This is a genomic window from Streptomyces sp. GbtcB7, from assembly GCF_019091445.1.
In the GTDB taxonomy this organism is placed as follows: domain Bacteria; phylum Actinomycetota; class Actinomycetes; order Streptomycetales; family Streptomycetaceae; genus Streptomyces; species Streptomyces mirabilis.
Genome location: NZ_JAGXJM010000005.1, coordinates 114,059 through 228,908, shown reverse-complemented (window position 1 = coordinate 228,908; position 114,850 = coordinate 114,059). Strand labels below are relative to the sequence as shown.

Below are 114,850 nucleotides of genomic sequence, written 5' to 3'. Positions count from 1 at the left end.
CGACACACGACACGACGACAGCGGGAGATTTTTTCGATGACCACCCCACCGCATCCGCTCGTCACGGCGGCCGGACGGCTGGCGGCCGAGGTGCTGGCCCCACGGGCGGAACGCGTGGACCAGGAGGGCGTGCCGGCGAGCAGCATCGAGGCGGTCAAGCGGTCTGGGCTGCTCGGGGTGAGCGCGCCGGTGGCCTACGGCGGGTCGGCCGCGCCCGCCGCGGTGGTCCGCGAGACCGCCGAGATCCTGGCCGGGGCGTGCTGCTCGACCTGGTTCGTGCAGACCCAGCACCACACTCCGGTGCTGACCCTGGCGAAGGGCGAACTCGCGGCCCGCGAACGGTTGTTGGGCCCGCTGGCGAGCGGGGAGCTGTTGTCCGGGGTCGCGTACGCACAACTGCGGGCCTACCCGCGGGTCCCCGTTCGGGTCACCCGTGAGCGTGGCGGCTGGCGCTTCGACGGGACGGTCCCCTGGTACACGGGCTGGGGACTGAACGACGTGATGCTGCTCGCCGGGGTGACGGACGCGGACGAGGCGCTGTTCGCGTTCACCGAGGCGCGCGAGCAGCCCGGACTTCGCCCTTCGCCGCCGATGCGGCTGGCGGCGCTCACCGCCTCGCGCACGGTGTCCCTGGAGCTGGACGGGCTGTGGCTCCCGGACGACGCCGTGGCCCTGCGCACGCCGTACGAGACCTGGGCGGTCACCGATCGCCCCAAGAACACCAACGCCTCGCCGGCCGTCTTCGGGATCACCGCGTCCGCGCTCGACCTGCTGGACGGCGATCCCGCGGCGAAGGAGACCGGGCAGGTGCTGCGCGCCCGCCTCGACGAGGTCCGACGGCAGGCGTACGAACTCGCCGACCACCCGGTGCCGACCGAGCGGATCGAGGAGCGGCTGGCGGTCAAGACGCGGGCGTACGACGTCATGCGCGCGGCCACGACCGCGGCGGTCGTGGCCGGTGGCGGGCGCGCGATGGACCTGGGCAGCCCGGCGCAACGGCTGGCACGCGAGGGGATGTTCCTGCTGGTGCAGGGGCAGACCGCCCAGGTGCGCGCCGCCCACCTCGGTGCACTCGGTTCGCTCGGTTCGCCCGGTTCGTTCGGTTCGCTCAGCTCGTGAAGGGCACCTGTGTGGCGGGGGCGGACGTGGGTGCGAACGGGTGCTGCCACAGGCCCTGTGCGGCCAGGCGCGGCAGGACGCCCTCGCCGAACCAGTACGCCTCCTCCAGATGCGGATAGCCGGAGAGGACGAACTCGTCGATGCCGAGGGCGTGGTACTCCTTGATCCGCTCGGCGACCTCGTCGTGGCTGCCGACCAGGGCGGTGCCCGCGCCGCCGCGGACGAGGCCGATGCCGGCCCACAGGTTGGGGTGGATCTCCAGGTCCTCGCGGTTGCCGCCGTGGAGGGCGAGCATGCGCCGCTGCCCCTCCGACTCGCTGCGGGCCAGGCCCGCCTGGACGGACTTCACGGTGTCCGGGTCGAAGCCGTCCAGGAGCTTGTGGGCCTCGGTCCAGGCCTGTTCGGCGGTGTCGCGCGTGATGACGTGCAGCCGGATGCCGAAGCGGACGGTGCGCCCTTCCTTCGCCGCCAGCCCCCGTACCCAGGCGATCTTCTCGGCGACCTGGGCGGGCGGTTCGCCCCAGGTGAGGTAGACGTCGACGTGGCGGGCGGCGATCTCGCCGGCGATGGGTGAGGAGCCGCCGAAGTAGACCTCGGGGACCGGGTCGGGGACCCGGGCCAGCCTGGCGTCCTCGACCTGGAGGTGTTCGCCGGACAGGTCGACGGTCTTGCCCTCCCACAGGTCCCGCACGATCTGCAGGAATTCGCCGGTACGGCGGTAGCGGGCGTCCTTGTCGAGGAAGTCGCCGTAGGCACGCTGTTCGTGGCTCTCGCCACCCGTGACCACGTTGAGGAGCAGCCGACCGCCGGTCTGCCGCTGGAAGGTGGAGGCCATCTGCGCGGCGAGCGTGGGTGAGACGAAGCCGGGCCGGAAGGCGACCAGGAACTTCAGCCGTTCGGTGTGCTGGCAGACCATCGCGGTGGTCAGCCAGGCGTCCTCGCACCAGGCCCCGGTGGGGGTGAGCGCGCCGACGAAGCCCAGGTCCTCGGCGGCGCGGGCGATCTGGCTCAGATAGGCGACCGTCGGCGGCCGGTTCCGGCCGAAGGCCGTGGCGGGGGTGCCGTGACCGCCGCCGACGACATGGCGGCTGTCGCCGTTGGTGGGCAGGAACCAGTGGAAGGTGAGGGACACGGGGGCGTTCTCCGATCGTGGGGGCCGATGAGCGAGTGGGGTCACAGCAGGCCGTGGCGGGGTGGCTTGGTGCCCCCCAGCACGTATCGGCCGATGTGCTGGATCTTCCAGCGGGCCGGGTCGTGCAGGGTGTGGGTGCGGGCGTCGCGCCAATACCGGTGCAGATTGAGCGAGTTGAGGGCGGAACGGGTGCCGGACAGCTCGAAGAGGGCGCCCGCCACCTCCACGGCGGTGGCGGAGGTGTGCACCTTCGCGGCGGCCACCGCGATGGACGCCTCGGCCGCCGAGTCCTCGGTCAGCTCGTCGCGGGCCGCGTCCACCGTGCGGGCCGCGGCACCGAGCAGCGCCTCGGACGCTCGTACCTGCACGGCGAGTTCACCGAACCGCTGGATGAGGAGCGGGTCCTCGGCCGCCGTGTCGAAGCCGCTCTCGAACCAGGGCCGGCTCTTGGTGCGGACGAACTCGGCGGCCTCGGCCAGTGCGCCCGCGGCGATCCCGGCGTCGATGGCGGCGTGCAGCAACTGGGCCACCGCTCCGTGGAGTTGGGGCCCTTGGAAGGTGAGGTGGTGGGGGACGACACGGTCGGCGGGCACGTGGACGGCGTCGAGGCGGACGGTGCCGCTGGCCGTCGTACGCTGGCCCATGCCGTCCCAGTCGTCGACGACCGTGACCCCGTCGGCGCCGCGGGGCACGTAGGCGACGTGCAGGTTGTCGTCTCCGGCGCGGGCGAGGACGGGGATCCAGTCGGCGAAGAGCGCGCCGGTGGAGTAGTGCTTGACGCCGGTGAGGACGTACGAGCCGTCAGGGCCGGGGTCGAGGCGGGTGCGGATGTCCTGGACGTGCCGGGTGCCCGCCTCCGACTGGGCGTTGCCGAAGCGGCGCCCGGCCAGGACCTCGTCGAAGAAGAACGTCTGCTGCTCCGGGGTGCCCTGGCGGCGCAGCACGTTCACGTACACGAAGTGGTTCTGCGGGATCTGGGCGAGGCTGGCGTCGGCCGAGGCCAGCAGCCGGAAGACCTCCGCGAGGGTCTCCTGCCGTACGTCCGCCCCGCCGTGCTCGGCGGGCACGGTGACGGCGAGCAGTCCGGAGGCGGAGAGGCGGTCCAACTCCTCGCGCGGGAGCCGCCGTTCGGAGTCCCGCGCCGAGGCACCGGCGCGGAACTCCTCGGCGAGCGCGGCGGCGACGGCCAGGGCCTCGACGTCGTCGGCGATCACTTTGGCGGACATCGCCTCAGCCCGCCGCGGCCAGCAGGGGCGCGCTGCCGAGGGCCGCCGAGAACTGGTCGACCACCTGTGTGAGGGCCTCGGCCGTGGCCGGGGCGACGGTGATGCCGCCGTCCTCGCCCGTGGTGATGTCCTTGTCGAGGGTGAACCAGCCCTGGACGATGTGCGCGGCGCCCATGGAGTTGAGGACCGGGCGCAGGGCGTAGTCGAGGGCGAGGACATGCGCGGTGCTGCCGCCGGTGACGAGCGGCAGCACGGTCTTCCCGGTGAGGGCGTACTGCGGGAGCAGGTCGAGCAGGGCCTTGAGGACGCCGGAGTAGGCGGCCTTGTAGACGGGGGTGCCGATGACCACGCCGTCGGCGCGGGCGAAGAGTTCGGTCGCCTCGACGATGGCGGGGTGCTTGAAGTCGGCGCCGAGCAGGGCCTCGGCGGGGATCGTGCGGACGTCGAGCGGAATCACCTCGTGTCCCTGCGCGGCCAGCCGGGTGTCCAGATGGCGCAGGAGCTTCGCGGTGCGGGAGGAGACGGACGGACTGCCGGAGACGGACAGGACGGTGGCCATGGGGTCCTCTTTCGGGAGCGGGAGCGGGAGCAGGAGCGGGAGCGGAGTGGGGAACGGATTCACACGTGGGCGGAGACGGACTCGGGTTCGGTCTCGATCCCGGTCCCGGTCCCCGTGTCCGGCAGCCGCGCTTCCAGTTCGCGCACCAGGGGCAGCACCCGGCGGCCGAAGTACTCCACCTCCTCGTGGTAGTGGAGGAAGCCGAGGAGGAAGAGGTCGACGCCGAGCCGCTTGTAGGCGACGATCCGTTCGGCGATCTGCTCGGGCGTGCCGATCAGGCCCGTACGGAAGCCGTCGTTGTACTGGACGAGGTCCTCGAAACTGGAGTCCTGCCACATGCCCTTGCCGTCGGCGGTGGACTGGCCGGCCTGCTTCACGGCGGCGCCGAAGCCCTCGACGGCCTCGTGGTCGGCCTGGGCGACGATCTCGCGCAGGGTCTCGCGGGCCTCGGCCTCGGTGTCTCGGGCGATGAGGAAGCCGTTGAGGCCGAACTTCGGCGCCTTGCGCCCCACTTCGGCCGCGGCCTTCCGGACGTCCGCGATCTGCTCGACCACCCCGTCGAAGTCCTTGCCGTTGGAGAAGTACCAGTCGGAGACCCGGCCCGCCATGGCGCGGGCCGCGGTGGAGTTGCCGCCCTGGAAGATCTCCGGGTGCGGGCGTTCGGGCGTGTTGAGGGGCTTGGGCTTGAGCGAGAAGTCGCGCAACCGGTAGAAGTCCCCGGCGAGTTCGGTGTGGTCCTCGGTCCAGATCTGGCGCAGGGCCCGGATGAACTCCTCGGAGCGGCGGTATCGCTCGTCGTGCTCCAGCCAGGGTTCGCCCAGAGCGGTGAACTCGCCCTTGAACCAGCCGCTGACGACGTTGACCGCGAAGCGGCCGTTCGACAAGTGGTCGGCGGTGGCGCCGAGTTTGGCGAGGACACCCGGGTGCCACAGGCCCGGGTGGACGGCGGCGATGACCTTCAGGCGCTGGGTGGCGAGCAGCAGGGCGAGGCTGAAGCTGGTCGACTCGTGCTGGAACTCGGCGCCGTAGCTGGCCATGTAACGGACCTGGCTGAGCGCGTAGTCGAAGCCGTTGTTCTCGGCGAGGACGGCCAGTTCGCGGTTGTAGTCGTAACCCCAGTCGGTGCGCTGCTCGATCCTGCTGGTGACCAGGCCGCCACTGACGTTGGGAACCCAGTACGCGAATTTCACGGGATTCACGGGATTCACGGGGTTCAGAGGATTCACGGGCGCTGCGGACATGCGGAACTCCTGTTGCGGATTTCGGGTACGCCGAATTCAGAGGGCGCGTTCAGGACGGCGCACGGGATCGCGGAATTCAGGCGGTGCTGTGGGAACGCCGCACATGGCTGTCCGACGACAGCGGCGGGACCGATGGGGTGCGGCGGATCCGGGGACTCAGGCCGCGGTGCAACAGGAGGCGCTGGAGACGCGCGCGAGGTCGACATGGCGTCGCCGCGTGAGGTCCAGTCGCATCATCATGCCGTCGATCGTGGCAGCCTGCCGCGAGGGCAGTCAAGGAAAACCCGACCGGTCTCGTATCGCGGACCACCGAATTTCACGAACGTGTGACAGGGAAACCCTTGAACGGGCCGTGAAATGGACCGCATTCTGCTGGGGTGCGGACAGAACAACTGGAATACATCGCGGCGGTCACCCGGCTCGGCTCACTGCGCCGGGCCGCCGAGGAACTCCACCTCTCCCAGCCGGCGTTGAGCGAGACCGTGCGGAACCTGGAGCGCGAACTCGGCGTCGATCTGCTGGAGCGCAAGCGGTCCGGCGCGCGGATGAGCGCCGAGGGGCGGGAGCTGCTGCCTCACATCATCAACGTGCTGGACGCGGTGGACCGGCTGCGCGGCGCGGCCGGCGAGCAGCACCGCATCAGCCGGATGGTCCGCGTCGGCACGGTGAACGCGGCGACGGTGCCCCTGCTCATCCCGACGGTCAGGGAATTCCGCGCGGCGCATCCGCTGACGCAGGTGGAGGTGGTCGGCGCCCAGCAGACGGAGATCCACCGGGCCCTGTCGGAGGGCGGCCTCGACCTGGGCCTGGTGAACCATCTCGACGGCGACGACCTGCCCGCCGACTTCGAGACCACCGAACTGCTGCGCGGCCGACCGGTGGTGTGCCTGCGCCCGGACAGTCCGCTCGCCGCACTCGACGCGGTGTCGGGGGCGGACCTGCTGGACGGACGCGAGGCGCTGATCGCCATGCGCTCCGGGTACGTCATGCACCGCTATCTCCACCGGTTCCTGGAGGGCCGCGGCCCGGCCCTCTCGTACACGACCGACGGCGCGGAGATGGGCAAGCTCATGGTCGCCGAGGGGCTGGGCGTGACGGTCCTGCCCGATTTCAGTGTGATCGGGGATCCCCTCGAGCGGTGCGGCGCGATCACTCACCGGCCGCTCACGGACGACGCGACACGGGTCCTGCTGATGCTGCGGCGCCGCCGGGCGGACTCGGTGCCGCGTGCCGCCCACGACCTGCACGAGGCGTTCGTGCGCAGGGCGGTGGAGCTCGGCGGCCGGCTGTCGGATCGGCCCTGACCGGGGTCGTTCAGTCCTCGTCGCCGACCGGCACCACCACGAGGAAGGCGTCCGACTTCAGGTCCATCACCACCGTCGCGGGCTGCCCCTCGGTGCGGCGCCGGGCCGCGTACTCCTCCGCCGTCCAGGATCCGCGCGGGCCTCCCGCGGGAAACCGCTTCAACACCTTCGTGCCCATCACGGCAGACACCTCCAGCTGTGACCTCGGACTCTCGTGTTCTCTCGCTTGCCCGCGATTCCCCCGGACATGTCCGTAAGGACTCCGCCGGACAGGTCCTGGGCGCATCCGACCGCCGTGTTCGCGTGGAAGAGATGAGAGAGGGAACACGGAAAGCGGGTGGCCCGGTGAACGACGGAGGGACCCATGAGCGACGACGATCCCCGCCCCGGCCCGCGCTGTCTGGTGACCGGTGCCACCGGCTACATCGGCGGCCGGCTGGTGCCCGAGCTGCTGGAGGCGGGGCACCGCGTGCGGTGTCTCGCCCGCTCGCCCGCCAAGCTGCGCGACTACCCGTGGGCCGGCGACGCGGAGGTGGTGCGCGGCGACGTCACGGACGCCGGCTCGGTCGCCGAGGCGCTGCGCGGCATCGACGTCGCGTACTACCTGGTGCACGCCCTGGGCACGGGCCACGACTTCGAGGAGACCGACCGGAAGGCGGCCCGGACCTTCGGCGAGCAGGCCCGCGCCGCCGGGGTGAGCAGGATCGTCTACCTGGGCGGCCTGACCCCGGCGGGGGTCCCCGAGGAACGCCTCTCGCCGCACCTCAGGTCGCGCGCCGAGGTGGGCCGCATCCTGCTGGAGTCGGGCGTGCCGACCACGGTCCTGCGCGCGGCCGTGATCATCGGTTCCGGCTCGGCCTCCTTCGAGATGCTCCGCTACCTCGCCGAACGCCTCCCGGTCATGGTCACGCCCCGCTGGGTGCGCACCCGGATCCAGCCGATCGGCGTACGGGACGTGCTGCGCGCCCTGGTCGGCAGCGCGCGGATGCCCACCGAGGTCAACCGCGCCTTCGACATCGGCGGCCCCGAGGTCCTGACCTATCGGGAGATGATGCAGCGGTACGCCGCCGTCGCCGGGCTGCCGCGCAGGCTGATCCTGCCCGTGCCGGTGCTCACCCCCGGACTCTCCAGCCACTGGGTCGGCCTGGTCACCCCGGTGCCCGCGTCCATCGCGCGCCCGCTCACCGAATCGCTGCGCCACGAGGTCGTCTGCCACGAACACGACATCGTCCGGTACGTCCCCGATCCCCCGGGGCGTCCGATCGGCTTCGACGAGGCGGTGTCGCTGGCCCTGCAACGGGTGCGGGACGCCCAGGTCACCACCCGGTGGTCGTCGGCCTCCGTGCCCGGCGCGCCCAGTGATCCCCTCCCCACCGACCCCGACTGGGCGGGCGGCAGCCTCTACACCGATCAACGCGAACAAGCGGTGGACGCGCCGCCCGGGGCGCTGTGGCGGGTGATCGAGGGCATCGGAGGTGAGAACGGCTGGTACTCCTTCCCGCCCGTCTGGGCGCTCCGCGGCCGGCTGGACCGGCTGGTGGGCGGTGTCGGCCTGCGGCGCGGAAGGCGCGACGCCGCCCGGCTGCGCGTGGGCGACTCGCTCGACTTCTGGCGCGTCGAGGAGATCGAGCCGGGCCGTCTGCTGCGGCTGCGCGCAGAAATGCGACTTCCGGGCCTCGCCTGGCTGGAGATGTACGCCGAGCCCGGCGCCGAGGGCCGGTCCCGCTACCGGCAACGGGCCCTGTTCCATCCGCACGGCCTGCTGGGACACGCCTACTGGTGGAGCATCTCGCCCTTCCACGCCGTCGTGTTCGGCGGCATGGCCCGCAACATCGCCAAGGCGGCGGCCGAGGCCGACGTACCGTCCGGGACGCGGCGGCCCGCCGTGCCGTCCCACTGAGTCCCGCATCCCCTCACCGATGCCCGCATCCGCGAGGGACCGCGGGCCCGAAGCAGTCATGGCCGCACTCGTCGCCACCCCGTCACAGCACCGCCTCCCCCTGTCCCGGAGTCACACCATGAACGTCTCGGTCGTCCTGTTCACCTCGGACCTGCGCCTGCACGACCATCCGGCGCTGCGCGCGGCGCGGGACGGCTCGGCCGCGCTGGTGCCCCTGTTCGTACGGGACGACGCCGTCGCCGCAGCGGGGTTCACGGCGCCCAACCGCATGGCGTTCCTGGCGGACTGTCTGGCGGACCTGGACGCCGGACTGCGGGAGCGCGGCGGCCGTCTCGTGGTGCGCTCCGGCGATGTCGTCGCGCAGGTGTGCAAAGTGGTCGCCGAGGCGGACGCCGACGAGGTGCACATGGCGGCGGGGGTGAGCGCCTACGCCCGCCGTCGTGAGGAGCGGCTGCGCACCGCTCTGGAGGGCGAGGGGTGCCGATTTCATGTCCACGACGCCGTGATCACCGCGCTCGCACCCGGCGCCGTCACACCGTCCGGCTCGGACCACTTCGCCGTGTTCACGCCGTACTTCCGGCGCTGGTCGCAGGAGCCGCTGCGAAACGCGGTCGCCGCGCCCCGGGCGATCCGGGTGCCGGACGGCGTCGGCTCGCAGGAGATCCCCTCCCGCACGGGCCTGTCCGGGCTGTCGCCGGGGCTGGCGCGGGGCGGCGAGCGGGAGGGCAGGCAGCGGCTCACGGCCTGGCTGCGGGCGGGGATCACCTCGTACGACGACGGTCGTGACGACCTGCCGGGCGACGCCACCTCCCGGCTCTCGCCCCATCTGCACTTCGGCACCCTCTCCCCGGTCGAACTCGTGCACCGGGCGCGCGCGGCGGGCGGCCCGGGCGCCGAGGCCTTCGTACGCCAACTGGCCTGGCGGGACTTCCACCACCAGGTGCTCGCCGCCCGGCCTGACGCGGCCGTGGCCGACTACCGCACCAAGCACGACCGTTGGCGCTCGGGGAGGACCGCGCGCGAGGACATTCGGGCGTGGAAGGAAGGACGCACCGGCTATCCGGTCGTCGACGCGGCGATGCGCCAACTGCGCCACGAGGGCTGGATGCACAACCGGGCACGGCTGCTGGCCGCCGGCTTCCTCACCAAGACGCTGTACGTGGACTGGCGGATCGGGGCCCGGCACTTCCTGGACCTGCTGGTGGACGGCGATGTCGCGAACAACCAGCTCAACTGGCAATGGATGGCCGGAACGGGCACGGACTCACGGCCGGGCCGCGTCCTCAATCCGGTGACGCAGGCCAAGCGGTACGATCCGGACGGGGAGTACGTCCGGCGCTGGGTGCCGGAGCTGGCGGGGCTCGCGGGCGGCGCGGTGCACGAACCCTGGAAACTCCAGGGCCTGGAGCGCGCCGCGTACGACTACCCGGACCCCGTCGTCGAACTCTCCGACGGGCTGGCCCGGTTCAGGGCCGCTCGGGATCGTGGCTGAGCGGCATCGCAGCCGAGCGGCATCGCGGCATCGCGGCATCGCGGCAGATGAGACGGTGGCTCAGCGGTTCGCGACTGCGCGGGTGGCGGCACAGATTTTACTTTCCCTAGAGATTCCTCCGGCCCGCGCAGCCGTACTGGTGAACGTCCGACACACCCGTACCGGATCCACGCACCGGATCCACCGAGCGGCCCACCGGAGCGTCACACTCCGGGCTGTCGCCCCGCCAGGAGGCTCAATGCGCATTGCACGAACCGCAGGAACCGTCTTCGTGTCAGGTGCGTTGGTCATGACCCTCGCCGCGCTCGCGTACCCCAGCATGCTCGGACTCCAGACCACGGCCACTGCCCAGAACCGCATCATCGCCAACACCGCGACGGGCCCGCTGACCGAGGCCGACCGCGACTTCGTCGTCAAGGTGCGGGCGGCCGGGCTGTGGGAGTACCCCGTGGGGATGCTGGGTCTGCAGAAGGGCACCACCCCGGCGGTCAGGACCGCCGGTGACCACCTGGTCAAGGGCCATGCCGCGCTGGACGAGACTGACCGCAAGGTCGCCGCCGCACTCGGCATCACCATCCCCAACAAGCCCTCTCCTCAGCAGCAGGGGTTCGTGTCGACCCTGAGCGGCGACACCGGCAAGCAGTTCGACACCGACTTCGCCAACATCCTGCGGGTGACCCACGGTTCGATCTTCAACACCGTCGCCAAGATCCGGTCCACCACCGAGAACACGCTGGTACGCCAACTGGCCGACCAGGCCAACACCACCGTGCTGGACCACATCACGGTGATGGAGAAGACCGGACTGGTCAACTTCGACCAGGTGCTGTTCCAGGAGACCACCCCGCCGAAGCTGCCCGCCTCCGATCTCACGCCGCCCGCGCCCGCGCCGGGTGAGCCGACCGCCGTACTCACCCCGCCCGCCGGCGGCTCCCCCTCGCCCACCGGAACGGTCGGCTGAGCCGTACCCGACCCGACGGCGCGCGGGCGATCAGCCCCGGGTGACCGGGACGGGCGGGTCGTACAGGGCCGAGAGGGTCCCGAGGGCGTCCCGAAGCCCGGGCGGGCGGAGCATCCCCCGCACCGGGCGGCCCGCCCAGCCCGGCCCGCCGAGCAGCACGGCCGGGTGACCGCGGGCCCCCCTGACTCCCCACCGGGTGTCCGCGACATGCCGGGCCAACGGCAGGTCGGCCGTCGAACGCGTCTGGGCCCACAGCAGTACGGCCTTCGGGCCCAGCCGTCGTACGGCGGCGGTCAGCGCCTCCGTCGGAACCGCCGCGCCGAACATCCGGGTCGGCAGGCCGAGTTCGACGAGCCCCGCGTGCAGCGCCTCCAGCGCCAGGCTGTGCTGTTCGCCCGGGACGCACGCCAGCACCACCGGCCCCGCGGCGGCGGCCGGGGTTCCCACTGGCCCGACCGGCGCGGTGGCACGGTGCAGGGCCCGCGAGATGTGCCAGGACAACAGGTGTTCCACCTCCACGTAACGGTCGCCGGAGGACTCCCACTTGCGTCCGACCGCGTGCAGGGTCGGCACCATCACCTCGTCCCAGGCGAGGACCACGCCGTAGCGCGCCACGAGGGAGGCCAACTGGTCGCCCACGGTCGGTGCGTCGAGGCGGACCGCGGCGCGCGCGAGACCCCTGCACTCCTGGCGGACGTCACCGAGCGGCAGCGCGCCGGCCGCCTGCGAACGATGCCCGCCGGGCCGGTCACCTCCCCCGGGCAGCTCCGGGCCGGGCCGTTTCCGTCCGACGCCCTCCTGGGCGGTCCTGGCCGCCTCGGCGGGCGGTACCCCGGCCGAGGTCAGCCGGCACATCTCCTCGAGCATGGCCACGTCCTGCGGCGTCCAGCGGCGGTGCCGTCCGTCGGAACGCACCGCGGGCCCCACTCCGTACCTCCGGTCCCAGGAACGCAGGGTCGTGGGCGACACCCCGAGGCGGCGGGCCAGGGACCCCGTCGTGAGGCCCGCTTCGCCGGGCCGCGTCGCCGCCTCCCGCCGCTGTGTCGGTCGGTTCTCGCCCATGCGGCGACTATACGACGCACAAACGATGCGAGTTGTCCGTCATGTGCCTCGGTTCACACGATGGGGATCACCGGGCGCGTCGCGGGAAGCGCACGGTGACCGGGAGCCCTCCCGAACCGAGGAGCCGTGGCCATGACCGTGGATTCCAGCACCGAGCAGTGCGTCGACGGGCGGTGGGAGGCGCTCTCCGACACGGATCTGGCCCAGGGCCTCGTGGACGGCGACGAGGAGTGTCTGACGGCCGCCTACCACCGCTGGGGAACGCTGGTGCACACACTGGCCGGACGTTCGCTCGGCGACGTCCGGGAGGCCGAGGACGTCACCCAGCAGGTGTTCCTGGCCGCCTGGCAGGGCCGGCGGGGTTACCGCCCCGAGCGCGGCGCGTTCGTGGGCTGGCTCGTCGGCATCACCCGCCGCAAGATCGCCGACGCGCTCTCCGCGCGGACCCGCCGTACCGATCTGATCGCCGCCGCCGGAGCCCTCCTCGGCCCGGTCGACGACACCCAGGCCCGCCCGGAGACCGTGCTCGACCGCGTCCTCCTGCGCGCCGAGCTCGCCAGACTTCCCGCGCCCCAGCGCCGGGTGCTGCACCTCGCGTTCTACGAGGACCTGACCCAGCCTCAGATCGCGCAATGCACCGGCTGGCCACTGGGCACCGTCAAGAGCCACTCCCGGCGCGGACTGCATCAACTGCGCCGCTGTCTGCGCGCGCAGGCCGTCGGCTGAACTCCTGAATTCGCCGCCGCGAGCCGATCCGCCGGCAGCCGCAGGGCCCGGGGTGGACCGCGATCACGTCGGAGTCGTTCCCGGACCTTCGGCCCCGCCCGCGTAGCGCGCCAGTTCCCACGGGTCGTGCGCGCTGAAGACCTCCACCTCGTCGCCGTGCAGCCGCACCAGTTCCCGCAGACGGGCGTGGTTGCCGAGGCGCAGCGGCCGGTCCACCTCGGTGATCTGTTGGAGGACGTCCAAGCCGGGGTGTCCCCGGGGACGGTCGGGGTCGATCTCGTGGTGGAAGTAGTACGCGTCCCCGCAGTGCAGCAGCCGGCGATCACCGTCGGCGACGGCGATCGCACTGTGGCCGCGGGTGTGGCCGCCGAGCGGGACCAGCAGGATCTCGGCGTCCAGGCCCTCCAGCGGGCGCACGGCGTCGAATCCGAACCACGCCTCGCCGTGCGGCTGCCCGTACGTCACCCAGTGCGGCCGGTGCGCCCACTGGGCGGGGCGGTAGCGGACGCGGTCCTCGGGGTGAGCCCCGGGGGCCGCCATCGCCGCGCGGTGTTCGGCCTCGCTCAGATGGACCTTGGCCCAGGGGAAGTCGGGCAGTCCCCCGGCATGGTCGAGGTCGAGGTGGCTCAGGACGACGTGCCGGACGTCCTCCGGGCGGAAGCCGAGCGCGGTGACCTGGTGCAACGCTGTCTCCGCGAGGTCGAGGACGGGCTGCGCCCGGCCGAGGAAGTCCGGGCCGAGGCTCTCCTCGGGCCGCGCCACGTCCTGCGTACCGATGCCGCTCTCGACGAGGACGAGCCCGTCCCGGTCGGTCTCCACGAGAAGACAGTGGCAGACCGCGGGAAGGCTCCCCTCCTCGGTGTCGATCGTCCGCATGGAGCCGCAGTTCAGGTGATGGGTCTTCACGGTGAGTTCCTTCGGTGGGTCGCTTCGGTGGGTCGCTCGTACGCGGCCGGTACCGCCCGCTCACGAACCCGAGTACATAGCTACCGAACGATCGTCAGCTAATTGCGAACGGTCGTTAGGTTAAGGTGACCGCATGAGCCCCCGCAAGTCCGTTGCCGAAACCGCCGCCACGCGGAGCCGGATCATCGACAGCGCCCTCACGCTGGCCTCCACGGACGGCCTCGAAGGCCTCACCATCGGCCGCCTGGCGACCGATCTGGAGATGAGCAAGGCCGGAGTGATCGGCCACTTCGGCAGCAAGGAAGCGCTCCAACTCGCCGTTCTGGCCGCGGCCGTCGAGAGGTTCCGGCTACGCGTGCCGGCCCGGGCCGTCGGCGCCAGACCCGGCACCGAGCGACTGACGCGCGCCTTCGACGAGTGGATCGACTACATGACGGAGGGCGAGGGGCACGGCGGCTGCTTCCTCACCTCGGTGGCGAGCGAGTTCGACGGCCGCCCCGGTCCGGTCCGCGACGCGGTGCTCGACGCGCTCGCCTCGTGGTCGGCGTATGTCGCGGCGGAGTTGGACACGGCGGTCGAGGCCCGCGAACTGCCGCCGCGCACCGATGTGGAACAGCTCGCCTTCGAGCTCAACGGCGTGGCCCTGGCGGCCAATCAGTCCATCCAGCTCCATCGCGACCCACAGGCACCCACGCGGGCCCGCCGCGCCGTCGCCCGCCTGCTCATCGCTCCCTGAGGATGGATCCCGCCCCGGCGGAGCGAAAAGCCACCTCTACACATAAAGAAGAAATAAGAGCACAATGAAAACAAGCGGCGCCAACCGCATACCGCAACCAGAAGCGGTCAGGCCTGCAGAGAACGAAGGAGACGACTCATGGCCAACGTCTCGCACCCCAGAAGTGACATCACGACCCACCCCGATGCATCCGAAATGCGGGAGCGGTATGACCGCATGCTCGGTGGCCGCGATGTGGCGCTCGTCGACGGACCGGTGTTCCTGCTCGGTCTGTACTGCGCCGCATCCCCGTGGATACTCCACTACACGACGAGCCAGCCCGCCCTGGCGACACACAACCTCATCATGGGCATCGCCATAGGCCTGCTGGCCCTCGGATTCACCAGGGCCCCCGAACGGATGTACGGCCTGAGCTGGGCCATCTGCGCGATGGGCGCATGGTTGATCATCTCACCGTGGGTGGTCGGAACCAGCCCGGACACCGGCGTCGTGGTCAACAGCATCATCATCGGCGCGTTGGCCGTGGTGCTCGGGGCGCTGTGCGCGGTCACGACGACGAGGAACACTCCTCGGGCGTAGGCCCGACAGACACCCTTCGGAGCGGTCCCGGCGGACACTCCCGGGACCAGCGCCGAAGGCCCGTACCCGGGCTCAGCCCCGCCAGTCGATGCCCGAGCTGAGCCCAGGCCCACGAAAGGAAACGAACAACCCCACAGGCCGGCCCGTCCACACGGACCGGCCTCCTTCACGCCCGCCCCTCGCACATCCCGATCGAGGCAGTCGCCCAGCCACGGACAGTTGCGCAGGCGATTGCTTGCGTGGTGGCGGACCGAAGAGCCGCAGGTCTCTGAATACCCGCGTCTCTAGATACCCGCGCCGAGCGACCAGCTCGGGGTGCTGCCCGCGAGGCGGCAGGTGAGGAAGTACAGCGGAATCGGCGGCGTGTACGGCGAATCGCCCTCGGGCCGGTGGATCAGACGGGGGCGCGCGGACCGTGAGCGCAGCAGGGCCCGTGTCCAGGACGGGTCGGCCAGCCGGGCGCCCACCGCGTAGCTGGTGGAGGACGGCCAGGTGACGCCTATGTGGGAGCCGGAGGGGACGATCCACCACCACCGCTCGTCGTCGGCGAAGACACAACCGACACGGGGCAGACAGTCCATGATCCGTTCCCCGTGTTGCGGGGAGGTGCCCACGGCGTCGTATCCCAGACCGGCGGACAACTCGGCGGGTATCACCAGTCGTGCCGGGGACTCGTGCGGCGGCGCGGTGGGGAGGTACATGCGCAGGCCAAGGACGGCGGGATGAGGGCGCGGTTCAACCGCGGCGGTGTGATCGCGGCCGTCGGGGGCCGGGAGACGGTCTCGGCCGTCGAGGGCGGAAAGGTGGTCGCTCGGGTGTCCGGCGGGCTGGTGAACGCGCAGGTCAGGAATGTGCTGTCGTTCCATCAGATAAAGATCCTTCGGCCGAGTGGGGGATGGGCCGGGCCATGGTCACGGTCGCCGGCGAGCCGGTCGACACGGTGTCTCCTCCCTTCGACGGCAGTACGGCCCAGACGATGCGTCCGGAGCCGTCGGCGGTGTCTGTGACGCCCCAGTCGCTGCTCAGGGCGCCGACCAGCAGGAGCCCTCGTCCACCCTGGTCGTCGGGCCCCGGCCGGCGCTGGGCCGGAAGGCTCCAGCCGCGGTGCTGGTCCTCGACCTCGATGTGGAGCCGCTCCTCGGCGACGTGGACTCTGCACACGATCCACTCGCTCGCCGTGTGCGTCAGCGCGTTGGTGACGAGCTCGGAGGTCACCAGGATCGCGTTGTCACGGGTCTCGGGGTCGATGCCCCACTCGGTGAGCCACTCACGGACGTCTCTTCGGGCCATACCCACCGAGGCGGGGGCCGCGGGCAGGGCGAACACACCTGCCCGAGGGGGATGTTCGTCCCCTGGTGGTAGGCCCAAAGGCTGGGGGAGGGAGGGCGTGGTCATCGCCGTTCGCCTTTCGTCTGCCTTCGCACCACAAGCGGTGCCAATGCCGTCCCCCGTGGCCTCGCGCCGCCGCGAGATGCACACAACTCGCCGCGCAAGACGTCACGTTGCGGCCCCGTCTCCCCCAACTGGGCCGCACAGCCACTCCCTTCACCGGGCCAGGGACGATAGGACCACTGTGGCAGCTGCCAACAACACCTCGCAACCGACAAGTTGAAAATTGCAATGTGCCCGGTGCATGCTTCCCCCGTTGACGGATGATCGTGACAGACTGCGACCTCGAAGCCCGCTGTGAGGGGGGTAAGGCGTGTCCACGGAGACCGACTGGGGCGGCGCCCCCTCCGTCCTGCGCATGATTCTCGGCAAGCAGCTCGAGGAGCTGCGCACCCAGGCCGGGCTGACATACGAGCAGGCGGGCGAGGCGATCGGCGTCAGCCACTCCACCATCCGCCGGATGGAAGCCGCCAAGGTGGCCCGGCTCCGGCTCACCGACGCCGAGAAGCTCCTCCAGACGTACGGCGTGACGGACCAGCAGGAGATCGACACCTTCCTGAAGTCGGTCCGCGAGGCCAACAAGCGCGGCTGGTGGCACACGTACCGCGATGTCCTGCCAGACTGGTTCGCGGCGTATCTGAGCCTGGAGCAGGCGGCCCTCCAGATCCGCGCGTACGAGGCGGAGTTCGTGCACGGGCTGCTGCAGACGGAGGCGTACGCCCGCGCCCTGCTCGGCGCGGGCAATCCGCACGCCTCGGCCGAGGCGACCGAGCGCCGGGTCGCGCTGCGCATGCGCCGTCAGGAGCTGCTGTCCCGGCCCGCTCCGCCGCGCGTCTGGGTGGTGATGGACGAGACCGTGCTGAGGTGGCCGGTCGGCGGGCCCGAGGTGATGCGCGCGCAGATCGACCATCTGATCGCGGTCAACACGCTCCCCCATGTGACCCTGCAGATCATGCCGTTCAGAAACGGCCCGCATCCGGCCATGCGGGCCGGCGCGTTCCATCTCTTCCGGTTCAGGGCACCCGAGTTGCCGGACATCGTCTATCTGAGCGGTCTGGTGGGCGCCGTCTACCTCGACAAGGACGACGACGTCGTGGTGTATCGCGAGGCCCTGGACCGGCTGGGCGCACAGTCGGCGCCCGCCAGGAAGACCGAGGAACTTCTCGGTGCGATTCGCAAGGAGCTATGAGTGCACCACCACATACGCAACGGTATGCCGTCCCGGGAACTGGGCACGCAGGGCTGGTCCAAGCCGTGGAGCGACGACGCGGGCGGTGCCTGCGTCGAGGCGAAGAAACTGGGCGACGGCCGGATCGCGCTGCGTCAGTCCACCGATCCCGAAGGGCCCGCCCTGGTTTTCACGCCCCGTGAAATGACGAGCTTTCTTGCGGGCGTCAAGGCGGGGGAGGCCGACTTCCTCCTCTGACAACCTTGTCTGATTCCTATGCCCTGTTCTTTCCCCCACGAAGTTCTCGTTCGCTACGAAATTCTCTTTCCCCCACGAACACCAGCTGTGTACCGACGACTTGATGGGAGGGGCGGCGTTGCCCGACAACGGATGGCCTGCCGACCGTATCGACACCGAGAGCGCACACTCCGCGCGCATCTACGACTACATCCTGGGCGGTAAGGACTACTACCCCGCCGACAAGGAGGCGGGCGACGCGATGGCGCGGGAGTGGCCCGCCCTGCCGATCCACATGAAGGCCAACCGCGACTGGATGAACCGCGCTGTGGCCTATCTGGCCAAGGAGGCGGGGATACGCCAGTTCCTCGACATCGGCACCGGCATCCCCACCTCCCCCAACCTCCACGAGATCGCCCAGTCGGTGGCCCCCGACTCCCGGGTCGTCTACGTGGACAACGACCCCATCGTCCTCACCCTGTCGCAGGGTTTACTGTCGAGCACCCCCGAGGGCAGGACCGCGTATGTCGAGGCGGACATGCTCGACCCGGCGACGATCCTGGGCGCCGCGGAACTGCGCGACACCCTCGACCTCACCCGGCCGGTCGCCCTCACGGTGATCGCGATCGTCCACTTCGTCCTGGACGAGGACGACGCGGTCGGCATCGTCCGGCGCCTCCTGGAGCCCCTTCCCTCGGGCAGCTACCTGGCGATGTCCATCGGCACCGCCGAGTTCGCACCCGACGAGGTGGCCCGCGTCGCCCGTGAGTACGCGGCCCGCAACATGCCCATGCGGCTGCGCACCCACGCGGAGGCCGAGGAGTTCTTCGAGGGCCTCGAACTCGTCGAGCCCGGCGTCGTCCAGGTCCACAAGTGGCACCCGGACGGCACGGAGACGGGCATCCGCGACGAGGACATCGCGATGTACGGGGTGGTGGCCCGCAAGCCGTAGCCCGTCCGCTCCCCACCACCCGTGCCGCCGGCCCCACACGAAGGGGGCCCGGCGGCACGGGTGTCCCTGCGGGTGCCAGGCGGCACGGACGTTCTCGTCGGCCGAGCGCCAGGGCCTGTCCGGCGGATCAGGCCGGAGACGCGGGGCTCGGCCCCGCCCCCTGTGCTGATGAGGCACCGTCGCTTCCCTCCGGCCTGATCCGCCGGACAGGCTAGGCGTCCGCCGTGGAGTCCAGCAGGGCCGCGCACTCGGCCGCGAGGGCCGCCATGCCGTACGTCCGGGCCACGCGCAGCGCCTCCCGCAGCAGTCCGGAGGCGTGGGCGACGGCGCCGGGGCGGTCGGACCTGCGCAGCGCGCGGGCCTGGGCCAGCCGGAGGCGGGCCAGCTGGGGTTGGGAGGAGCGGACCGGTTCGGTCGCGGTGCGGAAGTGGGAGAGGGCGGTGTCCGGCTCTCCGGCGGCCAGGGCCAGCAGTCCGCGGGCCCGGGCGGTCGGCCCGATCAGCACGGTGGGCCAGCCCGCGAGGGCGATCTGCTCGCCGTCGTGGGCGGCGAGCCGCTCCCGCAGTACCGGCAGGACCTGGCGCAGCTCGGCCTCGAATCCGCCCCGGGCGTCGAGCGCGGCGCTCACCTCGGCGAGCAGCACCAGCGTGGGCACCGCCCATCCGGAGGGCGGGAACCGGCTGAAGTCGGCGGTGTCGTGGGCGAATCCCACGAGCCGGTCCGCCCCTTCGGCGTACTGACCCGTCTCGCACAGCGCGAGGGCGAGCCCGGCCCGCCAGACGGGGAAGTAGCCGTGCCGTTCGACGGTGTCGGCCAGACCGGAGGCGAACAGGTCCGCCATCCGCCCCTGTTCGCGCAACAGCCAGTAGGCCTGGCCGAGGCGGGTCTGGTGCAGGTTGTCGGCGGGGACGGCCAGATCGGCGGGTAATCGCTCGACGAACGTCAGCGCGTCCCCGAAGATCCAGCCCGCGGCCTTGTCGAACCGGCCGTGCCACAGGTCGAGCAGGGCGTCCAGGGTGTGCTGCTGCCAGGTGGTCAGCACGCCGCGGGTGTCCGCGGCGTGCTTGCGGTACTGGTTCGCCGTGGCCAGCGCGCTGTACACCTTGCCGGCCCGCAGCTGGTCGAGGGCGACAGCCATGAGCGCCTCGCCGCGGAAGTAGGCCGAGCCGTGCCGGGCCGCGGCGTCCCGCAGGCGTTCGGAGAGCGTCAGGGACTCCGCGGTGGACATGAAGTCGTACAGTCCCCACCGGCATTCGGTGAGCACCTCGCAGGCCACCTCGTCGTCCTTGCCGTCCACGGACAGCCTGCGCAGCGTGCTGCGCGCCAGTCGTGCGCCCTGCTCCGGGCCCGCCTGGCCGACGGCGGTGTCCTGGCTGACCGCCATGGACAGCTTCTTCGCCAGGTGCGCGTTGAGCCTGAGGCGCAGTCCGGCGGCCTCGACGCTCCCGTCGTCGCCCAGCGCGGCCAGGCTCTCCCTGATCAGCTGGAGCAGTTCGTGGTCGACCTGCCCGGGGTCCGACCAGCGGCGGGCCATCCTGATGACGGCCTCCGCCCGGGCCGTGGGATCCCCCTCGGCGCTCGCGTACGCCGCCCGGTAGAGCCGGTCCGCCTCGCGCATGTCCCCGGCGGTGTGGCTGAGGTCGCCGCGCCGCAGCAGCCGGTCGAACTCGTCCCGTTGCCGGGCGGTGGCCGATCCTCCCCTGCCCGCCCCGGACTTGACCAGCTTGGCCGCCCGCTCCCCCGGGCCCGGGCCGATCGTCTTCGAGATCCGCTCGGTGGACGGATCGGGAACCAGGGCGAGCAGCGCGCCCTTCGCCTCCAGCCGTTCGTCGCACAGCTGCGCTAGCTCGTGCGTGACACGTCGCTGGCCCGTCTCGATCCTGCTCAGAAAGCTGCGGCTGCAGTGCACCTCTTCGGCCAGCTCGCTCAGTGACTTGCCGGCCGCCGTCCGACGTCGGCGCAACTCTGCGCCGAACGCGTTCTCTTCGATCGCCATCCTCCCAACGGCCCGCTCCCCGCCCTGTGTTGCCAGAAAGCGTTGGCAACAGCCGACCGCTCCACGTTGCCGCGGAAACCCACCACTCTGTCTGTGAGCGAGCTTACAGCGAGCAAGGGTGCGAGCACCGGCGGACAGGAGCACTGGTCATGGGATCGGACGAAGCCAAGGTGGTGGCGGCCGTCGACTTCGGCACCCACGGCACCGGCTTCGCCTGGACGGTGCGAACGCCGCTCAACGACGATCCGCTGACCAGGCGGGTCCAGTTCTTCACCCGGTTCCCCGGCCGGCAGCTGGACAGTCCGAAGAACCTGACCGCGATCCTGGTGACGGACGACGGGGACACGGTCGCCTGGGGCCACGAGGCGCGCGCTCGGTGGGTCGAGGCCCTGGCGCAGGGGGAGACCGAAGGGCTCGGCTACGCCTACGCCTTCAAGACGGCGCTGAAGAGCGGCGGTTCGCTGGCGGACCTGCCGATCACGGGCGGCTTCGTCGACCGCTCCGACCGCGGTCTGATACGGGAACTGGTGACCGCCTACCTCAAGGAGATCCGCGAACTGGCGACCGCGGAGATCAAGAGGATGACGTACACGGAACGAGAGGTCCGCTGGTGCATCACCGTCCCCGCGATCTGGGACGACGAGGACAAGGCGGTGCTGCGGCGACTGGCCGTGGACGCGGGGTTCCCCGGTGATCCGGAGCGGCTGCTGCTGGCCATCGAGCCGGAGGCGGCGGCCCTGTACTGCCATCTGCGGATGCCCGACGCCGCCTCGGGTCCGCACCGGCGGGCCCGGCTGCCCCTGCACCTCGACGGCTTCCGGTCCGTGGTGGTCGACTGCGGCGGCGGCACGGTCGACATCACGGCGTACGAGTCGCACGGCGACGCCGGTCCGTCCATCGCGCTGCGCGAGATCGGCCTCGCCACCGGTGGGTGGCTGGGTTCGGAATACGTCAACCAGGCCTTCCTCGACAAGACGCTCGGCGACCGCTTCGGTCCGGCGGCCTTGAAGCGGATCGAACGGGATCACCCCGGCGAGCTGCTCGAGCTGTCCGGGCAGTGGGAGCGGGCCAAGGCGACGGTGGAGCTGGACCGGGAGGCGGATGCGGTCGCCCATGTGCTGGACCCGGTGCGGATCGAGGTTCCGGTCACCGTCTGGGACCTCCTGGACGAGCAGGTGCGGGCGCGGCTGACACACGACGCCGCCGGCCTGCCGCGGCAGATCGTCCTGCCTCCCGAGGAGGTGGAGGGGCTGCTCGACGAGAGGGTGGACGGCATCCTGGACAAGGTCGCGGAGCAGCTCGCGACCGTCGGCCGGACCAGCGGCGCGGGCGCGGAGCCGGAGACCCTGGTCCTGGTCGGCGGATTCGCCCGCTCCCCGTGGCTGCGCGAGCGGATGCGGGCCCGCTTCGGCGAGCGGCACCGCATCCTCGTCCCGCCGGACCCGGCCCTCGCGGTCCTGGAGGGCGCCGTCCACTTCGCCTACCGGCCGGACGTGTTCGTCTCCCGACAGGCCAAGTACACCTACGGCTTCGAGACGGCCAAGCCTTTCGAGGAGGGGGTCGACTCCACGATGCGCATGTACCGCGACGACGAGGGCGACCTCCTGTGCGTCGGCCGCTTCGGTGTCGCGGTCCGGCGCATGGACAGCGTGCGGGTGAACGACGCCCACCCCTTCCGGATCGTGCCGGTCCGCGAGGACCAGGACGAGCTCGACGTACGCCTGTACCGCTCCGCGAAGGCCGATCCCCGGTACGTCGACGAGGACGGGTCCGAGGAGATCGGCCGACTGACCGTCGACCTGTCCGGCACCGTCGGCAGACCGCTGCGGGAGCGTCCGATCATGCTGCTGTTCTACTTCGGCGCCGCCGAACTCCGGGTCGAGGTGTTCGACCCCGCCACCGGAGAGACCAGCCGGGTCTCCGTCGACTTCGACCGCGTATAGCCATGGCCTACCGCCCCGAAGGAGGAGACGTGTTGTTCAACCGCGACAAGGGCAAGCGGCCGCAGGAAGTGAGCATCAGGCTGGACGGCTTGGACACCCTGGAGTCGCGGATCCGGAAGCTGGAGGCCGCCGCGGACGACCAGCGGGCCGCGCTCGCCGCGCTCGACCCGCTGGGTGACCGGCTGATCGAGTTGAGGACGCGCCAAGAACGCGCGGAGGAACGGGCCCGGACGCTGGAGACGGCCGTCGCGGACACCCGCCGCGTGCTCGGCGAGCAGAGCGAGGTACTGGACCTGGTGCGGGTCACCCAGGTGGCGGAACGGGCCGATCTCACCCGTGAGGACTTTCTCGTCCACTACGAACTCGCCCAGCGGTTGCGGGCGTTGTACACCCAGCGGATGCCCGACCTGATCCAGCCGCGGCTGACGGCGGAGCGGCCCCGTGATGTCGTGCGGCGCCAGGCGCAGTTGATCAGCCGGCTGTGTGTGGCGCTGTTCGGCCCCGACGAGCAGGGTGGGCTCGGCGAGCCCGACCTCGCCGAACTGGCCCGCATCGCCACCGACGCCGGGGTGGTGGGGCTCGACGCGCGCCACCAGCGGCTGTTGGAGCGGGTCGGCACGGAGGCCGCCCATCTGTTCCGGGCCATGATCGGCAGTGGCCATGCCAGCCACTTCGACTTCGCGGTGGAGCCCGGCGCGCCGGCGGATCCGGAGGAACACGCCCTCTGGCCCTCGTGCGGGGCCGGGCGACCCGTCGCCTTCGTGGTGTGTCCGGGATACCGGGCGGCGGACCGCCGGCTGCTGGAGACCTTCGTCTACACCGAGGCCGAGGGCTGACGCCGGGGTCTCGTTCGATGTGCTGTCCGGCCCTCGGGTCCGGGTCGGACAGAAGGATTTCGGTCCGGGGCGCGCGGGGGGCGCTCCGGCCCGGAACGCCACTGGGCCCGCGGGGGGACCGGGTTGGGGGACTCGGGGGAAGGGGAGCGGAGTCGCCGCATCGGCTCCGCTCCCCTTCCGATGCGTGCGTCGTCCGATACCTGTGCCTTTCGATGCCCGTGCCTTCCGATGCGCGCGTCCCGGCCGCCGATAATCGCTGGCCGGGAGCGCATCCGGTCGTTCACACTCGCGCGGTGACAAGAACTGTGAGTGCGTGGGTGACTTCGGGTGACGAGTTCCTCGGGAGCGCAGGGCCGTTCGCCGTGGACGTTCCCTGGTGGTCCGAAGTGGGGCCGGTCGTCGGGTGGTTGGAGGGACTGCTCGGGGTGCCCGTGCTGGTACTGCGTCTGCTGGACGTGGAGGGGGGTGCGCGCGGGCGGGACGGCCATGTGACGTACCACGTCGAGGCGTTGGAGCGTCCGGTGAGCGGGCTGCTGGATCAACGTCCCGTCGAACCGGGGGTGTTGGACGACCTTCAGACGCTCAGGTCGCCGTGGGCCCGGGCGGAAGGGCTGCGCGAGCTGCTCGACTGGGCGGCCGGGGAGCTGGCTTCGGCGGGACGGCCGGTGAGCGGTCCGGTCGTGCAGCGGCGTACCTGGAATCTGGCCGGGCTCTTTCGTCTGCCCACCGCGCGCGGTCCGGTGTGGCTCAAGGCGACACCGCGCTTCGCGGCGGACGAGGCCGCCGTCATCGCCGCGTACGCGGAGGTCGACCCGGGGCTCGTCCCTCCGCTCCTCGGCGTGGGTGAGCGGCGCGTCCTGATGGAGCACATTCCCGGTGAGGACTGCTGGGGGGCCTCGCCGGAGACGGTCGGTGCGGCGATGGAGCGGTTCGTCGGCGCGCAGGCCGCGGTCGCCTCCGGGGGTTCGGGTGGGTGCGGCGTGGTGGCGGGGGTGCGGGATTGGCGTGCGTCGGTTCTCGAGGTGGCGGTTCGTGATCTGCTTGACGGGCCCCTCGCCGAGGAGTTGACCGAGCGGGAGGTGCGGGGAGCTCGGGAGTTGGCCGGGCGGTGGGAACTTCTGTCGGAGTGCGGGCTGCCCGACACGCTGGTGCACGGTGACTTCCACCCCGGGAACTGGCGCAGCGACGGTGGAGCGCCTGTCGTGATGGACTTCGCCGACGCCTATTGGGGCAATCCGGTGCTCGACGGTCTGCGCGTCCAGGGCTTCCTTCCCGAGTCGGGTCGTGCGGCGGCCGCCCGGGACTGGGTGGCCGCCTGGAAATCGCGGGTGCCCGGCAGTGACCCGGCTCGGGCGCTCGATCTCGCCGAGCCGCTGGCCCATCTCACGTACGCCGTCCGGTATCAGGAGTTCCTGGACGGCATCGAACCCTCGGAGCGGCCCTACCACCGGGGGGATCCGGCGGACGAGGTGCGGGCGGCGTTGCGTTGCGCGTCGCTCGGGTGATCCCTGCGCCGGCCGTGGGTGCGTGGGTCGGGGCCGTGGCGGTACGTCGAGCCCGTCGCCGCCGGATCAGGCGTTGCCCTCTAGGGAGCCGTTTCCAGATCCGAACGTAAGCGACGGGCTTGCGACGCCACGGCCCCTTCCGTGCGTCGTCGGGTGCGGGCAGTGGGCTGTTCAGGCTCCGGCGGGCTCCGGGTCCGGGGTCGAGGTGGTCAGGTACTCCTCCTTGATCTCCTTCGGGCCGAAGGGCCACACCTTTTCCAGGTTCGCCCAGACGACGAAGGCGACGCAGCCCAGGGCCACCCAGGCCAGGGACCATTCGATGGGGTGGCGGCCCGGGGAGTTCTTGTCGGCGTATCCGTAGATCGTGAGCCAGCCGACGAGGGCGAGGAGACTGGGGATCGGGTAGAGCCACATCTTGTAGGGGCGGTGGAGGGTGGGCTGGCGCTTGCGCAGGACGGAGAGGGCGACGATCTGGGCCAGGGCCTGGACGATCACCATGACGGTGGTGAGGAGTTGGATCAGGGTGGCCAGGTCGGTGTGGCGGCCGATGAGGAAGCCGATCGCCGTGATGACGCCCATGGTCGCCAGGCCCAGCATCGGGAAGCGGTGTTTGGGGTGCAGCTTGGCGTACGGGCGGAAGAAGACGCGGTCGCGGGCGGCGTCGTAGGGAACGCGCGAGCCGCCGAGGAGTCCGGTGAAGACCGAGGCGAACGCGGTGATGAGGATGAGGACCGTGACCGTGTCGGCGGCTCCCTTGCCCCAGGTCTTTTCGAGGACGGCCGAGGCGACGGAGGTGGAGGCGATGTCCGTCGGATCGGTCATGCGGTGCCAGTCGATGACACCGAGCGTGCCGATCTGGAGGAGGAGGTAGATCGCCATGATGCCGAGGATGGAGAAGACGATGGAGCGGGGCAGGGTGCGGCCCGGATCCTTGATCTCGGCGCCCATGTACGCGGTGGTGTTGTAGCCCAGGTAGTCGTAGATGCCGATGGTCAGGCCCGCGGCGAAGCCGATCCAGAAGTGGCTGCTGGTCAGTTCGAAGGCGTGCGCCGGGTAGGTGAAGGCCAGATGGGCGCTGAAGTCGGTGGCCGCGGCGATGATCACCAGGAGGACCGAGGTGATCATGACCGCCCACATGACCGCCGTGATGCGGGCGATGTGTTCGATTCCGCGCCACAGGAGCAGCACCACCAGGGCGACGACGGCCAGGCCGATGAGGTCGCCCGTCGTCTTGCCCATGTCGGGGGCCAGGTAGCCGAGGTACTGGACGAAGCCGACCACGCCGGTGGACATGATCAGGGGGATGAAGAGCATGGCCGTCCAGACGAACAGGAACGGCATGAGGCGTCCGGTGCGGTACTGGAAGGCCTGACGGAGATACACGTAACTGCCGCCGGAGCCAGGCATGGACGCGCCCAGTTCGGCCCAGATCAGCCCGTCCACGAGGGCCAGCAGCGCGCCCGCGACGAAGCCGATGATCGCCTGCGGGCCGCCGAACGCGGCGACCATCAGCGGGATCGTCACGAACGGGCCGATGCCGCACATCTGGCTCATGTTGATGGCGGTGGCCTGGAACAGGCCGACGCGGCGGACGAAACCGCCGGTGGGTGGCGGGCTACCGGACATAGGGGTCTCCTGATATCGGGACGCGGGGAGGCGGGCTCCCCTTCGGCCGGCCCGGCGAGGCTGACTGGGCGATAAAGTTAAGGAGGCTTACTAGACGCGTCAAGAGGGTGTCAGGCATGCGTGAGAATGGTGCGATGCCCGCCAGCGACGCCATAGCGCAGCCCGAACAGCCCTGGAACCGGCAGCGGCTGCGCAGCACCAACGAGCGGCTGCTGCTCGACCGGCTGCGTACGGGCGGCGCCGCCTCGCGGGCTCAGCTCGCACGGGAGACGGGACTGTCCAAGCCGACGGTCTCCAGCGCGCTCGCGGCACTGGAGGAGGCGGGGCTGGTGCGTGAGGCGGGCACGCACGCGCCCGAGCGCGGCCGGGTGGCGGTGCTCTACGCCCCGGATCCCGCGGCCGGGTACGCGCTCGGCATCGACATCGGGCGCAGCTGGCTGCGGGTGGCGGTCGCCGATCTGGACGGCGGCGTGGTCGCACGTGCCGATGTGCGCAATCGGGCGCGCAGTTCGGGCGCCATGGCCGACCTCGTCGTCTCCACCGCCCGTCAGGTCGTCGCCAACTCCGGCCGGGGAGCACACGAGGTGGCGCACGCGGTGGTGGGCACGCCGGGCGTGTACGACGAGGAACGGCGCCGGGTGCGGTACGCGATGCATCTGCCCGGGTGGGGCCGCGCGGGTCTGTTCGACCGGATGCGCGAGGAGCTGGGCATCCCGCTGGAGGTGCACAACGACGCGAACCTCGCGGCACTCGGCGAGTACACGTACGGCGTCGGCGCGGGCAGCCGGCTGTTCACGTACATCCTGATCGGTACCGGTCTCGGCATGGGCGTGGTGAGCGAGGGGCGGCTGTTCACGGGGGCGCGCGGCGGGGCCGGGGAGATCGGGTTCCTGCCGTGGCCGGGGCTGCAGAAGCCGGAGACGCTGGAGGACGCGGTGTCGGGGGAGGCCGTCGTCGAGGCCGCGCGGCAGTTCGGCATGACCGGCCAGCTCACGGCCAAGACCGTGTTCGACGCGGCGCGCGCGGGGGACTCCGCCGCGGTGCGGGCGGTACGGCTGGAGGGTGAGCGGATCGCCTACACGGTGGCCGCGGCCGCCGCGGTGCTCGATCCCGATCTGGTGGTGCTCGGCGGCGGCGTGGGCCACAGCATCGACCTGCTGCTGCGGCCCGTGCGCGAGACCCTGCGTACGCTCACGCCCCTGCGTCCGAAGATCGTGCCGAGTCGGCTGGGCGAGGACGCGGTTCTGCTGGGCGCGGTGGCGACGGCCCTCGGGACCGCGCGGGACGTGGTGTTCGAGCGACGCTCGGCGTCCTGAGCGGGGCACTCGCCTTCGGTGATTGACACGGATTGCTCGGCCGCCTAGCTTGTGCGCCAGTTAGTAAAGTTTCCTAACTTGCAGGCCCGGCTTGCGCCTCCTTGCTCCTGCCTCTCTCTTCCCGTACTCCTGCCTCGCAGTGCCGACATGCAGTCTCGTAGCGCGGATGCTCCCCACCCCCAAGGAGACCACCGTGTTCCATCGCCCTGCCCCAAGACGGCGTTCCGCCACGGCCGCCGTCGCCCTGTGCCTCCTGTGCACCCTCTCGACCAGCGCCTGGGCCGGGTCCCGGAGCGCCGGACCCGACGCGGCCGCACGCGTGCCGGTCACCCCGGTGCCCGCCACCGCGGGCAGCACCACCGCGCTGTCCGGGTACGCGATCCAGTCGACGGCCGAGGTCACGGACGCGGCCTCCGACGTCTCGAGCCCGGGCTATCCGGCGAGCGGCTGGTACCCCGCGGGTTCCCGCTCCACCGTCCTCGCGGCGCTGCTCGCGGACGGGAAGTACGCCGACCCGTTCTTCTCGACCAACCAGAAGAAGATCCCCAAGGCCGACTTCCAGGTCCCCTGGTGGTACCGCTCGGACTTCACGGTCGCCGACACCACCGAGCGCAGTTACCTGGACTTCAGCGGGGTGATCTCGGCGGCCGACGTCTACGTCAACGGCGAGCAGGTCGCCACCGCCGCCGATGTCGTGGGCGCCTACACACGGCACGAACTCGACATCACCTCGCTGGTGCGGTCGGGCACGAACACGGTGGCCTTCCGCATCCGGCCCAACACGCCCAACAAGAACCTGACCATGGGCTGGTTGGACTGGCTCCAGCCCCCGCCCGACCAGAACATGGGCATCGTGCGTGACGTTCTCGTCCGCCGGGGCGGTCAGGTCGCGCTGCGCGACGCGCACGTCGTCACCGAGCTCGCCGTCCCCTCGCTCGCCTCCGCGGACCTGACGGTCAAGGCACAGGCCCGCAACGAGACGAGCGCTCCGGTCACGGCGACGGTGTCCGGCAGCATCGGCTCGGACGCCTCCTTCAGCAAAACCGTCTCCCTCGCCGCGCACGAGACGAAGACCGTCACCTTCTCCCCCACTGACACCCCCGGCCTGCGGCTGAGCGCGCCGAAGGTGTGGTGGCCCGCGGGTATGGGCGGACAGCCGCTGTACGGCCTCGACCTGACGGCCTCCGTCGGCGGCACCGCCTCGGACACCGCGCACGAGGACTTCGGCATCCGTGAGGTGAAGGCGCCCCTCAACTCCGACGGTGCCCGGCAGTACAGCGTCAACGGCCGCAGGCTGCTCATCAAGGGCGGCGGCTGGTCCCCGGACGAGTTCCTGCGCTGGGACCGGAGGTATGTCGAGGACCGGCTGAAGTACGCGCTCGACCTCGGCCTCAACACCATCCGCCTCGAGGGCCACATCGAGCCGGACGAGTTCTTCGACCTCGCCGACCGGTACGGCATCCTCACGCTGCCCGGCTGGGAATGCTGCGACAAGTGGGAGGGGAACGTCAACGGCAGCGAGGCCGGGGACAAGTGGACCGCGGCCGACTACCCCGTCGCCAAGGCGTCGATGGCCGCCGAGGCCGCCCGGCTGCGCGACCACCCGAGCGTCATCTCCTTCCTCATCGGCAGCGATTTCGCGCCGGACGCGACGATCGAGAAGAACTACCTCGACGCGTTGGCCGCCGCCGACTGGCCGAACCCCGTGGTCGCCGCCGCCTCCGACAAGTCCTCGCCGATCAGCGGCAGTTCGGGCATGAAGATGACCGGCCCCTACGACTGGATCCCGCCGAACTACTGGTACGCCAAGCGCGAGGGCGGCGCCACCGGCTTCAACTCCGAGACCAGCGCGGGCCCCGACATCCCCACCCTCGACACCCTGCGCCGCATGATGTCCCCCGCCGAGCTGGACACCCTGTGGAAGAGCCCGACCACCAAGCAGTACCACCGCTCACCGTCGTCGACCTTCGGCACGCTCAAGCTGTACGACGACGCGCTCGCGGGACGGTACGGAGCACCGAGCGGCCTGACCGACTACGTACGCAAGGCACAGCTCGCCCAGTACGAGAACGTACGCGCGCAGTACGAGGCGTACGGGCGCAACGCCACCGATTCCGCCAAGCCCGCGACCGGGGTCGTCTACTGGATGTTCAACAGCGGATGGACGTCGCTGCACTGGCAGTTGATGGACCGTTACCTCGACCAGGGCGGTGCCTACTTCGGGGCCAGGAAGGCGAACGAGCCACTGCACATCCAGTACTCCTACGACACCCGTTCGATCGTCGTCGTGAACAACCGGCACACCTCCGCGTCCGGACTCACGGCCCGGGTCACGCTCTTCAACACCGACGGCACGCAGAAGTACGACAGGACGGCGACCGGGGTGGACGTGGACGGGGACGGCGCCCACAGCACCCCCCTCACCGTGCCGTCCTCCGTGAGCGGCCTTTCGACGACCTACCTGGCACGCCTCGTCCTCACCGACGCCGAGGGCAAGGAGGTCAGCCGCAACGTCTACTGGCTGTCCACCAAGTCCGACACCCTCGACTGGGCCAAGACCGACTGGTACTACACGCCGACGACGAGCTACGCGAACCTCAAGGGGCTCAACTCCATGGCACAGGTGCCGGTTTCGGCGACGGCTTCGACCTCGGCCGGCGTGGACGGCGCGTCCACGACGACGGTCACGGTACGGAACACCGGGACCGGGAAGACTCCGTCACTGCTGACCGACGTGCACCTCGTGGACTCGGCCGGCAAGCCCGTCCTGCCCGTTCAGTGGTCCGACAACCAGGTCAGCCTGTGGCCCGGAGAGTCCACGACGCTCACCGCCACCTACCGGACGGCCGACCTGCACGGTTCGGCCCCCCGGGTTCGCGTCTCGGGATGGAACACACCGGAGACGACCGTCCCGGCGGCCGGCACTACCTGACTCGGCAACTACCTGACTCGGCGGGCGCCCCGAACTCCGGTGCGCGAGAGGGCGGGCCCGTTTCCGGGCCCGCCCTCTCGCGCGTTCGTGCTCAGCTCACGTTGAGCGCCGTGTCGTCGAGGACGAACGACGTCTGCAGGGTGGAGCCTTCGGTGCCGGTGAACTTGACGGTGACCGTCTGCCCGGCATAGCTGGACAGGTCGAAACTGCGCAGCGTGTAGCCCGACGCGGCGTTCAGGTTCGAGTACGTGGCGAGCGTCGACAGGACCGTGCCGCTGCTGTTGACCACCTGGGCCTTGAGGGTGTCGTAGGCCGTGCTGGTGGTCGTCTCGGCCGTGTCCACGTGGAGATAGAAGTTCAGGGTGGCCGCGCAGCCGGACGGGATGGTGACCGACTGGGAGAGCGTGTCCGTGTTGGCCGAGCCGTAGCCGTTCAGCCAGGCCTTGTAGGAGCCCGTACGGGCGGCCTCGCTGGAGCTGTTGGTGATGACACCGCTGGTCGCGGTCCAGGACGTGTTGCCGGACTCGAAGCCGGGGTTGGCGAGCAGCTGGGCGGCCGTGCAGGTACCGCCGCCCCCTCCACCGCCGCCGCCGCTGCTGCTGCCGCCCGCGAGCCACTCGGTGGCGTTCAGGGCGAGGGCGGCGTTGGTGGCGCCGGTGTCGTTCCAGCCGTCGTAGAGGGTGTTGCCGGACTGGCCGGTGCCGTCGTCGATCGGTGAGCTGTCGCCCCAGAACGCCACGCGGCCGCTGCCGAAGGTGCTGGTGGCGAAGAACGCTCCCGTGTTGCCGGAGTATCCGGTGCGGTAGAGCAGGCCCTTCACGGCCGAGTTGTCGGCGGGCTTGAGCGTGGCCGTCGTACCACTGGCGATCAGGCTCTTGGTGACCGTACCGAACGAGCCGTGCAGGACCGCGTTGCTGCTGTCGCTGATGGCGCTCGGGTAGTCGGAGCTGATGCTCAGCGAGTCGATGGAGAAGCCGAACGGGTCGGTGGAGTCGACGCTGTTGTTGGTCATCAGGTCGTTGAGGATCTCGACCGCGTCGTAGCCGTCGTTGTTGCGGTCGGCGCCGGTGTGGTCGGAGATCATGAACAGACCGCCGCCGTTCTTCACGAACGTCATGATCGCGGTCTTCTCCGCGGTCGTGAAGAGCGTGTTGGGCTCGGGCAGCACCAGCGTGTCGAAGTTCGACAGGTCGGTGGCCGTCGAGCCGCCGTAGGCCAGGCTGGAGCCCGAAGGCAGCGTCTTCAGGCTGTAGTCGCCGGTCTTCTGCAGGGCCACACCCCAGGAGGAGAGGGCTCCGGTCCAGTCGGTCTCCGCCGACGGCGAGGAGTCCTGGCCCAGCGGGTCGGGCTGACTGGTGGAGATGATCCAGTCGGCGTTGCCGGCCGTCTCCGCGTGGGCGTTGTCGAACAGGATGCGGTGCGGGGTCGCGGCGGCGGCCGGAGCGGCCGCGGACGCCTGGACGGCCGCACCCGCGACGAGCAGTCCGAACACGGCCGCGGCCGTGGTGAGTCTGTGGCGGGATCTTCTGAATCCGAGCATCCTGCAAACCTCCATGAGGGGTGGGGAGAGGCGGTGCGGGCGCCAAGTCTGCGCGCGTAGAACGGTGGTTGGCCGTCTGCCACGCGACAGATTCTTGAACGGTACATGGCAGGAACGCGACTGAACAGGAGCCCGCCGGAGCGGACACGGGACGGCCGGAAAGCGGAACGGACTGTCTTCGCCCGCAGGGGGAACACACCTAACTGCGGGGGTCCTGACAAAAAGGGGCGGACATGGAGATCTCAGGCATCATCAGTGCCATTCTCATCGGCATCATCATCGGCGTACTGGGCCGGCTCGTGGTCCCGGGACGCCAGCGCATCGGCATCCTGTGGACGATCCTCGTCGGCATCGTGGCCGCGTTCATCGGCTCGGGGATCGCCGCCGCGTTCGGCGTGGCGAACACGAAGGGCGTCGACTGGATCGAGTGGGTCATTCAGATCGGACTCGCGGCGGTGGGCGTCGCGGCGCTCGACCGGGTGAAGGTGCGCCGCTGACGGGGCCGACCGGCGGTCGGTGACGCCGTCCCTGTCCCCGGACGGCGTCCGGTGTCACCCGTACACGTACGGCGTTGTCGTGGTCAGGGGTTCGAAGCCCAGGCGGGCGAGGACCGGGCGGCTCTGGCTGGTGGCGTCGACCTGGACGTAGCGGTAGCCGCGCTCGGCGGCGACGCGGGCGCGGTGGGCGACGAGCGCGCGGTAGATGCCGCGGCGGCGCCAGGAGTCGATGGTGCCGCCGCCCCAGAGGCCGGCGAAGCGGGTGCCGGGGACCATCTCCATGCGGGCGGCGCTGACCGGGACGTCACCGGCGAGGGCCACCACCGCGACGACGTTGTCCTCGTCGCCGGTGAGCTGGGCGAGGAGTTGGTGGCGCATCCGGGTGCTGTCCGTACCGAAGGCCTGTTCGTGGACGTCCGCGACGAGGTCGACGCCCGCGCGGTCGGTGACGGGCAGCAGCCGTACGCCCTCGGGCGGCTGGGCGTCGAGCGCGAGGTCGCCCAACTCGGCGATCATCAGGGTCTCCTCGGGCTGGGCGACGAACCCGGCGGCGCGCAGCCGCTTGCCCAGGCCCTCGGGCTTGTCGTGCCCGTACAGCTTCCACTCGAACTCGCGGCCGAGTTCGCCGAAGTAGCGCATCTGCTCGGCGATCGCGGCATCGGCTGTCGATTCATCCAGGTCCGACCAGATCACCCCGTTCCAGCCGTGCTCGGTGCCGACCTGGCGTACCACCTTGCCGACGCGTTCGACCCGGGCTCCTGGGCTGTCGGGGCGCGCGTCCTCCCGCATGTCCCGGTCGAACAGGGCCAGTACCGCAACGTGATCCATGGGGTCACTCCAGCACCCCGACGCGCATAGGGCAACGGCATTGCACCGGGGCAGAGTCGGTCAGGCTGCCCCGCCCCGGTGCGTCGTCCCAGGTCAGGTGCGGTTCAGTTGCGGGTCCACTGCTGGTTGGATCCGCCGTTGCACGACCAGAGGTCGATCAGGGTTCCGTTGGCCGTCGCGGCGCCCAGCGCGTCCAGGCACAGGCCCGAGACGTTGTTGGTGACGGTTCCGTTGGAGTTGAAGGTCCACTTCTGGTTGGTGCCGCCGTTGCAGTCCCACAGGACGACCTTGGTGCCGTTGGCGGTACCGTTGTTGTAGGCGTCGAGGCACTTGTTGCCGTAGACCACCAGTTCACCGCGCGAGGTGTAGGTGAACGTCTGGTTCTGGCCACCGCCGCAGTCCCACAGTTCGGCCTGGCTGTTGTTGGTGATCGTGCTCTTGAAGAAGTCCAGGCAGCGTCCGGATCCGGTGCCGACGACCGCGGTTCCATTGGTGCCCGGGACGGCGCGCACGGCCACGGCGTCGATGTCGGGCGCGGTGCCCGAGGCCCCGAAGGTCAGCGTGTTGGAGCCCTTCGCCAGGGACGCGAGGACGGAGACCGTCCGGTAGGTGGTCGCCGACCCGGTGGGCGGGAAGGCCAGGGTCTGCGCGTACTGGCCACCCACCTGAAGCGTCGCCTTGCGGTCCGCGGTACCGCCGTTGGCGTAGGTGATGTCGATCAGCTTGGTGCCCGCGGCGGACGCCGTGACTCCGGTGAAGGCCGGGGTCGTCGCGGACGTGGTGTCCTCGTACGTCGTCCCGGACGCCTCGGTGCCGGAGACGGTGAGCAGCACTCCCTCGCCCGCGGGGACGCTGGTGGTGTAACTCGTCGCGAACGAACCGGCGTTGGACGCCGACCAGACGTTGCGTACGGCGGCGGAGGCGGTGGTCAGACCCATGTCCTGCCAGCGGGCGGTGATGTTCGCCGCGGCGGACGTACGGTTCAGCAGCAGGACCGCGCGCTTCCCGGTACCGGAGAGGATCTTGCTGTAGACCTGCAGGCCGGTGCTGTCCTCGGCGACCTTGACGCCCTGGAGGCCGCGCGCGTCCTGGTCGATCGCGACGACCTCGGAGTTGGTGAGGATCGAGGCGGTCGTCGAGCTCATGGTGGCCAGGTTGTTGCCCGCGAGCAGAGGGGCGCCCGAGATCGCCCACAGGCCCATGTGGGTGCGGTTCTGGGCGGCGCTCAGGCCGTTCATGCCGACCGTCATCATGTCCGGGTCGTTGTAGTAGCCGGTGTGCTGGGCGGCGGGGTGCAGCGACTTGTCGAAGTTGGCCAGGATGTTGGTCATCGTCGGGTTGTCGGGGTAGTAGACGATGTCGGTGCTGGTGCGCCACATCGCGCCCGTGCCGGCGGCCCAGTTCCAGGGGTTGCCCGTGCCCCACTCGCACAGCGACAGGACGAGCGGCCGGCCGGTGACGGCGGTCGCGGCGGTGTTGGCGTCGCGGATCGCCTTGTACGTCGTCTCCTGGTCGAGGCCCTCGGCGTCACCGCCGCACCAGTCGATCTTCAGGAAGTCGAAGCCCCAGTTCTGGAAGGTCTCCAGGTCCTGCTGGTTGTGGCCCTCCATACCGGTGTTGGGTGCGGCGGGTGTGCCCGAGGGGGTCGGGTAGTAGTAGCCACAGCCGTTCTTGCCCGCGTCGGTGTAGATCCCGGCCTTGAGGCCCTTGCTGTGGATGTAGTCGACGATGGCCTTCATCCCGCCCGGCCACTTGGCGGTGTCGACGGTGATGTTGCCGTTGCTGTCGCGGGTGCCCAGCCACCAGCCCTCGTCGATGTTGACGTACTTGTAGCCCGCGGCGGCCATGCCCGACGACACGAGGGCGTCGGCCTGGGCCTTGATGGTGTCGTAGTCGATGACGCTGGCGAAGGTGTTCCAGGACGCCCAGCCCATCGGGGCCGGGGCCACCCCGATCTGGTTGGTGCTGACGGCGGTCGGCTCGGCGGTGAGCGGAGTGGCGGAGCGTCCGACTCCGGCCAGTCCGGCGACGGCCAGGCCCAGGACGGCGCCATGAACGGCTGCGCGCTTCAGGAGGCCTCTGAGGCGCGCGGTGTGCGAATGGGGGGACATACGGCTCTCCCTTGAGCGGTTTGTTCGCAGACTCGAACAAAAGTCAACGAGACTCGCCATATGGGAGCCGCCATTCCGCGGGCGCGTCAAGTCCCTTGCCGGCAGAGCCCGTTCACGTTCGGCCACGCCGTCGGTGAACGCGTCCGTGCTCCGGAGGCCGCCCGTCGCGTTGCCACCCGCACGCGGTACCTTTCGGTTCGACCCGGCCCGACCCGGCCGGCAAAGATCTCAAGCATCGGGATGGTCATGCGCGAGGACGCGATCGTCGAGGTGGCGGCCGGAATCCATCTGGTTCACGGCAGCAACACCAACTGGGTGATCCTGAGCGAGGGGGACGCCGTCACCCTGATCGACACCGGATATCCGGGCGACCGCCCGGACGTCCTCGCCTCCCTCGACGCGCTCGGCCACTCCCCCGAGGCCATCAGCGCCGTACTCATCACCCACGCGCACAACGACCATCTCGGGTCGGCCGAGTACCTGAGCAGCACCTACGGTGTCCCGGTCCATCTGCACGAGGAGGAGGTGGCGCACGCGCGCCGCGAGTTCCTCCAGCAGGTGAGCGTGGGCGAGGTGATGCGTCAGGCGTGGCGTCCCGGCGTCCTGCCCTGGGCGGTGCACGCGATCCGTTCCGGCGGCAAGGCGGACGTCCGGATGACCCGGCCCGAGCCGTTCCCCGCCAAGGGAGCGCTCGATCTTCCCGGCGGTCCGGTGCCGGTGCACACACCCGGGCACACCGCCGGACACTGCGTCTACCACCTGCCGGACGCCGGCATCGTGATCTCCGGCGACGCCCTGGTCAGCGGTCACCCCACCTCGCGGATACAGGGCCCGCAGCTGCTGCCCGACATGTTCCACGCCGAGCGCGCGAACGCCCTCGCCTCGCTGAAACTCATCGAGGCACTCTCGGCGGACGTCCTGCTGCCCGGGCACGGCCCGGTGCACCGCGGATCCGTGAGCGAGGCGGCCCAGCGCGCCCAGGCGCTCGCCAACTGACGGCCGCCTTGAGCCGGCCGGCTCAAGGCCGCGGGGTTCCCGGCTGGACGGTGTCGAGGTAGGCCCGCAGCGCGTCCCGGTTGCGGGCCAGGCAGTCGATGCGGCTCTGGATGCGGTCGATCTCGCCCCGCAGGAGTGCGGCGGTCTCCTGGGTCAGGCACTCGGGGTGGAGATGGATCTCGCCGGGGTCGGACAGGAACGGCAGGATGACACGGATGATCTCGGTGGTGAGCCCGGAGTCGAGCAGCCCGCGGATCTGCCGTACGCACGGGACGGCCCCGTCGCCGTACGCGCGATAGCCGTTGGCGGCCCGCTCGGGGCGCAGCAGGCCCTGTTCCTCGTAGTAGCGCAGCATCCGGGTGGGGACGCCGGTGCGGCGCGACAGCTCACCGATCCTCATGACTCGGCATGACTCCGCTCTCCGGGGCAGACGCGCTTGCCTTCACACTGATGTGAGGGTTTCAGCATGGTCGCATGTCGCTCGCACCGCCCGCCAAGGGCACCGCTCCGCCCGCCTCCGGGCTGCCGCTCTCGGGGCTGCTCGCTCTGTCCACGGCCGCCTTCACCGCCGTACTGACCGAACTGCTGCCCGCCGGTCTGCTGCCGCGGATGGCTCCGGCCCTGGGGGTGTCCGAGGGGCGTGTCGGTTTCCTGGTGACCGGATACGCACTCGCCTCCTTCCTCGCCGCGGTGCCCCTCACGGCCGCGCTGCGCGGGCTGCCGCGCCGCCGGGTACTGACCGGCACCCTCCTGGGTTTCGCCTTCTGCAACGCCGTCACCGCGCTGTCGTCCTGGTACGCGCTCACGTTCGCGGCCCGGCTCGGGGCCGGGGTCATGGGTGGCACGCTGTGGGCGATGCTCGTCGGCTACGCGGCCCGGATGGTGCCCGCCGAGCGGCGCGGCCGTGCCATCGCGATCGTCCTCGGGGGCATCACCCTCGCCCTGTCGCTGGGCGTGCCCGCGGGCACCGCGCTGGCGGACGCCGTCGGCTGGCGCGCGGCCTTCGGTGTGCTGTCCGTACTCGCCGCGCTGCTCGTGCTCTGGGTGCGGTGGCGAGTTCCGGGCCTGCCCGGCGAACCGGCGGACGGGCGGATACCCCTGCGCCGGGTGGCCGCGCTGCCCGGCATCGTGACCGTCCTTTCCGTGACCCTGCTCCTGCTTCTGGGGCACCAGGTGATGTACACGTACGTCGCCCCCTTCGCCGCGCACACCGGTTTCGGCCATACCGGTCTCGTCCTGCTGGTGTTCGGGGTGGCCACGGTGGTGGGGATCTGGATCGTCGGCGCCCTGGTGGACGCGCACCTGCGCCGTACGCTGCTGACGGCCCTCGCCCTGATCGCCTGCGCGATGGCGGCGCTGGCCGTGTCCGCGGGCGACCCCCTCGCGCTCCTCGTCTCGGTCGCCCTGTGGGGCGCCGCGTTCGGCGGGGCGCCGACGCTGATCCAGACCGCGCTGGTCGACGCCTCCGGCCCCGCCCACGCCGACGTGGCCACCTCCCTGCAGAGCACCGTCTACAACGCGGGTATCGCGGCCGGTTCCCTCACCGGAGGACTTGTCCTGGAGAGCGCGGGAGCCACGGCTCTTCCCTGGACGTCACTCCCCCCGATCGCCGCCGCGGTCGGTGTGGTGGCGGTGGGTCGGCGGCGGGCGTTTCCCGCGCGGCGCCCCGTCTGACACCCCGTCCGCAGGGCACCAGGACCTGTCCGGACGCCTGTCCTTCAGCGGGTTTCCCGTGCGGGGGCGCCGTAGCGGAGTCCGTCGACGAGCAGGGCGATCATGCGCGGGGTGTGACCGTTGTCGTCTTCCTGGGCGGGCAGGGTCAGATTGCGCGTGGCGACCAGGAGGTCTTCCGGGTCGACGTCGGAGCGGATCTCGCCGGCCTTCGCCGCGGTGTCGAGGAGCGCGCCGAGGACGGGCATGAAGCGCTGCTGGAAGTAGGAGGGCAGGGTGTCGTAGGCCGGGTCCCCCGAGTGCAGGGCCGCACTGAGTCCGCGTTTCGTGGCGATGAAGCCCGCGAAGCGCTGGAGCCACTTGGCGAGCGCTTCGGCCGGTTCGTACCGCGCCGCCAGGGAGGGTGCGGCGTCGGCGCAGGCGTCGACTTCGTGGCGGAAGACCGCGGCGATGAGGTCCGAGCGTTGCGGGAAGTGGCGGTAGAGGGTGCCGGCCCCCACGCCCGCCTTGGCGGTGATCTCCCGCACGGGTGCGTCCACTCCCGAGGTGGCGAAGACTTCCGCGGCCGCCGCGAGCAGGGCGTCGGTGCTGCGTTGCGCGTCGGCGCGCAGCCGCTTACGGGGCTGCCCTTGCGCCGCGGCGGCGTCGCCTTCCCGAGTCGTTTCCTCGCTCACGATGCTTCCCCTTGCTAACCGGAACACCGTTCCGTATCGTCTAGATTGAACGCTGTTCCGTTTCCGCCAGCCTAACGCGCCGCGGCCGGCACCGGCCGACGCACAAGGAGACTCATGAAGTACCGCACACTGGGCCGAACCGGCATCAAGGTCAGCCCGTACTGTCTGGGCGCGATGATGTTCGGCGCCATCGGCAACCCCGACCACGACGACTCCGTCCGGATCATCCACAAGGCGCTGGACGCGGGCATCAACTTCGTCGACACCGCGGACGCCTACTCACGCGGCGAGTCCGAGGAAATCGTCGGCAAGGCCCTCAAGGGCCGCCGGGACGACGTCGTACTCGCCACCAAGGCCCACCTCCCCATGGGAGACGACCCCAACCAGCGAGGCAACTCGCGGCGCTGGCTGGTCCGCGCGCTGGAGGACTCGCTGCGCCGGCTCGGTACCGACCACGTCGACCTCTTCCAGATCCACCGGCCCGCCCCGGACACCGACGTGGAGGAGACCCTCTCGGCCCTCACCGACCTGGTGCGCGCGGGCAAGGTCCGGGCCATCGGCACCTCCTCCTTCCCCGCCTCGGACATCGTCGAGGCGCAGTGGGTCGCCGAGCGACGGGGCCTGATGCGGTTCCGCAGCGAGCAGCCGACGTACTCGATCCTCAACCGCGGCATCGAGCGCGAGGTGCTGCCCGTCTGCGAGCGCTACGGCATGGGCGCCCTGGTCTACAGCCCGCTCGCGGGCGGCCTGCTGACCGGCCGCTACCGCAAGGGTCGCCAGGCCGACAGCCACCGTGCCGCCTTCGGCTTCAAGCACCTCAGCGACGAACGCCGGCTCGACACCGTGGAACAGCTCATCCCCCTGGCCGACAAGGCGGGGATGCCGCTGACGCACCTGGCCATGGCGTTCGCGATCGCCCATCCCGGCGTCACCTCCGCGATCATCGGACCGCGCACGATGGCCCACTTGGACGACCTTCTCGCGGGCGCGGAGACCACTCTGACCGACGAGATCCTCGACCAGATCGACGCGATCGTGCCGCCCGGCACCGACATCGGGACGCTCGACATGGCCTACAACCCACTCGCCATCCAGCAGACCGCCCTGCGCCGCCGCCTGCCCGACGAACGCTCCGCCGCCTGAACCAGCGCCCGACCTGATCCGCCGGACAGGACCTAGCCGAGTTCGAGCGTGGCGACCCCGTAGACGCGCTCGGCGCTGAACGGCCTGACCGGGCCGGTGTACATCCGGGCGGTCTCGAAGGAGGGGGCGAGGCCGAACCCCTCGGCGAGGGCGACGCCCGGCTCGTTCGACTCGGGGATGTCGATGGCGACCTCGCCCCCGGGAACGTCGGCGGCCAGCGCCAGCAGGAGGGCGCGGGCATCCTCGGCGGTGTCGGCGAACAGCGGGCCCACGCGTGGGCGGTCGAGGGCGGGCCGGACCACCGCGTAGCCGGTGAGGTGGCCGTCGGCGACGCGGACGAAGGTGCGGTGGCCTGGACCGGTGAGCCACCGCTCCAGGAAGCGGGGGCGGTCGGCCGGGCAGCAGGCACTGTCGTACGCCGCGATCGACGCGAAGTCGGCCGCCGCGGCGGGCCGCACCCCCGGTGGCGTCTGTGCCGCCGGCACGGTTCCGATGAACCGGACGGTGCGGTGGGCCAGTTCGAAGCCGGACTTGCGGTAGTTGTCCTGCTGCGCCACCACACCATCCAGACCGACGGTCCGGCCGCCGGCGTGGGCGAGGGCCGTCTTCCAGGTGGTGAGGCCGTGGCCGCGGCCGCGCAGATCCGGTCGTACGAGATAGAAGCCCAGGAAGGCGTAGTCGGCGTCGTACGTCACGACCGAGACCGCCGAGACCGGCTGCCCGTCGATCCTGCCGATGAAGAAACCCTCGGGGTCCTGGGCGAAGAAGCTCGGTGCGTCGGACAGCCCCGGATTCCATCCCTCGTCCCCCGCCCACCCGCTGATCACCGACCAGTCGTCGAGCGAGGCCCGGGCGACGACGAGATCCGCGGGACCAGGAGAAGTCATGTGTGCGCTCCATTCGCTTGCGGCGGGGGTGCGCGGCGGTCGCCCGCGCCCGCAGCATCCTTCCCGATCTCCACGGGGATTTCAGCCTCTGTCACTCATAGGCTTGCCGTCCATGAGTGTCGATGACGTGACCCTGCGCCCGGTGGCCGAGGACGACCTGCCCGTCATGGAGCGGTTCCTGACGGAACCCGAGACCGCCACGCCCTTCCAGTGGTTCGGCTGGCGGGACCCGGACCGCTGGCGGCGCAAGTGGGCGGAGGACCACATGCTCGGCGACGACGCGGGCTATCTGATGGTCGTGCGCGGCGAGGAGCGCCTGGGCTTCGTCGGGTGGCGGAAGATCCGGCCCACCCCGAGCACGTACTACTGGAACATGGGCATCGGTCTGCTGCCGGAGGCGCGCGGCAAGGGCTGGGGCACGGAAGCCCAGCGGCAGCTCGTCCGTTACCTGTTCGCGCACACGACCGTGGTGCGGATCGAGGCGGACACCGAGGCGGAGAACATCGCCGAGCAACGCGCCCTGGAGAAGACCGGGTTCACCCGCGAGGGCGTGCTGCGCAGTGTGGGGTTCCGGGACGGCCGGTGGCGCGACGGCGTGCGCTACAGCATCCTGCGCGACGACCTTCCCGAGATGCGCTGATCCCGCCCGGGGACCGCTCGCGGAAGCCACCCGAACGGGGCCCCACCGGTCGTGTGCCCGGTGGGGCCTTGCGCGTCAGCGGACCCCCGTGGGCCGGAACCGCCGGTACAGCACGGCCCCGCCCAGCAGCAGGGCGGCGCTCGCGGCGACCGCCGGCATCGTCTGGTCGGCGCCCGTGTGGGCGAGGGAGGCCATCGGCCGCGGCGGGGCCTGGTACGGCGGCACCTGCGCCCTGGGCGTCGTGTGCGGCCTCGGGGCGGTCTTCACCGGCTGGGGGTGGTCGCCGGAGGTGTTCGTGGACGTGTTCCCCACGGACGCGTTGCCGAGGCCGACCACGCTCACGGAGTTGCCGCTGACGTTCACCGGGAGGTGCACGGGGAGCTGCAGGCCGTTGCCCGAGAGCACGCCCGGAGAATCCTTTCCGCTCCCGACCGCGACAGCACCGCCGCGTGAAACGGCACCGCCGCGAGCCACGCCACCAGCGCCTTCGCCGCTCCTGCCGTGGCTCCTCCCGCCGACGCCGGGGCCCCCGCCCTCGCTCACGTTCGCACAGCCGTTGCCCGCGGCGGGGTTCAGGAGCCCGGCCACGTTCACGGTGTTCCCGCACACGTTCACAGGGACGTGCACCGGGAGCTGGAGGGTGTTGCCGGAGATCAGCCCGGGCGAAGCCGCCGTACCGCCGTCCGCCGAGGCGTCGGCGTGCGCCGGCATCGTCACGGCCATCGCCGCGCCCGAGGCGGCGGCCGCGGCGATCAAACCATTTCGGGTAACCCGTTTCATAGGTTCCCTGCCTTCCAGACATGGACGCGGGCACTCACCCGCACCGCGTAAAACGCGGGAGGACCATCCGACGTTATGGCTGATCGTGCTTTCACCCCATCGAGGGTCACGTTTATCGAACGCCCGCCCAGAGGCGCGCTCCCGGACACCCGCTTATCGTGAGCGAGGAGCTATCCCCTGGCGCCCGGTACGACGCCGGGCGTCCCTGGAGGCATCCATGCTGTCCGCGCACCAACGCTGGGCGTACGCCGGAGCCGGCGTCGTGACACTGGCCCTGCTGGCGGCGGGTCTGCCCTCGGGGGTGGCTACGGCCGCCGAGGGCCCCGATCTGTCCCGCTTCTACCACCAGCAGATCAAGTGGGGTACCTGCAAGGGCGACGGAATGCCCGCGGATCTGCAGTGCGGGCAGGTGACCGTCCCGCTGGACTACGCGCGCCCAGGGGCCGGGACGCTCGACCTCGCGCTGGCCCGCTACCGCGCCACCGGCGCGTCGAGGGGATCCGTACTGCTGAACTACGGCGGCCCCGGCGTCCCGGGAGTCCCGCAGCTCGCCACCGGCGGCAAGGACTTCATGCCGCTCACCAACGGCTACGACGTGGTGACCTTCGACCCGCGCGGTGTCGGCCGGTCCTCTCCCGTCAGCTGCGGCGGCGGGATGGGCCAGACCTCCGACGCGACGGGCCCGGCCACCCACGACAGCAGCCCGGAGGCACTCCTCAAGCAGGTGCGGAAGGACGCCGACGAGTGCGCCAAGCACTCCAGCCCGGTACTGGCCCACATAGGCACGGTCAACGCCTCCCGGGACCTGGACGTGATGCGCCAGGCCCTCGGTGACAAGAAGCTCAACTACCTGGGATTCTCGTACGGAACACGCCTGGGCGCGGTGTACGCGAGCCAGTTCCCCGACAAGACGGGCCGCATGGTGCTCGACGGCGTGGACACGCTCACCGAGCCGCTGTCCGAGTCGGGCCTGGTGAGCGCCGAGGGGCAGCAGACCGCCCTGGAGGACTTCCTCACCTGGTGCACCCAGGACCCGTCGTGCCCGTTCGGGCAGGATCCGCGCGATGCCCGTCAGCGGGTCGCCCGACTCGTCGACTCGCTGGACAAGGACCCGGTGCCGACGAACTTCGGGCAGCAGTTCTCCGGCCAGGACCTGGTGGCGACCATGGGTCTTGAACTCTTCGACCGCAAGGGGTGGCCGGAACTCGAGCGGTCCCTCGCCTCACTCGTCCAGGACGGCGACCCGAGCCCACTGTTGCAGGCGGCCGGGGGCAACGCCCTGCCCCACGCCACGTACAGCGGGCTGGTCGACCCCGCGAACGTGCCCCCGGACAACCTCGAGAGCGCACTCCTGGCGATCAACTGCGCCGACGACCCCGATCGGCCCAGCGCCGCGCAGCTCACCAAGGAGATCGACGAGCTGAAGGCCGCCTATCTGGAGGCGTCGCCGATCTTCGGCCCTCTCCGCCTCAACGAGCTGCTGATGTGCTACGGCCGCCCCAAGGGCAGCGACTACATCCGCGAGAAGGTACGCGATGTCCACACGCCGAAGATGCTCCTCGTCGGCACCCGCGGGGACCCGGCGACCCCGTACCGCTGGACCGAGGAGACCGCCGAGCGGCTCGGCTCCGCGGCCGTCGTGCTCGACAACAAGGGCGAGGGCCACACCGGGTACGCGTCGTCCAAGTGCGTGCGCCAGAAGGTCACCGACTTCCTGCTGTACGGCTCACTGCCGGACAACGGCAGCTCCTGCGGCCCGGAGGATGCGACGGCCCCCTGAGGGGTCGGACACAACCCGAAGGGCACCTCGTCCGTCACACTGAGCAGGCGTCGCTCACCGTTCGTGACATCGCTCATGACACCGTTCGTGACACCGCTCGTGACCGAAACAGGGGGAACCCACCGATGCGCAGCCGACCCGTTCTCGCCCTCCCGGCCGTCGCCGTGGCGCTGCTTCTCGCCGTGCCGCAGAGCGGCTCGGCCGCCGCGCGGCCCGCCCGGTGCGCCGAGAAGGCCGTCACCGTCCACGCCCACCGATCCGGCGACCCCACCCTGCTGCACCTCGGCGTCACCAACCGCTCCACCCGGGCGTGCACCGTCGACCGCATCCCGACCGTCGTCTTCGGGGACCTCGACGGCGCCGCCCTGCCGGTTCCCGCGGGGCGGAGCGGGCCGTACCTGCTCGATGCGGGCCGGACGGCGTACGCCGCCCTGCGGACCATCGCCGACCCGGCGGACCCGGAGGCCCGCCGGGTGGAGGCGATCAGCGTCTCGGCGGACCCCGCGCGCTTCGGCCGTACGTTCACCGCGCGTGAGCTGGGCGTCGGTCGCGTCGTCCTGGTGTGGGAGCCGGTGACCTCGTGGTGGAAGCCCTCGCAGGCGGCCGCCGACCGGGCACTCAGGTAAGCAGCACGTCCGGGGCGTACATGTCCAGCCACAGCGCCAGGTCCAGGGTGCGCTCCAGGCCCCGCCGCGACGCCTGCGTGATCTGCGGGCTGTCGCGGTGGGCGGCCCGGTGGACCCGCTCCCGGTCGACGAGGTCGAAGACCGGGTGCGCGGGCCGGGCCAGGAGGTCCTTGGCATGGTCCTGGAGGGCGATCGCGTACTTGGGATCCTGCGTCGACGGATAGGGGCTCTTGACCCTGTCGTACACGGACTTGGGGATCAGGTCGGCGGTCGCCTCCCGCAGCAGGCTCTTCTCCCGTCCGTCGAAGGACTTCAGGGACCAGGGCGCGTTGTAGACGTACTCGACGAGCCGGTGGTCGCAGAACGGCACCCGCACCTCCAGGCCGACGGCCATGCTCGCGCGGTCCTTGCGGTCGAGCAGAACACGGACGAAACGGGTCAGGTGGAGGTGGCAGATCCGCCGCATCCGGTACTCGAAGTCGCTCTCGCCGTCCAGCCGCCGGATGCCCGCGACGGCCGTACGGTAGCCGTCGGCGACGTACGACTCCAGGTCCAGCGCCTCGGTGAGGTCCGGGCGCAGTACGTCGGCGTCGTCGCCGAAGTCCCGGCTGAACCGGACGAGCCAGGGGAAGGTCTCGGCGCTGCGGGCCTCCTCGTCGAAGAACTGCAGGTAGCCGCCGAAGACCTCGTCCGCCGACTCCCCGGAGAGCGCGACCGTGGAGTGCTCGCGGATGGCCTGGAAGAGCAGGTACAGGGAGGCGTCCATGTCGCCGAAGCCCATGGGGAGGTCGCGGGCCCTGATCACCTTCGCGCGGACGTCGAGGTCGGCCAGGGCGTGCGCGTCGAGGACGATGTCCTGGTGGTCGGTGGCCGAGGCGCGGGCCACGTCGTGCACGAAGGGGGTGTCGGGGGTGCCCCGCAGCTCGTCGGCGACGAAGTGGTCGGTCTGGCCGACGAAGTCGACGGCGAAGCTGCGGACCTTCTCGCCGTGCTCGCCGAGCTGCCGGGCGGCCAGCGCGGTCATGGCGGAGGAGTCGAGGCCGCCGGAGAGCAGGGTGCAGCGCGGCACGTCGGCGACGAGCTGGCGGCGCACGATGTCCTCGAGGAGCGAGCGGACGGTGGCGATGGTGGTGTCGCGGTCGTCGGTGTGCGGCCGGGTCTCCAGCTGCCAGTAGACGCGGCGGCGCAGACCGGAGCGGTCGACGGTGACGACGGTGCCGGGCTCCACCTCGCGCATGCCGTCCCAGATCGCGTGTCCGGGCGTCTTGACGAAGGTGAACAGCTCGCGCAGTCCGTCGAGGCGGACCCGGGCCGGGGCCAGCGGATTGGCGAGGATCGCCTTGGGTTCGGAGCCGAAGAGGACGCCGTCGGGGGTCGGGTAGTAGTAGAAGGGCTTGATGCCCATGCGGTCGCGGATCATCACGAGCTTGTCGTGGCGGCCGTCCCAGACCGCGAAGGCGTACATCCCGTTGAGCCGCTCGGGGAGCGCCTCACCCCATTCGAGGTAGCCGCGCAGGACCACCTCGGTGTCGGAGTCGGTCGAGAAATGGTGCCCGCGGTCGGTCAGCTCGCGGCGCAGCTCGGTGAAGTTGTAGGTCTCCCCCGAATAGACGAGCGCGACCGTGCCGTCCGGGGTCTCGGCGGTCATGGGCTGGCGTCCGCCGGGCAGGTCGATGATCGCGAGCCGGCGGTGCCCGAGGGCCGCGGGCCCCTCGGTCCAGGTGCCGCGGTCGTCGGGGCCCCGGCAGGACATCGTCTCCGTCATTGCATCCAATGTCTCCGCCTCGGCGCGCAGGTCGCGGTCGAAGGAGACCCAGCCGGTGATGCCGCACATGCGTACCTCCCGCGTCCGGTTCTGCCGGGAGCACTGCGCCTGCCTGCGGTTTCATGGGCGGGCCAGCGTTTCCGCAAAACCAGTTGTATTGAGCAGCTATATGACGAGGTTGTGTCATGTGCGCAAGTGACGTCAACACGTACGTAACCTGACCGGACCAGTCACCCCGACGGTTTCGGCCGCGCTTTGCGTCCCGCGGACGGGCGGATCGGCCCGCTGCCGGGCGTCTGCGAACGGGAATCGGCCACGGGCAAAGTCTTCCTCAACATCCGCCGGGGCGCCCGGGGGGGGGATCCTCGGGGACCCGAGCGGCATGCCCGCTTTCGCCCCTTTCCGTCCCATGGGTTTGACTCATGGTGTGCGCCGGATGCTCTTGCCGCTGTTCGTCGCCCTGGGTGCGGCCGGGGCGCTGGTCCTGGCATGGGCCGTCTCGCCCTGGTGGTGGTGGGCGGCCGCCGTACTGCTCGCCCTGACCGCGCTCGCCGTCCGGGACCTGGCCCAGCGCCGCCACGCGGTCCTGCGGAACCGTCCCCTGCTCGGCCACCTCCGCTTCCTCCTGCGGCCCGACGACCGTGATGTGCGCGGCCTCGTGTACGAGCGCGCCGGGGGCGTCGAGGCCGAGGAGCCCTTCGGCACCGGGCTGGACCTGTACGGGCACGGGTACGAGTACCTGGAACCGTCGATGCGCCCGGTCGAGATGCCGGACGAGCCGCCCGTGGTGCGTGTCGGCGGCCCGGACTGCACCCAGCCGTACGACATGGCCCTGCTGAACGTCTCCGCGATGAGCTTCGGGGCGCTGTCCTCGCACGCGATCCTGGCGCTCAGCCGGGGCGCGGCGCTCGGCGGTTTCGCGCACGACACCGGCGAGGGCGGTCTTTCGGACCACCACCTGCGGGGCGGCGGCGACCTGATCTGGGAGATCGGCAGCGGGTACTTCGGCTGCCGCACCCCGGAAGGGGGCTTCGAGGCACGGGAGTTCGCGGACAAGGCCGCCCTGCCGGAGGTCAAGTGCGTGTCGCTGAAGCTCTCCCAGGGGGCGCAGCCGGGCATCGGCGGGGTGCTGCCCGGCGCCAAGGTGAGCGCCGAGATCGCCCGGGCCCGCGGCGTCCCGCAGGGCGAGGCGGTGGTGTCACCGCCGTACCACCGGGCGTTCTCGACCCCGCGCGAGCTGGTGTGCTTCCTCGCCCGGATGCGGGAGCTGGCGGGTGGCAAGCCGACCGGCTTCAAGCTCTGCGTCGGCTCGCGCCGCCAGTTCCTCGCCGTCTGCAAGGCGATGCTCGCCGAGGGGGTCTCGCCCGACTTCATCGTGGTCGACGGCGCCGAGGGCGGTACGGGGGCCGCGCCGCCGGAGTTCGCCGCCTCCCTCGGTACGCCCCTGACCGAAGGGCTGATCATGGTGCACAACGCGCTGGTCGGCAGCGGGCTGCGCGACCGTGTGCGGATCGGCGCGAGCGGCGGGGTCGCCACCGGTGCGGACATCGTCAAACGGCTGGCGCAGGGCGCCGACTACACGAACGCGGCCCGCGCGATGATGTTCGCGCTCGGCTGCCTCCAGGCCCGGCGCTGCCACACCAACACCTGCCCGGTCGGGGTCGCGACCCAGGACCCGCGCCGGGTGCGCGCCCTGGACGTCGCCGACAAGTCGGCGCGCGTATACCGCTACCAGCGGGCCACGGTCCACAGCGCGAGCCGGATCATGGCCGCCATGGGGGTACGCGATCCGGCCGAGCTCGGACCGCATCAGCTGCTGCGGCGTACGGACCCGGCGACCGTACGGTCGTACGCGCAGCTCTACGAGTGGCTGGAGCCTGGGGTGCTGCTCGCGGAGCCGCCCGCGTCCTGGGAGGCGGACTGGAAGGCGGCGGATCCGGACGCGTTCTGAGCGTTCAGAACTCCACCGGGTCCCTGATGATGGGGCAGGTCATGCAGTGGCCGCCGCCCCGGCCACGCCCCAGCTCGGCGCCGACGATGGTGATGACCTCGATCCCGGCCTTGCGCAGCAGGGTGTTGGTCTGGGTGTTGCGGTCGTAGGTGACCACCACGCCCGGTTCCAGCGCGACCGCGTTGTTGCCGCTGTCCCACTGCTGCCGCTCGGAGGCGTACACGTCCCCGCCCGTCTCGACGATCCGCAGTTCGGACAGCCCGAGGGCCTTGGCGACGACCTCGGTGAAGGGGCGTGCGCCCTCGTCGGTGAGTTCGATGCCGGGGGCCTTGTCGCTCGGGCGCAGGGAGAAGGTGCGGACGGCGTCCATGATGGTCGGGTAGAGGGTCACCAGGTCGCGGTCGGCGAAGGTGAAGACCGTGTCGAGGTGCATCGCGGAGCGCAGCTTCGGCAGACCCGCGACGATCACGTGCTCGGCGGCGCCGTTCTCGAACAGGGCCGCCGCGACCTGGGTGATGGCCTGGCGTGAGGTGCGCTCGCTCATGCCCATGAGCACGACGCCGTTGCCGACCGGCATGATGTCCCCGCCCTCGAACGTGGCCTCCCGCCAGTCCCGTTCGGGATCGCCCCACCACACGGTCGAGCCCGCGAAGTCGGGGTGGAAGGTGTAGATCGCCTTCATCAGGAGCGTCTCGTCGTGCCGGGCCGGCCAGTACAGCGGGTTGAGCGTGAGGCCCTCGTACAGCCAGCAGGTCGTGTCGCGGGTGTAGAGGGTGTTGGGCAGCGGTGGCATCAGGTACTCGCGTACGCCCGTGGACTCGCGGGCCAGTGCGAGGTAGGCGGAGCGGTGCTCCTCGGGCAGGTCGGCGGTGGCGAGACCGCCGATCAGGAATGTGGCGAGCCGGGCCGGTTCCAGTGTCTCCAGGAAGGCGCGGGTGCCGTCGACGAGCCCGATACCGACCTCGTTCGGGGTGATCTTCCGGTCCAGGAGCCAGTCCCTGGCGACCGGGAGCGCCATGGTCCGGGCGAGCAGATCGTGCAGTTCGACGACGTCGACGCCTCGTTCGCGCATCTTGTTGACGAAGTCGGCGTGGTCGCGCTGGGCGTTCTCGACCCACATGACGTCGTCGAAGAGCAGGTCGTCAGCGTTGGTGGGGGTGAGCCGGCGGTGCGCGAGACCGGGCGCGCAGACGAGTACCTTGCGCAGTCTGCCGACCTCGGAGTGGACGCCGTACGCCGGGCGGCCGGTGGTGTCTTGACTGGTCACGGTGTGCCTTTCTCCGGGGCGGGGACGGGCGGGTCAGAGGCTGATCCAGCCCAGCGCCAGGGCGACGATCCCCAGGACCGCGCCGGCGATCGAGACGAGAAGGATGACGAGTTCCCGGGGTGAGAACAGGCGTCTGCCCTGCTCGCGCCGGGCCATCACGAACAGCACCGTGGCGGGCGCGTAGACGATGAAGGAGACGAGAAGGTACTTCGGTCCGGCCGCGTAGAGCAGGAACGCGGTGTAGAGGGTGGCGAGCGCGGCGACGGCCAGGTCGCCGTCGGGACTCCCCCGTGCGGTCTTCAGGGCGAAGGCCGCCGCCAGCAGGAACGGGATCAGGGTCAGCGCGCTGGTCAGGTCGAGCGCGAAGCTGAACGCGTCGTCCGAGAACAGCGTGACGACCAGCACGACCTGGGTGAGCAGCGTCGTCATCAGCAGCGCGGGCACGGGCACGTCGGCGGCGGTGGAGCGGCCGAGGAAGCGGGGCATGTCCTCGTCCTCGGCCGCGACGAAGAGCACCTCGGCCGCCATCAACGTCCAGGCGAGATAGGCGCCGAGCACCGAGACGATCAGGCCGACACTCACGAAGACCTTGCCCCAGGTGCCGACCGCGCTCTCCAGGACCCCGGCCATGGAGGGCTGCCGCAGCTCGGCGATCTCGCTCATCGGCAGCAGCCCGTACGACACGAGGGTGACGGAGGCGAAGATGGCGAAGACGCTCAGGAAGCCGAGGACGGTCGCCCGGCCGACGTCCTCGCGGCGCCGGGCGTGCCGGGAGTACACACTGGCGCCCTCCACGCCGAGGAACACGAAGACGGTGGCCAGCATGGTGCCCTTGACCTGGTTGAACAGCGAACCGGCGTAGTCGGCGCCGGCGAAGTTCTCGGCGAAGACACGGGGCTTGAGGTAGAAGAGCGCCAGGACGACGAAGACGAGGATCGGCACGACCTTGGCGACGGTGACGATCCGGTTGATGGCCGCGGCCTCCTTCACCCCTCTGCGGATGAGGAAGAAGAAACACCACAGGCCCACCGAGGACAGGGCGACGGCGAGCAGGGTGTCACCGTCGCCGAGCGCCGGGGCGACGGCCCCGATCGTCGACATGATGAGCACCCAGTACGTCACGTTGCCGACGCAGGCGCTGGCCCAGTAGCCGAACGCCGAGAAGAAGCCCAGGTACTCGCCGAAGCCGGCCTTGGCGTACGCGTACACGCCCGCGTCGAGGTCGGGCCTGCGGACCGCGAGCCGCTGGAAGACGAAGGCGAGCATCAGCATTCCGGTGCCCGCGACGGCCCAGGCGATCAGGGCGCCCGCCACGCCCGTCTCCTGGGCGAAGAGGCGGGGCAGGGAGAAGACGCCGGCCCCGACCATGGAGCCGACGACCATCGTGGTGAGGGTCGGCAGCGTCAGTTTGGCGGCCGGGGGCGCATGGGTTTCGGTATCGGCCTGCGTCATGGGCGTCCTGCGGAGGCGGGCGTCGTCGTGCGACGACGACGCGGGGGAACGTCATCTGGCGACCCGAGCGACACTAACAATCAATTGCCCCAAATGCCCGATAACTGAATCGGCTCTATCGTGCTGTTATGGAGCACGCACTCAGCCCAGCGACCCTCACCATGCTGCGCAGGCCGCGGCCATATCCCGCGGTGTCGGTGCTGACGCCCACGCACCGCCGCGAACCCGACAACGCCCAGGATCCGGTCCGGCTGCGCAATGTCGTGGCCGAGGCCAAGAAACAGATCGAGTCCGATCCGGCGGTCACCCGAGAACGGCGCACCGACCTCGTCCAGCAGCTCGACCAGGCCCTCGCGGAGGTCGACCTGGCGCACGCGGAGGAGGGCCTCGCGATCTTCGCGGCGCCCGGCGAGCACCAGGTGTGGTCGCTGGCCCGCACGGTGCCCGAACGCGTGGTGCTCTCGGACACCTTCCTGACCCGCAACCTCGTCGCCGCGCAGGTCTCGGAGCGGCCGTTCTGGGTGCTCGCGGTGTCGGCGGACCGGGTGACGCTGTGGAACGGCGGCGCCGACCGGGTCACCGAGGAGCGCATCGGCGGTTTCCCGCGGACCCGCAGCCTCGAGGACCCGAACGCCGAGCGCAAGGAGCGCATCGGAGACCTGCCCAGCACCTTCCGCGACGAGCGGACCAAGCACTTCGTGCGGGACGCCGACACCGCGATGGGCGCCGTCCTGCGCGAGGATCCTCGTCCGCTGTACGTCACCGGCGAGACCGCCGCGCTCTCCCTCCTCGACGAGGTCGGCACGGTCACCAAGGACGCCACGCACATCCCGCACGGCGGACTCGCGCACGGCACCCCCGACGCCGTGTGGCAGGCGGTCCGTCCGCTGATCAGCGCCGAGGAGCGCAGGGACACCGACGCGGTGGCACGGGAGCTCGAGTCGGCCCGTGGCCGCAAGGAGTTCGCGGCCGGGGTCGACGAGGTGTGGCAGAACGCCTCCCAGGCCCGGATCCGGCTGCTGGCCGTCGAGGAGAACTACCGCGTGACGGTACGCGACGACGGCGGCGACCATCTGGTCCCGGCCGAGAGCGGTGATCTGGACGCCCGCGAGGACATCGTCGACGAGATCGTCGAGCAGTGCCTGGAGACCGGAGCGGACGTCCGTTTCGTCCCCGACGGCAGTCTCGGTGACGCGAAAGGCATCGCCGGGGTGCTGCGCTACTGATCATTCCGGCAGACAATCGCCTCCAGAGCTGTCTGCCGGAGAGGTGAGCGCGTGAGTGAGCTGTTGGGTGTCGCGGTCCTGGGTGCGGGCCACATGGGGGCCGACCACGTACGACGGATCGATCGGGTGGTGAACGGCGCCCGGGTGGCGGCGGTGGCCGATCCCGACACCGGACGCGCCAAGGACGCCGTCACCGGCATCGACGGTGTATCGGTGCACACCGAGGTGGCGGCGGCCCTCGACGCGCCCGGCGTACAGGCGGTGTTGATCGCCTCCCCCGGGCCCGCGCACGAGGAGGCGCTGCTCGCGGCCTTCGACCGCGGTCTGCCGGTGCTGTGCGAGAAGCCGATGGTGCCGGAGTCGGCCGGAGCACTCCGGGTGGTGGAGGCGGAGGCGCGGCTCGGCCGGAGGCTGGTGCAGGTCGGGTTCATGCGCCGGTACGACGCCGAGTACCAGCGCCTGAAGTCCCTGCTCGACAGTCGGCGGCTGGGCCGTCCGCTGATGCTGCACTGCACGCACCGCAATGTGTCCTCCCCGCCCGACTTCACCTCGGCGATGCTGGTCAACAGCTCCGTCTCGCACGAGATCGACGTGGCGCGCTGGCTGCTCGACCAGGAACTCACCGCCGTGACCGTGCTGCGCCCACGGCCGTCCGCGGGTGCCCCCGAGGGGCTTCTCGACCCCCAGTTCGTGGTGTTCGAGACGGCCGAAGGCGCCCTCGTCGACGTCGAGGTCTTCGTCAACTCCGGCTTCGGCTACCAGGTGCGCTGCGAGGCGGTCTGCGAGTCCGGGAGCGCGCGGATCGGGGAGGAGCACACCATGGTGGTGACGACGGCGGGCGGTGCCCGCGAGGAGGTGGCACAGGACTACCTCGTACGGTTCGCCGACGCCTACGACCGCGAGGTGCAGGCCTGGGTGGACGCCACCCGGCAGGGGAAGGTGACCGGGCCCAGCGCGTGGGACGGGTACGCGGCTTCGGCCGTCGCCGAGGCCGGGGTCCGGGCGCTGGAGAGCGGCGGCCGGGTGACCGTCGAACTCGCCCCGCGCCCGGACCTCTACGCGTGATCAGCCGCTGACGCTCGCCGTGCCCGTCTCGATGTGCCCGGTGAACCGGCGCGACCAGCTCCCGTCGGAGTCGACGGTGATCGTGAAGTCGTACCAGCCGTTCTGGTACGCGACGGCGTTGAAGAAGTCCTCGACCGAACCGCCCGCGGCGACGGTGTACGTCCACGGCCCGTCGCCGCGGTACTGGTTCGAGGTGATCGTGAACTTCACCGGGGCGGCCGAGGAGTTGGTCATCTTGAAGTAGAGGGCGGTCTTGCCGGTGCCGGGTTCGGTGGCGTAACGGGTGCTCACCTCGGCCGACTTGCCCGCCTGAGTCGCGTCGCCTTTGAAGCGGCGCAGGAAGCGGTTGGGGCCGGCCATGCTGAAGTCGTACTTGCCGTTGCCGAACCCCGAGCCGATGTTGAAGGAGTCGGAGGCGGTGGCGCCGGCGTCGACGGTGTACTGCCAGGGCGTGGTGTCGCGGTAGGCGTTCGGGTGGATCGACAGGTGCGCGGCCCTGCCGGCCGGGGTGCCCTGGTTGGCCATCGTGAACCAGGCGAGGACCTTGCCGCCCGACCCGAACTCCAGGTGGTCCAGGTAGCCGTTCGGCTGGTAGGGCAGGGCGCGGGCGGGTCGGGTGCCGGGCTCCTGGGCGGGCAGGGCGTTGGTGGTCGGCACCGGGTTGGGCAGGGGGCCGCAGGTGGCGATCCCGAGCACGCTCGTGGCGGGCAGCGGGACCGTCCCGTAGGCCGGGTTGCCGAAGTCGAAGACCCCGGTGAGGTCGCCGGTGACCTTGCGGCGCCAGGCGCTGATGGTGGGGCAGGCGGCGGGCTTGCCGAGCGCCGTCGTCCACGTCTCCAGGAAGCGCAGGACCGAGGTGTGGTCGAAGACCTCCGAGGAGACCCAGCCGCCTCGCGTCCAGGGCGAGATGACGAGCATCGGGACACGGAAGCCGAGACCGTACGGGACGCCGTTGAGGAACTCCCCCGCCGTGTTCGCGGGCGGGGCCGGGGGCGGCACGTGGTCGAAGAAGCCGTCGTTCTCGTCGTAGTTGAGGAACAGGACGGTGGAGTCGAAGACGTCCGGGTCGGCCGCGAGGGCCTTGTACACCAGGTCGACGAAGTGGGCGCCGTCCCCGGGCGGGGCATAGGGGTGCTCGGAGAAGGCCTGGTTGGCGACCACCCAGGAGACCTGGGGCAGGGTGCCCGCGAGGACGTCGGCCCTGATGGCGGCGGCTATGTCGTCGGGGGTGGAGCCGGTGACCTTCGGCACGGAGGCCATGCCGCGGTCGTACAGCGGGTCGCCCGCCTTCGCGGAGGCGAACTTCTTGAAGTAGGCGCAGCCGTTGTCACCGTAGTTGTCCTGCGCGTTCTGGTAGACCTTCCAGGTCACTCCGGCCGTCTGGAGCGCCTCGGCGTAGTTCTGCCAGGTCAGTCCGGACTCGTCGCCGCCGTCGTAGCTGGAGCCGTCGACCTTGCCGCTCCACAGGTAGGTGCGGTTGGGGCCGGTCGCGCTGAGTGCGGAGCAGAAGTAGGCGTCGCAGATCGTGTAGTTGTCGGCGAGCGCGTAGTGGAAGGGAATGTCGGAGCGGTCGAGGTAGCCGAGCGAGCGGACGTTGCCGACGCCGGAGACCCAGTTGTCGAGGCGTCCCTTGTTCCAGGCGGAGTGCTGCGAGGACCAGGAGTGCGGGAGGTCGCCGTTGCACTGTGCGAGGGTCTCGCCGTCCTTGCCGCCCGCGGCGGGCGTGGAGCTGAGCTTCCACGGGTACTGCCGTCCGGCGCCGTTCGGCTGGTTGAAGACGGAGTACCCGCCGGACAGGGTGATCCCGCTGCGGTCGTCGAAGCCGCGGACGCCCTTGAGGCGGCCGAAGTAGTGGTCGAAGCTGCGGTTCTCCTGCATGAGGACGACGACGTGCCGTACGTCCGAGATGGTGCCGGTCGTCGCGCCGGCGGCCGCCGCCGGGCGCGAGCCGACGCCCAGCGCGGCGCCCGCCGCCACGGATGCGCCGAGTCCCACGAAGCCTCTTCGGCTGATCGGTGTCATTCGCCCGCCCCCTCGTCACCGGAGTGCCCCTGCGGCACACCGCGCGACAGCGTGCACGTGGCAATCGCCAAGGGTCATACCGATGCGGTGAGGGACGAATGAACAGCGGCCGAACGCCGCCACTTTTCGTCCGTTCACTGTGAACGTGGGCCCCTCGTTCCCCGGCATGGACACGCCGCGTACATATGACCGTCGAACAAAGAAATGAAGGAGGGTCCCGGCCACCCCTGGAACCCCTCAAGTCACGTACGCTTTCTACGACTTGGGCGCGCGACCCGCGTACCGAATCCATGCCGGTTGACCCGTCCGTCTGGACTGCGGCATATGCCAGAAGCACCACCGGATCGTGTGTTGCCAAATCCCTTACAGGGCGTCGCGGGCTGTGCAACAGTCGTAACGGTCCTTCCGCCCAGCCTTGGTCGTACCGTCCCCCATCGGAGTGCGTCATGCCGTCCCATCTCTCTGCGGACCGCCCATCCGCCCAGCCGCCCCCGCGCGGCTCGGTCGACGCGCTCATTTCGCAGACGCGACGGTTGCGCGGCGAGATGGACGCCGTACGACGGGACGCTCCCCTCGACGGCACGGACCCCCAAGGACGCTGGCAGCGCGCGTTGTGCGATCTGGCGATGCACCAACTCGACGACCTCGACGAGCACTTGGCACAGTTGCGGGACGGACCCCCGCCGGTGACCGCGGAGCCGGCCGGTATGCCCGCCGCACCGGCCGTGTCGGCCGCGCCCCGGCGCGGCTCGCTGCTCAGCCGGGTGGGCAGTGCCGAGTGGAACCTGCTCACGGACGAGGCCAGTTGGTCCGGAGAGCTCTACGACATCCTGGGCCGCGACCCCGCCGCTCCCCCGCTCACCCTCGACGAACTGCCGTCGCTGATGCTCGACGAGGACCGGCCGATGCTGACGGCGATGGTCACCGACTGCCTCATCGACGCGAAGCCCATCGACGGCGAGTTCCGCATCGTGCGCCCCGACGGCGGGGTACGGACCGTGCACATGATGGGCGAGCCCGTGCTCGACACCGACGGCAGCACCGCCGCGATGTGGGCCGTGCTGCGCGATGTCAGCGAACTGCGCCGCAGCCAGCGGACGGTGAGCGAGAGCCGTGAGTCGCTTCAGCTGCACCGGCACCACGCGCAGAGCGAGCGCCGGCTCGCGGTCCAGCTGCAGGAGGCCGTGCTGCCGCCCTGGCGCGGCTCCCTGCGGTTCCCGCAGCGGGGCCCCGAGGCCCTGGACCTCGCCGCCCGCCATCTGCCCTCCTCGAACAGCGCGCTGATCGGCGGCGACTGGTACGACGCGATGGAACTGCCCGACGGAGCGACGCTGTTGAGTGTCGGTGACCTCACCGGGCAGGGCGTCACCGTCGCCTCGGGCATGGCGATGCTGCTCGGCGCCCTGCGCGGCATGGCCGTCGCGGGCACCCAGCCCGGGCAACTCATGTCCTGGCTCAACCAGTTGCTCGACGCCTCGGTGCAGCCGTCCCTCGGCAGCGCCGTCTGCTGCCGCTACCGGCCCGAGACCCGCACCCTCACCTGGGCGCAGGCAGGACACCCCGCCCCGCTGCTGTTCCGCAACGGGACGGGGCGCACGCTGGCAGCGCCGGACGGTGTGCTGCTCGGGGCGACCTCGGGGGCCGTCTACGGGCAGGCCGAAGAGACCCTCGAAGACGGCGACCTGCTGCTCCTGCACACCGACGGACTGGTCCCCGGACACTATGGAGCGCAAGCCGTCCAGAGGCTGCTCGACCTGGCCCCGCGCTTCCGCGGAGCCCGCACGGCCCAGGACTGCGTACGGACGGTTGTCGAGGAATTCGGCGAGAGTGAGCGCGAGGACGACGGCTGCGTACTCATCGCCAGGATCGGCTCATAGACCTCGCCGAGATCGGCTCAGGGACCGACCTGGAACGACCCGGCCTGGAACCCTCTACTGTGCACACGGGCAAGGAGTGCTCATGCCTGTGTGGTGGTGCCCCCGCGCTTCGGCCTGAGCGAGCCCTTGGGGAGGGCGAGTTGGATCTCCTCACGCAGTTCGTGGATCTTCGGGTAGCCGGAGTACTCGGCGGTGAGCCGGTACATCTCGCGCAGTCGGTCCCAGGTGCGGTGGGAGGAGTTCGCCCCCATCGACACCAGGGCCAGCCGGGCATAGCGGTCCGCCTGCTCGGGGTCGTCCGCGATGAAGCACGCCGAGGCCAGCGACAGCCAGTCGAAGATCTGTGACCGCTGCCGCCCGTTCTCCCGCAGATGCAACGCTTCCTTGGCGTGGCGCTGCGCCGTGGTCGCCGCGGCCGGGTCGTGCTCCGCGAGCGTCCGGTAAGCCAGGGCCTGCATGCCGTGCATGTCCGCCTCGTCGAACATCTGCATCCAGCTCGGCGGTGGCACATCACCCTTGTCGGAGACGAAGAGGTCCTCCGCCTCCCCCAGGGTGCGCCGCATGGCCTGGCCCTTGCCCATCGACGCCTGAGCCCAGGCCTCGATCGTGTAGAGCATGGCGCGGGTGCGCGGCAACATCTCGGAACCCGAGCCCGACTTGGCGAGCTTCATCAGGTCCAGGGCGTCGTCGGGCCGGCCGAGGTGCACCATCTGACGGGCGGCGCGGGAGAGCGCCTCCCCGGCGCGCGGCCGGTCGCCGCCTTCTCTGGCCGCGTGCGCGGCGATGACGAAGTACTTCTGGGCCGTTGGCTCCAGGCCGACGTCGTGCGACATCCAGCCCGCGAGGACGGCGAGATTGGCGGCGACGCCCCACAGGCGGCGCTGCAGATGGTCAGGGTGTCGGTAGGAGAGCATGCCTCCCACTTCGTTGAGCTGGCCCACCACGGCCTTGCGTTGCAACCCGCCGCCGCGGGCCGCGTCCCAGGCCCGGAACACCTCGACCGAGCGCTCCAGTTCCTCGATCTCCTGCGACCCGATGGGGGCGGCCTCGTAACGGTCGAACCCAGCGGGGTCGGCGTGCAGGGGATTGTCGACTACAGGGGCGTCGGCCACGAGGGCCGGATCGGTGTGGAGCCAGTCGTGCATGGCACTGCTGAGTGCGGATCCCGCGGCGAGCGCGGCACCCGCGCCCACCAAGCCGCGTCGGTTGAGCATGAGGTCCATTCCCGTGAATTCGGTGAGGACCGCAGCGGTTCGCTCGGGCGCCCACGGCACGCCGTCGGGATGTTCCACATTCCCGCCGCCCGGCCGTTTCCCCACACGCCCGTGCCGCACCAGACCGAGGTCCTCGATGGTCACGACACGGCCGAGACGCTCGGTGAAAAGAGCCGCCAGCACTCGCGGAACCGGATCGCGCGGGATCTCTCCCATGTCGATCCAACGCCGCACCCGTGAGGTGTCGGTCGCCAGCTGAGGGTGACCCATGGCCGCCGCCTGCTTGTTGACCAGCCTCGCGAGTTCGCCCTTGGACCAGCCGGCCAGGCCGAACAGATCCGAGAGACGAGTGTTGGGTTGTCCGTTCACGTCAAGCCCCCAGGTTCTCGGCTGAGTTGACAGTAACCCTCTGTCAGTTGCTGAGCGACTATTCGCCAGGGTTCGCCAGGGTGCGCCAGATGGTCTGCCACTGGGCATCCGGTGTCAGGTAGGAAAGCGCCACCCCGACCCGGTTGCCGAGGGACATTCCCCCAGGGTGTACCAGGGCGGCCGGGGCGGGTAGCGCAGCAACTTGCAGGCACACGAAGGGATCTGTTTCGCCCATGTACACAGCATCGTCCTCCGTGTCCGCTCCGCCCCGGTCGCTTCACCCCCGCCCGGCGGCGGCGGGCAGCGGCCCCTACCTCGACCCCGCTCGACCGGCGGCCCCCGTGCTCGGCGCCGGCAGGACGCGGCGCGTTCCGGGGCTCGGCACCCAACCGCTCAGCGGGAGAATCGACTTGTCCGGCCCTCAGGGCGCGCAGCTGCGCACGGCGATCGCGTCGGTGCACCGGATCTGTCCGGAGTTCGCTCCGGTCCAGGTACTGCGCCGCAGCGGGCGCTCCGTGCTCCTCGTCGGCACGACGGGGCGCAGCACGGCGGTCGCCAAGTGTTTACTGGACCACTCCTCGATCTGGGCGGAGCGGATCAGGCACGAAATAGCGGCATACCGATCGTTCGTGCGGCATAGGCCGCCGGTCCGGGTGCCCCGGCTGATCGCGGCGGACCCGGACAACTGCACCCTCGTGATCGAGCGGATGCCGGGGCGGGTGGCCGCGCTGCAGCGGCACCCGGCGGAGGCGCCGCCCCGCGCGGACATCCGGGCGGCACTGGGCGCGATCTGCCGGCTGAACGCGTGGCGGCCGCCGGCGGGGACGTTCGACGCCCCGCTGGACTACGCGGAGCGGATCTCCCGTTTCCATGAGCTGGGTCTGCTCACGGACCGGGACATGGGCGACCTGCAGAAGCTGGTGCACGGCATCGCGCACTCGGCGGGCCGTCAGGGCATGGGCCAGTTCTGTCACGGGGACGCGTTGCTGTCGAACATCCTGCTCTCGCCGGCCGGTCCAGTGCTGGTGGACTGGGAGCACGCGGGCTGGTACCTGCCGGGCTACGACCTGGCGACGCTGTGGGCGGTCCTCGGTGACGCTCCCGTGGCGCGCCGGCAGATCAGTCAGCTCGCGCAGTCCGCCGGTCCCGCGGCGCGCGACGCCTTCCTGGTGAACCTGATGCTCGTACTGACCCGGGAGATCCGTACGTACGAGACGGCCGTGCAGCGTTCGATGCACGACGCGACCCCGGCGGCACCGGGACCGGCCCATCCGGGTGCTGCGCCGTCCGGCGAGGAACAGCGGCTGCTGCTGCGGCGGCTGCACGACGACTGCCAGATGGCCCGTCGGGCCGTTCGAGCGGCGGTCGGCACTCGTTGACGGGGACGAAGGCCCGCGGTGCGCCTGAACGGCGGCACACCGCGGGCCTTCGTCACGCGGGGGCACTGCCGTGCGGCGCCGATGTACGGCGAGCGGCACTTCCCCGCCGGCATCCCTTCCGGGGCATCTTCACCCGTTCGCGCCACCGGTCCACTCCACTGACGCCTTGCAGGCCGTCCCGCTGCCGCCACGAAAACCTGTTCGTCCCTCGCTGACATGGAAAATCGCCTGCTCCTGGGCATGATTGACGGATCGTCGGAGAGCCGATACCACTGACCCACGTTCGGCCCGCACGCCCCACCGCGCTCGACCGTCCCAGGAGGCTGCATTGCGAGGATCCTTCACCGACCCCGAGGCCACCGCCGGGCACAGACGCGCGCGCCGTACCGCGGGCGCCGTCGCCTCGGCGGCGCTGATGCTGCCGCTGCTCGGCGCGGCACCGTCGAACAGCACCGCGCAGGCGTCCTCCGCTGGGCTCCAGCAGGCCTTCGTCGGCGCTGCCGCCGAGTACCACGTGCCGCTGAGCGTCCTGCTCGGCGTCTCCTACCTCCAGTCCCGCTGGGACGCGCACGCCGGCGCGCCGAGCGCCAGCGGCGGCTACGGCCCCATGCACCTCACCGACGCACGGACGGCGATCGCGGAAGCACCGCACCACAGTGATGGCACGGAGGACGCCCGCGGCGACAGCTCGCGCGCGCCCCTGCTGCCCACCACCAAGGTGCCGCAGAACTCCGAACTCCCGGCTCGGCTCAAGACGTTGACGAAGGCGGCCCGGCTCACCGGCCTGCCCGAGGAGCGGCTGCGCACCGACGCCGCCGCGAACGTGGCGGGCGGCGCCGCGCTCCTGGCCGCCGCGCAGAAGGACCTCGGCGAGCCGCTGAGCGACGACGCGGCCGACTGGTACGGCGCGGTGGCGCGCTTCTCCGGCGCGGACGACACCGCGACCGCGGCGACGTACGCCAATGACGTCTACGGAGTGATCCGCGAAGGCGAGGAGCGCACCACGGACGCCGGTCAGCAGGTCACGCTCGCCGCCCGGCCCGGACTGCGCCCCGACACCGCGCAGCTGCGGCGGGCCGGGCTGCGTACCGTCTCCGCCAAGAGCACGGAGTGCCCCACGTCCGTGTCCTGCGAGTGGATTCCGGCCCCGTACTCGGAGTTCGGCGACGGTGACTACGGGAACCACGACCTCGGTGACCGGCCCACGTCGCAGAGCATCAAGTACATCGTCATCCATGACACGGAGGGCAGCTGGGACGGCGTTCTGAAGCTGGTCCAGGACCCGACCTACGTGTCGTGGAACTACACCCTGCGCTCGACCGACGGTCACATCGCCCAACATGTGAAGGCGAAGGACGTGGCCTGGCACGCGGGCAACTGGTATATCAACGCCAAGTCGATCGGCCTTGAGCACGAGGGATTCCTCGCCTCGCCGGACGCCTGGTACACGGAGGAGATGTACCGGGCCTCGGCCCGGCTGGTGACCTACCTCGCCGAGAAGTACCGCGTTCCGCTGGACCGGCAGCACATCCTGGGCCACGACAACGTGCCGGGCCCGACCACGTCGACCATCCCCGGCATGCACACGGACCCGGGCCCGTACTGGGACTGGCAGCACTACTTCACCCTGCTCGGCCACCCCTTCCAGCGTGCGACGAAGGCGAAGACGAGGACGAGTGGCGGTCTGGTCACCGTGCTGCCGGACTTCGCGGAGAACCAGCCCCGGTACACGGGCTGTGTCACCAGCGGCGAGTCCTGCGCGGCGCACGGCTCCAGCGAGGTGCGGCTCTACTCCCGGCCGGACGAGACCTCGCCCCTGATCAAGGACATCGGGCTGCGTCCCAAGGGCGGCGACTCGACGATCGATGTGAACGATGTGGGTTCACGGGTCTCCACCGGACAGCGGTACGCGGTCGCGGACCGTGACGGCGACTGGACGGCGATCTGGTACCTGGGCCAGAAGGCCTGGTTCAAGAACCCGCAGGGCCGGCCGACGGCGGTGAACGCCTCGGGTCAGGTCGTGACCCCCAAGGCCGGCGTCACAGAGATCCCCGTGTACGGGCGTGCCTACCCGGAGGCGGCGGCGTACCCCGCGGGCGTGCCCGTCCAGGCCGTCTCACCGCTGCCGTACAAGATCCAGGCAGGCCAGAAGTACGCGGTCGGTGACAAGGTGCCGGGCGAGTACTTCTACGCGCCGACGTTCGACACGGCCCCGCACAGGGTCGTGATCGGCAAGGACATGTACTACGAGATCCAGTTCGGCCACCGGGTGGCGTTCGTGCGGGCGGCGGACGTGAACCTGACGCGCTCGCGCGCATAGGTGCCGGGGGGCGGGGGCCGGGCCGCGGACAGCGCCCCGGCCCCGGCTTCCGTACCGTCGTTACTCCGACCAGTCGAGCTGGTGTTCCGGCACCCCGAAGGTCCATCCCACCGCCCGGGCCTCGGCCCGGGCCGCACGGTCGCCCCGCGCATAACGCAGAACCCGCCCCGGGAACACCACGAACGTCTCGTCGGCGGACCGCAGATCCGCGTACCAGCCGGGCTGGTCCAAGGCCCCCGATATCGCCTCGGCGACCTCCGCCGCGCGCGCCGCCGCCACGCTGAACTCGATGACCGTCCAGACATCCGGCTGCCCGGGCCCGACGTTCTGCGGACGGAACCGATAGATCTCCCGGGCTTCTATCCGCAGGTCCTTCAGGTGGGTGCCGACCTTCAGGCTTTCCACGATGAGTGAACCGTCGGTCATGGGGACTCCTGTCGATGGCGGGCGTACTGCCCGGAGACGGGCGCCGGGCCCATCTCCGCTACACCCAGTCCCGGCGAGCGGCCTGCCAGGCCAGTTGCATACGGGTGGCCGCCCCGGCGAACGTCATCAGTTGCTGGATATGACGTTGGACCGTACGCCTGCTCAGGCCCAGTTGCGAAGCGATCGCCTTGTCCGTGACGCCTGCGACGAGCAGGGAGAGCAGCCGTCGGTCCGTGGTGGAGAGGGAGTCGGCGCCGGATGTCCCGTCAGTTCCGCTGACCGTTCCGGTGTCGTCGACGTGCAGGGGGACGGCGTCGTCCCAGTAGCGTTCGAAGAGTGCGATGAGCGCGGCGAGGAGACTGCTGTCGCGCACCAGGGCCGCGGTGGGTTCCTCGGGGCTGCCGTGCGGACCGCCGGGTACGAGGGGGCAGATGGCGATGGCGCGGTCGGACACGGCGAGCCGCAGGGGCAGATGGGGTACCGCGCGGGCGACTTCACCCGCCCGTACGCCCTCGATAACGTTGTCCACGGCTCCCTCGTCGTCGAAGAACGCCTTCTCGTAGAGGACCCGATAGCGCACCCCGCGGGCCAGGGCGTCGAACTCCGCCTCGTTGCTGCCCGACGGCATGGCGACGTACTGGGCCTTGCAGAACCACAGCATCTCGTCCTGGGTGTCCGCCTGGATGCGGCGGAGGTGCTGGCGCAGCGCGTCCGCCCCGGTGATCACCTCGATGAGCTCGCCGGCGTCGCGCCGACGCATGGTGTCCCGGTAGGTCGCCAGCAGGGCGGTGGCCGTGACGCGGGCCTGGTCGAGGGCGTCGGCGTTGCGTTTGAGCCGGGGCATGAGGGCCACATCGGGTGGCGTGGCCCGGTAGAGCCGTGGTGATCCATCGGTGTGACTGGCCAGTCCCCTGGCCGTGAGCGCCTCGAGGATCTGTGCGGCGTCCGCGGTGGTGGCACCCGAGCGGATCGCGAATTCGCGTGCCGAGGCGTTGCTCATCGTCACCAGGATCCGGTAGGCGGACTCCTCGGCATCGGTGACCCCGGCGGCTTCCAGTGTCACGGCGCTCTCCTTGGTCCCACCCCGTCCAACGGTTGAACACCGTACTGCATCCGTGTGGACGGGCGGCGGGTGCACGGCCGCGTCGCTCCGCCGTGCACCCGCCGTGCGCGCTGTGCGCAGCCGTGTCTACCCCTGTTGCAGGTAGGCGCGTTGCACCGTCTGTCGGACACTGTTGCCGAGCCGGTCCCGCGCCGTGACCCGCAGGGTCACATACGCGTCGCCGTGGCCGGAGGGCCTGGTGACGGTGGCCCGGAAGGCGTTGTGCCCGCGGTCCTGGACCGCCGCACCGCCCCAGTGCCTGCCGTCGTCGTAGGACACCTCCACGCGCAGGGACACTCCACGCGGGGCGGGCTGCCCGTCCTGGGCTCGGACGGCCAGGCCGATGGTGTGCGTCCGCCCGGCTCCCACCGCGTTGTGTGCGTCGACCGGTACGTCGTAGTCGAGTTGCAGCAGGGACAGCGGTGTCGCCATGGCCGTGGTCGCGGAGCGGAAGGACCAGGAGGTGTCCGTACGGGCGGCGAACGCCCACTCGTCGTCCACGCGCGAGGTCGTCAGGTCCAGCCGGTAGTCGGCTGCGCCCGGGGCGACCTCGAAATCGGTCCAGGCGCTGTCGGCGTCGGCGACCTTCACCCCGTCGCGGTAGAGCGCCGCGGCTGCCGTGTCACCGCCCGGCGCGTCGGCCGCCGTGGCGAGTCCGCCCACCCCGCCGCCGTCACCGGCGAGCAGCCGTGACCAGTGACCCGCCGTGGAGTCGGTGAACTCCGGGATGCGCAGGGCCAGTACGTCTCCGGTCCGTACCGAGGGCGTCGTGGTGCCCCGGGGGATCGAGGGACGCACCACTGCCCCCTGCCATCGCTCGTCGAGGTGCTCGCCGGGCCGGTAGGTGCGGGGCGCGTCGTTCATGCCCACGGCCAGCGGCATGTCGACGTCGAACGTGGTCGTGTGATGCACCCGGTGCAGCCAGGCCGTGCCGTTCGCGCTGACGTACTCGGTGCGTACGAAGCCCGTCGGCACATAGCGGGTGTACTGCAACCAGGCGGTGTCCTGGTAGGGGCGCCGGGCGAACCGCTGTTCACTGGCCCAGGGCGCTCCTCCATTGTCGGCGTACGTGGTCCGCAGCACCGCGCTGTTGCGCTCGGACACCGTGTACACGACCTGCCGGGGTATCTGTTGGGACGACGTCTGCATGACGTCGTAGAGGTACGGGCTCTTCGCCGTTCCGGTGAATCTGACGGTGGTGCTCGGGTGCTTCTTCAGCCGGTCGAGCAGGGCGGCGCCCGCCGCCTTGCCGATACGAACGGCCGGCACGGCCTCGCGTTCGCCGTCGGGGCTCCAGCGCGTCCAGGCGATGTCGGCGAAGTGGGTCATCAGCAGTCCGCGTACGCCCGCCGCGGCCGCCTGCCGGGTCAACTCCCGCTCGTTGGTGCCCTCTTCGTTGCGGACGATCGCGAGTTTGCCGCGGGCCCGGCTGAAGTCGGGCTTGGCGAAGGTGCCCGCGTCCACGGCGGTCAGGGTGATACCGCCGGTGGCGAACAACGGCGAATCCGGCATGTAGTACGGATTCAGGGCGAGGTCGCTGCCCGACACCTTCGCCTCCAGCAGCGGGGCGACCAGCTGCCAGCGCGAGGCGAACTCGAAGGTGCCGTCGGTGACGGCCGCGGTGGGGCTGACATACAGCCGCTTGGCCAGATCGAAGTACATCGTGCCCTGGAGGAGGCTGTGTCCGTCGATCTGCCGGTAGGTCTGGTAGTCGAGGATGCCGCGCTGTTCGGCGGGCCTGGGCGTGCGGATGTCGACCTTGGTGGTCTTGCGCGCGTCCAGGGTGACGGCCGTGTCCTTGGTGACCTTCACCTCCGGCAGGACGACCTGGCGCAGTTCCTGTCCGTCATCGGCCGTGTCCAGGCTGGAGTAGTCGAGTTGATAGGTGCCTTCCTCGACTTCGGCGACGGCCGGCTCGGTGCTGACGTAGTCGACGAATCCGTCCGTGCCCCAGATGGTGGGCAGTGCCTGGACGCGGTTCCCGTCGTGGTCGTAGGTGGTGACGGTGAGCTTGTGGATGGGGCCGTGCACCACGATGCTCACCGTGGTGTGGACCTTGACCGCGCCGTCGGCCGTGGTGGCGATGACATAGCCGTAGTAGTCGCCCCGGCCGGCCCGGGAGGGGTCCACCGTCAGCGGCACGTCCACGGTGGCACCGGCGGCGATCCGCACCGCGTCGGAGCCGAGTCGCAGCGCACCGGTCGTGAGTTCCCGGCCGCCGGTGGTGGCGAGGTGGGCGGCGAGCGCGAGGGTGACGTCCTTGTCCGAGGTGTTGGTGTAGCGGACGGTGGCCGTGCGCGGGGCGCCGTTGTCGCCGCCGGTCCCGTAGGGTCCCAGGGCCACACTCCCGGTGGCGGTGACCGGTCCGAGCGCCGCCGCGGCCACGTCGACGCGGCCGCCGCCCTCCTCGGTCACCTGCTGTCCCCCGACGGTGTTCGCCGTGCTGATGAGCGCGTCCTTGAGCCGCTGTCCGCTCCAGGTCGGATGCGCCTGGGCGAGCAGGGCGGCGGCGCCCGTCACATGCGGGGTGGCCATCGACGTACCGGAAGCGGCCACGTAGTACTGGTCCACCGGTTCGCCCATGGTGGTGCCCGCCGCGCGGGCCGCGACGATGCCCACGCCCGGGGCGGTGACATCGGGCTTGACCGCGCGGTCGCCGTGGCGCGGACCGCGGCTGGAGAACGGGGCGAGTGAGTCGTCGCGGTCCACCGCGCCCACGGTCAGTGCGGCGTCCGCCGCGCCGGGTGAGCCGATGGTTTCCTGGCCCTGCTCTCCGCTGTTGCCGGCGGCCACCACGAACAGGGCGCCGCTGGTGTCGCTGAGTTCGTCGACGGCGAGGCTCATCGGGTCGGTGCCGTCGCTCACCTCGTCCGAGCCCAGGCTCATGTTGACGACCTTGGCGCCCTCGGCGGCGGCCCACTCCATGCCGTCGATGACCTGCGACTCGGTTCCGTAGCCGTCGTCCCCGAGGACCTTGCCGATCAGCAGGTCGGCGCCCGGTGCCACCCCCTTGCGGGTGCCGCCGGACGCGGCGCCGGTCCCGCCGACCGTGGAGGCGACGTGGGTGCCGTGACCGAAGACGTCACCGGTCCCGGAGCTGCCCGAGAAGTCCTTCGCCTGGCTGATGCGTCCGGCCAGGTCCGGATGGGTCTGATCGACGCCGGTGTCGAGTACCGCGACCTTGACGGAGGTGCCGTCGTACCCGGCCTTCCAGACCGCCGGGGCGTTGATCTGTCCGGTGCTGCGGTCGAGGGTGGCGTCGACCCGGCCGTCCAGCCAGATCCTGGGCGTGGCGGCCACGCCCGCGGCGCTCACCCTGTTCGGGGCGGGGGCGAGTTGCTTCCAGAACCGGTCCAGGTCGTCGTCGGAGATCCGGACCGCCTGCGCGTCGATGCTGTCCAGCGTGCGGGTGGGCGCGTCGTCCTCGGTCAGCGTGGTGAGCCTGCGCACCGCGGAGGCCGGGACACCGTCCGGCCGGCCGATGATCAGGGGGAGCGTGTCGGTGTGCGCCGCGTCGTACTTCTGTTTGATGAGTGCGCTGACGTTGAACAGCTGCCGGTCCAGGCGCCCGGCGGAGACCAGGTCCTGGGCGTCGGAGGGCAGAACCGTCAGGTCACCGTCCTGTTCCACGGTCCGGAACAGGATGCCGCGCCTGCCGCTGCCGGGCTCGACGGCGGCGATCCGCTTGCCGTCGCCGTCCGTCGTGACGGTCACACGGTCGCCGGTGATCAGCCGCACGGTGGCGCTGCCACCGGCCGAGCCTCCCACCGGGACAGCCGTGGCTGCCGTTGCCGTCGTGGTCGTCCCGGCCGTACTGGACACACCAGCCGCTCCGGCCGCCGATGGCATGCCGCCGGCGGTCAGCGCCAGGCCGGCCGATATCACCGCCGCGAGGCGGATGCGTCTCATCTGATCAGAACCTTTCCGTGCATGGTTGTGCGCGTGAGGAGATCTTCATGCGGGTGCTGCACAGAATCCGCTGCCGCCGGACGCGATGTCACCGTTTCCCCGTGGCGCGGATGGGACATGTCGCAACCGCGCCACCCCGCGGACTCCGTGGACGTCGGGGCGGGAGCGCGGAAAACGCCTGCCACCCTGGGCATAGCCGCTGTGGCGCTGACGTTCGACTGTTCAACAGAGATCGTCGCGAACGTTGGAGGAGCCTCGTGCCACTGCCCTCACACCCCTTGCGGAAGCTGGGCTTCTTGACCATCGGGTTGTTCGACGAGGCCGACCCGCGGCGGGGTCACGAGTCGACGCTGGAGATCATCGAGCTCGGTGAGCGGCTGGGATTCGACAGCGCGTGGGTGCGACACCGTCATCTCCAGTACGGGATCTCCTCCCCCGTGGCCGTGCTGGCGGCGGCCTCGCAGCGCACCAGCCGGATCGAGCTGGGGACGGCGGTCATACCGGTGGGGTGGGAGAACCCGCTGCGGCTGGCCGAGGACCTTGCCACGGTCGACATCCTGTCCGGGGGCCGCCTCAACCCGGGCGTCAGCGTCGGCCCGCCGATGCACTACGACCAGGTCAAGCAGGCCCTCTACCCCGACACCGGCGACGTCGAGGACTTCAGCTACGCCCGCGTGGAACGGCTGCTGGACTTCGTGCGCGGCAAGTCGGCGACCGACTTCAGTGGCGTCGAGGGCTTCGAGGTGTTCTCCGACCGCGTCCAGCCGCACGCCGCGGGTCTGGGCCGGCGCTTGTGGTACGGGGGCGGCAGCCTGCGCTCCGCGCAGTGGGCGGGCGAGCACGGGATGAACCTGCTGACCAGCAGTGTCGTCAAGGCGGAGGAGTCCGAGGACTTCGCCGAGATCCAGCGGTCGCACATCCGGACGTTCCGCGCCCACCACCCCGACGGCGACCGTGCCCGGGTCTCCCAGGGCCTCGTCGTCATCCCCACCGACAGCGCCTCACCCGAGCAGCGTGAGAAGTACGAGGAGTACGCCCTGAAGCGCACTCCTCGTACCGCGACCCCGCAGGGCCCGGCCCGGATGATGTTCGCGCCCGATCTCGTCGGCACTTCCGAGGAGATCGCCGAACGGCTGTACGCCCACGCCGCGTTCCGGGAGGTCGACGAGGTCGCGTTCGCGCTGCCGTTCACCTTCGGGCACGAGGACTACGTGCAGATCCTCACCGACATCGCCACCCGGCTCGGTCCGGCACTCGGGTGGCAGTCGGCCGCCTGAACGCGGCGCCGGGGCCTCAGCCCTGCTGGAACAGCTCCGGGGGCAGGGGCTTGAGCAGGGCGTACAGGTCGTCGGTGATGGGACGGTCCCAGGCGGCGATGGTCACCAGGACGTTGTCGTCGCGGTCGAACTGCACGCAGGAGATGCGGGTCTCGGAGAGCTTGAGACGGCGCACGATGAGGAGACCGTCACCCTGCATCACCGGGATGTCCTCGGTCCCGGTGACGGTGACCTCCTCGTCGTTCTCCAGCGCCAGCAGCAGCTGGGCCACCTCGAAGGGGATCTCGTCCTCGGCGACGTCGCGGGCCGGGGAGCCCTCGGGCAGATTGCCGATGATCATCGCAGGACCACGGCCGCCGAACAGGTCGTAGCGCAGGAAGACACCCTGGCAGCTGCCGTCGGGGGCGGGCAGCAGACCGGCACCGAGATTGCCCGGCCAGTCACCCGGATCCATGGCCAGAACGTCGAAGTCGGGCCCGGCGGGCGTGGCGCTGCGGCGGCGGAGGAAGGACATGCCGCAATGGTACGTGCCCGGGCGCGAACCGGGCCTCGGGGGCGTCCCCCGCGCGTGGCCGCCGGACCCGGCTGTGCGCGGTTGCTGGACCCGGCTGTGGATGGTTGCCGGACCGGCTGTGCGTGGCCACCGGACCGGCTGTGCGCGGTCACCGGACCGGCTGTACGTGGTTGCCGGACCGGTTGTGGATGGTTGGCGCACCGGGCGCGCGTGGCTACCGAACCGTTTGCTGGCCCAGTGCCGCCGCCAGTCCCGTACGGTCCGTGCCCACCTTCCGGTAGACCGCAGAGAGCAGGCGGACAACGGCCGGTTCCTCGGTCCCCAGCTCCTCGGCGACCTCGGTGGTGGTGCGGCCCCGGGCGGTGAGCGTGGCGGCCGCGCGTTCACGGGCGGTGAGCGTGTCCGTCTCGGTGCTGTGCAGGCGGCGCGGGCGCAGCCCGGCGGCGGCCAGCTCGGCGCGGGCCTCGTCGCCGAGGCCGTCGGCGCCGCACTGCATGGCCGCGTCCAGTCCCCGGTAGAGGTGTTCCGCGGCTTCCTTCGGAGAGCCCGAGCGGCGCAGTTCGGTGCCCAGGGCGACCAGCGCGCAGGCCAGTTCGTAGGCGGCCGGGGAGCGCTCCAGATGGCTGACGGACTCTTCGAGGAGCTTGACGCGGGTCGAGCCGGAGGAGACGTCGGCGGCGGCCCGCAGCGCCTGTCCGACGGCCGAGGGGGCGCCGAACTGGCGGGCGCGGTGCACCGCTTCGAGTGCCGTGGCGACAGCGCGTTCCGGCGCGTCGTGCCGTTCGGCGCGGGCGAGGTGGAGCTGCCAGGGGCACCAGGAGGGGTTGCGCATGCCGCGCGGGTCCAGGCGGCGTCCGGCCGCTTCGAGCTCGGCGGCGGCTTCCTTGGTGAGGCCGCGGGCGAGCAGCAGTTCGCCGTGCACGGTCTGGACGTCGGGGAAGGTGACGGCGGCCGGGAAGGGCGCGCCGAACGCGTGGTCCTCGCCGATCTGGGCGGCCTCGGTGACGCGGCCGCGGGCGAGCAGGATCTCGATGATGACACCGACGGCGTACCAGTGGACGGGGGTTCCGGCGCCGACGCGTTCGGCGAGCCTGAGGCCCGCGCGGGCGAAGTCCTCGGCCTCGGCGAGTCGGCCGCGGCGGTAGCGGACGTATCCGAGGAGGGTGTAGCCGAAGGAGAGGTGGGCGCCGTGCCAGCCCTGGGACTCGAAGTCGGCGATCCCGGCGGCGAACAGTTCCTCGGTGCGGCCCGGGCGGTCGGCGTACATGAAGGTGAGGGCGACCAGGACGGGCACCTCGAAGCCGCGGTCGGCCTCGGCCCAGCGGATCCCTCCGGCGAGGGCGCGTTCGGCGTGGTGGAGCGCGACGTGGGCGGGCTCGCCGCGCAGGGTGGCGTCCCAGGCGCGCAGGCCGATGACATAGCGCTCGGTGAGGTCGCGGCCGGTGAGCCGGTCGGCGAGGCGGGCCAGGCGGCGGGAGCGGGCCGGGGAGTCGGGTTCGTCGGCGCGGAAGGCGTCCCACATGAACTGTTCGGACTGCATCCGCAGCCGCACCCGGGCGTCGCCGGTCACGCGGATCTCACGGGCCAGCGTCTCGGAGGCCTCGGCGAGCCGGTCGCTGTGGGCGAGGACCTGGGAGAGCCGGTAGACGATGTTGTGGCGCAGTTCCGGGTCGGTGATGGGTTCTTCCAGGGCGGCCCGGAGGTGGTTGACGGTGGTCGCCGGTTCGGTGAGCAGGGAGGCGCAGCCCAGTTCGTGGAGGACCGCGGCCCGCTCCTTGAGGGGTGGCGGCTCGCGCAGGGCGCGGGCGAGGTAGCGGCGGGCGGCGTCGGGGGCTCCGGCGCGCTGGGTCTCGCGGGCGGCGGCGCGCAGCTGCTGGACGACCCAGTTGTCGCCCTCGGGGTGGGTCTCCATGAGGTGACGGGCGGCGGCGGAGGGGCCGAGCCCTTCGTTGATGACGCACCAGGCGGCCTGGCCGTGCAGGGCCACGCGGACGGCGCCGGGGATGGCGCGGTAGACGGCGGTGGCGATGAGGGGGTGGACGAACTCCAGGGTGTCGGCGCCGGCGAGGATACGGGCGCCGCGCAGGGCGTCCGCGGCGTCGGCGGCCTCCTCGGAGCCGAGGCCGGCCACGGCGGCGGCCAGGGTCGGCGGGATCTCGGTGCCGAGGACGGCGCAGGCCCAGGCGAAGCGCACGGTGGAGGCGCCGAGGCGTTCGAGGCGGGCGATCAGGCCGCTGCCCTTGACGGCGGCGGCGAGGTCGCGCAGCAGGTGCGCCCCCTCCTCGGTCGGGACCAGCCCGCGGTCGCGGACCTTCGCGGTCAACTCCACCGCCTCGAAGGGGTTGCCCGCGGTGACCGCCCAGCACTCGCGGCAGAACACGTCGTCGGCCTCGGTGCCGAGGTCCTCGCGGACGAGGTCGGCGACGGCGGCGGCGCTGAGCGGTTCGAGGTCGAGGGGGCGCTGGCCCGCGCGTCCGGGAAGGCTCCTGAACGCCTCGGCGTGGTCGGGGAGTTCGTCGGGCCGGTAGGCGACGGCGAGCAGCAGCGGAAGTTCCTCGACGCGCGGCGCGAAGGCGGCGAGCCAGCTCAGTGACTCGGGGTCGGCCCAGTGCGCGTCGTCGAGGACGAGCACCATCGGGGCGCGCTGCACCGCGAGGTGGGTGAGCACCCAGTCGAGGCCGTCGCGCAGGCCCTGCTGGTCGGGCGGGGCGCCCTCGGACGGGGCGCACAGGCCGAGCGCGGGGCCGACGATGGCGTACCAACTCCCCAGCTGGGCGCGGAGTTCCGCCTCCGCGATCCCGGCGAGCTGGGGTTGCAGGAGCTGGCGGGCGACGTGGAAGGCGACGCCCTGTTCCTGGTCTCCGCCGCGCGCGGACAGGACGGTGCAGCCCTGGGCGGCGGCGCGCCGCCGTACCTCGGCGAGGAGCGTGGTCTTGCCGATTCCGGCGCGTCCGGCGAAGGCGAGGAGCGCGCCGCGGGGCCGCTCGGATGCTTCGGTTCCGTCCTCGCGCAGACCGGTGAGCTCGTTCAACGCCTCGTCGGCGGCGGCGAGTTCACCCTCCCGTTCGAAGAGTGTCCTTCTGCTGCGTACAGCGCGTTGTCCCATGATCCACCCCCTGGCCACGGTGGTGCGGTCCACGCGGGGAGCGGATGCGTACCGTGACCTCCAGGGACCTCAGAGTACGCTCGTAGCGCCTCGTGGGGAGCCCTTCCGTCGCTACCCGGCGCGGCCTTCGGCCGACCGACCGGATTCTTCGGTCAATCCCCCACGGCCTGCGCGGATTTCCTGTGCCGTTCGTGATGGCGGGCGACACGTGCACGGTTCCCGCACGAGGGTTTGCACCACTCCTGTCGCGGGTGTTCCTTGATGAAGTAGCGCACGCAGCGCGGCGCGTGACAGGCGTGCAGCCGCGACCGGTCCGGGCCCGCGAGGAAGGCGAGGGCGGCGCGGGCGAGCAGTGCCGGGAGGGGAGCGGCGCCGTCCACGGCTTGTCGGCGTACGACGGGTTCGGCGCCGTCGTCCCAGGTGAGGACGGGGACGGTCGGCGCGAGGGCGGCGGCGGTGTTCAGGCACAGCACGGCCTGCGGTACGGGAAGCAGCCGGGCGGCGTCGGCCGGGCTGGGGTCGCCGGGGTGCACGGCGCGGGCGAACAGGGCGCGGACCGCGGCGCGCAGGTCGCGTACGGCGGCGAGCGCGGCGGCGTCGGCGATGAAGGCGTCGGCTCCGGGCAGCAGGTCGGCGTGCCCGCGCACCCAGGTGGTGAGTCCACCGGGTTCCGTGAGGTCGTCGGCCACTCCGCCCTGTCCGTCGTGCCGGATGGTGAGGGCGAGGTCCAGGGCGAGCCGGGTGTCCGCGTCGATCGAGTCCGCCATGACGCTAATGATAGGTACACGTGCACCCATTAGCCGCATGGGGCCGCCGTGCCGTCCAGTCGTACAGAGCCGCCGTGCCGTTCAGTCGCTCGGGGCCATCGTGTCGTTCACGGATCGCCCGCCCCAAAGAAGAAGCCTCGTCCTGGGACCGGGCCCCGGCTCGGGCACCGGCCCCGGGACGGGACCCACGTCGCGTATCGCCTCCTCGTACGGGGCGTCGGCTCGCAGTCTCGACGTCAGGTCGGGTCAGGTCGGCTCAGGTCAGGTCGAACTCTCCCTCGCGGGCGCCCGACACGAACGCGCCCCACTCGGCCGGTGTGAAGATCAAGGAAGGGCTCGCGGGGCGGCCACTGTTGCGCATCGCGATGAAGCCCTCGACAAAAGCGATCTGGACGTCTCCCCGCCCTCGGCTGCTGGACTGCCATTCGGCGTTGCTGAGGTCCAGCTCAGGCTTGTCCCACCCCGCCAGCGGGTGCTGCTCGATGGTGCTCTCGGCCACGTCCGTGCTCCTCCCGGTTCGTCGTCCGCCGCCAGCCTAGCGATCGGTTCCGGCGGCGGACAGGCCACGTGAGGGGGACGCTTTCAGGAGGTGGGCGGCTCGGCCCCGACCAGCCACATCGAGAAGAACTGGGATCCCCCTCCATAGGCGTGTCCCAGCACCCTGCGAGCCCCTTCCACCTGGTGTTCTCCCGCCTGACCGCGCACCTGAAGTGCCGCTTCGGCGAAGCGGATCATGCCGGAGGCGCCGATCGGATTGGTGGAGAGGACACCGCCCGACATGTTGACGGGCAGGTCCCCGTCAAGCTCGGTCACACCGGATTCGGTGAGCTTCCAGCCCTCGCCCTCCTCGGCGAAACCGAGGTTCTCCAGCCACATGGGCTCGTACCAGGAGAAGGGCACGTACATCTCCACGGCGTCGATGTCACGGCGCGGGTCCGCGATGCCCGCCTGCCGGTACACGTCGGCCGCGCAGTCCTTGCCCGCCTGCGGCGACACACAGTCCTTGCCCGCGAACAGGGTCGGCTCGCTGCGCATCGCGCCGCCGTGCAGCCACGCGGGCGGCCTCGGCGAGCGGGCCGCCCCCGCCCGGTCGGTGAGGATCATCGCGCAGGCGCCGTCCGAGGACGGGCAGGTCTCCGAGTAGCGGATCGGGTCCCACAGCATGGCCGAGGCCTGCACCTTCTCCAGCGTGATGTCGTGCTCGTGGAGATGGGCGTACGGGTTCTTCAGCGCGTTGCGCCGGTCCTTGTACGCGACCAGCGAGCCGACGGTGTCGGGCGCGCCGGTGCGCCGCATGTACGCCCGGACGTGCGGCGCGAAGAAGCCGCCCGCGCCGGCCAGCAGCGGCTGCTGGAAGGGGATCGGCAGGGACAGGCCCCACATGGCGTTCGACTCGGACTGCTTCTCGTAGGCCAGGGTCAGGACGGTGCCGTGGACGCGGCCCGCGATCAGGTTCGTCGCGACCAGGGCCGTGGATCCGCCGACGGAACCCGCCGTGTGCACCCGCAGCATGGGCTTGCCGACCGCGCCGAGCGCGTCGGCGAGGTACAGCTCCGGCATCATGACGCCCTCGAAGAAGTCGGGCGCCTTGCCGATGACCACGGCGTCGACGTCGGCCCACGTCAACTCGGCGTCGGCGAGCGCCCGCCCGGCGGCCTCGCGGACGAGTCCCGCGAGGGACACGTCCCGTCGGGCCGCCACGTGCTTGGTCTGGCCGATGCCTACGACGGCCACGGGCTCCTTGCTCATCGGGGATCCCCTTCGAGTACGGCGACCAGGTTCTGTTGGAGGCAGGGCCCGGAGGTGGCGTGGGCGAGCGCCCGGTCGGACTCGCCCCGGTGGACGCGGGCGGCGGCCTCACCGATGCGGATGAGCCCGGCGGCCATGATCGGGTTGGCGGCGAGGGCGCCGCCGGACGGGTTGACGCGCACCTCCTCACCGAGACGCAGCGCCTTACGCAGGACCACCTCCTGGGAGGTGAACGGCGCGTGCAACTCGGCGGTGTCGACGGGCCGTTCGAAGGCTCCGGCCCGCTCGGCGGCGAGACGGGTCGACGGTGAGTCCGTCAGGTCGCGCACGCCGAGGCCGTGCGCCTCGATGCGGTGGTCGATGCCCCGGATCCAGGCGGGCCGTTCGCACAGCTCGCGGGCCCGCTCCCCCGCCGCGAGGATCACGGCGGCGGCACCGTCGCCGACGGGCGGGCAGTCGCCGACGCGCAGGGGCCGTACGAGGTACTCGCCCTGGGCCACCGAACCCCGCAGCTGCGCATGGGAGTTGGCGGCGGCCGAAGCGCGGCTGCGGGACGCCACCCCCGCCAGCGCGGGCTCGTCGGTCTCGCCGGCGTCGATGAGCGCCTGCGCCTGGAGGGCCGCGAGGGCGACGGAGTCGGGCCACAGGGGCGCGACGTAGTACGGGTCGAGCTGCCGGGTCAGCACGTCCCGTACGGATCCGGGTGACGACTTCCCGTACCCGTACACCAGCGCGGTGTCGGCGTCCCCGGTGAGCAGTTTCGTCCACGCCTCGTACAGCGCCCAGGCCCCGTCCATCTCCACGTGCGACTCGGAGATCGGTGGCCAGGCGCCCACCCCGTCGAGGGCCATGGTGAAGGAGAAGGCGCGACCCGCCAGGTAGTCGGTCGAACCGGAGCAGGTGAAACCGATGTCGCTGGTCTTCAGCCCGGTCTGGTCGAGGACGGCGTGCAGGACCGGGATGAGCATCTCCACCTCGGAGAGCTCGTCGGTGGTGCGCAGATGGTCGCTCTGCGCGAAGGCGACGACGGCGATGTCCCTGATGGGCGGCATCTACAACAGCTCCTTGTACGTGTCGTACTCGGCGTCCGGTTCGCCGGTGGGCCGGTAGTGGTCGGGATAGCGGCCGCCCTCCGTCCACACAGGCTCCACCCGCAGCCCCATGCGCACTTGGTCGTAGGGGATGCCGCCGATCCGGCCGTGCAGCGCGAGGTCGGCGCCGTCGAGGGCGATGTGCGCGTACACGTACGGCACTTCGATGTCGAGGTTCCTGGCCTTGATGTTGACGATGCAGTACGTGGTCACGGTGCCGCGGGGGCCCACCTCCACCTGCTCCGACGTGACGACACCGCAGGTGGGGCACGCGCCCCTCGGGGGGACGTACACCTTGCGGCAGGACGGGCAGCGCTCGCCCACGGTGCGCCGCGAGGAGAGGCTGTTGATGTAGGCGGACTGGGCGCGGCCGGGCGAGTAGACGTAGTCGAGGCGCGCGGGAGCGACGATGCCGGTGACCATGTCCTCGAACCGCCCGTCGTGACCCGCGATCTGCGGTCGGTCTCCGTCGTATGGCTCGAAGCAGGCGATGTCGGTGATGGCGCCGGTGCGCTGCGCCGCCCAGCGGACACGCACGCGCATCCCGGTGCGGGCGGCCTCGGGGCCCGGCGCGTCCAGGGCGTGCAGGAGGGCGGTGTCCGCGCCGTCGAGCCGGACCAGGACCCAGGCGAAGGGGGTGTCGAGGGGTTGACCCCGACGGGGTTCGTGGTTCCAGGCCCAGGTGGTGACGGTGCCGGTGGGGGCGACCTCGACGAGTTCGCCCAGGTCCTCCGCGGTGACGGGGTCGTATTCGACGGGCGGGACGAGCGTCCGGCCGTCGGCGGTCTTCACACCCAGGACGACACGCTCACGCAGCCCGGTGAGAAACGCGCTCTGGACGGGGCCGAGCGATCGGGTGAAGGGGAACTCGACGACGAGGGGGGCTTTGAGGACTTCGGGCATCCCGGTTGTCTCCTTAGGGGAGGGGGATCGTGCGCGTCACGACTCCGTCGGAGGGGAGGGGGAGGATCGAGCACGTGGTGACCGCGTCGGGGGGAAGCAGAGGATCGAGCACGCCCCCGAAGGCAGAACCCGGGCCCCCGGGTCTCCCCCTCCCGGCCGCAGAAGGCCGCTGTCACGCCCGTCCCGGCCCCGCGCACCGTCACGACCCCGGACGTCACGCGCGCCGATAGACGGGTGGGCGTTTCTCGGTGAAGGCTCGGGAGCCTTCCTTCGCGTCGGCCGTGTCGAAGATCGGCCAGCCGCGGGTCAGCTCGGCCGCGAGGCCCTCCGTCTCCGTCATCTCGGCGGTCTCGTACACGGACGCCTTCACCGCCTCGACGGCCAGCGGACCGCAGGCGTTGATCAGTTCGGCGATCTCGAGGGCCTTCTGCCGCGCCGTTCCGTCGGGCACGACGTGTCCGACCAGGCCGATCCCGGCGGCCTCCCGGGCCGAGTACGGACGCCCCGTGAGGAGCATCTCCAGGGCGTGCGTGCGTGGGATCTGGCGTTGCAGGCGGACCGTGGAGCCGCCGATGGGGAACAGCCCGCGCTTGACCTCGAAGAGCCCGAAGGTCGCCGACTCTCCCGCGACCCGGATGTCGGTGCCCTGCAGGATCTCGGTACCGCCCGCGACACAGTGACCCTCGACGGCGGCGATCACCGGTTTGCGGGGCCGGTGGTGGCGCAGCATCGCCTTCCAGTGCAGATCGGGGTCCGCCTTCAGCCGGTCCCGGTACTGCTGCCCCTCCATGCCCCGCCCCGCCAGCGCCTTGAGGTCCATGCCGGCGCAGAAGGCGTCCCCCGCGCCGGTGAGCACGATCGAGCGGATCGCGTCGTCCTCGTCGGCCTCGATCCAGCCGTCGTACAGACCGACGAGCATCGGCAGCGAGAGCGCGTTCTTGGCCTCGGGCCTGTTGAGCGTGAGCACCAGTGTGGCGCCTTCGCGCTGCACGGTGAGGTGTTCCGTACCACCCATTGCCGTCCTCCCGTCAGACAGGCTCTCTGGAACGAGAACAGGTTGCAGTAGGCGCGGGACCAGTACAAGAGTTTTCTGACAGACAGTCAGATTTCTTCTGCGCGGGCCCTTCCCAGTTGTGGCGGGCTTTGCTCTGATGGCCGTCGAGCCGGGGGGCGGGACCGGACGCGCGACGTCAGGAGGAGCGGTGGAGTACAACCTTGCCGACCTGTTCGAGTCGGTCGTCGACGTGGTTCCGGGCCGCGAGGCGCTCGTGTACATCGACCATCCGGGCACGGGCGCGGAGCGCCGTCTGACGTACGCGCAACTCGACGCGGCGGCGAATCGCGTCGCCCATCACCTGATCGACAGCGGCATCCGCCCCGGCGAGCACCTCGGACTGCACCTCTACAACGGCGTCGAGTACGTGCAGACCGTGCTGGGCTGCCTGAAGGCACGGATCGTGCCGGTCAACGTCAACTACCGTTACGTGGAAGAGGAGTTGGTCTACCTCTACCGGGACGCGGATCTGGTGGCGCTGGTCTTCGACACGGAGTTCACCGACCGGGTGGCGGCGGCACTGCCGCGGGCCTCGGCACTGCGGCATCTCCTGCGGGTGGGGGGCGCGGCGACCGACGGGGCCTCCTTGCCCGCCCTGGACTTCGCCGAGGCCGAGGCCGCCGGATCCCCCGAACGGGGTTTCCCGCCGCGCTCGGCGGACGACCAGTTCATCATCTACACCGGCGGCACCACCGGCATGCCCAAGGGTGTGATGTGGCGTCAGGAGGACCTGTTCTTCTCCGGGCTGGGCGGCGGGGCCCCGACGGGCGAGCCGGTCAGGAAGCCGGAGGAGCTCGCCGAGCGGGTGGCGGCCGGCGGCGAGGGCATCACCTTCTTCCCCACTCCCCCGCTGATGCACGGCACCTCGACACTGACGGCGTTCATCGGGTTCAACTTCGGCCAACGGGTCGTGATCCACCGCAAGTTCGTGCCCGAAGAGGTCCTGCGGACGGTGGAGAGGGAGAAGGTCACCAGCATGTCGCTGGTCGGCGACGCGATGCTGCGCCCGCTGATCGACGCGCTGCAGGGGCCGATGAAGGGCACGGACTGCTCCTCGATGTTCAGCGTGTCCTCCTCCGGCGCGATCATGTCGGAGACGGTGCGTGAGCAGTTCCAGTCACTGGTCCCGAACGTGATGCTGCTCAACAACTACGGCTCCTCGGAGTCCGGCTTCAACGGCACCGCGACCGCGGACTCGGGAGCCGGACAGGGTTTCCGGCTACGGGTCAACTCCCGTACGCAGGTGGTGGATCCGGCCACGTACGAGCCGGTCGCCGTCGGTGAGGCCGGCCGGGTCGCACAGCGCGGCCATGTGCCCCTCGGCTACTACAACGACCCGAAGAAGACCGCCGAGACCTTCTTCCAGAAGGACGGCGAGCGGTGGGTGCTGCTCGGCGACATGGCGACGGTCGACGAGGAGGGCATCGTCACCGTCCTCGGCCGCGGTTCCCAGTGCATCAACACCGGTGGCGAGAAGGTCTATCCGGAGGAGGTCGAGCAGGCCCTGAAGTCCCATCCGGACGTGTACGACGCGCTGGTCGCCGGGGTGCCGGACGAGAAGTGGGGCAACCACGTGGCGGCGGTCGTCCAGCTCCGCGAGGGCGCGGGCAGGCCCTCACTGGAGGACATCCAGACCCACTGCCGGAGCCACCTGGCCGGCTACAAGATCCCCCGCCAGCTCGTCATCACCGACACCATTCAGCGCTCGCCCAGCGGCAAGGCGGACTACCGGTGGGCGCGCTCGGTGGCGACGCAGGCGGCCCACTGACGCAGGCGCCGCAACCGCCGCCCCACGCCGGTCACCGCGTAACGGGCGACGGCTACCGCGTGCCCGACGACGGTTACCGGCGAATGGACGAAGCTCGTGGCAAGGGCCGCCGCCGCCAGGAATCCCGCGACGGCCACCGCGACCGACAGCCGCAGCCCCGACACCAAGTGGCCGCGATCGACGTGCGGACGCGCTCGAAGCGGAGTGGGGCGAGGAACAGCGGTCCGTGGAAGCCCAGGTCGAGGAGAGCGCCCACGCCGAGCCCGTCCCGGGGCGACCGGTGACGGTCGAACGCGACGGTCGTCGGCCGTCTCCGCCAGGGCGCCCTACCCCTGGGCGGTTTCGACCCGTGCTTCCGCGAAGCGGTCCCTCAGCTCGCGTTTGAGGATCTTCCCGCTGGCGTTGCGTGGCAGTTTGTCCACGAAGATGACCTGCTTGGGCGCCTTGAAGGCGGCGAGCTTCTCGCGTGCGTGGGCGAGGAGTTCGGCCTCGGTGACCTCGGTGCGGGCGACCACGACCGCCGTGACCGCCTCGATCCACCGCTCGTCGGGGAGCCCGACCACGGCCACCTCGGCGACGGCGTCGTGTGTGTAGAGCGCGTCCTCGACCTGGCGCGAGGCGACCAGCACGCCACCGGAGTTGATGACGTCCTTCACCCGGTCGACGACGGTGAAGTATCCCTCCTCGTCGCGCACGGCGAGGTCCCCGGAGTGGAACCAGCCGTCGCGGAAGGCCTCCGCGGTCTCCTCCGGCTTGTCCCAGTAGCCCTCGCACAACTGCGGTGAGCGGTAGACGATTTCGCCCCGTTCCCCGTCGGGCACGTCCTTGCCGGACTCGTCGACGACCCGCGCCTCGACGAACAGCACCGGCCGCCCGCACGAGTCCATCCGCCCCTTGTGCTCGTGGGGGCCGAGGACCATGGCCAGCGGTCCGATCTCGCTCTGGCCGAAGCAGTTGTAGAACGCCAGCTTCGGCAGCCGCTCCCGCAGCCGTTCCAGAACCGGCACCGGCATGATCGACGCCCCGTAGTACGCCTTGCGCAGTCCGCTCAGGTCACGGGTGGCGAAGTCGGGGCGGTTGGACAGTCCGATCCAGACGGTGGGCGGCGCGAACAGGCTGTCCGCGTGACCGGCCTCGACCAGGTCGAGGATCTGCTCGGCGTCGGGCGCGTCGAGGATGACGTTCACGGCGCCGACCGCGAGATAGGGCAGCAGGAACACATGCATCTGCGCCGAGTGGTAGAGCGGCAGCGAGTGCACGGGCAGATCGCCGGCCTGCAGATCGAGGGCGGTGATCGCGCTGAGGTACTCGTGCACCAGCGCACGGTGGGTCAGCATGGCGCCCTTGGGCAGCGCGGTGGTGCCCGAGGTGTAGAGGAGTTGCGTCAGGTCCTCGCCCCGGGGCTCCGGTCCGTCGTACGGCGTGGCCGTGTCGAGTCGCGCGAGCAGCGAGTCGTCGCTGTCGCGCAGGGCGAGAACGCGGGTTCCCTCGGGGAGGTTCCCGGCCAGGTCCGGGTCGGCCAGGACCAGTCCGCAGCCGGCCTGTCCGACGATGTACGCGAGGTCGTCACCGGTCAGGTTCTGGTTGACCGGCACGTGCACCAGCCCGCCGCGCGCACACGCGAGGAAGCCGATCAGGTACGCGTCCGAGTTGTGGCCGTAGGCACCGACCCGGTCGCCCGGCGCCAGTCCCGAGGAGCGCAGCACCTGGGCCGCGCGGGAGACGGCCTCGTCGAGTTCGGCGTAGGTCCAGGACCGGTCGCGGTAGTGGATCGCGACGCGTTCGGGGGTCCGCCGGGCGCTGCGCCGCAGCACCCCGTCGACCGTGACGCTCCGGCCCGCCGCCACCGTGGGGTTCTGACCCGCCGTCATGACCTGCTCCTTCGTCCGGCTGCTGTGCCGTGATCCTCGTTCCGGCCCGCGAACGGGGTCAAGCGTCCCGCGCCCTTGGCGCGAAGAGGTTCAACCCCGCCGTTGAACGTACTGACACCAGGTCACACGTCTGTGGCTGTTGTTACGCTCAACCGCCCCTTCCCTCAATGATGTCGGGAGGCACGATGCGCATCCGCCCCGGACGGTTCGCCGTCCTGGCCGTAGCCCTGCTCACCGCCTCGGCCGCACTGCCCGCGACCGCCGCGAACGGCCAGGAGCGTCAGCACTCTCCGTCCCACCCGTCCTCCGGCGGTCTGTCCGCCGTGATCCGCTACACCGAGTACGGCATTCCGCACATCCTTGCGAAGAACTACGCGGACCTCGGCTTCGGCACCGGCTGGGCGCAGGCCGCCGACCAGGTGTGCACCCTCGCCGACGGGTTCGTGACCGTACGCGGCGAACGCTCCCGCTTCTTCGGTCCCGAAGCGAAGCCGGACGGTTCGCTGTCCTCGGCTGCCGAGAACCTCTCCAGCGACCTCTACTTCCGCGGCGTGCGTGCGACGGGCACCGTGGAGAAACTGCTCGCGGAGCCCGCGCCACGGGGTCCGAGCCGCGATTCCAAGGATCTGATGCGGGGCTGGGCGGCCGGCTACAACGCCTGGCTCGCCCAGAACCGGATCACCGATCCGGCCTGCCGGGGCGCCTTCTGGGTCCGGCCCGTGACCGCGGTGGACGTGGCCGCGCGTACCTTCGCGCTGGCGGTGCTCGGCGGTCAGGGCCGCGCGGTCGACGGCATCACGGCCGCGCGGCCGCCCGCGACGCCCGCGACGCCCGCCGTGCGTACGGCCGTCGGCATACCCGACGCACAGAGTGCCGCGCGCGCCGCCCAAAGCCTCTTCGACACCGCCGACATGGGGTCCAACGCGGTCGCCTTCAGCGGTGCCACCACGGCGAACGGCCGTGGGTTGCTGCTCGGCAACCCGCACTACCCGTGGCAGGGCGGCCGTCGTTTCTGGCAGTCGCAGCAGACGATCCCCGGCGAGCTGAACGTGGCAGGCGGCGCGCTGCTCGGCTCCACCACGGTCTCCATCGGGCACAACGCACGGGTGGCCTGGAGCCATACCGTCGCCACCGGCGTCACGCTCAACCTCCATCAGCTGACGCTGGATCCGGCCGACCCGACGACGTACCTGGTGGACGGGAAGCCGGAGCGGATGGCGAAGCGGACCGTCACCGTCGAGGCGCGGGGCGGCCCGCCCGTCACCCGTACCCAGTGGTGGACCCGCTACGGTCCGGTCGTCACCTCGCTCGGCGCGGGACTCCCGCTGCCCTGGACGTCCACGACGGCGTACGCCCTCAACGACCCCAACGCCGAGAACCTGCGCGCCCCCGACACCGCCCTCGGCTTCGGCCGGGCCCGCGGCATGGCCGACGTCCTCACGACGCTGAGGCGTACCCAGGGGCTGCCCTGGATCAACACGATCGCCGCCGACTCGGGCGGGCACTCGCTGTTCACGCAGTCGCAAGTACTCCCGCGTATCACCGACGAGTTGGCGCAGCGCTGCTCGACGGCGCTCGGCAAGGCCCTCTATCCGTCGTCCGGTATCGCGGTCCTCGACGGCTCCCGCGGCGACTGCGCGCCGGGCAGCGACCCCGACGCCGTACAGCCCGGGATCTTCGGGCCCGCGAACATGCCGGTCCTCAAGGACGCGCCGTACGCGGAGAACTCCAACGACAGCGCCTGGCTGGCCAATACGGACCGGCCGCTCACCGGGTACGAACGGGTCTTCGGGTCGATCGGCTCGCCGCTGTCGACCCGTGCGCGCGGCGCGAAGGCGGACGTGTCCGCGATGGCCGCGAAGGGGGAGCTGACCGTACGGGACCTGCAGGCGCAGCAGTTCGCGAACCGGGCGACCTCGGGTGACCTCATCGCCGACGACACGGCCCGTGCCTGTGCCGCGCTGCCCGGTGGGACGGCGACGGGCAGCGACGGCAGGGCCGTCGACGTGAGCGAGGCGTGCGGTGTGCTGAAGGCGTGGGACCACTCGATGAAGACCGGCAGCCGGGGCGCACTGCTCTTCGACCGCTTCTGGCGGCGGCTGACCGCCGTGACCGCGCCCGCGCAGCTCTGGAAGGTGCCGTTCTCGGCGGCGGACCCCGTGCACACGCCGAACACGCTCAACACGGAAGCGCCCGGCGTGGCCACGGCCCTCGCCGACGCGGTGAGCGAGCTGCGGGCGGCGGGCATCGCGCTGGACGCGACGCTCGGCGCGCACCAGGTCGTCGTCCGGGGCGATCGGCGCATCCCCGTGCCGGGCGGCACGGAGTCGCTCGGCGTGTGGAACAAGGTCGAGCCGGTGTGGGACGCGGCGGCCGGCGGCTACACCGAGGTCACCACGGGGTCCTCGTACATCCAGGCCGTCGGGTGGGACGGCGGCCGCTGCCCGGTCGCCCGTACGCTGCTGACCTACTCCCAGTCGTCGAACCCGAACTCGCCGCACTTCAGCGACCAGACGCGGCTGTTCTCCGAGGGGAAGTGGGTCACCTCCCGGTTCTGCGAGAAGGACATCCTCTCCTCGCCCGGGCTGCGGGTGATCCGCGTGGGCGAGCACCGCTGACGGCAGCGGGGTGGTCCCTGCCCGCTCGGGCGGGGACCACCCCGGTCACGCCCCGACGTGGCCGAGCTTGTCGGGATTGAGCACCGCGTAGATCCCGTCGATGCGTCCGTCGCGCACCGCGATCGTCACGATCTGCTCGACGCCGTCGACGGTGAGGGCCAGCGCGGGCCCGCCGTTCGCCTCCACGATCCGCGTCGGACCGAACGGGTAGCGGGCGATCAGGCCCGCGATGAACGCGATCACCCGTTCACGGCCCTCGATGGGGCGCAGCGCCGCCCTGACCTTGCCTCCGCCGTCGTTCCAGGCGACGACGTCCTCGGTCAGGACGTCGGTCAGAGCGGTGAGGTCGCCGCTGCGCGCGGCCTGAAGGAAACGCGCGAGGAGTTCGGCGTGGTCGTCCTCGGCGAGCGGGAACCTGTCGCGCCCGGCGGCGAGGTGGCGGCCGGCCCGGTGGTGCATCTGACGGCAGTTCGCGAGGGTCGTGTCCAGGATGCGCGCGATCTCGTCGTACGGCAGGTCGAAGGCTCCTCTCAGCACGAACACCGCGCGCCCCGGCGGTGACAGCCGCTCCATCAGATGGATGGTCGCGTACGCCACGGTGTCGCGCAGCTCGGCGGTGTCGAGCGGGCCCAGCGCTTCCGTCGCGACCGGCTCGGGCAGCCAGGGTCCGGTGTAGGCCTCGCGGGTGACTCGGGCCGAGCGAAGCTGGTCGAGGGCGAGCCGGGAGACGACCGTGATGAGGAAGGCCCGCGGTTCGCGGATGTCCGTCCGGTCGGTACCCGTCCAGCGCAGATAGGCGTCCTGGACGACGTCCTCGGCGTCCCACATGCTGCCGAGCAGCCGGTAGGCGAGGCCGAGCAGCAGTGGCCGGTATGTCTCGAACTGCTCAGTCGCCGTCTGCAGAGTCTCCAACTCGCTTTCCTTTCGGCTCAGTTGCGTGGATCAGCTCAGCGGGCGGCCGACGCGTCAGTCAACTCGGTGGCGAACCCCTCGCGCCAGGAGGCGTACCGGGGGCGCCAGTCGAGGGTGAGCGTGGCGCGGGCGTTGTCGGCGCCCCGCAGGCCGGTCATGAACGCCACTCCCCAGCCGCCGACGGCGATCCGGGCGAGCGCCGCGGGTGCCTTCTTCGGCCGCGGGGCACCGAGCATTCCGGCGAGCTCGGGGAGCCAGGTATGCAGGGCAACCGGGGTGTCGTCCACGATGTTCAGCGGGCCGCTCGCGGGCTTGTCGAGTGCGGCGACCACTGCGGTGGCCGCGTCGTGGGCGTGCGTGAAGGAGAATACCGAGTTCCCACCGCCGACCAGCGGGACCTTCCCCGCGGCCACCTGCTTCACGAACGAGCCGTCGGCGGCGTAGATCGTGCCGGGTCCGTAGAGGTGTCCGAAGCGCAAGACCGTGCCGTCCGCGCCCGCGGTGCGCTCCTCCAGCTCCTTCAGCGCGTCGAGCACGGGCACGAACTGCTTCGGTGGGCGCCGCCAGAGCGGGGCGTCTTCGTTGGCGGGGCCCTGCCCGGCCGGGTCGTAGGCGTACGCCAGCCCCTGAGCGACGATCTTCGTGGCCCCGGCGTCCCGGGCGGCCTCGTAGAGGTTGCGGGTGCCCACGGTGCGCAGCCGGTTGGTCAGGGCGAAGTCGCGGGCGAGGTGGCGGGGGTCGAGCTCGGCCGGGATCGCGGTGAGCATGTTGACGACCGCGTCGGGGGCCGCCTCGCGCACCGCCCTGTGCAGTGCGGTCCGGTCGAGGGCGTCGGCGGCGACGGTGCCGCGCCCCGGGGTGCGGGAGAGGGCGACCACGTCGTGGCCGACCGAGGTAAGCAGCGGGACGAGCGCCCGTCCGACGACTCCGGTGGCTCCGGCGACGAGTACACGCATGGGAATCGGTCTCCTGATGTCGGGCCCCGGGCGGTCGGGGAACGGCTCCCGGGGGCGTTTCGGCATCAGGACGGGCGAGTGCGGGTCCCTGTGACAGGTGCGCGTTGTGACCCGCGTCACACTGCTCGCGTACGTCCCTCCCAGTAGGGATCCCGCAGGCGCCGTTTGTACAGCTTCCCGTTCGGGTCGCGCGGCATCGACTCGATGAAGTCGACGCTCTTGGGGCGCTTGTACCCGGCGAGCAGGCGCTCGCAGTGGCCGAGGATGTCGGCGGCGAGAGCCGGGCCCGGCTCGTGGCCCGGGGCGGGCTCGACGACGGCCTTGACCTCCTCGCCCCAGTCGTCGTGCGGGATGCCGAAGGCGGCCGCGTCGGCGACGGCGGGGTGGGAGAGCAGCGCGGACTCGATCTCGGCCGGGTAGATGTTGACCCCACCCGAGATGATCATGTCGATCTTGCGGTCACGGAGGAAGAGATAGCCGTCCTCGTCGAGACAGCCCAGGTCACCCACGGTGAAGAAGTCGCCGATGCGGTTCTTCTTCGTCTTGCTCTCGTCCTTGTGGTACGAGAATCCGCCGGTGCTCATCTTCATGTAGACGGTGCCGAGTTCACCGGGCGGCAGCCGGTTGCCGTCGTCGTCGAAGACGGCGAGTTCGCTGATGGGCCAGGCCTTGCCGACCGTGCCGGGCTTCTTCAGCCAGTCCTCGGTGGTCGCGAAGGCGCCGCCGCCCTCACTGGCCGCGTAGTACTCCTCGACGCTGTGGCCCCACCACTCGATCATGGCCCGTTTCACATGGTCCGGGCACGGGGCTGCGCCGTGGATGGCGTGCCGCATCGAGGAGACGTCGTAGCGCGCCTTCACCTCGTCGGGGAGTGCCAGCAGCCGGTGGAACTGGGTCGGGACCATGTGGGTGTGGGTGCAGGCGTGGGCGTCGATGACGCGGAGCATCTCCTCGGGCGTCCACTTGTCCATCAGCACCAGGCGGTGCCCGATGTGCAGGGAGGCGCCCGCGAACTGGAGTACGGCGGTGTGGTAGAGCGGTGAGCAGACCAGGTGCACGTTGTCGTCGTACGGCCTGATGCCGAAGATGCCGAGGAAGCCGCCGAGGTACGACTCCTCGGGGAGCTTGCCGGGCAGCGGGCGCCGGATGCCGCGGGGGCGGCCCGTGGTGCCCGAGGTGTAGTTCATGACCCAGCCGAGGGTGCGGTCGGCGGGCGCCGAGTCGGGCTGGGCGTCGAGGAGTTCGGCGTACGGCCGGAAGCCCGCCACCGTGCCCACCGCGTACCGCTGCGCGGCGGGCAGCTTCGCCTCGTCGGCGGCATGGCGGGCGGCGTCGGCGAACCGTTCGTGGGCGATCAGCACCTTGGCGCCCGAGTCGGAGACGATCCAGGCGATCTCGGGGCCGACGAGGTGGTGGTTGACCGGCACCAGGTAGAGGCCCGCCTGGGAGGCGGCGAGGTAGGCGACGAAGAACTCGACGCCGTTGGGCAGGACGACCGCGAAGGCGTCGCCGCGTTCGAGTCCCGCGGCGCGCAGACCGTGGACGAGTCGATTGGCCGCGGCGTGCAGCCGGCCCGCGGTCCACTCGTCCCCGTCCGGGGTGATCAGGACCGTCCGTCCGGGGTCGGCGGTGGCCTGGGCCCAGAAGCCGTTGGGTGAGGTGCTCATGACTGTTCGCCCCTTCCCGCGATCCGGTTGACGCGGTCGACGGCCCGCTCGAAGCCGCTCGTCAGGTCGTCGAAGACGGCCTGGACACTGCGCTCGCTGTTCATCCGGCCGACGATCTGCCCGACCGGCGTCCCGAGCAGCGGTTCCACCTCGTACTTCTGGATCCGGGAGACCGCCTCGGCCACCAGCAGCCCCTGGAGCGGCATGGGGAGTGTGCCGGGGCCGTTCGGGTCGTCCCAGGCGTCGGTCCACTCGGTGCGCAGCTGGCGCGCGGGCTTGCCGGTCAGCGCGCGCGAGCGGACGGTGTCGCCGGACCCGGCGGCGAGCAGCTTGCGGGTCACGGCCGGCGCGTGCATGTCCGCTTCCGTGACGGTCAGCCACAGGGAGCCGAGCCACACCCCCTGGGCGCCGAGGCTGAGGGCGGCGGCCACCTGCTGTCCGCTGCCGATGCCGCCCGCCGCCAGTACGGGCAGCGGGTCGACGGCGTCGACGACTTCGGGGGTGAGCACCATCGAGGCGATCTCGCCGGTGTGGCCGCCCGCCTCGTAGCCCTGCGCGACGACGACGTCGATGCCCGCCTCGGCGTGTTTGCGCGCGTGCCGGGCGCTGCCCGCGAGGGCCGCGACGAGCACCCCGCGCTCGTGGGCGCGTTCGACGACGTCGGCGGGCGGTGAGCCCAGCGCGTTGGCGAGCAGTTTGATCGGGTAGTCGAAGGCGACGTCGAGCTGGGTGCGGGCGACCTGTTCCATCCAGCCGGTGATGCGCCAGCCGGACGCCTCGCCCTCGGCGAGTTCGGGCACGCCGTACTTGGCGAGGGTGTCCTTGACGTACTGTCGGTGCCCCTCCGGGATCATCGCCTCGACGTCGGCCTCCGTCACCCCCTCGACCTTCTTCGCGGGCATGACGACGTCCAGGCCGTACGGTTTGCCGTCGACGTTCGCCTCGATCCAGTCGAGGTCGCGTTTGAGGTCGTCGGGGGCGGTGTAGCGGACCGCGCCGAGCACACCGAATCCGCCCGCGCGACTGATGGCCGCGGCGACGGCGGGAAACGGCGTGAAGCCGAAAATGGCGTGCTCGACTCCCAGTTTCTTGCTCAGCTCCGTCTGCATGGCCGCAGAATGCCGCAGTCCTCCGGACGAGGGAAGGCCTTTTCTGATGCTCCGTCAGATTTCTGGCCAGTCCCTCGACAGGGTTCCGGTCCTCGCGCCGCGCCGGCGGCACACGACCGACCAGCCGGACAGGCCCTAGTCGTCCCCGCCCTCCAGTACGGCCATGGCCGCGTTGTGCCCGGGCACCCCGCTCACGCCGCCGCCGCGCACCGCGCCCGCCCCGCACAGCAGGACGTTCGCGTGCCGGGTCTCGACGCCCCAGCGGCCCGTGCCCTCCTGGGCGTACGGGAAGGCGAGGTCGCGATGGAAGATGTTGCCGCCGGGCAGCCGCAGGTCGCGCTCCAGGTCGAGCGGGGTCTTCGCCTCGATGCAGGGGCGGCCGTCCGCGTCGGTGGCCAGGCAGTCGGCGAGCGGTTCGGCGAGGTGCGCCTCCAGCTGCGCCAGCGTCGACTTCAGCAGCTCCGCCCGTACGGCGTCGTTGTCCCGCTCGAACAGCCGGGCGGGTGTGTGGAGGCCGAAGAGGGTGAGGGTCTGGTAGCCCTGCTCGACCAGGTCCTGGCCGAGGATGCTCGGGTCGGTGAGGGAGTGGCAGTAGATCTCGGAGGGCGGCGCGGTGGGCAGCTCGCCGGAGGCCGCCTGCGCGTGGGCGGTCGCCAACTGCTCGTAGCCCTCGGCGATGTGGAAGGTGCCGGAGAACGCCTCGCGCGCGTCCACCGAGGTGTCGCGCAGCCTCGGCAGCCGCTTGAGCAGCATGTTGACCTTCAGCTGGGCGCCCTCGGCGGGGGTGGGCGGTTCGTCGCCCGTGAGGTGCGCGAGTTCCTGCGGCGAGGCGTTCACGAGGACGTGCCGGGCCGGGACGACGCCCTCGCCGTCCGCGGTGCGGTAGGTGACCTCGGCGGCCCGCCCGTCGGTCTCGATGCGCACCGCCTCGTGGCCGGTGGCGATCACCGCGCCCGCGGTGCGTGCCGCCGCGGCGATCGCGTCGGTGAGGGTGCCCATGCCGCCGACCGGCACGTCCCAGGCGCCGGTGCCGCCGCCGATCACGTGGTACAGGAAGCAGCGGTTCTGGCGCAGGGACGGGTCGTGGGCGTCCGCGAAGGTCCCGATGAGCGCGTCGGTGAGGACGACACCGCGTACGAGGTCGTCGGCGAAGTTCTCCTCCACGGCGACACCGACCGGCTCCTCGAAGAGGACGCGCCAGGCCTCCTCGTCGTCGATGCGGGCGCGGAGTTCCTCACGGGTGGGGAGCGGTTCGGTGAGCGTCGGGAAGACCTGCTGGGCGACGCGGCCGGTCATGCCGTAGAAGCGCTGCCACGCCTCGTACTCGCGGTCCGAGCCGGTCAGACGCGCGAAGGCCTCGCGGGTGCGGCGCTCGCCACCGCCGACGAGCAGGCCGGTGGGCCGTCCGCCGCGTTCGACGGGTGTGTACGAGGACACGGTGCGGCCCCGCACGCGGAAGTCGAGGCTCAGATCCCGCACGATCTTCCGGGGCAGCAGACTGACCAGGTAGGAGTAGCGCGACAGCCGGGCGTCGACTCCGGCGAACGGCCGGGTGGACACGGCGGCGCCGCCGGTGCTCCCCAGGCGCTCGAGCACCAGCACGGACCGGCCGGCCCGGGCCAGGTAGGCGGCGGCGACGAGTCCGTTGTGGCCCCCGCCGACGATCACGACGTCGTATCCCTCGTGTGCAGGCATGGTTCTTCGTAGCACGCGATGATCTAGAACGGCCAGAGGTACGCGGCACCCGGCGGGCATCCGGACGGGGCACGAGCGGGGGCACCCGCCCCGGCGTGGCCTTCGCCACCGTCGACCACGACACCGCCATATGGCCGGTGCCGTCCCTCGTACAGGGCGAGCACACCCCCGCACGAGAGCCCCTCAGCCTCCCCGTGCCGCCCGCTGCTGGCGTAACGCCGCCACCCTCCGGTACAACTCCACCGCCTCTTGACCCCGGCCCAGTTGCTCCAGGCAGTGTGCCTCGTCGTTGCGGCTGGCCAGGGCGTCGGGATGGTCGGGGCCGAGGACGCGTTCGCGGGCGGTGGCGACGCCCCGGTACTCGGTGAGGGCGTCGGACCAGCGGCCCAGCCAGCCGAGGCCGACCGCGACCTCGCGGCGGCTCACGAGGGTGTCCGGGTGGTCGGGGCCGAGCACGCGCTCGCGGATGGCCCACACGTCACGGGACTCGGCGAGCGCCTCCTCCCAGCGCGCCATCCGGCCCAGGTTGACGCCGAGGCCGTGCCGGGCGCGGAGGGTCTCGGGGTGGGCGGGGCCGTGCACCCGGGTGCGGTCGTCGATCAGGTCCCGGTACAGCTCCAGGGCCTGCGCGCTGCGGCCGAGCCGACCGAGGCTGATGCCGACCTCGTAGCGGGCGGAGAGGGTGTCCGGGTGGTCGGGGCCGAGGGCCTGGGCCCGCGCCTCGGCCACTTCCCGGTAGGTCTGCAACGCCTCGGGCCAGTGGCCCAACTGACCGAGCGCGTAGGCGACTTCGTACCGTGTCACGAGCGTGTCGGGGTGGTTCGCACCGAGCACCCGGGTCCGCGCGGCGGCGACCTCGCTCGCCATCCGGTACGAGTCCTCCAGGCGGCCCAGCCTGCTCAGGTTGAAGGCGAGGTTGTGGCGGCAGCGCAGGGTGTCGGGATGGTCGGGGCCCATGGCACGCTCCCGGGCGGCGAGCACCGCGGTGTACGCCTGGTGCGCCTCGAAGTGACGGCCCAACTGGCCCAGTACGTACGCCATTTCCTGGCGCGCGGCCAGGGTGTCGGGATGGTCGGGGCCGAGCGCGCGCTCCCTGCCCCGGGCGACCCGCGCGTACTCGCCCAGCGCTTCGGCGGCGCGTCCGGTGCGGCTGAGGGTGAAGCCGACCTCGTAGCGGCTGGCGAGGGTGTCGGGGTGGTCGGGGCCGAGGACGTGCTCGCGTTCGGCGGCGACCGCGCGGTGCACCTCGCCCGCCTCGGTCCACCGGCCGAGCCGCCCGAGGCTCAGTCCGGCGTTGTGCCGGCCCGTCAGGGTGACGAGCAACTCCGGTGCGGGAGTCGGGCGTTCGACGCGCTCCGGCACCTCCGGTGCGGACGTGGCCGGGCGCGCCGTCCATGCGCCGGTCAGCCTCGCCGCCGCGTCCGGCGGGGCGCCGCCCAGTCGGGCACCGGTCGCCTTGTGGCCGGTGGTCATGCCCCGGGTCCAGGAGGGCAGCCGGGGTTCACGCGAGGAAGAGGGCGCGGGAGCCTTCGTCGACGGCTCCAACATGCGCCGCTCGTCGGCGGGACGGTCGATCGCGGGGGACACGACCGTCGGCACGTACACCGGAGTCGTACGCCCCGTGCCGATCCGCCGGCCGAGCTCGCGCGCGTCCTGCGGGCGCCTCTCCGGCTCCTTGGCCAGCAGATCCAGGATGATCCGCTCGAAGTACTCGGGGAGCTCGGCGCGGTGGTGGCGCGGCGGCTCGGGAGGCGTGTCACGGTGGCCGACGAGGATCGCCCACGCGTCGTCCAGGTCGAACGGCGGTGCCCCGGTGGCGATTTCGTAGAGCACACATCCGAAGGAGTACAGATCACTGCGCTGGTCGACCTGGGCACCGCTGATCTGCTCCGGCGACATGTAGTGCGGGGTGCCCATGGCGATGCCGGTGCCGGTCAGCCGGGCCGTGAAGCCGATGTCGTGGCCGAGGCGCGCGATGCCGAAGTCGCAGATCTTCACCGTGCCGTCGGCCAGCCGCATGATGTTGGCGGGCTTCAGGTCGCGGTGCACGATGCCCTGCTGGTGGGTGTAGGCGAGGGCCCCGGACACCTGGTCGGCGATGTCGACGACATCGGCGACGGGGAGCGGATGCTGCTTGTTGTCCTCCAGGAGCTGGCTGAGGTTGCGGCCCTCGAGCAACTCCATCACCAGGTACAGCACGCCCTCCGACTCGCCGAAGTCGTGCACCACGGTCACCCCGCGGTGTTGCAGCGCGGCGGCCACCCGGGCCTCGCGCCGGAATCTCTCCCGCAGCACACGGGTGAACGACTGATCGTGGTGCGGGCCGAGCGGTTTGAGGCACTTCACGGCCACCTGCCGCCCCAGCGACTCGTCGCGGGCGCGCCACACCTCACCCATACCTCCCCGCCCGATCAGATCGAGCAGTCGGTACCGGCTCTGGATCAGCCTGGTCTCCGCCATCTCGTGCGATCGCCCCCGTCGCTGCTCGCCGCGCCCTCCCCTGGCCCGTCCAGTATGGCGAGTTATCTGCCGACTTTGTACGGCGCCGGTCGGGAGCCGGGGCCGAGCCGCGCCATGGCCCGCAGAATGTGTTTGGGCGGGAGTTGCCAGCGAAGACGTGCGGGAACGCAGCGCAGCACGGTGCCCGTGACACGCAGGCGCCGGGTCACCGTCGAGGGGGCCGGCGCGGGTCTGCCGTACAGCTCGTGGGCGTACGGCGGCAGAGCGGCGTACGCCAGCTGCGCCACGCGCCGCCACAGCAGGGCGCGCGCCGGGACGAGCAGCGGGTGGGTCGGCGGGCGCGACAGGAAGTCGTCCACGTCCCGTGCCTCGGGCCCGGCGGCGAGCTCCGGCAGCACCTTCTCGAAGTAGGCGGCCAGCTCCGCCCGATTCGCCGGTACGTCGGTGGGGTCGAGGCCCACCAGGCGTGCGCTGACCCGGTGTTCGTCGATGTACCGGTCGGCGTGCGCGTCCGTCATCGGGAACCCCGAGCGGCGCAGGACGTGCAGATAGGAGTCGATCTCGGCGCAGTGCACCCACAGCAGCAGTTCCGGCTCGTCGATCCGGTACCGCTCCCCCGTGTCCGGGTCGGTGGCCTTGAGCAGGGTGTGGATCTTCCGGACCCGGGCGCCGGCCTGCTCGGCGGCCTCGGTGGTGCCGTACGTCGCCGTGCCGACGAAGTTCGCGGTGCGCATCAGGCGGCCCCAGGCGTCGCGCCGGAAGTCGGAATTCTGCAGGACGCCCCGGACCGCGCGGGGGTGCAGGGCCTGGAGGTAGAGCGCGCGGATGCCGGCGACCCACATCATGGGATCACCGTGCATCTGCCAGGTCACCGAGGAGGGACCGAACAACCCCTGGTCACCCGTGCGAAGCGCGTCCACCCCGTCAGGCTAACGCCGGACCCGCGGCATCCCCAGTCCGATCCACGAGATGATTTCGCGCTGGATCTCGTTGTTCCCGCCGCCGAAGGTGAAGATCACCGCCGAGCGGTAGCCGCGTTCCAGCTCGCCGTGCAGGACGGCGCCCGTGGAGCCCTCCTTGAGAGCACCGGGTGCCGCGACGATCTCCATGAGCCAGGCGTACGCGTCCCGGCGGGCCTCGGAGCCGTACACCTTGACCGCGGAGGCGTCCTGCGGGGTGAGGGTGCCCTCCTGGACGGCGTTCACCATCTGCCAGTTGAGGAGCTTCATCGCGTCGAGTCTGGTGTGGGTCTGGGCGAGGCGGCGGCGCACCCAGGGGAGGTCGGCGACGCGGCGGCCGTCGGCGAGCTTGGTGTCCATGGCCCAGCGCTGGACGTCGTGCAGGGCGCGGATCGCCATGGTGCCGTGTGCGGCGAGGGTGACGCGTTCGTGGTTGAGCTGGTTGGTGATCAGCCGCCAGCCCTTGTTCTCCTCGCCGACCCGGCGCGAGACGGGGACGCGGATGTTCTCGTAGTAGCTGGCGGTGGTGTCGTGCGAGGCGAGGGTGTTGATGAGGGTGCAGGAGTAGCCGGGGTCGGAGGTCGGCACGAGGAGCATGGTGATGCCCTTGTGGGGTGGGGCGTCCGGGTCGGTGCGCACGGCGAGCCAGACCCAGTCGGCGGTGTCGCCGTTGGTCGTCCAGATCTTCTGCCCGTTGACGGTGTAGTGACCGGTGGTCTCGTCGCCGTCCCTTACGGCCCTGGTCTTGAGCGCCGCCAGGTCCGTCCCCGCGTCGGGCTCGCTGTAGCCGATCGCGAAGTCGATCTCGCCGGAGAGGATCCTGGGCAGGAAGTACTGCTTCTGCTCCGCGGTGCCGAACCGCATGATCGTCGGGCCGACGGTGTTCAGCGCCATCAGGGGCAGCGGTACGCCGGCCTGGGCGGCCTCGTCGAAGAAGATGAACTGCTCCATCGAGGTCAGCCCGCGCCCGCCGTACTCCGTGGGCCAGCCCACCCCGAGCCAGCCGTCCCTGCCGAGCCGCCGGATCGTCTCGCGGTAGAACCGTTTCTGGGCGGCCGGGTCGTCGTATCGGGCGTAGGTGTGGTCGGGCACCAACTCGGCGAAGTAGCCGCGCAGTTCGGTCCGCAGCCGCTGCTGTTCTGGCGTGTATTCGAGATGCACGGCGCCTCCTGGCTCCCCAAGGCCGGACCTGACGGCGCACACCGTAGAACGTGTTTCAGAAATTGTGAATGCCGAAGACACCGGCGCCACCGCTCAATGGGGCCGTACTCGAACTCCGGGGCGGTGTTTCAGCCGCGGCTCAGTGTGGCGAGGAAGTCCGTGCAGGCCTGGGCGCACTCCCGGCAGGACTTGGCGCTGTCCTGCCCGCCCGGGTGCTCGTCGAAGACGTCCGCGCACTCGCGGCAGACGGTACGGCACCACTCGACCTGGACGCGGATGCCGGCCGTGTCCCGACGGGCCTCCTCCGCCAGCACACGGCAGGTCGCGTCGCACACCTCCACACACAGAATGCCTTTGCGCCGTACGAGTTCCTGCTCCCTCGGCCCGTCCGGATCCACCGTGCTCGCCCGCAGCGCACAGGCACGGGCGGCCTCGGCGCAGGCCTGCGCACACTCGAAGCGGTCCTCCAGGAATCGGATGAGTTCTTGCTGGGATGTCATTGTCGTCACCGCGAGCGGGTAGCCGCGGGAACGCCCGCCAAACCCCGCACATCAGGGCCCGGCGGCTGCCCTGCGGACCAACGCCACCCGGTTCATGCGCACAACTCCGGGTACTGGGGTCGCATGAGTGCCATGGATACGGAAGGGACAGTGCTCGCCGCGGCCCAGGGCCTGCTGATCATCGGGCCGCTCGCCGTGGGCGTCGTGCTGGTGGCGGTGCTGGTCGGTGTCGTGGGGTGGGGCCGCCGCAAGCGGCGACAGCAACCGCCCCCGCCCCGCCCGGAGGAACAGCCTCGCCTGCCCGACAGTGGCCCGGTCCACGAGGTCAGGGAGCACCGCGAGCCCAACGAACTGCCCCCGAGCGAGCACCGACTGACCCCCCACGAGCTGAAACGAACGAACGGTTCCTAGGGCCTGTCCGGCGGATCATGCCGCAGACGCGGGGTCTGGCACGCCCATCTGCGGCGTTGTCGTCGGTCGCCCGACGCTCCGCGTCGACTCCCTCCTCCGCCTTGCAGCTGCACGCACCAGACCCCGCTCACCTGCGCTGATGAGGCGCCGTTACTTCCCTCCGACCTGATCCGCCGGACAGGACCTAGCCGCCCATCGCCTCCGCCGCCTCGCGTGAGATCCGCTCGAACTGGGCACCCATCGCCTCGGAGAGCGCATGGGCCGCCGAGAGCGGGCGGACCATCACCATCAGGTCGTCGATCCTGCCGTCCTCGTCGAAGTGCAGGAAGTCGCAGCCGTTGAGCTCCTTGTCGCCCACCTTCGCGGTGAAGACGAGCGCGTGGTCGCGACCGTCGGCACCGGCGATCTCGCGGACGTAGCGGAAGTCGGTGAAGACACGGGAGACGCCGCGCAGGATGGCCGCGGTGATGGCCTTCCCCGGGTACGGCTTGAAGGCGACGGGGCTGGTGAACACCACGTCGTCGGCCAGCATCTCCTCGATCGCGGTGAGGTCGCCCGCCTCTACGGCCTTCCGGAAGGGGTGCATCCGAGCCCCGCCTCTCACACTCAACTAATTGATTAGGTTACGAGCAGAGTAGTAGGGGTGGCGTCCGGCGTCCAGGCATTGGCTTTCCTATGGCTCTGACCACCCTCCCTATTGGTCACCTATGCCAGAGCCGCATACGGTCGAGGACATCGCCGCCCCGGCGAACTGGGTCCAGAGCGTCGGGGCGTACGACAGGAACGACCGGCAACGCCCCCGCACCCTCGGAGAAACGCACCATGTCGAAGATTCTCTTCGTGATCACCGGCGTCGACCACTGGACGCTCGCCGACGGCACCCGCCACCCCAGCGGCTTCTGGGCCGAGGAGGCCGTCGCCCCGTACGAGGCGTTCGAGGCCGCGGGCCACGAGGTCGTCGTCGCCACGCCGGGCGGCGTCGTGCCGACCGTGGACAAGGGGAGCCTGGCTCCCGAGGTCAACGGTGGCCAGGAGGCCGCCGACCGCATCGCGCACGCCCTCGCGTCGATGACCCCGCTCCAGCGGCCGATCAAGCTGGCGGAGGTCGACCTCGCCGACTACGCGGCCGTCTTCTACCCCGGCGGCCACGGACCGATGGAGGACCTGGCGGTCGACGCGGTCTCCGGCCGACTGCTCACCCTCGCGCTGGAGTCGGGCAAGCCGCTCGGTGTGGTGTGCCACGGTCCGGCCGCGTTGCTCGCCGCGACGCAGGAGGACGGCACCAACGCCTTCGCGGGCTACCGGGTCTCCGGGTTCACCAACGCCGAGGAGACGCAGGCCGGTCTCGCCGACAAGGCGAAGTGGCTGCTTCAGGACCGGCTCGTCGAGGCGGGCGTAGACTTCCAGGAGGGCGAGCCGTGGGCCCCCAAGGTGGTCGTCGACCGCAACCTGGTCACCGGCCAGAACCCGGCGTCCTCCGCCCCCCTCGCCGCCGAACTGCTGAAGCAGCTGCCCTGACCTTCATGGGGCTCGGGAGGCGACGGCCGAACTCCTCGACGAGAAGCCCCGGTTGTCCGGGGACCTCTGCCACGCGTTCGGCGCCCCCCGACGGAGGACGCCTGCCGGCCCCGGCCGTCGACGCGGGCGGCCCGGCGCGGCGCCGACGGTCCGGGAGGCGTTGAGCGTACCCAGCGGGTCCCGCGGGACGAGGTGGATGCGCCGATGGTGCGTACGGGTGCGACGGCGTGCCATGGCCCCGACCGACGACAACGCCGCAAACTCGTCGGTTCGGGTGAGCGGGGTGGGGTGCGTAAGACCCTAACCCCGCACAGGCGCTGTCGTGCCGCGGACCTCGAGGGCCGGGGCGGTGAGGACGACCTCGCCCGGGCGGGCGGGGTCGGCGATCCGGTCGAGCAGACACTGCGCGGCACGGCGGCCGACGTCATGGCCGGCGCTGTCCACGGTGGTGAGCCACACGTGCCGCAGCCGGGAGAGGTAGGTGTTGTCGTAGCCGACGAGGGAGAGGTCGCGCGGAACCTGGAGGCCGAGTTCCTCGGCGGCCGAGAGGGCGCCGACGCAGGCGATGTCGTTGAACGCGAAGACGGCGGTGGGCCGTTCGCGGGCGCTGAGCAGCCGGACCGTGGCACGGTAGCCGCCCTCCTCGGTCAGGTCGCCCTGCTCCACGACCGCCTCCGCGGCCAGTCCGTGTTCGCGCATGACCGCCTCGAAGCTGCGGCGGCGCAGCTCACCGACCACCCCCCGCCCCGCGATGTGCGCGATCCGGCGGTGACCGAGGCCGATGAGATGCTCGGTGGCCAGGCGGGCGCCGCGCTCGTCGTCGTTGGCGACGACGTCGACACCGGGCAGCTCGGGCTCCCGGGCGCCCGCGACCACGGTGGGAATCTGCCCGGCCGCCGTCCGCAGCGCCTCGGCGGCCGGCAGGGTGCCGACGGCGATCAGACCGTCGACACGCAGGTCCACGAAGGTACGGGTGAGGTCCTCGCCCAGACGCCGGTTGAGATGGCCGTCGGCGAGCAGCATGTGCAGGCCCGAGTCGTGCAGCCGGGAGTTCAGACCGTCCAGCAGCTCCACGAACCAGGGGTTGCGCATGTCGTTGAGGAGCACCCCGACCGTACGGGTGCGCCGCTCGCTTAGGCTGCGCGCAGCGGCGTTGGGCCGGTAGCCGAGTTCCTCGACGGCGGCCAGCACGGCCTGCCGCTTCTCGTCACGAACCTGGTCCGAGCCGCGCAGCACGAGGGAGACCAGCGACTTCGACACTCCGGCCCGCTCGGCGACATCGCGAATCGTCGGTGCTCTCATGGTCTGCGTGGCTCCATTCCTGGACCGTTCCATACGGCGGGCGAGCTTGTCAAAGGGCTTGACACGCACTGCAGCGGCCTTCAGTGTGAGCCGGGAAATCGTTGGACCGGTCCAAAGAGGGGCAGTCATGGTGCGTACGCTCGGCGTTGCCGTCGTGGGGTTCGGCTGGATGGGACGGGTGCACACCCAGGCGTACGCCCGCGTGCCCCACCACTTCCCCGGGCTGTCCCTGCGGCCCGAACTGGTCGCCGTCGCCGACGAGGTGCCGGGCCGGGCGGAGGAGGCCGCGGCCCAGTACGGCTTCGCCGCCGCCCACCGCGACTGGCGCGAGGTGGCCGCCGATTCCCGGGTCCAGGCGGTGAGCATCGCCGCGCCGAACTTCCTGCACCGCGAGATCGGCCTCGCCATGGCCGAGGCGGGCAAGCACATCTGGATCGAGAAGCCGGTGGGACTGACCGCCGGGGACGCCCGAGCCGTGTCGGACGCGGTCACCAAGGCCGGGGTCCAGGGCACGGTCGGCTTCAACTACCGCAATGCCCCCGCCGTCGCCGCCGCCCGCGAACTGATCGCCTCCGGCGAGATCGGCACCGTCACCCATGTCCGCATCCGGCTGTTCAGCGACTACGCGGCCCATCCCGAGGGCGCTCTGACCTGGCGCTACGAGCGGGAGCGCGGCGGCAGCGGCGTCCTCGGCGACCTGGCCTCGCACGGCGTCGACCTGGCACGCTTCCTGCTCGGCGAGATCGAGGCACTGACCGCCGACACCGCGATCTTCCTGCCTCGCCGGGCCCGCCCGACCGGCGCCACCGCCGGTCACACCCGCGCGACGGGCGGCGAACTCGGCCCGGTGGAGAACGAGGACTACGTCAACTGTCTGCTGCGCTTCGCCTCCGGTGCGCGGGGCGTGCTGGAGGCCTGCCGGGTCTCGGTCGGCGAGCAGAACAACTACGGCTTCGAGGTGCACGGCACCAAGGGCGCGGTCTTCTGGGACTTCCGGCGCATGGGCGAACTGGGCGTCAGCAGGGGCACGTCGTACCAGGACCAGCCCGTCAGCACGGTGTACGTCGGCCCCGGGGACGGCGAGTACGCGGCCTTCCAGCCGGGTTCCGCGAACAGCATGGGCTACGACGATCTCAAGGTCATCGAGGCCCACCACTTCCTGCGGTCGATCGCCGAGAACACCCCGTACGGCGCGACGCTGGCCGACGCGGTGCACAGCGCGGCCGCGCTGGACGCGATGTCCCGCTCCGCCGAGCGGGGCACGTGGGTGCCTCTGGCATGACGGGGCGGTCGCGATGGCCGGATCGGTCATCGCGTCCATGAAGGAAGGTCTCTGGGCGACTTTCTGTTATCGGCCGCGTTCCACGGCGTCTCCTGTGCGTAGGCATCCCCGGGCACCGAGCGCTAAGGAACCACGTCAGTGACAGCACAGATCAGTCGCCGGAACATGCTGAAGATCGCCGGTGCCGCCGCGGGCGCCACCGTGGCCGGCACCGCCCTCGCGGCTGCCCCGGCAACGGCGGCGGAAGGTGCCTTCGCGCACCCCGGGATGCTGCACACCCGGGCCGATCTGCACCGCATGGCGACCCAGGTGAAGGCCGGCGCGGAGCCCTACACGGCCGGCTTCGCCAGGCTGACGGCCAACCGGCACGCCCAGAGCACCTGGACGGCCAACCCCCAGGCGACCGTCTACCGCGGCTCGGGCACGCCCGAGAACTACGTCACGCTCTACAACGACATCCACGCCGCCTACCAGAACGCCCTGCGCTGGCACGTCACCGGAGACACCGCGCACGCCGACACCGCCCGCGACATCCTCAACGCCTGGTCGGCCAGGCTGACGAGGCTCGACGGCAGCGCCGACCGGTTCCTCGCCTCGGGTCTCTACGGCTACCAGTTCGCCAACGCCGCCGAGCTCGTCCGCGGTCACGACGGTTTCGAACTGGCCCGGTTCCAGAAGATGATGCTCGACGTCTTCCACCCGCTGAGCGAGGACTTCCTCGCGCACCACAACGGCTCCTACATCACCAACTACTGGGCCAACTGGGACCTGACGAACATCGCCTCCGTCCTCGCCATCGGCATCCTGTGCGACGACCGCGCGAAGGTCGACCGCGCCGTCGAGTATTTCAAGCACGGCGCGGGGATGGGCTCCGTCAAGAACGCCATCCCGGTCGTGTACGCCGACGGCCTCGCCGAATGGGCAGAGGCCGGCCGCGACCAGGGTCATGCCCTGCTGGGCGTCGGCCTGATGGGCACCATCTGCGAGATGGCCTGGAACCAGGGCGTCGACCTGTACGGCTACGACGACAGCCGCTTCCTCAAGGGCGCCCAGTACGTCGCCAAGTGGAGCCTGGGCGGAGACGTGCCCTACACCTCGTACACCCGGAAGAAGGGCGCGCCCGGCATCTGGTCGGGTTCGGAGACCGCGTCCGCGGCGGCTGCCGTCGACCCGGCCATGGCCCGGCCGATCTGGGCCATGATCGCCAACCACTACACCAAGCGCCGGGGGCTGGACGCGCCGCACCTCACGAAGATCGCGGCCCGGTTCGCGCCCGAGGGCGGCGGTGGGGACTACGGCCCCAACAGCGGCGGCTACGACCAACTCGGCTTCGGCACGCTGGCGTTCACCCGGCCCCGGGCCACCGCCGCCGAGGCGACGGCGTCGCCGACGCCCACCGCCGGTGGGTCCGGTACCTCCGGCGGCGCGTCCGCCACGCCCTCCTCCTCCGCGAGCCCCCTCGGCGGGAAGGGCGGCGACCTGGCCGCCACCGGTTCCTCCGACCTGCCGGCCTGGACCGCCGCCACCGGAGTCGCCGCCCTCGCGGGCGGCTTCCTCCTGCTGCGCCGCCGCGACCGGGCCCGCCGCGACACCGGGGAGTGACGGGCGGGCGAGTGACGGGCGGGCGGGCGCTCGTCGGTCGCGGCGCGCTCAGGTACGGAGCAGCAGCTGGAACTCGAAGGCGTACCGCGAGGAGCGGTAGATGTGGGTGCCGTACTCGACCGCGCGGCCGGTGTCGTCGTAGGCCGTGCGCTGCATGGTGAGCAGGGCGGCGCCCGCCGGTTCGTCCAGCCGCTCGGCCTCCTCCGGCGAGGCGGAGCGGGCGCCCACGGACTGGCGGGCGCTGTGGAGGGTGATGCCGACGGCACGCATCATGCGGTACAGGCCGGTCGACTCCAGCCGGGCGGTGTCGACGTCCAGCAGCCCTTCCGGGATGTAGTTGCACAGGGCCGCCACGGGCCGGTCGTGGGTGAGGCGCAGCCGCTCCACACGATGCACCGCGCCGCCCTCCGCGATGCCCAGGGCCGCCGCGACCTCGGCGGACGCGGGCTCGACCGCGTTGTGCAGCACCTGGGTCGTGGGACGCTGTCCGGCGTTCTCCAGGTCGTCGTAGAGGCTGCTGAGCTCCAGCGGGCGTTTGACCTGACTGTGCACCACCTGGGTGCCCACGCCCCGGCGGCGGACCAGGAACCCCTTGTCGACCAGGCTCTGGATGCCCTGACGGACGGTGGGGCGGGACAGGCCGAGGCGGCCCGCGAGCTCGACCTCGTTGCCCAGCAGGCTGCCCGGGCTCAGCACACCGCGCTCGATCGCGGCCTCCAGCTGTTGCGCGAGCTGGTAGTAGAGCGGTACGGGGCTGTTGCGGTCCAGCGCGAAGTCCAGGCCCACGGGCATCGCGGCCGCTGCTCGTGGGGATCGGGCGGTCCGGCGGACGGGAACCCTTGCCATCGCATCGTCCTGACGGTCGGTCCTGAGGACGGCCGGTGCGGGAACCGAGGAGATCTGTCCCCGCACCGGCCGCCACTGCGAGTCAGGAGTGGCTGGGGAAGCCGAGGTTGATGCCCGCGTCGGCCGGGTCGGGCCACCGCGTGGTGATCACCTTGCCCTGGGTGTAGAACGCGATGCCGTCGTTGCCGTAGATGTGCAGGTCGCCGAAGAGGGAATCCTTCCAGCCACCGAAGGAGTGGTAGCCGACCGGCACCGGGATCGGCACGTTGATGCCGACCATGCCCGCCTGGACCTCCAGCTGGAAGCGGCGGGCGGCGCCACCGTCCCGGGTGAAGATCGCGGTGCCGTTGCCCCAGCGGGAGGCGTTGATGAGCTTGATGGCGTCGTCGTAGGTGTCGGCGCGCACCACGCACAGCACCGGGCCGAAGATCTCGTCCTTGTACGCGTCCGCCGTCACCGGGACCTTGTCGAGCAGCGAGACACCGAGGAAGAAGCCGTCCTCGTGGCCGTCGACGGAGTAACCGGTGCCGTCGACGACGACCTCGGCGCCCTGGGCCGCCGCGCCGGCGACGTACGACGCCACCTTGTCGCGGTGCTCGCGCGTGATCAGCGGGCCCATCTCGGAGGCGGGGTCGTCGCCGGGGCCGATGCGCAGGTTCTTCGCCCGCTCGGCGATCTTGCCGACCAGCTCGTCGCCGGTGTCGCCGACCGCGACCACGACCGAGACCGCCATGCAGCGCTCGCCGGCCGAGCCGTAGGCGGCGTTGATCGCCTGGTCGGCGGCGAAGTCCAGGTCGGCGTCGGGCAGGACGAGCATGTGGTTCTTGGCACCGCCCAACGCCTGTACGCGCTTGTCGTGCTCGACGCCCTTGAGCTGGATGTACTTGGCGATGGGCGTGGAGCCGACGAAGGAGACCGCGACGACGTCCGGGTGCTCCAGGAGACGGTCCACCGCGACCTTGTCGCCCTGCACGATGTTCAGCACACCGTCCGGCAGCCCGGCCTCGGAGGCCAGCTCGGCGAGCCGGAAGGAGGCCGACGGGTCCTTCTCGCTCGGCTTGAGCACAAAGGCGTTGCCGCAGGCGATGGCGAGCGGGAACATCCACATCGGCACCATGGCCGGGAAGTTGAACGGCGTGATGCCGGCGACGACACCCAGCGGCTGACGGATCGAGGCGACGTCGACCCGGGTCGAGACCTGTGTGGACAGCTCGCCCTTGAGCTTCTCGGCGATACCGCAGGCCAGCTCGACGATCTCCATGCCGCGGGCGACCTCGCCGAGCGCGTCCGAGTGCACCTTGCCGTGCTCGGCGGTGATCAGCTCGGCGATCTCGTCGCGGTGCGCGTCGAGCAGTTCGCGGTACTTGAAGAGGATCGCCGTGCGCTTGGCGAGCGAGGCGCTGCCCCAGCTCTCGTACGCCGACTTGGCGTTGGCGACGGCGGCGTCCACCTCGTCGACCGAGGCGAAGCCGACCTGCTTCTCCTGGGCGCCGGTGGCCGGGTTGTAGACGGGGCCGAAGCGTCCGGAGGCGGACTCGACGGGCTTGCCGCCGATCCAGTGGGTGATGGTCTTCATGGTGCGGGGGCCTTTCGGTGGCGGGGCAGGCGAAGAGGTCGGGATCAGAGGTGGCGGCGGCGGTCGGCGACGTGGCCGTCGTACCGTTCACGGGCGGTCGACGCGGCGTCGCGGGAGGCGACTTCTGCGACGGGTACGTCCCACCAGGCCTCGGCGGGCGGAGCGGTGGGCGTCGGGTCGGTCTCGACGTACACGCAGGTCGGCCGGTCCGAGGCGCGTGCCGCGGCCAGGGCGTCGCGCAGTTCCCGTACGGTCTTTGCGCGGATGACGTCCATGCCGAGGCTCGCGGCGTTGGCGGCGAGGTCCACCGGGAGCGGGGCTCCGGAGAACGTGCCGTCGGCGGCGCGGTAGCGGTAGGCGGTGCCGAAGCGCTCGCCTCCGACCTCCTCGGAGAGGCCGCCGATGGAGGCGTAGCCGTGGTTCTGGATCAGGACCAGGTTGACGGGCAGGCCCTCCTGGACGGCGGTGACGATCTCGGTGGGCATCATCAGATAGGTGCCGTCGCCGACCAGCGACCAGACGGGCGTGCCGGGGGCCGCCTGCTGGACGCCGATGCCGGCCGGGATCTCGTAGCCCATGCAGGAGTAGCCGTACTCCAGGTGGTACTGGCGCGGGCCGCGCGCCCGCCACAGCTTGTGCAGGTCACCGGGGAGCGAGCCGGCCGCGTTGATGACCACGTCGTCGTCGCCGACGACGGCGTCCAGGGCGCCGAGGACCTGCGTCTGGGTGGGCACGGCGGAGTCCTCCGCCCGGTAGGCGGCCTCGACGACCTCCTCCCAACGTGCCTTGCCCGCGCGGTACTCGGCCTCGTACGCCGCGTCGACCCGGTGGCCGGACAGCCCCTCCGTCAGCGCCTCGAGCCCCGTCCGCGCGTCCGCGACCAGCGGCCGGGCGGCGAGCTTGTGGGCGTCGAAGGCGGTGATGTTGAGGTTGACGAACCGCACGCCCGGCTGCTGGAACAGCGTGTTCGAGGCGGTGGTGAAGTCGGTGTAGCGGGTGCCGACCCCGATGATCAGGTCGGCGGTGCGGGCGATGTCGTCGCTGACCGCGGTGCCGGTGTGGCCGATGCCGCCGAGGTCGGCGGGGTGGTCGTGACGCAGGGAGCCCTTACCCGCCTGGGTGGAGGCGACCGGGATGCCGGTGGCGTCGACCAGGGCCTTGAGCGCTGCCTCGGCCTCGCTGTGGTGCACTCCCCCGCCGGCGACGATCAGGGGGCGCTCGGCGGCGCTGATCGCCCGTACGGCTTCGGCGAGTTCGTACGGATCGGCGACGGGACGGCGTACGTGCCAGACGCGCTCGGCGAAGAACTCCTCCGGCCAGTCGTACGCCTCCGCCTGCACGTCCTGCGGCAGGGCGAGGGTGACGGCACCGGTGTCGGCCGGGTCGGCCAGCACCCGCATCGCGTTCAGCGCGGCCGGGATCAGCATCTCCGGGCGGGTGATCCGGTCGAAGTAGCGGGAGACCGGACGCAGCGTGTCGTTGACGGAGACATCGGCCTCGACGGGGTGTTCCAGTTGCTGGAGCAGGGGGTCGGCGGAGCGCGTCGCGAAGTAGTCGCCGGGCAGCAGCAGTACGGGCAGGCGGTTGATCGTCGCGAGGGCGGCGCCGGTGACGAGGTTGGTGGCGCCGGGGCCGATGGACGTGGTCACGGCCTGAGCGGAGAGGCGGTTGAGCTGGCGGGCGTAGCCGACCGCCGCGTGCACCATGGACTGCTCGTTGCGGCCCTGGTGGAAGGGCATGGTGTCCTCGCCGGCCTCCAGGAGCGCCTGGCCGATGCCCGCCACATTGCCGTGGCCGAAGATGCCCCAGGTGCCGGCGATCAGCCGGTGGCGTACGCCGTCGCGCTCGCTGTACTGCGCGGACAGGAAGCGCACCAGCGCCTGGGCTGTCGTCAGGCGACGGGTGGTGGTGCTCATCAGGACCTCTCGGGGGCGGTGTAGAGGGGCAGGCGGGGGTCGACCGGCCGCTCCGGCCAGGTGTCACGGATCCAGGCGTGGTCGGGGTGGTCGCAGATCAGCCAGGCGCGGTCGTCGCCGGGGCCCGCCATGACGTTGAGGTAGTACATGTCGTGGCCGGGCACGGCCATGGACGGCCCGTGCCAGCCGTCGGGGATGAGGACGACGTCGCCGTCGCGCACCTCGGCCAGCACATCGGTGTTGGCGCCGTGGCCCGAGGGCGAGACCCGCTGGTAGCCGAGGCCGGGGGTGCCCTCGTGGGCGGCGAACTCGAAGTAGTAGACCTCTTCGAGCTCGGACTCCTCGCCGGGGCGGTGCTCGTCGTGCTTGTGCGGCGGGAAGGAGGACCAGTTGCCACCGGGGGTGATCACCTCGACGGCGATCAGCTTGTCGCACTCGAAGACCCCTGCCGCGCCGAAGTTGTTGACCTGGCGGGAGCAGGAGCCGGTGCCGCGCAGTTCGACGGGTACGGAGGAGGCGGGCCCGTAGCGGGCGGGCAGCCGGCGGGTGCAGCGGGCGCCGGTGAGCGCGAACCGGCCGCCCTCGCGCGAGGCGATCGAGACCTGGGCGTCGCGGGGCACGTACGCGAAGTCGCTCACCCCGCTGAAGACGCTCTCGCGCCCGGCGAGCCGGAACGTGTCGCCGCCGACCGCGACGGTGCAGCCGCCCGAGAGCGGGAGCACGATCCACTCGCTGTCGCCGGTGTCGAAGGCGTGCCAGCCGCCGGCGGGCAGTTCGAGCACCCGCAGGCTGGAGTGGCCCCAGCCGGCCGACTCGGGAGTGACGTCCACGGCGTAGACGTCGGCGGCGGCCTTGCCCGCGGGCAGATGGTGCGTGGTGGTCATCGGGAGGGGCTCCTCTACGGGAATCAGAGCGGGCCTTCGGGAGGCGGCGCGTCGGCGCGGGCGGGTGGGAGTCAGAGCAGGCCGACCGCGGTGTCCACCGCGGTCTCCACGCTGCCCTCGGCGGGGTAGAGCAGCGAGCGGCCCACGACCATGCCCTGGACGGTGGGCAGCCGCAGGGCCTTGCGCCATCTCTCGTACGCGCCCTCCTGGTCGCCGCCGACCTCGCCGCCGAGCAGTACGGCGGGCAGGGTGGAGGCCTCCAGCACCCCGGCCATGTCGTCGGGGTCGTCGGTGACCGGGAGCTTGAGCCAGGTGTAGGCCGAGGTGCCACCGAGGCCGGAGGCGATGGCGATGGACCGGGTGACGGCCTCGGCGCTCAGGTCGTTGCGGACCTTGCCGTCCACCCGGCGGGATATGAACGGCTCGACGAACAGCGGCAGTCGGCGAGCGGCCATGTCGTCGATGGCGCGCGCGGTGGTCTGCAGGGTCTCCAGGGAGCCCGGGTCGTCGTAGTCGATGCGCACCAGCAGCTTTCCGGCGTCGAAGCGGAGCCGCTCGATGTCCTCGGCGCGGTGGCCGGTGAAGCGGTCGTCCATCTCGAAGGACGCGCCGGACAGGCCGCCGCGGTTCATGGAGCCCATCACGACCTTGTTCTCCAGAACGCCCAGGAGCAGCAGGTCCTCCAGGATGTCGGCGGTGGCGAGCACTCCGTCCACCCCGGGCCGGGCCAGCGCGACGCAGAGTCGTTCGAGGAGGTCGGCGCGGTTGGCCATGGCCAGGCGGTGCTCGCCGACGCCGAGCGCGCCGCGCGCGGGGTGGTCCGCGGCCACGATCATCAGGCGGCCGCTGTCGCCGATCAGCGGGCGGCGGACCCGGCGGGCGGCCGCTTCGGCGATGGCCTCCGGATGCCGGGCGCGCACCGTGGCGAGGTCGGGGATGCTGATGCTCAAGACAGGCTCCGTTCAGGGGGTGGCGGCGGTCAGCCGCGCGCGAGGAGGCCCTCGACCTCGGACTCGGTGGGCATCGCGGAGGAGCAGGCGAGACGGGAGGCGACGAGCGCGCCGGCCGCGTTGGCGTACCTGATGGTCTTCTCCAGCTCCCAGCCGGCCAGCAGACCGTGGCAGAGCGAGCCGCCGAACGCGTCTCCGGCGCCGAGGCCGTTGACGACCTCCACCGGGACCGGCGGGACCTCGGCGACGGTGCCGTCGCGGTGGACGGCCAGGACTCCCTTGGGGCCCTGTTTGACGACGGCGAGTTCCACACCGGCCGTCAGCAGGGCTTCGGCGCAGGCGCGGGGTTCGCGTACGCCGGTGGCGATCTCGCACTCGTCGAGGTTGCCGACGGCGACGGTGGAGTGCCGCAGCGCCTCGGCGTAGTACGGGCGTGCCTCGTCCGGGTCGGACCAGAACATGGGCCGCCAGTCGAGGTCGAAGACGGTGGTGCCGGACTTGGCGCGCGTCTTCAGTGCGGCGAGCGTGGCGGAGCGGCTGGGCTCCTCGCTCAGGCCGGTGCCGGTGATCCAGAAGATGTGGGCCGCGCGGATCGCGAAGAAGTCGAGCTCGTCGGTCCGGATCTCCAGGTCGGGTGCCTTGGGCCGCCGGTAGAAGTAGAGCGGGAAGTCGTCCGGCGGGAAGATCTCGCAGAACGTGATCGGCGTGGGGTAGGCGTCGACGGGTGTGACCCAGCGGTCGTCGACGCCGAACTCCTTGAGCGCCTGGTGGAGATAGGTGCCGAAGGGGTCCTGTCCGGTGCGGGTGATCACCGCGGTGGACCGGCCCAGGCGTGCGGCGGCCACCGCGACGTTGGCCGCCGAGCCGCCGAGGAACTTCCCGAAGGACTCGACCTGCGCGAGCGGCACACCCGTCTGCAGGGGATACAGATCGACGCCGATGCGTCCCATGGTGATGACGTCGAGGGATTCGGCGTCGAAGGATTCAGCGGACTCAGGCATGCGTGACGCTCCTGATGCGTGGGATGCGGGCAACGGGGCGCCCGGTGCCTCTTAGGTGTAGGACCCACGACCCTCCCCTGTCAAGACTTTGTACTGACATTCGGACCTGCTCAGGAAATGATGTCTTAACAAAGTATTGACAGGGGGGTGTGTCAGGGACTTGTATCCCGTCCCAACGAAGCAGCCGAGTCACCCGCATCGACCCGGACGTCCTGTCCGAGCTCCGCACGGGCCCAGCGCCCCGGCGCCGTCCCGTTCCCTTTCCCCTGTCGCACAGTGAGGTGCTGGAAAGATGGACCGCACGTTTCACCCCCGTACCCGCAGAATCGCCCCACTCGTCGCGACCGCGGCGGCATCCGTGCTGCTCATAGCCGGCTGCTCCAGCAGTTCCGGCGGAAAGAAGGCCGAGGAGAGCGGGGCGGCGGTGTCGGCCGGCAAGGCCGACACCCCCCGTATGACGGTCGCGCTGGTGACCCACCAGGCACCCGGCGACACGTTCTGGGACATCGTCCGCAAGGGCGCCGAGGCGGCGGCCGCCAAGGACAACGTGAAGCTGGTCTACTCCGCCGACCCGAACGCGGGCAACCAGGCCAACCTGGTCCAGAACGCCATCGACCAGAAGGTCGACGGCATCGCGATCACCCTCGCCAAGCCGGACGCCATGAAGGACGTCGTGAGCAAGGCGACATCGGCCAAGATCCCCGTGGTCGGCCTCAACTCGGGCGTCAGCGACTGGCAGAAGCTGGGTCTGATGGAGTTCTTCGGCCAGGACGAGACGGTGGCGGGTGAGGCGCTGGGCAAGAGGCTGAACTCGGAAGGCGCGAAGAAGGCCGTCTGTGTGATCCAGGAGCAGGGCAACATCGGACTCACCCAGCGCTGCGACGGAGTGAAGAAGACCTTCAGCGGCAAGACGGAGACCCTGTACGTCAACGGCACCGACATGCCGTCCGTGAAGTCGACGATCACCGCCAAGCTCAAGCAGGACAGCGCCATCGACTACGTCGTCACCCTCGGCGCCCCGTACGCCCTGACCGCGGTGCAGTCGGTGGGTGACGCCGGCAGCAAGGCGAAGATCGCCACGTTCGACCTCAACAAGGACCTGACCGGCGCCATCAGCAAGGGCACGATCCAGTTCGCGGTCGACCAGCAGCCCTACCTCCAGGGCTACCTGGCCGTCGACTCTCTGTGGCTCTACAAGACGAACGGCAACTACAGCGGCGGCGGTGAGCAGCCGATCCTGACCGGCCCGGCGTTCGTCGACAAGTCCAACGTCGACGCCGTCGCCCAGTTCGCCGCGAAGGGCACCCGGTGATGAGCATGGCCCAGCAGGCTGAGCCGGCGGTGACCACACCGCCGGCCCCCGGCCCCAAGGAGACCGACGGGCGGACCGCACAGCGCTCCCTGACGCTGCGGCTGCTCGCCCGGCCCGAGGTCGGCGTCTTCCTCGGCGCCGTGGCGGTGTTCGTCTTCTTCCTGATCGCGGCGCCGTCGGTGCGCTCCGGCAGTTCGATGGCGACCGTCCTCTACCAGTCGTCGACGATCGGGATCATGGCACTGCCCGTGGCCCTGCTGATGATCGGCGGCGAGTTCGACCTGTCGGCCGGTGTCGCCGTGATCACCTCGGCGCTCACCGCGAGCATGATCAGCTACCAATTGACCATGAACGTCTGGGTGGGTGTGATCGTCGCACTCATCGTCTCGCTGGCGGTCGGCGCGTTCAACGGCTGGATGATGGTCCGCACCGGGCTACCAAGCTTCCTGGTCACGCTCGGCACGTTCCTGATCCTGCAAGGCGTCAACCTCGCGGTGACCAAGCTGATCACCGGGAACGTCGCGACCGACGACATCAGCACCATGGACGGCTTCGACCAGGCGAAGAAGGTCTTCGCCTCCTCCTTCGACGTCGGCGGCGTCCAAGTGAAGATCACCATCGTGTGGTGGCTGGTCTTCGCGGCCATCGCCACCTGGGTGCTGCTGCGCACCAAGTACGGCAACTGGATCTTCGCCGTCGGCGGCAACCAGGACAGCGCCCGCGCGGTCGGCGTACCGGTCACCTTCACCAAGATCACGCTCTTCATGATGGTCGGCTTCGGCGCCTGGTTCATCGGCATGCACCAGCTGTTCTCCTTCAACACCGTGCAGTCCGGCGAAGGCGTCGGCCAGGAACTGATCTACATCGCCGCGGCGGTGATCGGCGGCTGTCTGCTGACCGGCGGCTACGGCTCCGCGATCGGACCGGTCTTCGGCGCCTTCATGTTCGGCATGGTCAACCAGGGCATCGTGTACGCCGGTTGGAACCCCGACTGGTTCAAGGCCTTCCTCGGCGTGATGCTGCTCGGCGCCACGCTCATCAATCTGTGGGTCCGCCGCGCGGCGACCCGGAGGTGAACCGAACCATGACAACCAACGGATCCGGACCCGCCGGCGCCATCCTCCCGGACGCTCCGCCCGAGGACGGCACCGCCCCGATCGTCGAACTGCGCAGCGCCGGGAAGGCCTACGGCAACATCCGTGCCCTGCACGGAGTCTCCCTCGCCGTCCACCCCGGCCAGGTGACCTGCGTCCTCGGCGACAACGGCGCCGGCAAGTCCACCCTCATCAAAATCATCTCCGGGCTGCACCAGCACACCGAGGGCGAATTCCTCGTCGACGGCGCCCCGGTGCGCTTCTCCACCCCGCGCGAGGCCCTCGACAAGGGCATCGCCACCGTCTACCAGGACCTCGCCACCGTCCCCCTCATGCCGGTCTGGCGCAACTTCTTCCTCGGCTCCGAGATGACCAAGGGCCCCTGGCCGATCCAGCGCCTCGACATCGACCGCATGAAGAAGACCGCGGACGAGGAACTGCGCAACATGGGCATCGTCCTCGACGACCTCGACCAGCCCATCGGCACCCTCTCCGGCGGCCAGCGCCAGTCGGTGGCCATCGCCCGCGCCGTCTACTTCGGCGCCCGCGTGCTGATCCTCGACGAGCCGACCGCCGCCCTCGGCGTCAAGCAGTCCGGCGTGGTCCTGAAGTACATCGCCGCCGCCCGCGACCGCGGCCTGGGCGTCATCTTCATCACCCACAACCCGCACCACGCGTACATGGTCGGCGACCACTTCAGCGTGCTGCGTCTCGGCACCATGGAACTCAGCGCCGCTCGCAGCGAGGTCAGCCTGGAAGAGCTGACCAACCACATGGCCGGCGGCGCCGAACTCGCCGCGCTCAAGCACGAACTGGCCCAGGTCCGAGGCGTCGACGTCGAGGAACTCCCCGAAGCGGAGGACCTCAAAGCACCCGTGGCGGCCACTCCCGAAGGGACCTCCTGACATGACCGCTCCCCTGGACCGCATCCGGGTCGGCTCCGCGCCGGACTCCTGGGGCGTCTGGTTCCCCGACGACCCCCAGCAGGTGCCCTGGGAACGCTTCCTGGACGAGGTGTCCGAGGCGGGCTACTCCTGGATCGAACTCGGCCCCTACGGCTATCTGCCGAGCGACCCGGCCCGGCTCACCGCCGAGATCGACAAGCGCGACCTGAAGGTGTCGGCCGGTACGGTCTTCACCGGGCTGCACCGCGGTCCGTCCGTCTGGGACGCCACCTGGGAACACGTCAGCGAGGTCGCCGCGCTCACCCAGGCCATGGGCGCGAAGCATCTGGTGGTCATCCCCTCCTTCTGGCGGGACGACAAGACCGCCGAGATCATCGAGCCGCCGGAGCTGACCGCCGAGCAGTGGGCCCACCTGACCAAGGGCATGGAACGGCTGGGCCACGAGGTCAAGGAGACGTACGGCCTCGACATCGTCGTCCATCCACACGCGGACACGCACATCGACACCGAGGACCACGTCGAACGCTTCCTCGACTCCACCGACTCCGACCTGGTCAACCTGTGTCTGGACACCGGGCACTACGCCTACTGCGGCGGCGACAGCGTCAAGCTCATCGAGACGTACGGCGAGCGCATCGGCTATCTGCACCTCAAGCAGGTCGACCCGGCGATCCTCGCCGACGTCGTCAAGAACGAGGTGCCGTTCGGTCCCGCCGTGCAGCGCGGTGTGATGTGCGAACCCCCGTCCGGCGTACCGGAGTTGGAGCCGGTGCTGGTGGCCGCCCAGCGTCTGGGCGTGGACCTGTTCGCCATCGTCGAGCAGGACATGTACCCCTGCGAGCCGGACAAGCCGCTCCCGATCGCCGTACGCACCCGCAAGTTCCTGCGCTCCTGCGGCGCCTGACCCGTCCGGCACCCCCGCCCGCATCCGCCGGCACGCGGATGTCCGCTCCGTGAGGCGGCCTCGTCAGCCCGACGAGGCCGCCTCAGGCGTGTAGCCGAGAATTCCCTTGGTCTCCAGGTAGTCGTGGAAGCCGAACTCGCCCCACTCACGCCCGTTGCCGCTCTTCTTGTATCCGCCGAACGGGCAGGCGAAGTCGAACGCGTCGTTGATCGCGACCCATCCCGCCCGGATGCGACGCGCCACGGCACGCGCCTGCTCCAGGTCCGCGCCCGCCACATAACCGGCGAGACCGTACTCCGCGTCGTTCGCGATCTCGACGGCATGGTCGACGCTGTCGTAGCCGAGGATCGTCACCACCGGCCCGAAGATCTCCTCGCGGGCGACGGTCATGTCGTTCGTGACCCGGGCGAAGACCGTGGGCTTCACGTAGTAGCCCCTCTCCAGACCGTCCGGGCGTCCCGGGCCGCCGGCCACCAGGGTGGCGCCCTCGTCGATGCCCTTCTGGATCAGCGCCTGGATCTTCTCGAACTGGGCGCCCGAGACCACCGGCCCCATCACGAAGTCGCCCTGGGGGTCGCCCACGGTGATCCCGGACGCGGTCTCCCGGGCGATGGCGATGGCTTCGTCCATCCGGGCGGCGGGGACGAGCATCCGTGAGGGCGCGCTGCACGTCTGCCCGGAGTTGCCCATCATGTTGGCCACGCCCTTGCCGACGTTCTCGGCGAAGGCCTCGTCGTCGAGCACGATGTTCGGGCTCTTGCCGCCCAGTTCCTGGGTCACCCTCTTCACCGTGGGCGCGGCGTTCCTCGCGATGTCGACGCCCGCGCGCGTCGAACCGGTGAAGGAGATC

General features: G+C 71.1%; 95 protein-coding genes (1 of these 95 only partly in view). 40 read left to right on the top strand and 55 right to left on the bottom strand.

The window, feature by feature from the left end; all coding sequences use genetic code 11:
• Positions 1-36 precede the first annotated feature (36 nt).
• On the top strand, positions 37-1,119 hold the full coding sequence (locus KVT44_RS11290) for an acyl-CoA dehydrogenase family protein (RefSeq protein WP_217566921.1): 1,083 nt from the start codon (positions 37-39) through the stop codon (positions 1,117-1,119).
• Here KVT44_RS11290 and KVT44_RS11285 read toward each other — a convergent pair.
• The 5 genes from KVT44_RS11285 to KVT44_RS61030 all read right to left on the bottom strand — a co-directional run bounded on the left by KVT44_RS11285 (position 1,109) and on the right by KVT44_RS61030 (position 5,511).
• Entirely contained in the window at positions 1,109-2,251 is a 1,143-nt protein-coding gene (locus KVT44_RS11285) for an LLM class flavin-dependent oxidoreductase (protein ID WP_217566920.1), read from the bottom strand. The two genes, KVT44_RS11290 and KVT44_RS11285, sit on opposite strands and share 11 nt — an antisense overlap.
• A gap of 41 nt (positions 2,252-2,292) precedes the next feature.
• On the bottom strand, positions 2,293-3,477 hold the full coding sequence (locus tag KVT44_RS11280; RefSeq protein ID WP_217566919.1) for an SfnB family sulfur acquisition oxidoreductase: 1,185 nt from the start codon (positions 3,475-3,477) through the stop codon (positions 2,293-2,295).
• A gap of 4 nt (positions 3,478-3,481) precedes the next feature.
• Positions 3,482-4,036, bottom strand: coding sequence for an NADPH-dependent FMN reductase (ssuE, locus tag KVT44_RS11275; RefSeq protein ID WP_095856455.1), 555 nt, complete (start codon positions 4,034-4,036; stop codon positions 3,482-3,484).
• A 59-nt stretch (positions 4,037-4,095) separates the two neighbouring features.
• Positions 4,096-5,235, bottom strand: coding sequence for a dimethylsulfone monooxygenase SfnG (gene sfnG / locus KVT44_RS11270; RefSeq protein ID WP_308313959.1), 1,140 nt, complete (start codon positions 5,233-5,235; stop codon positions 4,096-4,098).
• A gap of 198 nt (positions 5,236-5,433) precedes the next feature.
• Positions 5,434-5,511: a putative leader peptide gene (locus tag KVT44_RS61030; RefSeq protein WP_351520955.1), complete on the bottom strand. Its 78-nt coding sequence runs from the start codon at positions 5,509-5,511 to the stop codon at positions 5,434-5,436.
• A gap of 143 nt (positions 5,512-5,654) precedes the next feature.
• Here KVT44_RS61030 and KVT44_RS11265 point away from each other — a divergent pair, with 143 nt between their 5' ends.
• Complete coding sequence (locus KVT44_RS11265) at positions 5,655-6,581, top strand: LysR family transcriptional regulator (protein ID WP_217566917.1); 927 nt, start codon at positions 5,655-5,657, stop codon at positions 6,579-6,581.
• A 10-nt stretch (positions 6,582-6,591) separates the two neighbouring features.
• Here KVT44_RS11265 and KVT44_RS11260 read toward each other — a convergent pair whose 3' ends face one another.
• A complete protein-coding gene (locus KVT44_RS11260; protein WP_190172092.1) occupies positions 6,592-6,759 on the bottom strand; it encodes a hypothetical protein in 168 nt (55 codons plus the stop codon).
• Positions 6,760-6,945: 186 nt separating this feature from the next.
• Here KVT44_RS11260 and KVT44_RS11255 point away from each other — a divergent pair, with 186 nt between their 5' ends.
• The 3 genes from KVT44_RS11255 (at position 6,946) to KVT44_RS11245 (ending at position 10,934) form a co-directional block, all read left to right on the top strand.
• Positions 6,946-8,481 (top strand): SDR family oxidoreductase, encoded by a 1,536-nt coding sequence (locus KVT44_RS11255; RefSeq protein WP_217566916.1) that lies wholly within the window; start codon positions 6,946-6,948, stop codon positions 8,479-8,481.
• 118 nt (positions 8,482-8,599) lie between these two features.
• Positions 8,600-9,973, top strand: a complete 1,374-nt coding sequence (locus KVT44_RS11250) for a deoxyribodipyrimidine photo-lyase (protein ID WP_217567021.1) — start codon at positions 8,600-8,602, stop codon at positions 9,971-9,973.
• 238 nt (positions 9,974-10,211) lie between these two features.
• Entirely contained in the window at positions 10,212-10,934 is a 723-nt protein-coding gene (locus KVT44_RS11245) for a DUF4142 domain-containing protein (RefSeq protein ID WP_217566915.1), read from the top strand.
• Between the two features lie 30 nt (positions 10,935-10,964).
• Here the strand turns inward: KVT44_RS11245 and KVT44_RS11240 are convergent, their stop codons facing one another.
• The gene (locus KVT44_RS11240) at positions 10,965-11,996 is read right to left on the bottom strand and encodes a MerR family transcriptional regulator (protein WP_217566914.1); all 1,032 of its coding nucleotides are present in this window, start codon (positions 11,994-11,996) and stop codon (positions 10,965-10,967) included.
• A 132-nt stretch (positions 11,997-12,128) separates the two neighbouring features.
• On the opposite strand from KVT44_RS11240, the gene KVT44_RS11235 reads away from it, so the two are divergent.
• Positions 12,129-12,722: a sigma-70 family RNA polymerase sigma factor gene (locus KVT44_RS11235; protein ID WP_217566913.1), complete on the top strand. Its 594-nt coding sequence runs from the start codon at positions 12,129-12,131 to the stop codon at positions 12,720-12,722.
• 63 nt (positions 12,723-12,785) lie between these two features.
• On the opposite strand, the gene KVT44_RS11230 is transcribed toward KVT44_RS11235, so the two are convergent.
• On the bottom strand, positions 12,786-13,628 hold the full coding sequence (locus tag KVT44_RS11230) for an MBL fold metallo-hydrolase (protein ID WP_308313958.1): 843 nt from the start codon (positions 13,626-13,628) through the stop codon (positions 12,786-12,788).
• A gap of 133 nt (positions 13,629-13,761) precedes the next feature.
• Between KVT44_RS11230 and KVT44_RS11225 the strand changes: the two genes are divergently transcribed.
• Both KVT44_RS11225 and KVT44_RS11220 read left to right on the top strand, forming a co-directional pair.
• A complete protein-coding gene (locus KVT44_RS11225) occupies positions 13,762-14,364 on the top strand; it encodes a TetR/AcrR family transcriptional regulator (RefSeq protein ID WP_190172098.1) in 603 nt (200 codons plus the stop codon).
• Positions 14,365-14,502: 138 nt separating this feature from the next.
• The gene (locus tag KVT44_RS11220) at positions 14,503-14,943 is read left to right on the top strand and encodes an SPW repeat protein (RefSeq protein ID WP_099924511.1); all 441 of its coding nucleotides are present in this window, start codon (positions 14,503-14,505) and stop codon (positions 14,941-14,943) included.
• Positions 14,944-15,227: 284 nt separating this feature from the next.
• Here KVT44_RS11220 and KVT44_RS11215 read toward each other — a convergent pair whose 3' ends face one another.
• Together KVT44_RS11215 and KVT44_RS11210 are read right to left on the bottom strand one after the other, a co-directional pair.
• Positions 15,228-15,809 (bottom strand): hypothetical protein, encoded by a 582-nt coding sequence (locus tag KVT44_RS11215; protein WP_308313957.1) that lies wholly within the window; start codon positions 15,807-15,809, stop codon positions 15,228-15,230.
• A complete protein-coding gene (locus KVT44_RS11210) occupies positions 15,787-16,269 on the bottom strand; it encodes an ATP-binding protein (RefSeq protein ID WP_308313970.1) in 483 nt (160 codons plus the stop codon). The genes KVT44_RS11215 and KVT44_RS11210 overlap by 23 nt, the downstream gene beginning before the upstream one ends.
• 376 nt (positions 16,270-16,645) lie before the next feature.
• Between KVT44_RS11210 and KVT44_RS11205 the strand changes: the two genes are divergently transcribed.
• The 3 genes from KVT44_RS11205 to KVT44_RS11195 all read left to right on the top strand — a co-directional run bounded on the left by KVT44_RS11205 (position 16,646) and on the right by KVT44_RS11195 (position 18,689).
• Positions 16,646-17,521, top strand: coding sequence for a helix-turn-helix transcriptional regulator (locus tag KVT44_RS11205; RefSeq protein WP_217566911.1), 876 nt, complete (start codon positions 16,646-16,648; stop codon positions 17,519-17,521).
• A gap of 24 nt (positions 17,522-17,545) precedes the next feature.
• Positions 17,546-17,758: a DUF397 domain-containing protein gene (locus tag KVT44_RS11200; RefSeq protein WP_054233852.1), complete on the top strand. Its 213-nt coding sequence runs from the start codon at positions 17,546-17,548 to the stop codon at positions 17,756-17,758.
• 118 nt (positions 17,759-17,876) lie between these two features.
• Positions 17,877-18,689 carry an SAM-dependent methyltransferase gene (locus KVT44_RS11195; RefSeq protein ID WP_099924509.1) on the top strand — a complete coding sequence of 271 codons (813 nt, stop codon included), beginning with the start codon at positions 17,877-17,879 and terminating at the stop codon, positions 18,687-18,689.
• A 211-nt stretch (positions 18,690-18,900) separates the two neighbouring features.
• Here the strand turns inward: KVT44_RS11195 and KVT44_RS57965 are convergent, their stop codons facing one another.
• The gene (locus KVT44_RS57965) at positions 18,901-20,685 is read right to left on the bottom strand and encodes a helix-turn-helix transcriptional regulator (RefSeq protein ID WP_254649230.1); all 1,785 of its coding nucleotides are present in this window, start codon (positions 20,683-20,685) and stop codon (positions 18,901-18,903) included.
• A gap of 149 nt (positions 20,686-20,834) precedes the next feature.
• Here KVT44_RS57965 and KVT44_RS11185 point away from each other — a divergent pair, with 149 nt between their 5' ends.
• The 3 genes from KVT44_RS11185 to KVT44_RS11175 all read left to right on the top strand — a co-directional run bounded on the left by KVT44_RS11185 (position 20,835) and on the right by KVT44_RS11175 (position 24,969).
• Complete coding sequence (locus KVT44_RS11185; protein ID WP_217566910.1) at positions 20,835-22,628, top strand: Hsp70 family protein; 1,794 nt, start codon at positions 20,835-20,837, stop codon at positions 22,626-22,628.
• A gap of 29 nt (positions 22,629-22,657) precedes the next feature.
• On the top strand, positions 22,658-23,464 hold the full coding sequence (locus KVT44_RS11180; RefSeq protein ID WP_217566909.1) for a hypothetical protein: 807 nt from the start codon (positions 22,658-22,660) through the stop codon (positions 23,462-23,464).
• 293 nt (positions 23,465-23,757) lie between these two features.
• Complete coding sequence (locus KVT44_RS11175; RefSeq protein WP_308313956.1) at positions 23,758-24,969, top strand: aminoglycoside phosphotransferase family protein; 1,212 nt, start codon at positions 23,758-23,760, stop codon at positions 24,967-24,969.
• 171 nt (positions 24,970-25,140) lie between these two features.
• Here KVT44_RS11175 and KVT44_RS11170 read toward each other — a convergent pair whose 3' ends face one another.
• Positions 25,141-26,595: an APC family permease gene (locus KVT44_RS11170; RefSeq protein ID WP_217566907.1), complete on the bottom strand. Its 1,455-nt coding sequence runs from the start codon at positions 26,593-26,595 to the stop codon at positions 25,141-25,143.
• Positions 26,596-26,729: 134 nt separating this feature from the next.
• Here KVT44_RS11170 and KVT44_RS11165 point away from each other — a divergent pair, with 134 nt between their 5' ends.
• On the top strand, positions 26,730-27,911 hold the full coding sequence (locus KVT44_RS11165) for an ROK family transcriptional regulator (protein WP_217567018.1): 1,182 nt from the start codon (positions 26,730-26,732) through the stop codon (positions 27,909-27,911).
• Positions 27,912-28,104: 193 nt separating this feature from the next.
• On the top strand, positions 28,105-30,843 hold the full coding sequence (locus tag KVT44_RS11160) for an exo-beta-D-glucosaminidase (protein WP_217566906.1): 2,739 nt from the start codon (positions 28,105-28,107) through the stop codon (positions 30,841-30,843).
• A gap of 91 nt (positions 30,844-30,934) precedes the next feature.
• Here KVT44_RS11160 and KVT44_RS11155 read toward each other — a convergent pair whose 3' ends face one another.
• Positions 30,935-32,383, bottom strand: a complete 1,449-nt coding sequence (locus KVT44_RS11155) for an immune inhibitor A (RefSeq protein WP_217566905.1) — start codon at positions 32,381-32,383, stop codon at positions 30,935-30,937.
• A gap of 233 nt (positions 32,384-32,616) precedes the next feature.
• Here KVT44_RS11155 and KVT44_RS11150 point away from each other — a divergent pair, with 233 nt between their 5' ends.
• Entirely contained in the window at positions 32,617-32,880 is a 264-nt protein-coding gene (locus KVT44_RS11150; protein ID WP_075025850.1) for a GlsB/YeaQ/YmgE family stress response membrane protein, read from the top strand.
• A gap of 54 nt (positions 32,881-32,934) precedes the next feature.
• Here KVT44_RS11150 and KVT44_RS11145 read toward each other — a convergent pair whose 3' ends face one another.
• Together KVT44_RS11145 and KVT44_RS11140 are read right to left on the bottom strand one after the other, a co-directional pair.
• Positions 32,935-33,708: a GNAT family N-acetyltransferase gene (locus KVT44_RS11145; RefSeq protein ID WP_217566904.1), complete on the bottom strand. Its 774-nt coding sequence runs from the start codon at positions 33,706-33,708 to the stop codon at positions 32,935-32,937.
• 104 nt (positions 33,709-33,812) lie between these two features.
• Positions 33,813-35,819 carry a ricin-type beta-trefoil lectin domain protein gene (locus tag KVT44_RS11140; protein ID WP_217566903.1) on the bottom strand — a complete coding sequence of 669 codons (2,007 nt, stop codon included), beginning with the start codon at positions 35,817-35,819 and terminating at the stop codon, positions 33,813-33,815.
• Positions 35,820-36,065: 246 nt separating this feature from the next.
• Between KVT44_RS11140 and KVT44_RS11135 the strand changes: the two genes are divergently transcribed.
• Positions 36,066-36,815 carry an MBL fold metallo-hydrolase gene (locus KVT44_RS11135; RefSeq protein ID WP_217566902.1) on the top strand — a complete coding sequence of 250 codons (750 nt, stop codon included), beginning with the start codon at positions 36,066-36,068 and terminating at the stop codon, positions 36,813-36,815.
• 22 nt (positions 36,816-36,837) lie between these two features.
• Here the strand turns inward: KVT44_RS11135 and KVT44_RS11130 are convergent, their stop codons facing one another.
• The gene (locus KVT44_RS11130; protein WP_099924500.1) at positions 36,838-37,215 is read right to left on the bottom strand and encodes a MerR family transcriptional regulator; all 378 of its coding nucleotides are present in this window, start codon (positions 37,213-37,215) and stop codon (positions 36,838-36,840) included.
• Between the two features lie 74 nt (positions 37,216-37,289).
• Here KVT44_RS11130 and KVT44_RS11125 point away from each other — a divergent pair, with 74 nt between their 5' ends.
• Positions 37,290-38,489, top strand: coding sequence for an MFS transporter (locus KVT44_RS11125; protein ID WP_217566901.1), 1,200 nt, complete (start codon positions 37,290-37,292; stop codon positions 38,487-38,489).
• A gap of 44 nt (positions 38,490-38,533) precedes the next feature.
• Here the strand turns inward: KVT44_RS11125 and KVT44_RS11120 are convergent, their stop codons facing one another.
• Entirely contained in the window at positions 38,534-39,160 is a 627-nt protein-coding gene (locus tag KVT44_RS11120) for a TetR/AcrR family transcriptional regulator (RefSeq protein ID WP_217566900.1), read from the bottom strand.
• A gap of 114 nt (positions 39,161-39,274) precedes the next feature.
• Between KVT44_RS11120 and KVT44_RS11115 the strand changes: the two genes are divergently transcribed.
• A complete protein-coding gene (locus KVT44_RS11115; RefSeq protein WP_217566899.1) occupies positions 39,275-40,303 on the top strand; it encodes an aldo/keto reductase in 1,029 nt (342 codons plus the stop codon).
• 32 nt (positions 40,304-40,335) lie between these two features.
• Here KVT44_RS11115 and KVT44_RS11110 read toward each other — a convergent pair whose 3' ends face one another.
• Positions 40,336-41,190, bottom strand: a complete 855-nt coding sequence (locus KVT44_RS11110) for a GNAT family N-acetyltransferase (RefSeq protein WP_217566898.1) — start codon at positions 41,188-41,190, stop codon at positions 40,336-40,338.
• 112 nt (positions 41,191-41,302) lie between these two features.
• On the opposite strand from KVT44_RS11110, the gene KVT44_RS11105 reads away from it, so the two are divergent.
• Complete coding sequence (locus tag KVT44_RS11105; RefSeq protein WP_095856429.1) at positions 41,303-41,830, top strand: GNAT family N-acetyltransferase; 528 nt, start codon at positions 41,303-41,305, stop codon at positions 41,828-41,830.
• A gap of 75 nt (positions 41,831-41,905) precedes the next feature.
• Here the strand turns inward: KVT44_RS11105 and KVT44_RS11100 are convergent, their stop codons facing one another.
• Positions 41,906-42,610, bottom strand: coding sequence for a chaplin (locus tag KVT44_RS11100; RefSeq protein ID WP_217566897.1), 705 nt, complete (start codon positions 42,608-42,610; stop codon positions 41,906-41,908).
• A 217-nt stretch (positions 42,611-42,827) separates the two neighbouring features.
• Between KVT44_RS11100 and KVT44_RS11095 the strand changes: the two genes are divergently transcribed.
• Both KVT44_RS11095 and KVT44_RS11090 read left to right on the top strand, forming a co-directional pair.
• On the top strand, positions 42,828-44,390 hold the full coding sequence (locus KVT44_RS11095) for an alpha/beta hydrolase (RefSeq protein ID WP_217566896.1): 1,563 nt from the start codon (positions 42,828-42,830) through the stop codon (positions 44,388-44,390).
• 125 nt (positions 44,391-44,515) lie between these two features.
• Positions 44,516-45,016 (top strand): DUF4232 domain-containing protein, encoded by a 501-nt coding sequence (locus KVT44_RS11090; RefSeq protein WP_099924494.1) that lies wholly within the window; start codon positions 44,516-44,518, stop codon positions 45,014-45,016.
• On the opposite strand, the gene asnB is transcribed toward KVT44_RS11090, so the two are convergent.
• A complete protein-coding gene (gene asnB / locus KVT44_RS11085; protein WP_217566895.1) occupies positions 45,009-46,850 on the bottom strand; it encodes an asparagine synthase (glutamine-hydrolyzing) in 1,842 nt (613 codons plus the stop codon). The two genes, KVT44_RS11090 and asnB, sit on opposite strands and share 8 nt — an antisense overlap.
• 367 nt (positions 46,851-47,217) lie before the next feature.
• On the opposite strand from asnB, the gene KVT44_RS11080 reads away from it, so the two are divergent.
• Entirely contained in the window at positions 47,218-48,732 is a 1,515-nt protein-coding gene (locus KVT44_RS11080) for an FMN-binding glutamate synthase family protein (RefSeq protein WP_217566894.1), read from the top strand.
• 4 nt (positions 48,733-48,736) lie between these two features.
• On the opposite strand, the gene KVT44_RS11075 is transcribed toward KVT44_RS11080, so the two are convergent.
• Both KVT44_RS11075 and KVT44_RS11070 read right to left on the bottom strand, forming a co-directional pair.
• Positions 48,737-49,999 (bottom strand): arginine deiminase, encoded by a 1,263-nt coding sequence (locus KVT44_RS11075; protein WP_217566893.1) that lies wholly within the window; start codon positions 49,997-49,999, stop codon positions 48,737-48,739.
• A gap of 33 nt (positions 50,000-50,032) precedes the next feature.
• Entirely contained in the window at positions 50,033-51,451 is a 1,419-nt protein-coding gene (locus KVT44_RS11070) for a basic amino acid/polyamine antiporter (protein WP_217566892.1), read from the bottom strand.
• A gap of 128 nt (positions 51,452-51,579) precedes the next feature.
• Here KVT44_RS11070 and KVT44_RS11065 point away from each other — a divergent pair, with 128 nt between their 5' ends.
• Both KVT44_RS11065 and KVT44_RS11060 read left to right on the top strand, forming a co-directional pair.
• Entirely contained in the window at positions 51,580-52,677 is a 1,098-nt protein-coding gene (locus KVT44_RS11065; RefSeq protein WP_217566891.1) for a chemotaxis protein, read from the top strand.
• Positions 52,678-52,728: 51 nt separating this feature from the next.
• Entirely contained in the window at positions 52,729-53,742 is a 1,014-nt protein-coding gene (locus tag KVT44_RS11060; protein WP_217566890.1) for a Gfo/Idh/MocA family protein, read from the top strand.
• Here the strand turns inward: KVT44_RS11060 and KVT44_RS11055 are convergent, their stop codons facing one another.
• On the bottom strand, positions 53,743-55,764 hold the full coding sequence (locus tag KVT44_RS11055) for a phosphocholine-specific phospholipase C (protein WP_217566889.1): 2,022 nt from the start codon (positions 55,762-55,764) through the stop codon (positions 53,743-53,745).
• Positions 55,765-56,210: 446 nt separating this feature from the next.
• Between KVT44_RS11055 and KVT44_RS11050 the strand changes: the two genes are divergently transcribed.
• Positions 56,211-57,641 (top strand): PP2C family protein-serine/threonine phosphatase, encoded by a 1,431-nt coding sequence (locus tag KVT44_RS11050; RefSeq protein WP_217566888.1) that lies wholly within the window; start codon positions 56,211-56,213, stop codon positions 57,639-57,641.
• 80 nt (positions 57,642-57,721) lie between these two features.
• On the opposite strand, the gene KVT44_RS11045 is transcribed toward KVT44_RS11050, so the two are convergent.
• On the bottom strand, positions 57,722-59,224 hold the full coding sequence (locus tag KVT44_RS11045; protein WP_099924485.1) for a hypothetical protein: 1,503 nt from the start codon (positions 59,222-59,224) through the stop codon (positions 57,722-57,724).
• 233 nt (positions 59,225-59,457) lie between these two features.
• On the opposite strand from KVT44_RS11045, the gene KVT44_RS11040 reads away from it, so the two are divergent.
• Positions 59,458-60,603: an aminoglycoside phosphotransferase family protein gene (locus KVT44_RS11040; protein ID WP_060898028.1), complete on the top strand. Its 1,146-nt coding sequence runs from the start codon at positions 59,458-59,460 to the stop codon at positions 60,601-60,603.
• A 328-nt stretch (positions 60,604-60,931) separates the two neighbouring features.
• Positions 60,932-62,923, top strand: coding sequence for an N-acetylmuramoyl-L-alanine amidase (locus tag KVT44_RS11035; RefSeq protein WP_217566887.1), 1,992 nt, complete (start codon positions 60,932-60,934; stop codon positions 62,921-62,923).
• A gap of 60 nt (positions 62,924-62,983) precedes the next feature.
• On the opposite strand, the gene KVT44_RS11030 is transcribed toward KVT44_RS11035, so the two are convergent.
• From KVT44_RS11030 to KVT44_RS11020, 3 genes are all read right to left on the bottom strand, one after another.
• Positions 62,984-63,349 (bottom strand): hypothetical protein, encoded by a 366-nt coding sequence (locus KVT44_RS11030; protein ID WP_054232924.1) that lies wholly within the window; start codon positions 63,347-63,349, stop codon positions 62,984-62,986.
• A gap of 58 nt (positions 63,350-63,407) precedes the next feature.
• Entirely contained in the window at positions 63,408-64,412 is a 1,005-nt protein-coding gene (locus KVT44_RS11025; RefSeq protein WP_217566886.1) for a LuxR family transcriptional regulator, read from the bottom strand.
• A gap of 126 nt (positions 64,413-64,538) precedes the next feature.
• Entirely contained in the window at positions 64,539-68,360 is a 3,822-nt protein-coding gene (locus KVT44_RS11020) for a S8 family serine peptidase (protein WP_217566885.1), read from the bottom strand.
• Positions 68,361-68,617: 257 nt separating this feature from the next.
• Between KVT44_RS11020 and KVT44_RS11015 the strand changes: the two genes are divergently transcribed.
• The gene (locus KVT44_RS11015; RefSeq protein ID WP_217566884.1) at positions 68,618-69,637 is read left to right on the top strand and encodes an LLM class flavin-dependent oxidoreductase; all 1,020 of its coding nucleotides are present in this window, start codon (positions 68,618-68,620) and stop codon (positions 69,635-69,637) included.
• 16 nt (positions 69,638-69,653) lie between these two features.
• On the opposite strand, the gene KVT44_RS11010 is transcribed toward KVT44_RS11015, so the two are convergent.
• The 8 genes from KVT44_RS11010 to KVT44_RS10975 form a co-directional block, all read right to left on the bottom strand.
• Positions 69,654-70,151: a hypothetical protein gene (locus KVT44_RS11010; RefSeq protein ID WP_217566883.1), complete on the bottom strand. Its 498-nt coding sequence runs from the start codon at positions 70,149-70,151 to the stop codon at positions 69,654-69,656.
• A 214-nt stretch (positions 70,152-70,365) separates the two neighbouring features.
• Positions 70,366-73,257, bottom strand: a complete 2,892-nt coding sequence (locus KVT44_RS11005; protein WP_217566882.1) for an AAA family ATPase — start codon at positions 73,255-73,257, stop codon at positions 70,366-70,368.
• Positions 73,258-73,409: 152 nt separating this feature from the next.
• Entirely contained in the window at positions 73,410-74,024 is a 615-nt protein-coding gene (locus tag KVT44_RS11000; protein WP_217566881.1) for an ABATE domain-containing protein, read from the bottom strand.
• Positions 74,025-74,280: 256 nt separating this feature from the next.
• Positions 74,281-74,523, bottom strand: coding sequence for a DUF397 domain-containing protein (locus KVT44_RS10995; RefSeq protein ID WP_054232930.1), 243 nt, complete (start codon positions 74,521-74,523; stop codon positions 74,281-74,283).
• A gap of 83 nt (positions 74,524-74,606) precedes the next feature.
• Entirely contained in the window at positions 74,607-75,773 is a 1,167-nt protein-coding gene (locus KVT44_RS10990; RefSeq protein ID WP_217566880.1) for a thiolase domain-containing protein, read from the bottom strand.
• Positions 75,770-76,825 (bottom strand): thiolase domain-containing protein, encoded by a 1,056-nt coding sequence (locus KVT44_RS10985; RefSeq protein WP_217566879.1) that lies wholly within the window; start codon positions 76,823-76,825, stop codon positions 75,770-75,772. Before KVT44_RS10985 ends, KVT44_RS10990 begins: the two co-directional genes overlap by 4 nt.
• A complete protein-coding gene (locus tag KVT44_RS10980) occupies positions 76,826-77,767 on the bottom strand; it encodes a Zn-ribbon domain-containing OB-fold protein (RefSeq protein WP_217566878.1) in 942 nt (313 codons plus the stop codon). It abuts the gene before it with no gap.
• A 214-nt stretch (positions 77,768-77,981) separates the two neighbouring features.
• Positions 77,982-78,782: a crotonase/enoyl-CoA hydratase family protein gene (locus tag KVT44_RS10975; RefSeq protein WP_054232934.1), complete on the bottom strand. Its 801-nt coding sequence runs from the start codon at positions 78,780-78,782 to the stop codon at positions 77,982-77,984.
• Positions 78,783-78,969: 187 nt separating this feature from the next.
• On the opposite strand from KVT44_RS10975, the gene KVT44_RS10970 reads away from it, so the two are divergent.
• Positions 78,970-80,589, top strand: a complete 1,620-nt coding sequence (locus KVT44_RS10970) for an acyl-CoA synthetase (RefSeq protein ID WP_217566877.1) — start codon at positions 78,970-78,972, stop codon at positions 80,587-80,589.
• Here the strand turns inward: KVT44_RS10970 and KVT44_RS10965 are convergent.
• Both KVT44_RS10965 and KVT44_RS10960 read right to left on the bottom strand, forming a co-directional pair.
• The gene (locus KVT44_RS10965; RefSeq protein WP_217566876.1) at positions 80,547-80,756 is read right to left on the bottom strand and encodes a hypothetical protein; all 210 of its coding nucleotides are present in this window, start codon (positions 80,754-80,756) and stop codon (positions 80,547-80,549) included. The two genes, KVT44_RS10970 and KVT44_RS10965, sit on opposite strands and share 43 nt — an antisense overlap.
• 159 nt (positions 80,757-80,915) lie before the next feature.
• The gene (locus KVT44_RS10960) at positions 80,916-82,460 is read right to left on the bottom strand and encodes an acyl-CoA synthetase (RefSeq protein WP_217566875.1); all 1,545 of its coding nucleotides are present in this window, start codon (positions 82,458-82,460) and stop codon (positions 80,916-80,918) included.
• Positions 82,461-82,645: 185 nt separating this feature from the next.
• On the opposite strand from KVT44_RS10960, the gene KVT44_RS10955 reads away from it, so the two are divergent.
• Complete coding sequence (locus KVT44_RS10955) at positions 82,646-85,078, top strand: penicillin acylase family protein (protein ID WP_217566874.1); 2,433 nt, start codon at positions 82,646-82,648, stop codon at positions 85,076-85,078.
• A 45-nt stretch (positions 85,079-85,123) separates the two neighbouring features.
• Here the strand turns inward: KVT44_RS10955 and KVT44_RS10950 are convergent, their stop codons facing one another.
• The 9 genes from KVT44_RS10950 to KVT44_RS10910 form a co-directional block, all read right to left on the bottom strand.
• Complete coding sequence (locus KVT44_RS10950; RefSeq protein ID WP_254649228.1) at positions 85,124-85,990, bottom strand: RNA polymerase sigma-70 factor; 867 nt, start codon at positions 85,988-85,990, stop codon at positions 85,124-85,126.
• A gap of 35 nt (positions 85,991-86,025) precedes the next feature.
• A complete protein-coding gene (locus KVT44_RS10945) occupies positions 86,026-86,946 on the bottom strand; it encodes an NAD(P)-dependent oxidoreductase (protein WP_217566873.1) in 921 nt (306 codons plus the stop codon).
• Positions 86,947-87,062: 116 nt separating this feature from the next.
• A complete protein-coding gene (locus tag KVT44_RS10940; protein ID WP_217566872.1) occupies positions 87,063-88,613 on the bottom strand; it encodes an acyl-CoA synthetase in 1,551 nt (516 codons plus the stop codon).
• On the bottom strand, positions 88,610-89,722 hold the full coding sequence (locus KVT44_RS10935) for a nitronate monooxygenase family protein (protein ID WP_075025814.1): 1,113 nt from the start codon (positions 89,720-89,722) through the stop codon (positions 88,610-88,612). The genes KVT44_RS10940 and KVT44_RS10935 overlap by 4 nt, the downstream gene beginning before the upstream one ends.
• Before the next feature lie 135 nt (positions 89,723-89,857).
• Positions 89,858-91,417 carry an NAD(P)/FAD-dependent oxidoreductase gene (locus KVT44_RS10930; protein ID WP_217566871.1) on the bottom strand — a complete coding sequence of 520 codons (1,560 nt, stop codon included), beginning with the start codon at positions 91,415-91,417 and terminating at the stop codon, positions 89,858-89,860.
• Between the two features lie 183 nt (positions 91,418-91,600).
• A complete protein-coding gene (locus KVT44_RS10925) occupies positions 91,601-93,877 on the bottom strand; it encodes a serine/threonine-protein kinase (protein WP_217566870.1) in 2,277 nt (758 codons plus the stop codon).
• 62 nt (positions 93,878-93,939) lie between these two features.
• Positions 93,940-94,797, bottom strand: coding sequence for an oxygenase MpaB family protein (locus KVT44_RS10920; RefSeq protein ID WP_308313955.1), 858 nt, complete (start codon positions 94,795-94,797; stop codon positions 93,940-93,942).
• A 9-nt stretch (positions 94,798-94,806) separates the two neighbouring features.
• Positions 94,807-95,997, bottom strand: coding sequence for an acyl-CoA dehydrogenase family protein (locus KVT44_RS10915; RefSeq protein WP_217566869.1), 1,191 nt, complete (start codon positions 95,995-95,997; stop codon positions 94,807-94,809).
• Between the two features lie 128 nt (positions 95,998-96,125).
• On the bottom strand, positions 96,126-96,506 hold the full coding sequence (locus KVT44_RS10910) for a four-helix bundle copper-binding protein (RefSeq protein WP_217566868.1): 381 nt from the start codon (positions 96,504-96,506) through the stop codon (positions 96,126-96,128).
• A gap of 123 nt (positions 96,507-96,629) precedes the next feature.
• On the opposite strand from KVT44_RS10910, the gene KVT44_RS10905 reads away from it, so the two are divergent.
• Positions 96,630-96,908, top strand: a complete 279-nt coding sequence (locus KVT44_RS10905; protein ID WP_217566867.1) for a DUF6479 family protein — start codon at positions 96,630-96,632, stop codon at positions 96,906-96,908.
• Positions 96,909-97,092: 184 nt separating this feature from the next.
• On the opposite strand, the gene KVT44_RS10900 is transcribed toward KVT44_RS10905, so the two are convergent.
• Positions 97,093-97,494, bottom strand: coding sequence for a nuclear transport factor 2 family protein (locus tag KVT44_RS10900; RefSeq protein WP_054232947.1), 402 nt, complete (start codon positions 97,492-97,494; stop codon positions 97,093-97,095).
• Between the two features lie 236 nt (positions 97,495-97,730).
• Between KVT44_RS10900 and KVT44_RS10895 the strand changes: the two genes are divergently transcribed.
• The gene (locus KVT44_RS10895) at positions 97,731-98,426 is read left to right on the top strand and encodes a type 1 glutamine amidotransferase domain-containing protein (protein WP_217566866.1); all 696 of its coding nucleotides are present in this window, start codon (positions 97,731-97,733) and stop codon (positions 98,424-98,426) included.
• A gap of 300 nt (positions 98,427-98,726) precedes the next feature.
• Here the strand turns inward: KVT44_RS10895 and KVT44_RS10890 are convergent, their stop codons facing one another.
• Positions 98,727-99,728 carry a LacI family DNA-binding transcriptional regulator gene (locus KVT44_RS10890; RefSeq protein WP_217566865.1) on the bottom strand — a complete coding sequence of 334 codons (1,002 nt, stop codon included), beginning with the start codon at positions 99,726-99,728 and terminating at the stop codon, positions 98,727-98,729.
• Positions 99,729-99,855: 127 nt separating this feature from the next.
• Here KVT44_RS10890 and KVT44_RS10885 point away from each other — a divergent pair, with 127 nt between their 5' ends.
• Positions 99,856-101,010 (top strand): Gfo/Idh/MocA family protein, encoded by a 1,155-nt coding sequence (locus KVT44_RS10885; RefSeq protein ID WP_217566864.1) that lies wholly within the window; start codon positions 99,856-99,858, stop codon positions 101,008-101,010.
• A gap of 165 nt (positions 101,011-101,175) precedes the next feature.
• Positions 101,176-102,612, top strand: a complete 1,437-nt coding sequence (locus KVT44_RS10880; RefSeq protein ID WP_217567015.1) for an alginate lyase family protein — start codon at positions 101,176-101,178, stop codon at positions 102,610-102,612.
• 48 nt (positions 102,613-102,660) lie between these two features.
• Here the strand turns inward: KVT44_RS10880 and KVT44_RS10875 are convergent, their stop codons facing one another.
• The 6 genes from KVT44_RS10875 to iolC form a co-directional block, all read right to left on the bottom strand.
• Positions 102,661-103,404 (bottom strand): GntR family transcriptional regulator, encoded by a 744-nt coding sequence (locus tag KVT44_RS10875; RefSeq protein ID WP_254649226.1) that lies wholly within the window; start codon positions 103,402-103,404, stop codon positions 102,661-102,663.
• A 136-nt stretch (positions 103,405-103,540) separates the two neighbouring features.
• The gene (locus tag KVT44_RS10870; protein ID WP_099924461.1) at positions 103,541-105,034 is read right to left on the bottom strand and encodes a CoA-acylating methylmalonate-semialdehyde dehydrogenase; all 1,494 of its coding nucleotides are present in this window, start codon (positions 105,032-105,034) and stop codon (positions 103,541-103,543) included.
• A 44-nt stretch (positions 105,035-105,078) separates the two neighbouring features.
• Positions 105,079-106,950: a 3D-(3,5/4)-trihydroxycyclohexane-1,2-dione acylhydrolase (decyclizing) gene (gene iolD, locus KVT44_RS10865; protein ID WP_190173348.1), complete on the bottom strand. Its 1,872-nt coding sequence runs from the start codon at positions 106,948-106,950 to the stop codon at positions 105,079-105,081.
• Positions 106,950-107,834 (bottom strand): 5-deoxy-glucuronate isomerase, encoded by an 885-nt coding sequence (gene iolB / locus KVT44_RS10860; RefSeq protein WP_217566863.1) that lies wholly within the window; start codon positions 107,832-107,834, stop codon positions 106,950-106,952. The genes iolD and iolB overlap by 1 nt, the downstream gene beginning before the upstream one ends.
• Positions 107,835-107,905: 71 nt before the next feature.
• A complete protein-coding gene (locus KVT44_RS10855) occupies positions 107,906-108,784 on the bottom strand; it encodes a deoxyribose-phosphate aldolase (RefSeq protein ID WP_181648149.1) in 879 nt (292 codons plus the stop codon).
• Between the two features lie 29 nt (positions 108,785-108,813).
• Entirely contained in the window at positions 108,814-109,785 is a 972-nt protein-coding gene (gene iolC / locus KVT44_RS10850) for a 5-dehydro-2-deoxygluconokinase (RefSeq protein ID WP_217566862.1), read from the bottom strand.
• Positions 109,786-110,077: 292 nt separating this feature from the next.
• On the opposite strand from iolC, the gene KVT44_RS10845 reads away from it, so the two are divergent.
• From KVT44_RS10845 to KVT44_RS10830, 4 genes are read left to right on the top strand one after another with little or no spacing between them, the layout of a single operon-like run.
• On the top strand, positions 110,078-111,097 hold the full coding sequence (locus KVT44_RS10845; protein WP_075025793.1) for a sugar ABC transporter substrate-binding protein: 1,020 nt from the start codon (positions 110,078-110,080) through the stop codon (positions 111,095-111,097).
• A complete protein-coding gene (locus KVT44_RS10840) occupies positions 111,097-112,173 on the top strand; it encodes an ABC transporter permease (RefSeq protein ID WP_067377818.1) in 1,077 nt (358 codons plus the stop codon). The genes KVT44_RS10845 and KVT44_RS10840 overlap by 1 nt, the downstream gene beginning before the upstream one ends.
• 8 nt (positions 112,174-112,181) lie before the next feature.
• The gene (locus KVT44_RS10835; protein WP_099925887.1) at positions 112,182-113,096 is read left to right on the top strand and encodes an ATP-binding cassette domain-containing protein; all 915 of its coding nucleotides are present in this window, start codon (positions 112,182-112,184) and stop codon (positions 113,094-113,096) included.
• Position 113,097: 1 nt separating this feature from the next.
• Positions 113,098-114,000, top strand: coding sequence for a sugar phosphate isomerase/epimerase (locus tag KVT44_RS10830; protein ID WP_060899598.1), 903 nt, complete (start codon positions 113,098-113,100; stop codon positions 113,998-114,000).
• Between the two features lie 63 nt (positions 114,001-114,063).
• Here the strand turns inward: KVT44_RS10830 and KVT44_RS10825 are convergent, their stop codons facing one another.
• Positions 114,064-114,850: the 3' portion of an aldehyde dehydrogenase family protein gene (locus KVT44_RS10825; protein WP_217566861.1), read on the bottom strand. 653 nt of this gene lie beyond the right edge of the window; only the last 787 of its 1,440 coding nucleotides appear in the window; its start codon lies beyond the right edge, outside the window; it ends in the stop codon at positions 114,064-114,066.

Excerpts from the sequence above, each read along its gene's own strand:
- KVT44_RS11290 (WP_217566921.1), top strand. The coding sequence starts at position 37 with ATGACCACCCCACCGCATCCGCTCGTCACGGCGGCCGGACGGCTGGCG.
- KVT44_RS11280 (WP_217566919.1), bottom strand. The coding sequence starts at position 3,477 with ATGTCCGCCAAAGTGATCGCCGACGACGTCGAGGCCCTGGCCGTCGCC.
- ssuE (WP_095856455.1), bottom strand. The coding sequence starts at position 4,036 with ATGGCCACCGTCCTGTCCGTCTCCGGCAGTCCGTCCGTCTCCTCCCGC.
- KVT44_RS61030 (WP_351520955.1), bottom strand. The coding sequence starts at position 5,511 with ATGCGACTGGACCTCACGCGGCGACGCCATGTCGACCTCGCGCGCGTC.
- KVT44_RS11260 (WP_190172092.1), bottom strand. The coding sequence starts at position 6,759 with ATGGGCACGAAGGTGTTGAAGCGGTTTCCCGCGGGAGGCCCGCGCGGA.
- KVT44_RS11255 (WP_217566916.1), top strand. The coding sequence starts at position 6,946 with ATGAGCGACGACGATCCCCGCCCCGGCCCGCGCTGTCTGGTGACCGGT.
- KVT44_RS11250 (WP_217567021.1), top strand. The coding sequence starts at position 8,600 with ATGAACGTCTCGGTCGTCCTGTTCACCTCGGACCTGCGCCTGCACGAC.
- KVT44_RS11245 (WP_217566915.1), top strand. The coding sequence starts at position 10,212 with ATGCGCATTGCACGAACCGCAGGAACCGTCTTCGTGTCAGGTGCGTTG.
- KVT44_RS11240 (WP_217566914.1), bottom strand. The coding sequence starts at position 11,996 with ATGGGCGAGAACCGACCGACACAGCGGCGGGAGGCGGCGACGCGGCCC.
- KVT44_RS11235 (WP_217566913.1), top strand. The coding sequence starts at position 12,129 with ATGACCGTGGATTCCAGCACCGAGCAGTGCGTCGACGGGCGGTGGGAG.
- KVT44_RS11225 (WP_190172098.1), top strand. The coding sequence starts at position 13,762 with ATGAGCCCCCGCAAGTCCGTTGCCGAAACCGCCGCCACGCGGAGCCGG.
- KVT44_RS11220 (WP_099924511.1), top strand. The coding sequence starts at position 14,503 with ATGGCCAACGTCTCGCACCCCAGAAGTGACATCACGACCCACCCCGAT.
- KVT44_RS11215 (WP_308313957.1), bottom strand. The coding sequence starts at position 15,809 with ATGGAACGACAGCACATTCCTGACCTGCGCGTTCACCAGCCCGCCGGA.
- KVT44_RS11200 (WP_054233852.1), top strand. The coding sequence starts at position 17,546 with ATGCCGTCCCGGGAACTGGGCACGCAGGGCTGGTCCAAGCCGTGGAGC.
- KVT44_RS57965 (WP_254649230.1), bottom strand. The coding sequence starts at position 20,685 with ATGGCGATCGAAGAGAACGCGTTCGGCGCAGAGTTGCGCCGACGTCGG.
- KVT44_RS11185 (WP_217566910.1), top strand. The coding sequence starts at position 20,835 with ATGGGATCGGACGAAGCCAAGGTGGTGGCGGCCGTCGACTTCGGCACC.
- KVT44_RS11170 (WP_217566907.1), bottom strand. The coding sequence starts at position 26,595 with ATGTCCGGTAGCCCGCCACCCACCGGCGGTTTCGTCCGCCGCGTCGGC.
- KVT44_RS11165 (WP_217567018.1), top strand. The coding sequence starts at position 26,730 with ATGCCCGCCAGCGACGCCATAGCGCAGCCCGAACAGCCCTGGAACCGG.
- KVT44_RS11155 (WP_217566905.1), bottom strand. The coding sequence starts at position 32,383 with ATGCTCGGATTCAGAAGATCCCGCCACAGACTCACCACGGCCGCGGCC.
- KVT44_RS11150 (WP_075025850.1), top strand. The coding sequence starts at position 32,617 with ATGGAGATCTCAGGCATCATCAGTGCCATTCTCATCGGCATCATCATC.
- KVT44_RS11145 (WP_217566904.1), bottom strand. The coding sequence starts at position 33,708 with ATGGATCACGTTGCGGTACTGGCCCTGTTCGACCGGGACATGCGGGAG.
- KVT44_RS11140 (WP_217566903.1), bottom strand. The coding sequence starts at position 35,819 with ATGTCCCCCCATTCGCACACCGCGCGCCTCAGAGGCCTCCTGAAGCGC.
- KVT44_RS11135 (WP_217566902.1), top strand. The coding sequence starts at position 36,066 with ATGCGCGAGGACGCGATCGTCGAGGTGGCGGCCGGAATCCATCTGGTT.
- KVT44_RS11130 (WP_099924500.1), bottom strand. The coding sequence starts at position 37,215 with ATGAGGATCGGTGAGCTGTCGCGCCGCACCGGCGTCCCCACCCGGATG.
- KVT44_RS11125 (WP_217566901.1), top strand. The coding sequence starts at position 37,290 with ATGTCGCTCGCACCGCCCGCCAAGGGCACCGCTCCGCCCGCCTCCGGG.
- KVT44_RS11115 (WP_217566899.1), top strand. The coding sequence starts at position 39,275 with ATGAAGTACCGCACACTGGGCCGAACCGGCATCAAGGTCAGCCCGTAC.
- KVT44_RS11110 (WP_217566898.1), bottom strand. The coding sequence starts at position 41,190 with ATGACTTCTCCTGGTCCCGCGGATCTCGTCGTCGCCCGGGCCTCGCTC.
- KVT44_RS11105 (WP_095856429.1), top strand. The coding sequence starts at position 41,303 with ATGAGTGTCGATGACGTGACCCTGCGCCCGGTGGCCGAGGACGACCTG.
- KVT44_RS11100 (WP_217566897.1), bottom strand. The coding sequence starts at position 42,610 with ATGAAACGGGTTACCCGAAATGGTTTGATCGCCGCGGCCGCCGCCTCG.
- KVT44_RS11095 (WP_217566896.1), top strand. The coding sequence starts at position 42,828 with ATGCTGTCCGCGCACCAACGCTGGGCGTACGCCGGAGCCGGCGTCGTG.
- KVT44_RS11090 (WP_099924494.1), top strand. The coding sequence starts at position 44,516 with ATGCGCAGCCGACCCGTTCTCGCCCTCCCGGCCGTCGCCGTGGCGCTG.
- asnB (WP_217566895.1), bottom strand. The coding sequence starts at position 46,850 with ATGTGCGGCATCACCGGCTGGGTCTCCTTCGACCGCGACCTGCGCGCC.
- KVT44_RS11080 (WP_217566894.1), top strand. The coding sequence starts at position 47,218 with ATGCTCTTGCCGCTGTTCGTCGCCCTGGGTGCGGCCGGGGCGCTGGTC.
- KVT44_RS11070 (WP_217566892.1), bottom strand. The coding sequence starts at position 51,451 with ATGACGCAGGCCGATACCGAAACCCATGCGCCCCCGGCCGCCAAACTG.
- KVT44_RS11065 (WP_217566891.1), top strand. The coding sequence starts at position 51,580 with ATGGAGCACGCACTCAGCCCAGCGACCCTCACCATGCTGCGCAGGCCG.
- KVT44_RS11055 (WP_217566889.1), bottom strand. The coding sequence starts at position 55,764 with ATGACACCGATCAGCCGAAGAGGCTTCGTGGGACTCGGCGCATCCGTG.
- KVT44_RS11050 (WP_217566888.1), top strand. The coding sequence starts at position 56,211 with ATGCCGTCCCATCTCTCTGCGGACCGCCCATCCGCCCAGCCGCCCCCG.
- KVT44_RS11040 (WP_060898028.1), top strand. The coding sequence starts at position 59,458 with ATGTACACAGCATCGTCCTCCGTGTCCGCTCCGCCCCGGTCGCTTCAC.
- KVT44_RS11030 (WP_054232924.1), bottom strand. The coding sequence starts at position 63,349 with ATGACCGACGGTTCACTCATCGTGGAAAGCCTGAAGGTCGGCACCCAC.
- KVT44_RS11020 (WP_217566885.1), bottom strand. The coding sequence starts at position 68,360 with ATGAGACGCATCCGCCTCGCGGCGGTGATATCGGCCGGCCTGGCGCTG.
- KVT44_RS11010 (WP_217566883.1), bottom strand. The coding sequence starts at position 70,151 with ATGTCCTTCCTCCGCCGCCGCAGCGCCACGCCCGCCGGGCCCGACTTC.
- KVT44_RS11005 (WP_217566882.1), bottom strand. The coding sequence starts at position 73,257 with ATGGGACAACGCGCTGTACGCAGCAGAAGGACACTCTTCGAACGGGAG.
- KVT44_RS11000 (WP_217566881.1), bottom strand. The coding sequence starts at position 74,024 with ATGGCGGACTCGATCGACGCGGACACCCGGCTCGCCCTGGACCTCGCC.
- KVT44_RS10990 (WP_217566880.1), bottom strand. The coding sequence starts at position 75,773 with ATGAGCAAGGAGCCCGTGGCCGTCGTAGGCATCGGCCAGACCAAGCAC.
- KVT44_RS10985 (WP_217566879.1), bottom strand. The coding sequence starts at position 76,825 with ATGCCGCCCATCAGGGACATCGCCGTCGTCGCCTTCGCGCAGAGCGAC.
- KVT44_RS10980 (WP_217566878.1), bottom strand. The coding sequence starts at position 77,767 with ATGCCCGAAGTCCTCAAAGCCCCCCTCGTCGTCGAGTTCCCCTTCACC.
- KVT44_RS10975 (WP_054232934.1), bottom strand. The coding sequence starts at position 78,782 with ATGGGTGGTACGGAACACCTCACCGTGCAGCGCGAAGGCGCCACACTG.
- KVT44_RS10960 (WP_217566875.1), bottom strand. The coding sequence starts at position 82,460 with ATGACGGCGGGTCAGAACCCCACGGTGGCGGCGGGCCGGAGCGTCACG.
- KVT44_RS10955 (WP_217566874.1), top strand. The coding sequence starts at position 82,646 with ATGCGCATCCGCCCCGGACGGTTCGCCGTCCTGGCCGTAGCCCTGCTC.
- KVT44_RS10945 (WP_217566873.1), bottom strand. The coding sequence starts at position 86,946 with ATGCGTGTACTCGTCGCCGGAGCCACCGGAGTCGTCGGACGGGCGCTC.
- KVT44_RS10940 (WP_217566872.1), bottom strand. The coding sequence starts at position 88,613 with ATGAGCACCTCACCCAACGGCTTCTGGGCCCAGGCCACCGCCGACCCC.
- KVT44_RS10935 (WP_075025814.1), bottom strand. The coding sequence starts at position 89,722 with ATGCAGACGGAGCTGAGCAAGAAACTGGGAGTCGAGCACGCCATTTTC.
- KVT44_RS10930 (WP_217566871.1), bottom strand. The coding sequence starts at position 91,417 with ATGCCTGCACACGAGGGATACGACGTCGTGATCGTCGGCGGGGGCCAC.
- KVT44_RS10925 (WP_217566870.1), bottom strand. The coding sequence starts at position 93,877 with ATGGCGGAGACCAGGCTGATCCAGAGCCGGTACCGACTGCTCGATCTG.
- KVT44_RS10905 (WP_217566867.1), top strand. The coding sequence starts at position 96,630 with ATGGATACGGAAGGGACAGTGCTCGCCGCGGCCCAGGGCCTGCTGATC.
- KVT44_RS10900 (WP_054232947.1), bottom strand. The coding sequence starts at position 97,494 with ATGCACCCCTTCCGGAAGGCCGTAGAGGCGGGCGACCTCACCGCGATC.
- KVT44_RS10895 (WP_217566866.1), top strand. The coding sequence starts at position 97,731 with ATGTCGAAGATTCTCTTCGTGATCACCGGCGTCGACCACTGGACGCTC.
- KVT44_RS10890 (WP_217566865.1), bottom strand. The coding sequence starts at position 99,728 with ATGAGAGCACCGACGATTCGCGATGTCGCCGAGCGGGCCGGAGTGTCG.
- KVT44_RS10885 (WP_217566864.1), top strand. The coding sequence starts at position 99,856 with ATGGTGCGTACGCTCGGCGTTGCCGTCGTGGGGTTCGGCTGGATGGGA.
- KVT44_RS10880 (WP_217567015.1), top strand. The coding sequence starts at position 101,176 with ATGCTGAAGATCGCCGGTGCCGCCGCGGGCGCCACCGTGGCCGGCACC.
- KVT44_RS10875 (WP_254649226.1), bottom strand. The coding sequence starts at position 103,404 with ATGCCCGTGGGCCTGGACTTCGCGCTGGACCGCAACAGCCCCGTACCG.
- KVT44_RS10870 (WP_099924461.1), bottom strand. The coding sequence starts at position 105,034 with ATGAAGACCATCACCCACTGGATCGGCGGCAAGCCCGTCGAGTCCGCC.
- iolD (WP_190173348.1), bottom strand. The coding sequence starts at position 106,950 with ATGAGCACCACCACCCGTCGCCTGACGACAGCCCAGGCGCTGGTGCGC.
- iolB (WP_217566863.1), bottom strand. The coding sequence starts at position 107,834 with ATGACCACCACGCACCATCTGCCCGCGGGCAAGGCCGCCGCCGACGTC.
- iolC (WP_217566862.1), bottom strand. The coding sequence starts at position 109,785 with ATGCCTGAGTCCGCTGAATCCTTCGACGCCGAATCCCTCGACGTCATC.
- KVT44_RS10845 (WP_075025793.1), top strand. The coding sequence starts at position 110,078 with ATGGACCGCACGTTTCACCCCCGTACCCGCAGAATCGCCCCACTCGTC.
- KVT44_RS10840 (WP_067377818.1), top strand. The coding sequence starts at position 111,097 with ATGAGCATGGCCCAGCAGGCTGAGCCGGCGGTGACCACACCGCCGGCC.
- KVT44_RS10835 (WP_099925887.1), top strand. The coding sequence starts at position 112,182 with ATGACAACCAACGGATCCGGACCCGCCGGCGCCATCCTCCCGGACGCT.
- KVT44_RS10830 (WP_060899598.1), top strand. The coding sequence starts at position 113,098 with ATGACCGCTCCCCTGGACCGCATCCGGGTCGGCTCCGCGCCGGACTCC.